The sequence below is a fragment of the Levilactobacillus wangkuiensis genome (assembly GCF_016861605.1).
Classification (GTDB): domain Bacteria; phylum Bacillota; class Bacilli; order Lactobacillales; family Lactobacillaceae; genus Levilactobacillus; species Levilactobacillus wangkuiensis.
The window spans coordinates 1-115343 of the sequence record NZ_BOLM01000006.1; the positions used below are offsets into that span (position 1 = coordinate 1).

A 115343-nucleotide genomic window follows, 5' to 3' on the forward strand; every position below is an offset into this window, starting at 1 on the left:
GCGGGCTTTTTGCATACTATTTGATTTGATTCAAGATTCTATCCAGCAAATATTACACGACTAGCACTACGCGTTATCTAGTCTGTTCACCTCTCTAAACAATCCAGTTGGTGATTCGTGGATAACTTCTGCATCCAAAGTTAATTGGATACCTTTCCCACTTTGTAAAAATCCAAAGGGGGTATTTATTTGAATGGGCTTTAAATCACTACGACTTGCATTTGCATGTAGCCCCACCATGATTCGTTGCAAGATAACCTTTTGACCAACCTGAACAATTTTCCCTTTCTCATCCACTTGATTCTCTCTTGGCAAGCCAACAAAGTTGTCACGATGATCCACTAGTGATTGACGGAATTTATTACGGTCATAAAGAGAAAAGTATCCCATAGCCTGAGTACAAATCTCATCATAGACTTTCACCAATTCATCACTCGAAGATCTCGGGCTAAGGAGAACTTGTTGACTACCCAACGGCAAAACTAGTTGCTGTAAGTTTCGGTAATATGTGTTCGTTCCCAAAGCAAATTCATGCTTTTTTCCATAAACAACATCACGAATTCTCTGATGCAAGTATATGTGGGAGTCCAACATCTCAAAATCCGTAGTTTTACCTGATTTCTTAGTAAACTCAGGCAAGAATATCTTTTTCAGCAAATCCTTCTCTGCTTGTTTTCCTTGCTGCCGGGCAGCTTTTAAATCCGTTAAGCAGCGAATTGGGACACCCATGACTTTCAAGTAATCTGTCTTTTCATGGACTTTAACAATAGCCAGGTAAGCAATATTTTGACCTGAATACCCACCATAAATCTCAGTTGGTCGATTCTGCTTGGCCGGTAACAACTTTCGTTTGCCACCTACATTACTGTTGTCTTCCTTAGCCTTATAGATTGTCTGGTTAAACAAAGCCCCACGATTCTCAAGCACTTCATGTGTAACCAAGAGATGCTTCAGACTAAGAAAGTGCTTCATGTAATTGATATCCTTAGACCGGTCCCATAAAATTTCACCAGTTTCTTGGTTCACAATTCTATCCTGCTTACCGGCAACTAAATCATGAATAAAGTTAAACTGTCGCAAATTTAATTGCGGGGCAACCTTGTACTGACCAAAGACAAAGAATCGTTCCAACTTTGGATAACGCTTTAACAAATAAGTTCCAATTCGAGCTGCTAAGAAAGCATCAAACGCATGATGATAATCATTAAGATTTCGCAGTTTAGGTAATTTCAGCTCTTGCCGCAACTGGTGAGACAGCCCCGCTTTAACCGAAATAAGTTTCGTTTTCTGTGGGTCGTATTCCGTGCTCAAAATATCCGTCACTAACTTAATCACTTGCCGTGTCTCAACTAATTGGCGATTAACAAACCCGGTAGCATACTTATCAATCTCATCAGGCCGCATTAGTAAATGCTTAAGCTTACGGGCGCTGATCATCCCTGCAGAACGCCAAACATTCCAGGTTCCACGCATACTGTTCGCATATAACTCAGAGGCGAAGACATCATTTTTTTCACGATTGATTCTTTGATTAACCAATACTCGGTTATCCAGAGAATCATCTTTAATCAACGATTGTGGCAAGATATGGTCAATATCGTACATTGATAATCGATCAATATCTATCCGGTCGCCTGTATACATATCTCGACCATTCTGTAAGAAATACAGCATCAACCGATCCGTAAACGCTGCCTTATCATCAATCTTACTTTTCAGCTCGTCGACAACCGTGTCATCAACGATTGCCTTGGCACGGTCAGCAAATAAGTCTGATAATTGTTTCTGCCGTTGACGAGAACGTTGTGGATTTTGGTCTGCACCCCTGGCCGCTTCAATGAATATGCGACTCGGCGCCTGTCCATGATGAGCCTTCTGAATATCCCGTACAACTAACAAAATCTGCCGTAAGGCCTTTTTATTTTGTGGTGACGTATACATCTCGTTGATAGTGTCGAAGACGTCTTGCTTAGCCATCCCCGCAGCATTAACCTTCTCGACGGCTTTAGCATAGTCTGGTTCATGAACAATTTGCATGAAGTTATGTTGTGTTCGCCACAGCTGGTCCATGATTGACAAACCTTGTTCATCTTTAATTTCCGTCAACAGACGCTGTGACAACCGTCCCCAGCCACGATAACGCTTGTTACTAATCCGTTGTCGTTGATTATCGGTTAGCCACGAAATTTCTTGTAGCTTTGCTTTAAAGATTTCAGCGTCTTCAAAAATCGTCGACCAGTTGATAATCTTTTCAATGTCTGCGCGACGGTCTTCTCGGTCAATATCTTTCGGTAAAAACTTCCGAAAGTCACGATACGTGGTCAATGCACTATTGAAATGCTTCGGGTCTGCAAGGCCTTCAATCTTTGGGGTCGTTGCAACGTCGCTATTGTCTATCAAGTTGTCCTGTAAGGCCTTCACACTAACTGTGCCATGTCCTTTAAATACTTGATTATAGATTCGTTGTTTTTGGTCACGACTAAGTAATGCCTCATTGACTCGAACATTATTCAACTCATTTAGGACCATAAACCGTTGGTACGTTAGGCTCTGCAAGGGTAAAACGTCTTCCCCAATTAAATACGTATCTGTTGTCTTCATACGTTGGATAAAGTTGGTAGCTGAAGCCGTTCGGTCAACCTTATCATCGAAATTCCAAGGCGTAATCTCACCGGTATCTTCGGTATCTTTTCTGACCATCCAGGAGAACTTGCCTTCTGTTGTTTGGTCACTAGCCGTCACCATTGGCCCCACGTAATAGGGAACACGGAAACTCACCAATTCATCTAACTGATACCGTTGCGTTTTCAGATGAGCTGTTACCGGATTTTTTGTTCCTAAAAACGAGTAGTATTCTTTTTGATTATTAATAATTAAATCCAGTTCCTGTTGATGTACCTGGTACGGAATGACACCATTTCCCTTAGTCCGTTGTTTGGGCATGAAATGTTCCAAGTCAATCTCACGACTAATCTTAGTCGCTAATTCCGATGAATCTCCTTTTAAGACTTTATTCAAATCTTTATAGAAATCAGCTGCAGTCTCAGCTTTGCCCTTCTCATTAACTGTAACGTAATGATCATAAGCCAGCCGAATCGCCTGTTTTTTCTTGTCATCGGTCTGTTGCTTAGCGTAGTCCTTCAACCATTGCAAGTGCTTGGCATGGGTCTCATAACTTTGAACCATACTCTGTGAGAAATACTGACCACTGGGCATAATTTCAGTCAGCTGAACGGCGGCCTGTAGATCAACCAGTTTCTCAATCAGTACTAGACTAGTATCATCGAACGCCGCTTCTAAATCCGCGCGATGATCTTCGATATCATTTAAGCTAAAGGTCCAAGTCTTCTCGTCTGCCTTAGCGACTTCATTACCCGTCAGTAAGAACAACTTAGTCTTTAAACCAAGAATAGCTTTAGCAACTTCTGTCAGATATGGCTTCCAAGCTTGATGTTCATCTGTTGCGGCCATCAACAATTTCACCAATTTCCGTTGACGGTCCAAGCGACTACGTGAAGTATCTAGCACTAGGGTTTCAATTTCGTTCAAATTATCCTTAGGTAGCTGTGGCGCAAGCTCGTGAAAAATAGCCCGCCAGCTCTCGTTAATTGCCGCAAACTGCTTGCCAAAATTCAAGTCACTTGGTTTGAACTTCTCTGGATTTCCTTTGCGTAAGAAATTCCCACGATATTTTACGATGTGGTGAACAGCCAAGTAAATTTCTCGCAAATCAAATTTTCTGTGCTCAGTCATCAATGCCCAACGTAAATGATAAATAGTCGGATATTTTGTATAAAACTCTTGGTCACTCAAATCGCTAAAGAGTTGGTAAGTGGCTCTAAATCGCTGATCCTTTGGTGAGAGGTTTGAGGCCTTTTGCCGCGCAAAGAAGTTGGGGTCAAGACTTGAAATTGGTTCATCGAAAATTTCTCGCAATAACCGTAACCGCCAACGACGGCGACTCAAGCGACGACGAGTGGTTCGGAACCCCCGACGTTCTTCTGCGGCTTGACCTTCTTCAAATAGACGGACACCCAATCCCGTCTGTCCTTTCACACGAGAAATATACCCGTCCATGTCGGTATTGGCCCACCCTAAGGAACTGGTCCCGATATCTAACCCAATGGCATATGGTTCATTTTTCACGGCGATAACGCCTCCTTGTGTAGTCACTGATGGCTTCTATTCCTAGACTCAAACTGAGCTAGCTTTCCCATCAGTTGTCCTCATTCTATGCTGACTTATGCACAATGTCCATGGCTTTTCTGCCAGTTAATTATTTATAAAAAGTACCAAAATAACTCTATTCAAGTACCACGTTTTACCTCGCATAAATACCCAAAACTCAAAATGTGAAATCCATGATAAAAATAATTATATTTACCAACCACTCAACTCCATTTCTTCTATATACCTCCACAATCCCCGTCACCACGCCTTTAAATTAATTGAATTTCCCCTGTTGACAAACCATCCCCAGCTCGTTATTATTAGAGCCATATTAGAAATACACGAACGCATCACCAGGAAGAGTAGCCGTTCCCGCTAAGTTCAGAGACCACCGGTAGCTGAAAAGGTGGCTTACAACGGAGCAGCGAAGATGAGCCTGGTAGCTGATAATTAGTGAAAGCTGATTGTCCGAGTTGAAGCCCGTTACCGCTTCCGACTTTTGGCAACAGAAGTTACGGAGATGGTGGATGTGAGTCCCCCATAAAACAAGGTGGTACCGCGAGTGAAATCGTCCTTATGTAGCAATTACATAAGGACGATTTTTATTTTGAGGAGATGTTTGGAATGAAGAAAAAGGGAACGATCTTAACGGTGGCGGCTTTGAGCCTCTTAACATTAGCAGGGTGTGGCAGTCAGTCCAGCTCCAGCAGCAGTAACGGCAGCAATAAGTACGCGGACAAGCAGGAACTGAACTGGACGGAATCCTCCGAACTGGCGACCAACGATTTAGCCAAGGCCACGGATACCCTGAGTTTCACAGTCCTGCAGAACACGCAGGAAGGTCTGTACCGTCTGAACAGCAAGGGCACGCCAGCCAACGCGCTGACCACCAAGACCGAGCTGACCAACGGCGGCAAGACCTACACGTTTAACCTCCGTAAGGGGGCCAAGTGGTCCAACGGCGACGAGGTCACGGCCAAGGACTTCGTTTATTCCTGGCAACGGACGCTCGATCCCAAGACCGCTTCGCAAGACGCCTTTTACTTCTTCCAAGTGAAGAACGCCGAGGCCGTCAACAGTGGCAAGAAGCCGCTCAGCTCTCTGGGAATCAAGGCCGATGGCAAATACAAGCTGACGGTGCACCTCACCAAGCCCGTTTCCTACTTTAAGAAACTCCTCGCTTGGCCCCTCTTCTACCCGGTTAACCAAAAGGCCGTCCAAAAATACGGCAAGAAATACGGCACCACGTCCGCCACGACCGTTTACAACGGGCCATTCCGTCTGACCAAGTGGAACGGGACCAGCACCACCTGGACGTTGGCCAAGAACAAGACGTACTGGGACAAGCAAGCCGTGCATCTCGACAAGATCAACGAAGTCGTGACCAAGAGCACCACGACCAGCTACAATTTATTTAATGCCAAAAAGACCGACGAGACCTTACTCGACGGCCAACAAGTGAAGAACAACAAGAACAATGAAAACTTTGTTAAACGCCTCCCAACCGGGACGCAACGTCTGAGCTTGAACCAAAAGACCGTTCCCGCCTTTAAGAACGTGAACGTCCGCAAGGCCTTCTCCCTGGCCATCGACCGGAAACAACTGGTCAACGACGTGCTCCAAGATGGCTCAACGGTTTCCAAAGGCTTCGTACCAGCCGGCATGGGCAACAATCCTAAGACTGGCGAAGGTTTCGACAAAGAAGCTGAAGTAAAATCCGCCGTTTCCTACAACTTGAAGGAAGCCAAGGCGCTGCTGGCCAAGGGCTTCAAACAGACCGGTAAGAAGTCGCTCGACGTTTCCCTGTTAGTTTCCGACACCGACGCCAGCAAGCAAACGGCCGAATTCCTCCAGAGTTCGCTGCAGAAGCTGCCAAACGTGAAGGTCTCCATCAACACGATTCCTTACGTTCAACTGATTACGCGTCAACACAACAAGAACTACGACCTGACCTTGAGCGGCTGGCAATCCGTCTTCGCCGACCCCATCAACTTCCTCGACGTTTACGAATCCAACTCCAGCTACAACACGTCCAGCTGGTCCAACAAGCAATACGACCAACTGCTCGACGAATCCGAAAACAAGGATGGGAACCAAGCATCCAAGCGTTGGAGCAAGCTGGTCGAAGCCGAAAAGGTCTTGATGAACGATCAAGGGACGATTCCCCTGTACCAAGCTGCGAAGTCCCAACTGTTGCGCAAGAACGTGAAGAACATCAACTACAACCCAGCTGGTGTGCCTTACGACTTCAAGACGACCTACATTGCTAAATAACGATTGCTTAATTCCTAGTCCAACCAAGCCACGACCCCCCTCGTAGCTTGGTTGGCAGGCCTCATCAGCCAGCACCACCTGTCAGACTTATCTATGTCTCCTTTATATAGTAGAAACAGGTTCCAACCGGCGTTTGAAGTGCGCCCCGGTTGGAACCTGTTTTTGCGTTTATTGTAATCTGTAAAAATCTGTTGGATGGCTGGCAACCGTGTGACGAAAGGGGGTCATCCCCGTGATCATTTTTTCATCACGCTTCGACTCCTGTTTAATCAAGGACCTTATTCCAATTACTAATAACGCTCTAGTATCACTCTTTAGAAATCAAAATATCCGGTTGAAAACCGTGCTCTTGGTTTACGAAAACCAATGGCATGAACGTAATCAAACTTTTCATCATAAGAGTAGTTACCAGGCATCAATTTCATCTTCAAAGCGACAACACGACGACCATTAATCTTAACTGTTGTCCGTTTCAACGTCCCTAAATTGCTTTTATCCCAAAACATCTTGTAACCACCCGTTGATAATTTCTTGTAAGCAACCGGTGAGCCTTCAGCAAACCATCTTTTCAGTGATTTCAACGATTTGTTCTTCGCTTTAAAATCCATCGTATGGGTTTGATCTTGTTGAAAGTCAAAACGTTTAACGCTGTAGAAATGCTTACTATATCGTTTGATGTACCCATTATAAACGTACCAATAACCAGCATATGTATCTGGTAATGTGACTGACTTATTAGCTGCCTGCGCCGTAGCCACATTACTAAAAAATACTAACCCTAAACTAGCTAAAAATAACGCTAAACCTGTAAATAATTTATGCATCATTACCTCATCCTTTCTACTAATCATCAATTGACCTCAATAGTTCCTAAAGGTAACCACCTTAAAGATATACCAGATACACTAAGGTAGCAAGGTCCTTTAATTAATAAAAAATTCAAGAATAACTAATGAATGCCCAATTATAAGTAACTCAAAATTGGCCAAGCCGGAACAGCTAGATAGTAAGTATCTACATTAACATTAGCTCACTTGAACTCTCAATATATGTTCCCCAGGCTTCAGCTCGCTTCGGCGTTTTAAATGCATAAACTTCATCTGAATGATCCCATGAAATAACGGGTGTCTCAATGCCTTTAAGCTTAATCGTCGTTAACTTAAATTCACCAGTATCATATCCATCAGGAATTGACCGCGATTTATAGTAAACCCGCTGCTTCTTAGAAACTTTTTTCTGATAGGTCACAAAAGCCTTTTTGGTTGCCACTGAGGTTACGTGCGTTAAATCCGCATGCGTCGTGATACCAAGATTAAGTTCAAACCTATCCTTAAACAACGTTAACTTACACGTGTAGTAATAGCGAACATGATGCCGACGTGCACTACCCAGATAACCATACCATGCCCGCTGATAGCTGGCTGGTAGGTCATCAATAGTCGTATCGGCCTTTGCTGTTTGTACTGTCGTCACCATACCCAGCCCTAATACCGTCAATGCCAATACCAGTCTACGAATAATTATTTTCATTACATCACCTCGTTCTCAAACACACCAATAGTAAATTTCCCAGGGAGCACGACGGACTGGCGTTCTAAAGGCATATACTGGATCATCGCCAGCATCTGGGCCCCAAGACAGCGCAGTCTTTGGGACACCCTTTACCTTAACCGTTGCTAGCCTCAAAACACCCATCAATAAGTTATCCTTTTTACGTATCACATTGTAACTTACCCGACCACGCTTATTAACCCGTCGCTGGTAGGTCACTTGCTCTTGCATTTCCGATTGTGGCGTAATATCCGTTAATTTCGAACTGGTCGTAATCCCCAAAACCGTTGATACTTTTTTGGCCGAATAGGCTACCTGACACGTATAGTAGTAGTTAACATGGTGATGCGGTGTAGTTCCTAAGTAACCATACCAGGTTCCGCGATAGGCTGACGGTAGCGCTGTCCTACTAGCAGCTTGCGCACTAACAGGTGTACCCATTCCCACGAATCCAAGACTAACTAAGAATAAGGCCAACGTCAGCCAAAATTTCATTTTCATATCTAAATCCCTCTCTGACCAGTCTACTCCAACAAGTCACCAACGGAATGACTAGGTAGTGGTTGGCGGAAGGCGTAAAATTTTGTTCCAGATATTTTAACCTGCAAAGCCTGCACCTTTTTGCCCAAAATTTTGACCTTAACCTTGGTCTTGCTTAACGTGATTGCCGGCGTGCCGGACGTCATGCGCAGAACCATCCGATAACTAACCTTGTGGGTCTTCTTGGCAACCTTTTTCGTGTAGATCAGGGGTGCCACAAAACTCACTTGCCAGGTTGGTTTCTTCAGAGTCGGTGCAGTCGAGGTGCAGATGCTATACGTCACTTTCTTAGGCGCCAATTTCACGCGCGCGTAGGAAAAGACGGGAGCTTTCTTTTTGCTGACGGCTTCTGCGCCACCATAGAGGTACCAGCTACCGCGGTAGCTCTTTGGTAAGGCAACCGCCTTGCTGGCAGCGTGTACGGGCACGGTGCTGGCCACGCCAAAGAAGCTGACGCTGGCTAAACTGACAATTAACCCTTTAACCCATTTGTTCATCAGAAAACATCCTCTCCGCTAGTCCATCATATCCCAGGACCGTGCCTTCGTAGCCTTACTAAAGGCATAGTTCGTGTCGCCATCCTGGTCCCAAGCCAATGCTGGGGTCTTCACACCCTTGACCTTGACCGATGTCAGCCGAAATTTCCCTAAATTACTCTGGTCGCCTAAAGCTCGGGCCTGATAGAAGGTTTGGTTGTGCTTCGTTTTGACACTGAATGTCACCTTGGCCTCGGAGGTTATAAATGACGTCAAATCTGACAGATCAGCGTTCTTAGTCGAACTGATGTCACTATCGATGCCAGAATCCGTTAACGCAATCTGCTCCACGTAGTAGTACTTCGTGTGATGATGACGCGCATTGCCCAGGTACCCATACCAATTTCCCTGCAGGTTATCTGGCAACGTCGCAGCGTGTGCCGTGGTACTCTGACTAGCCACTGCCCCAAACGCCACAACGGCCAACCCAGCGATGATTTCTTGAATAAGTTTTCGACTCATCTGAATCCCCTACTTTCTCCTCAAAATAGTTATTCCAACTAACTATCCTAAAGATAGTCCAACCGGGTTAATAATACAAGACGTTTTTGTTCTGTCATAAATATTAATGATGCATACTGCTGTTGAGCCAATTTATCAGGACTCACGATTTTTAACTCTTGTAACAAATTTTGCTAAAATGGATGTAAAAAAGACGCCGGAATTTTACTTTTCCGGCGCCACAATTCAACTTATTTATTCTGGACTCAGCATCCGCACACTCTGACGGTTGACTAACTTGATTGGCGTAATTTTCTGCGGCAACGTCTCGGTTGACCGCAATTGTTGAACGCCCGCAATCCCCATTTCATAGAAGTTTTGCGACACGCTGGTTAGTTGCGGTTGGACTAGGCTACACAGTTCCGTGCCGTCAATCGCCACGATGGAGAGGTCCACGGGCACCAACAGACCCAGGTCCCGTGCCTGATTCATCACGCCAATGGCCGCCATGTCACTAGCGCCCACAATGGCGGTCAGTTCGGTCTGCGCGCCGTACGCCTGCATCGCTGTCTGCCCGGCATCATAGCTGTAATTTCCCAGCTGAACCCACTCGTCCTCAGGTGTGATGCCAGCATCCTTCAAGGCTTGCGTATACCCGAGCACCCGTTGGCGGCCAGTATGAAAGTCACTATCGACGCCAGCCAAGCCAATTCGCCGATGCCCTTGTTTGATCAATGCTTGCGTCGCTTGGTAGCCGACCTGCCAGTCATCCGAGGTGATGTATGGCAAACGTTCCCCGTCAAACGAGATGGATAGGAAACAATACGGTACCTGTGAGCTTTGGAGTAGCGTCAAATTTTCCGGTGCCAAGTCGACAGATAGTAGTAGAATGCCCATCACCGGTCGCTCAATCACCGTCATCAATGCCCGCCGCTGCTGGACGGGATCAGCATCCCCCGCGTATAAAATAATCACGTTCAAATCATGTTGGTGGGCTTCTGCTTGAATGCCTTCAATGATTTGACTGGCAAAGTTGGTCTTGGTCGAATTGACCACGGCCGCAATCACATTGCTGTGGCGTGTCACCAACTCGGCCGCCGCCGTATTCTTCTGGTAGCCCAGCTCAGTCGCCGCCGCATGCACCTTGGTGGCCGTCGCTTCACTAAAAAACGCCGACTTGTTGGCCAAAACGCGCGACACGGTGGCCGTGGAGACCCCCGCTAATTTCGCAATATCCTTAATCGTTGCGGCCATCACGACCACCCACTTTCCTCTAATTTTCTACTACCAGCTCCGCCCGGTCGTTGCTCTATACCTGGCCTTTGCGTTTTCATATCTACGTCCTATTCTACCGTTAATAGCGTGAAATAACAAAGTCATTTGCCATGAATTCGGTAATTTTACACAAACGTTTGCTTTTCTTATTTAAAGCCATTGTAAACGTTTGTGTAAAGTGATAGAATTCATCTTGTAAGCGGTTACTTAATTAATTCAACCGATGATAGCAATTATTCAACTTTCATTTTTTAAGGAGGAATCACTATGGCTCAAAATACAGCCTTAGAAAGTGAGCAAGCCCCGACGACCGCAACCACGACCGCCAGTGAAAACTCACTACCGAAACTACCCTTGAAGACCATCTTCGCGATGACGTTTGGTTTCTTCGGGGTCAACATGGCCTTTTCCTTACAGTCCTCACAAATGGGCCGGATTTTCCAAACGATTGGGGCCGACCCAACCAAGCTGGGCTTCTTCTTCCTGTTGCCCCCACTGGCCGGCATGGTCGTCCAACCCTTGATTGGGAAGTATTCCGATATCACTTGGAACCGGTTCGGCCGGCGGATGCCCTACCTCATGATTGGGGCGCCCATCGCCGCATTGGTCATGATTCTATTGCCTAATGCCGGGTCGTTTGGCTTCGGTTACGCCTCACTTGCCGCCTTATTATTCGGCGCCATCGCCATTCTTTTCATGGACCTATCCTCTAACGTCTGCATGCAACCGTTCAAGATGATCATTGGGGACATGGTCAACGAAGACCAAAAGGATTTGGCCTGGTCTTGGCAACAATCCTACTCCAACTTGGGTGGGGTGCTGGCAACGATTTTCCCATTCGTGTTAACTTGGTTTGGGGTGTCCAACGTGGCTTCTAAAGGCACCGTGCCCCTGTCCGTACGGATGGCCTTCTACATTGGCGCCGCGATCCTTTTGTTAACCTCAATCTACACGATCGTTTCCGTTAAAGAATACGACCCCGAAACCTATAACCGGTTCCACCACGTCAAGGCTGAGACCAAGCAAAAGACGGCCAGCCTGTGGCACTTAGTGAAGACCGCACCACGGGCCTTCTGGGAAATTTCCTTCGTGCAGCTGTTTGACTGGTTTGCCATTCAATACTTATGGACTTATGGGACTGGTGCCATCGCCGACAACGTTTGGCACACGGCCAACGCCGCTTCCGCCGGTTACCAAGCTGCTGGGAACTGGTTCGGGATTCTTTCCTGCATCCAGTCACTAGCCGCCGTTGTTTGGGGCTTTGCCGTTCTGTCTCACACCAAGCCGAACCAACGGAAATTCTGGTTCCGGGTTAGCCTGATCATGGGTGGTCTTGGGATGATCTGGATCTACTTTATCCACTCTCAATGGCTGTTAATCTTGCCATTCTGCCTGATTGGGATCTGCTACCTGACCATGCAAACGCAAGCCATGTCCCTCTTCACCGAATCACTCAACGGGAAAAATGAAGGGGCCTACCTGGGACTCTTCAACTGCGGCATCTGCTTGCCACAAATCACCGCTTCCCTGGCCAGCTTCGCCATTTTCCCAGCCATCGGCCAATCCATGCCCGGCATGTTAGTCATCGCCGGCATCGCCTTTCTCTTAGGGGCCGTCGCTGTGAGTGTTATTCACCCTAAATTATCTGAAAATTCTGTAAACTAGAGTTAGCAATTTCTATAGGAGGTTTTATCTATGTCTAAGCAATGGTGGAAAAACGCCGTCGTCTATCAAGTTTACCCACGCAGTTACCAAGACAGTAACAACGATGGGATTGGGGATCTCCCCGGTCTGACCCAGCGCCTACCTTACATTAAAAAATTAGGCGCCGACGTCATTTGGCTGAACCCCATTTACAAGTCCCCCGACAAGGATAACGGTTACGACATCAGTGATTACCGCAATATCCAGGATGCTTATGGTACCATGGCCGACTTCGACAAATTATTAGCCAGTGCCCACCACCAAGACCTGAAGATTTTAATGGACTTAGTGGTCAACCACACGTCTGATCAACATGAGTGGTTCCAACAAAGTCGGCAGTCAAAGGACAATCCTTATTCTGACTACTACATTTGGCGTGACCCGGTTGATGGCCACGAGCCGAACAACTGGGGGTCCTACTTCAGTGGGTCCGCTTGGACGTTTGAACCCAAGCGTGGTCAGTACTACCTGCACCTCTTCGCACCTGGTCAACCCGATTTGAATTGGGAAAATCCAAAGGTTCGCCAAGAAATCTGGAGTCTCATGAAGTTCTGGCTGGACAAGGGGATCGATGGCTTCCGGATGGACGTTATCAACTTAATTTCCAAGCCAGCCGGCTTGCCGGATGCACCCCAAGCACCGGGTGCCCCTTACGGTAACGTGGAACCACTGGTCTCCGATGGCCCTAAGCTCAACGACTACCTGCGGGAAATGAACGACGAGGTCTTATCCCACTACGACGTCATGACGGTGGGCGAAATGCCCGGTTCCACGCCAGAAGACGCCATCACCTACACCGGGCTTGAAGCTAACGAATTGAACATGGTCTTCCAGTTCCAGCACGTCAGTCTATCCCCCAACACTGATCCTCGTCTGGGCAAGTGGAACGACGCCCCGGTCAAATTGACCGAATTAAAGGGCGCCCTCTCCCGTTGGCAAAAGGCCTTGGATGGCAAGGGTTGGAACAGCCTTTACTGGAACAACCACGACCAACCCCGTGCCGTTTCTCGTTTTGGTAATGATACGCCAGCCTACCGGGAACTCTCCGCGAAGATGCTGGGCACCACGCTCCACATGCTTCAAGGCACCCCTTACGTTTACGAGGGCGAAGAGCTAGGTGAAACCAACGTGCACTACACCTCACTCGACCAGTATGAAGACCTGGAAAGCCTGAACGCCTACCGGCAAAACGTCGAGGAAGAAAAGATCATCGACCAACCAACGATGTTGAAATACCTGTCCCACATGTCCCGGGATAATGCCCGGACACCCATGCAGTGGGATGATTCCAAGAACGCCGGTTTCTCCAAGGGTCAACCATGGTTCGCTTTAAACCCGAACTACACCAAGATCAACGCGGCAGCCGAAGTCGACGATGACCAATCCGTCTTCAACTACTACCGGCAGTTGATTGCCTTGCGCCACAGCAGTGACCTGATTGTTCACGGTACCTTTGAAGAATTAGACGCCGACGACGAGCAAGTCTTCGCCTACAAGCGTCACTATCAAGGGCAAACCCTGTTGGTCATCAGCAACTTCACCGACCAGACCGTCACCCGTGACTACGACCAGGCCAACGCCAGTGAAAAGCTCATCGGCAACTACGCCGACGACCAAGGCACCACGCTCCGGCCTTACGAATCCAAAGTTTACTTGTTCAAATAAAACCTCTGACTGACATCAAGGTAAATTAAAAACCACCTAGGTCCAATGACGACTGCGAGCGTTGTTGAACCTAGGTGGTTTTGTGTGTAATGAGGTTTTGTGTGTAATGAGATTTAATGTTAATTAAGTTTATTCCCAGATAGCTTGGACGACAACTGATAAATGGGTTAAACCCATATCAGCCGCAGGGAAGGTGAAAATGAGCCCAGCCGTGGGAATTGCCTTAGTGGCGTGAGCCGCTTAGGCAATTGATACCTTTGAGACTCGCTTTTCAGAGGCTCAAAGTAAGTCCGGAGACCGCTCTTTGGCTCCAGGCGTTCGCCCACAGCGGACCGGTCTCATTTTCACCTTCCCGGAGGCGCTGGCAAAAACAGTTTAACCCGTTTAATCGATGGGAAACAAGGGGAGCTTGGCCAAGTACTGAATGTCCGGCCGGTCCGCCGCAGCGCCCTCAGCCAAGATGGCCATCTGGCCCACAATGGTGGCGCCCGCCCGCTTCAATAGCTCCTGGGCGGCATTCAATGAACCCCCGCTGCTAATGACATCATCGACAATGACGACCTTCTTCGCCACCAGCCGGTCGGCATCGGTGCCATCCAGCACCAATTCCTGCGGTGCACTGGTCGTGATGGCCGTCACGGGGACCTTGAGGGGCGCACGCATGTAATCCTTGGTGGCCTTTCGCAGAACCACGAATTGCGGGTGATCGGTCAGCCGGCTAAGCTCCTGGGCCAACGGAATGCCCTTACTCTCTAACGTGACAAAATAATCGAACTTCTTAGGCACTAACTGAGCCAATTGTTCCGCAGCATAATCGGTTAACTCGGCATCCCCTAATAGCACAAATGAGGCAATCGCTAAATCTTGACTGATGGGCACCACGGGCAACTGCCGCGTGATGGGTCCCACTTTTAATTCATATGTTTTCAACATCGTTTAGACCCCCAGTCCAACTAGTAACAACCCTTTCAACAGGCCCCCGGTTAAGAGACCAGCAAACGGATCGGCCACGGCCGTCACCACCAAGGTAATCGCCGCCACGGTCGCGTCCTTCCCCTGCAAGGCCGTCGCCGCATCCGCCGGAAAGATCACGACGGCCCCCAAAATAAACAGGAAACCAGCAATCGAGGCGCTCGGCACGTATTTTCCCAGTCGGGGTAACCAACCCACCGCTAGAATCGCCGCCATGATCAGCATCATCAGAATCCCGGCAATGACCGGTTCAGGCGCACTGGCCGTCGCGGAAATAATCGTTTCAACCGGCGCGCCACCAAGCAGGCTGGTTCCCATATCGGCCAACGACTGCGTAATCGTCAGCAGGTTCAGGTTGACCGGATTGGGCTTAAGCCCCGTCATCTCCCCCGTAATCAGTCCATAGGAAATGTTGGCCCCAATGTTCAGACAGGCCAGGCTCAACGCCCCACGGACCACGCGGGGATTAATCGTCGGTTTCGTAAAGACAAATCGGCGAGCCGTCACGTGTTCCGGGAGTTCGGCACGGTAATGGGTCACAAAGACGGCGGCCAAACTCGACCCGACCACGGACAACACAATCGTCCAAACTAAGTCTTTGGTCACTAAATAGGTCACGGCGGCCAGCCCGACCGAGGTCCATCCCGTCAAGCGTTCCTGCTTAGCCATACTCAACGCAATCTTTGCCAGCATGACCCCCACACCGGCCATCATCCCCGCCATGATGCCGTTGCCTAGCAGTGCGACAATCTTGGTGAGGGTCCCGGTCACCCCAATCAGGAGCATGACCAGGGAACCCCCTAAGATAATCGACGTTCGCTCGCGTAAGTCCCTACCAAGCTTTCCCGTCAGCGCTAAGGATTCGGCCTGAAAGGATAAGGGGGCCACGGCGCCAAACGCCCCGTTGACCGCCGAAGCAAATAGAAACGAAAACATCGTCGGAAATATCGCGAAGCCTAGTGACATCGCCATGATTCCCTGAGGAATCCCATTTAACACGACTCCGATTGCCGCCAACAGATCCGCTACCCAATGCATCAGATGTCCACCCTCCACGGTTTCCTTGTTTGCTCTTCATTCTTCGTTTTCTTTCTACAGAATACGTTAATCAAACGAAATTGTCCACCTATTTTTCTGATTTTACGAACATTTGATATAAATACCGTTGTTATTTTCGTGTATATTTCAGGGAATAAAAAAGTGCGACCCACCATTCGTTGAGTCGCACAACCATTATTGCGTTAAGAATTTTTCAACTGCCGTTCCTCCACCGCAACTCGCAACAACCGCCACGAATCCGGTAACTGCAACGTCTCCAGCTGGCCATGCGCCAACGCCACCGCCTCCTGCACAAGTTGGCCCGCATGCGTGTCACAACCTGCTGGGGCGTAGGCATCGTACTGGCGATTCTGCGTGAGCAGTTGGGTCAGGAGTTTTCGCAAAATCGTGACCCCCGCCGGTAGGAGCAGTTGATGCGCCGTCACGCCGATCTCTTGTAACCAGCACTGCGCCTGACTGGCGATTCCCGCCAACCTGGCTGGCGTTGCTGGACCACCCGACTGTTGGACCACGACCAGCCCGACCAACGCGCCCATTGTCGCCAACACCGTGGCATGACTCACCTGAGTCAGGTCCAGCAATAGGTAATTGGCGACGGTCGGTTGCCACGCTGGCGGCGAAACTGGTAGTGCCGCTAACAGCTGATTGCCGAGACGGCCGTAGACGGAGCGCCCCAATTTTTCAATCAATTCTTCCAACGACACCTGGGGGACGATGGTGAGCTCGTCGGTTGCTGTATCCTGCAGTAACAGGTCGCGCGGCTCCGGTCCCAATAGCGCAGCCAGGCTGGCACTAGGGTCAATCGACCATGGTAACCGCGGCACAAAGTCCGCCCCCGCAGACTGAACATTAAATTGTCTCACACCATCACCCCTCCTCACCTACCAGCAGTGTACCCCCTTCGACCTACTTGAAGGCAACCCCTTTGTGCCTAAATTTTAAATCGAGGCAAACGCTTGCGCAAACGTCAGCAAACGTGTATGATTGAAAACATTGCTTAGAGTTAGTCGAACGCGAACCTTTTGAGGAGGGACCCAGATGTCTTATACCATCCACGAAGTTGCTCAGAAACTGGGCATTTCAACCTATAGTATTCGCTATTACCACGATCACGGCATGTTGCCCAACGTCAAACGGGACGCCAACAACAACCGCGTGTTTAACGACGTCGACTTGGAAGGGTTACATATCATCCTGTGCTTACGCGGGACGGGGATGCCCGTCGAACGAATTCAGCACTACCTCGATCTCGTCCAACAAGGGGAATGCACCGTGCCTGAACGCTACGAAATGATGCAAGCGCAACAGGAACGGACGCTCCGCGAAATCGCTGACCTTAAGAACCATCTGTCGACCATCAACTTCAAGGTTGATCACTACGCAGAAATTATGAAGACTCACCAGCCCGATAGTTTTGTGCCCGCAAGTATGCGCGACACGGCCACCAACCAAACGGCTTAAACTTGACCGGCTCCCACTAGCATTAACCACAGTTTCATCAACCAAATCAGCCATCTCTCACCGTTGTGTGCGAGGTGGTTTTTTGTTGAGTCAACTTTCTTGCACCCCCTTAACCAATATGCTACGCTTAACCACCTGTGAGCCATTTATTAAATATTTTATGAGGGGGGTCCGCTCCTTGGAAACCACACACTTGCCGCACTGGCGGCGCAACATCTATCTCTTCTTAACCAGTCAGTTCCTGTCGGGAATCACCAGCATGGTGGTCCAGTACGCCATCATCTGGTACTTGACCAAGCAAACGGGCTCGGCAACGGTCCTCAGCCTGGCGACGCTGCTGGGGATGCTCCCGATGGTGCTCCTCAGTCCTTTCGTGGGGCCATTCGTTGACCGTCTCAACAAGAAGGCCCTGCTGATTGTCCCAGACATCGTGGCCGCCATCTTCGCCATTATTTTATCGATTGCCGGTACGCTCCAGTCGACCTTTCCCCTGTGGCTGATTTTCATTTCGCTACTGGTCCGGTCGATTGCGCAGACCTTTCAGATGCCAACGATTCAGTCGATTCTGCCGACCATGGTGCCGACCGATGAGCTCACGCGCATCAACGGGCAGCTGGGGATGGTCCAGTCGGCCAACATGATTATTTCACCGGCGCTGGGCGCATTTCTCTTTGCCATCGTCCCCATGAATTTCTTAATTTTAATCGATGTGCTGGGCGCCATCATTGGGATTAGCCTGTTGACGTTCGTGCGGATTCCCGAGCATCCCGTGATTGACGAAAAGGTTCACGTTCTGGCCGATGCCAAATTTGGGCTGATGAAGCTCCGCAACACGCGGGGTCTCTGGGCTATCACCATGATTGGTGCGGCCTTCACGCTGATGTTCATGCCCGCCGCCAGCCTGTACCCGCTGATGACCATGGGCTACTTCCACGGCACGGTCGGCCAGGCTGGCCTGATCGAAGTCATTTACTCTGTCGGCATGCTCGCCGGGGGCGCCATCATTGGCCTCTTTGGTAATTGGCGCGACCGGATGAAACCCATCTTCTGGGCGACCGTCGCCATGGGCGTGACCTTCGGCGGTAGCGGCTTTCTGCCGGGCAACCAAACCGGCTTCGTCTGGTTCGTGGTCTTAAACGCCTTAGCCGGTGCCATGACGCCGTTCTATAGCACCCTGTTGATGGCGATGATCCAACAGAGTTTCCCCGCCGACCAACTCGGCCGCGTGCTGGGCGTGCTCAACTCCTTGACCAGTGTTGCTGGCCCAGTCGGCCTGATATTTGCGGGTCCCCTGGCCGACAGCCTTGGCGTCGAAAAACTGTTTATCATCGGCGGCCTCGGCTCCCTAATCTGTGGTCTCGCCATGTGGCTGTTGCCGAGCGCTCGCGCTTACGACCAACAGTTACAGGCGCGCCTAGCAACTGAGGCGTTAGCTCAACCCGATTTAGACGATTAATCCTAAGGACCTGTTTCCGGACAGGTCCTTTTTTACTTGACTTACTGAATGAATTAAATTAATATTCATTCAGTAAGTCAAGGAGGTCGCTTAATCTATGGATGACAAACAGCAACGCCTATTCACTGCCGCTCGGGACTTGTTCCTAGCACAGGGCTTCAAGGCCACTAGTATCGCGGATATCGCGGCCAAAGCGGATGTCGCGGTCGGGACCTTTTACAATTTCTATCAATCTAAAACAGCCATCTTTATCACCGTCTATAACCAAGAAAATGAGTGGATCAAGCAGGCTATCATTAGCCAAATTGACCTGACGGCGGACCCCGCAACGGTCGTCCAAGCTGTTCTCCAACAAATCTTCACCCAATCCACTAACAATCGCATTCTCCAGGAATGGTTTAGCAACCCCAAGCTCAACGCGATTATCGCTAAGACCAACCAGGACATTGCCGCCGATAGCGTGGTCTACGCGACCCTCATGGTGCTGATCACCGACTGGCAACAGCGCGGCTTACTCGCGCCCGGCATGACCCAGGACCGAATTCTCAGCCTGTTCAACGCCCTCACCGTGGTTGATTTTCACCAGAGTGAAGTCCAAACGGCCGACTATTTCCAACTGGTCAGCGACCTGATCACCGGTATTCTTCATGTCATTCTAAAATAGCCACAACGGTTATTTTTTTCAATCAAAATGAATGAATTAAAAATATATTCATTCAAAAAAGGAGCCCATTATGAAAAAAATTCTACTTACTTTGTTAGTTCTCATCATTGTCCTTGTCTTAATCCTAGGCGGCTTAGTTCTCTGGACCACCAGTACCAACCGGCGTTTCACCGTCAATTCATTGACCACCACGCCACTCACGACTAAATCCGTTGACCTAGACACGGTCCCCAAGAACCTGACGCTCACCCTCCGGACCGCCAAATTGATTATTAAACCCGGACAACAGAATCGTCTGACTCTTAGTAATGTCGCCACCAACCAGTACGTCATCTCGACGACCAACAATCAGCTAGACGTTAAAGAGTCTAACTTGTCCAGCCATCCCTTTGAAATTGGTCACTCGCCCGTCTTAATACTCAACCTAACCGACGCCCACGTGTTGCGGAATTTAACCATCGACCAATTCAACGGCACGCTCAAGTTGAACGACCTTACCACCCAGCACCTCAAAATCCATCACCACAATGGCACAACCATCGCGCACCACCTAACCGTCACGGCCGGTGGCACGCTGGTCAAGGATAATGGCAGTACCACCCTCAACCAGCTGTCCAGTGACGGTCTCCAGGTCGCCTTTAAGACCGGTCAAGTCCACGTGAACGGCAAAAAAGCCGCCCACAACAGCCACCACTACACCCAAGCGGGCCAGCATCCCCTGACCATCACCAGCGGGTCGGGCCAGGTCCGCATCACAAACTAAAAAGACACGGCCAAGGGGCAAACCTCCTGGCCGTGTCTTTACTTGCTAAAACAAGTATTTTCTATTCGCGAAATTAATAATTGGTGGGGCTACATCTTCTTTTCGAAACCTTCCATTGGGGCCGCTTCGTTTTGGTAATCGGCCGCAACAGCGGGGTCCGTGGTGAAGTGCATCACGGAGTAGAAGGCGCCCTTCAGGTAGTACTGCATAGCCACCGGAATCTTCAGTTCGGTCATTTCAGATGGTGAAAGTTGGTAACGGATGCTGGCTTCATCCCCGTCCAGCACCTTTTCCATCCATTGGGGTTCGCGAATCATTTCGCGGCCCATGGCCACCAAATCAGCCCCCATGGCGAGAACAGCATCGGCGTCAGCTGGCGTTTCCACGGAACCGACACCAATCAGTGGCTTGCGGCCAGCTAACTGGGCAACAAACTTCTTGATCAACGGTTCGTGGTCGCTCTTGTCGTTCAAAGACGTCCGTTGCGCAGAACCCATGGACATGTGCACGTAATCCACGTCGGAATCGCCTAACATATCCAGGAAGGCTAAGCTATCAGCTAAACGAATCCCTGGTGTTTCGATTTCCTCGGGTGAGATCCGGTAGCCCAACAGGAATGGGCGGTCGGCGTACTGGGTAATCGCCTCATGGGCGCTGGTGATCACGGCCTTGGCAAAGGCCATCCGGTCATCACGATTGCCACCCCACTTGTCCGTCCGACGATTTGAGTTAGGAGAGAAGAACTGCTGCAACAGGTAGGTGTTGGCCCCATGCAGTTCGACCCCGTCAAAACCAGCGGCAATGGCCCGCCGCGTGGCTTCGCCAAAGGCAACGATCAACTCATCAATTTCCGCCGCCGTCATTTCTCGAGGCGTCTGCGAATCGGCTGGAAAGGCGGCCTTGACGGCACTAGCACTGACTGGTTGGGTGCCACGGAGAATGCTGTCGTTAGACTTCCGGCCAGCGTGGAAAATCTGCAGGACGGCCTTGGTACCATTGCGCTTCATGGCGTTGGCCAAGCGACTCAATCCCTCGATGTCGGTATCATCGGCAATTGACAGTTCGCCTTCGAAGCCCTTGCCGCCAGCAATCACGTTGGCCACTTCACCAATGATCATGCCAACGCCACCGGCCCGAGCGCCGTAGAAGTCGATTTCATCGTTGGTCACGTGGCCGTCGTAGAAACTCGACATGGTCGTGGTTGGGGACATGATTACCCGGTTCTTTAACGTAATCCCGTTCTTAAAGCTAAAGTCCTGTTGAAAATTATAAGTCATCTGATTTTCCACCTTTCTGAATTGCGGTACATTTTTGAATTGCCGTTAAAATCGGTCGGAGGGTCTCGCCGGCTGGCGTCAGCGCCCAGCGCCGTTGTTTCACGTGAAACATCACGAGTTGGCAGCGCTGCAATCGCCACAAACCACACCAACAGCCCCACCGTTGCTTGCCATTTAGCCGCTGCCAGATCATCCCCATGGATTGGGAACCCTCTGCCAGCAACAGGAGTAGTTGCCACTGCACGGGTTGCGTGACCACCGTTTGGGTCGTCTGTAACCCGCGAATCGAATGCGCCATCGCGCCACCTCCTCAACGAAACCTAGCATAACCGCTTGCTGGGCAGAAAAAAAGAAGGCACTTAAAAGTACCTCCTGATTAATTTTCTAAAATATGGCTGAAGCCCCCGTGGTCGTTGGCAATTTCCATGTCGGGCACTTCACTGGCCCGACGTTCACCCCACACGGACATCTGTACCAAAATCTGGCCCAGAGAACGGCCCAGGTCGGTCAACGCGTAGGTGACTTTAAACGGTGCCCGCTCGCCAGAAATGTGGCGGACGATGATGCCGTCTTGTTCCAGCTCCCGCAGTTGTTGCGTCAGTACCTTTTGCGAGATGGCCGGCAACTCGCGGCGGAGGTCACACGTTCTTTGGGGCCGATTGCCCAAATGGCACAGCAGTTGTGGCTTCCATTTCCCACTAATAATGCCCAGCGTTGCCTCGACCCCATTGTTATACGACTTTTTCACGTGATGACCTCCTCAATAGTTTTACTCATTATAGCGCCTAAGTGACCTTTGGGGGAGTAGGCACCTTTTAGTAACCATGGAATTAATCTCCTTTTCCATCCTTAGAAGTGTAAAATGAGATTAATTTTAAATAGAGAGGTAAGTGTTTGTAATTGTATGATCTTAAATTTCGAATTCTAGCTAGTTGTATGGCGGTCGTGCCTACAGCAATCATCGGTGCAGAATGGTATATTAACTTATCAATGAATGAAACACCCTTAGAGTTTGCAGTTGCAATCCTATTGCTGGCTTGGGTTTGGCTAGCATCATTGGTTAGTAGCATAGTTCTTTTAAGACTGATTTCGATCTTCTTATATCAAAAATCAGTTCAACAGCTTTTAAAAACGCCTAATCTTAATTACATGCTAGAATCCAGAGATTTGCAGGATCTGTATAAAATTTTTCAAGCACTCGATTTCAGCTACTCTAGAAAACTCAGAAAGGTTGCGAAAAAAGAGAGTATGGATCAAAAACGTAAACGCTTAATCGAAGCCATTATCCATCGTAAAAGTTTACTGGAAATGGACGAGAATAAGTTGTAATTGCTAGAATTGATTCTATCGCGAACGTAATAGCACTGCAGAGAGACCAAGCAACCGTTTTTCGACGGGGCTTGGCCTCTTTGATTTGTCATGTATATTGTGCCATGGAGCCCACGGAACGTCGTGCAGATTCGGCCCGGCCATAACGTCAAACGGGATGGAAACTTACGGCAAAGAACCATCAAATTATTAATTAATAATCAAAAATAGTAATTATTAATAATTAAAGGAGCCGCCATATTAGCGACCCCTTTTTGTTCAAACAACTTGTTTTTTAGTTTTAAAAACTCATATCGCCTGAAAGGCCTAAGAAACACCGTGCTGGCTTCCAACGGGGTTAAACCCATGTCAGCCGCAGGGCTGGGAAAAATGAGCCAGTCGTGGAAGTGACCAGAGGCGAGCCAAGATGCCCGGCTGTGTCGATGGCCTTGGCTGGGGTACTTTCTCAGCCTAGCCCATGGGGCAACCTTTGAGACCGCCCTTTGGCTCAAAGTTGAGGTGGAAGCCCGCTTCTCAGGCTGGAACCGACCCCACAGCAGGGTATCTTGAGCGCGCCGCCGAGAACGAACGCGACCAGGCTCAGTTTTCACCGAAGTCAACATCAGTCTAACCCGCTGGGACAGCCATCACGTTGGTGTCGACGACGCCGAACTCGTGGCGCATCGCCGCCTCAATCTCCTCGCCCAACCGGTAACTATCCTGCACTTCCATGTGGGCGTCGACCGCAATCACCAGATCAACCGTGACCACGTTACCGTTGTAGTGGGCCTTGAGGTCTTCCACCCGTTTGACCCCGGCAAAGCCCGCGGCCATTTGCCGAAATTGTTCTTCAACTTCCGGGTCAAAGTAGTCGGCCAGGTTCAAGCTACTCTCACGGAAAATCTTGATGCCCGCCGTCAGAATATAGATACCGACCAACATACTGGCCACGCCATCAAGCCAGGTCAGTTTGAACGCCAGCGCACCACCAATCGCAATCATGGTCGCGATACTGGTCATGGCGTCGCTCAAACTATCCAGCGCGGCGGCCGTCAATGCAGCGTTCTTTAATTTTCGACCGGCCCGCCGGTTCAGCCACCACACCCCTAGCATGACGACCGTGGCGATGCCGGCCCCCAGAATCGTAATCGGTTGGGGCACCTCCTGGTCGGCGGGATTCATGAGACTCTTGATGCCGCTGTAGATGACGCTGGCGGCGATGGCAATCATCACGATCCCGGTCAGCATGGTGAAGACCGTTTCGTAGTGAAACCGCGTCAATTGAAGGCGTTGGCCGCTGTGGCTGTAGTCCTCCGGTAGCGGCTGACCCATCAAATCATCGTCGTGAATATCACGGGCGATGTAGATGCCAATTAATAACAAAATGGTGGAAATAATTCCGGATAAATTGTTAAACGCATCGGCCCGCAACGTTTGGGAGTGCCCGACAATGGCTAAGTAGAACTCGATCACGGAGATACTCAAGTAGGCCCCCACGTTTAAGTATAGGTGCCGCTGAGCGCCGCGTAACTTGGCCAACTCGGCCTGTTGCCGCGCCTGCCATTCGGCCTGTTCCTGTTGCCGATGCTTGTCTAATTCTTTCATACACAACCCCTCTTATCCGCTTAGATAGCTCCATTATAAGTCGTTTAACCGCTGCGTGATCAGTGAATTTCAGCGTTAACTAAGTAACGATTCCTAACCAAACACGACGGCATCAATCTGCTTCCCCAGTTGATTCATCGCCGGAACCTGCTGGGAGAGCTCGCCATTTTGCGATAGCGCCACGACCACCACGGCCTGCTTGCCCCGAGCAAAAATGGCCGCGTCATTTTCCACGCCGTAGGTATCGAACTCACCGGTCTTGTTATAAATTTGACGACTGGCTGGCACCAATTTGGGTAGCTTGGTGTGATTGGTATTAGCCGCCATCAACTTTAAAATCGCCGTATCGGCGGCGCGTGAAATCAGCTGGTGCCGCCAGATCTTCATTAACAGGTTTCCTAAATCGCGAGCAGAGGTTTCGTTGTCCCGTCCCGCTGCAAGCGCCTTTTGATCCATCATCTTTCGCCGAAGAACCGTTTGGGTGGCACCCAAGCGTTTAATCTCCTGATTGACGGCCGCCAAGCCCCCGACCTCGCGGATGATGATGTTGGTGGCGGTGTTATCGCTCACGGTCATCATGTCCTTTAGCAAGTCGCGATTGGTGACCCGCGTTCCGGCGGCTTGCGCCTGTAGATTCCCGGTACCACCTACCTTATCCGCCTCACGGAGCGTATAGGTCGCGGCCAAATCAAACTTGCCAGCCGCAACCTGACGATAGACTGTCGCCAAAATAAATAGTTTAATATCACTCGCAGCCTTCTGTGAGCGGTTGTGCCAACTCAGTGTCTGCCCCGCCGTCGTTTGAATATACACGGCATTTTGTCCCTTCAAGTGGCCCATCGTGCTCTGCGCAATTTGTTTGAATGGCGCGGTTTGAACCGGCTTGGTCGTTTGGGACTTAGCCGGTTTTGCTTTAGGTGTTTTTGGCTTGGTTACGCTAGAACTGGCCGATGCCGAGCGGCTAGATGTCATCTTTTTCGCCGCCTGATGGGCTTGGCCACGCGACTGACAGCCGACCAATCCCAAACTCGCGACACCGACCAGTAACCACAATCCCCATTTTTTCATCAAAATTCCTCCTGACCTAAAAATACACGGCGGCCGTCAGATGCGGGTTGCCGTGTATTGAAGATTCTGATTTACTGCATCCAGACTTCGTTCACTAAATCACCATCGTACGAGTTACCGTCCGTCAACACGATATCATCGTCGTAGGACGTGTAGCCGTAGTACGTTTCGTGCTCGCCGTTGCTCCAAACCACGTCGATTTCCACGTTAGCATCGATGGTCTTGGTATCGTTGGTGCCGGTCGTCACGTCATAGGACAAGACGCCGTGCGCGCCGGAATCCTTGATGGTCGCGGTCCCGTGGAAGGCAGAACCATCGTTGTTGTTCTGCACGACCGAGCCGTTATCGTGAATCGTCAACGTCTCCTGTTGCCGGTCGCCATCGTCGTCATTATAGAAATAATAGTCGCCAACGTACTTGCTGTACCCGTCAAAACTGTTGTTGGTAGTGGTCGTCGTGGTCGTGTTGCCCCCACTGGCCTGAGTCGTGGTCGCGCTATTGCCCTTGGACTGGGTCTTCTTCAACAGAAATTTGTCGTTGCTCTTTTGCAGACTGAAAAATTCCGTCTTCAGGGCGCCAAACCCCTTCTTGTTCAAGTCCGTCAGATTAATGCTGCTCAGCTTTTTGTTCGACTGCTTGTATTTGCCATCGGCATTCAGGGATTGCGCTGCCGCGATAATTGACTCATCTTTGGCCGTTTTCCCCGATCCCTGTTTACTGCTAGATTGGCTTTGCTTAAACGCATTCTTGGCCTGCCGACTACTCATATTAGACGTACATCCCGCCAAGCTCCCCGCTGCCAACAACGCAACAGCGACCGTTAGCCAGTGCTTTTTATGTGCCATTTTTCTGCCTCCGCAATTGATTTATGTACTTCTTATTGTCAATTTTAGGCCAACCCATCAACAACTACAATGGCTAACACTAAATAGTGATTTGTCGATTAATAATCAAGATAAACGACAATTGTTGTCGCAAATTATCGGCTTAAATACGCTGCTGATTCCCTATGTCTGTGGTAAATACCAGCCACAGTCAGGCCACGCTAACGGCAAGCCCCGTAACTATGGGCTAAACCAGTGTCCGCCGCCGTAGGGATGGCGGAAATTGTGCCATTCACATGCCAAGTTGAGTGACCAGAGGCGGATCAAAATGACCAGCTGTGTCGGTGGTCTTAGCTGAGTGCCTTATTCTCAGCTTAGAGCACGGGGCGACCTTTGAGACCGCATCTCAGGCTCAAAGTCGAGGTGGAAGACTGCTCTTTAGTCTGGAACCGACCCCACAGCAGGGCGTTTTGAATCCGCCGTCGGGAACGGGAACGCTCAGCCGCGGTTCAATTTCCGCCACCCGGAGTCCATGACAACGACCAGTTTAACCCGCCCCAGGGAAATGCGTCAGGGGGTTCACGACCCAGTGAAACCTGACGCAAGCAGTTGTCTCCCCCGAAATTCACAGCAAAATGAGAACAATTTGTTTATCTTTTCATTAACCCGTTTCCGTTATTGTAAGCGCTAAATAAATTTTCTTTGGGCATGATGAACACCGTCAAATCGGTGATACACCCTGGTTTTCTCGGACAACTAACAAACTTTTACCCGAAAGCAGTTGCAAACTGTAATTTTTTTAGTTATAATTGCTTTGTGAAATTGGTACCAATGATTTTCAAAACTTCCGAAAGAAGGCATTTGTATAATGGCTGAACGTAGTTATGACTTTCTTATGCCCAGTGTCAATTTCTTTGGCCCTGGCGTAATTAGCAAGATTGGTGACCGTGCAAAGATGTTAGGGATGAAGAAGCCCGTCATCGTAACGGATAAGTTCCTTGAAGGAATGGAAAACGGTGCGGTTGAACAGACCTTGAACTCCTTAAAGGCTGCTGGTGTTGACTACGTTGTTTACAACAACGTTGAACCGAACCCTAAGATTCGCAACATCAAAGAAGTTAAGAAACTTTACTTGGATTCAGGCGCTGACTCCATCATCACTGTTGGTGGGGGTTCTGCTCATGATACTGGTAAAGGTGCCGGCATTATCTTGACTAACGGTGATGACATCACCAAGTTAGCTGGGATCGAAACGCTCGACAAGGCTTTGCCACCACTGATTGCCGTTAACACGACTGCTGGGACGGGTTCAGAATTGACTCGTCACGCCGTTATCACGAACGAAGAAACCCACTTGAAGTTCGTTGTTGTTTCATGGCGGAACATTCCGTTGGTTTCCTACAACGACCCTACTTTGATGTTGGACGTTCCTAAGGGCTTAACCGCCGCTACTGGGATGGACGCTTTCGTTCAATCCATCGAACCATACGTTTCCGTTGACCACAACCCAATCACCGACTCACAATGTATCGAAGCCATCAAGTTGATTGAAACTTCCTTACGTGAAGCCGTTGCTAACGGCCACAACCTTGAAGCTCGGACCAAGATGGTCGAAGCTGAAATGTTAGCCGGGATGGCCTTCAACAACGCTAACTTAGGTTACGTTCACGCCATGGCTCACCAATTGGGTGGTCAATACGACGCTCCTCATGGTGTTTGCTGTGCTTTGCTCTTGCCTTACGTTGAAGAATACAACATCATTGCTTGCCCAGAACGTTTCGCTGAATTAGCTGAAATCATGGGTGAAAACACTGAAGGCTTATCAACGCGTGACGCTGCTGAATTGTCCATCAAGGCCATGAAGCAAATGTCACAAGACGTTGGTATTCCTAAGTCCATCAAGGAAATCGGTGCAAAGCCAGAAGACTTTGAACTGATGGCTGAAAACGCCTTGAAGGATGGGAACGCCTTCTCTAACCCTCGTGTAGGGACTAAAGAAGATATCATCAAGATTTTCCAAGCAGCTTACGACGCAAAATAGAGTGCGGAGAGAGCCGGTTAGACTCTGAGCATTAACGTAGCTAAGGGAATACCCCTGGTTTTGGGGTGTTTTCTTAGCTGGGTTAAGCGCAGGAGTCTGGCTCTCGGAGCACGTTTCAGAGGCCGCACGTCTCCGGAATCTAAAATGCGTAGTGTCAGTCCCACCGGTTCCAGGGTCCAACAAAGAGGCCAGTCCCTCTGCGACACACCACCCCAGTAACCGCCAACAACGTTCACAACCAGACAGCCCCCCGCTATCCAGCTTGTGAACCACGTTACGGACTGACAACTGTGATTGGTTAGGATTAACCGCCTAACCAATCAGAAAATTTCAGTGGCCACCTGGTTACCCCCTCTTGGTCACCACTAAAAATAGATTGATTGTGTATTACAGCTACGAAAAGCCACCTTTGCGGGTGGCTTTTTAGTTTGACTAAGGAAGTTCTTTTGATGGAAAAATTTCTAACCTTTGACTGTTATGGCACCCTGCTACGGGAGGAAGGCACCTACGCTGAAATCGTCCGGGCCGCGCTTCAGCTGGGCGTTGATGCCAAATTAGCCCGGCAACGGTTCATCACCTATCAGGGCGACCGCAACAACATGCATCCCTACCTGGACTATGATTTGCTGACCCGCAACAATTTACTCCACCTAGACGAACAATTTGGCCTCAAACATGGTTTCGAGCGCTACTATCCCGAGGTCTTAATGGCGCACCGTGCCCTGACACCGTTTCCCGAAGTCATTGCCACGCTCAAAACGCTACGTGAGCGCGGCTACCACCTGATTATGATGTCCAACTCCAGCTGGGACATCATCCCCGCCAATGCCGACAGCCTCCAGGTGCCCTTCGACATTTGGACTGCCGAGGACGTGCACGCCTACAAGCCGGATCACACCTTCTTCGATGCCGTGGGCAAGCATTACGGCTTCACCCCCGAGAATCACTGGCACATCGCGCAAGGCTATGCCAGTGACATCATCCCCGCTGATCAGCTTGGCTGGCGGTCGATTTGGGTCAACCGGGAAAACGTAAAACCCACAGCCACCGCTCGACCAACCCACACGGTGACCACCCTGGACAGCGTCCTACAGTGGCTCCCGTAATCTAATCGCATCAAAAAAGTCGTCCGACAAGTTGCCAGGCGACTTTTTGATTTACTTCGGTTGAACCCGGTAACGTAGCAGGGTTTTCGCCCTTTCCGGCGCGGTCCGACGGGCATCCGTCAGGTAAATTTCGCGGTGCCAGTAGTCACCCATGGTGGGGATGACCTGCAAGTTCTGCTCGGTCACGACCGTCTGGAGCTGGGCAAATGTGGCCGGCTCATCGTCAAACGGCCCCTGATGGATGGTCTGGAGCACCTGTCCCTCCGCGTAGGTTTCCCAGGTTAATTGGTCGAAGTAGGGATTGGTCTTCTTCGCTTGAACGGTAGCCAAGGCCTGGTCAAAATCCGTGGCCGTCAACCGGTCTGGCTGACGCAACATGATTTTATATTTCAAAGCCGCCTTGTTCAGGTCGGCCCCGCGTGAGCCATCAGTCGTCGTCCAGACGCCCTCCAGCGGGTAAACCGTATACTCGTAGGGTTCGCCCAGTTCACCGCGTTTCAGCGCCATTCGTAGCTGATAGGCCACCGGATACAGGGCGGCAACGTGCTCTCCGAAGTCCGGCTGATTGGGATCACCCTGCCCCTCAATCGTGATGAAATTCAATGCCGGCAACGTTAACAGCGTCGGTTGCTTGGATAAGTACCAGTCCTTCTCTGCCTTGCGCCATTCGTGTTTCATGGAAACCCCTCCTCGTTATTATCTCCATTATACAAAAAATCGTCAGCCACCTACACTGACGATTCACGAACCTATTTTTCGACTAAAGGAACCAGCATTTCGCCGTGAACACCGGCGTCATCGCTCCCGGTCACGTAAGACGTGTTGGGACCACCCACGTAGGCGTAGTCGGTCAATTGGGGTAAGATTTCGCCGAATGCGGAACCTTCGAGTGCGTTGTACAGCCCCATTTGATCCGCAGCCGTGCCGGTAATGACCAGGTATTTGCCAGCGGGAAATTCAATCAGCCGTTGGCCCGCTGCGGGCGTCGCAGCCGTCGTCACTTGTCGGCCGGCGTAGTAGTGAAATTCACCGTTGATGGCTTCGTTAACGGCGAAGGGATAATCGTTGATGCCGTCCAGCTTGGCCAGCGCTTGGTCCGCGTTGATTTTTTGCCAGAAGTTCGCCTTCTGCTGACCCATTTCGGGGAAGTTGCCGGTCAGCACCGTGTCGATGCCTAAAACAGTGAATGCGGGTTTCGTTTCAATCGTGTAATTTGCCATATTGTGATGGCCTCCTTTAGATGATAGACTCAGTATAGTCACTAATGGTTTCAAAAACTGACACTGTTGGGAGAAAATCATGACAAAAACGGAACGGGTCAATACCATGATGCGGTACATCAATAATCGCCAATTTTTTACGATTCGCGAATTGATGGCCCACTTTCGGGTATCGCGAAGCACGGTCATTCGTGATCTTGAAAATATTCAGGAGCTGGGGATGCCCCTGACGTCGAGCGTGGGTCGCGATGGCGGTTATGCCGTTCTCCAGAATACCCTGTTGCCCGCCGTCCAGTTCAACAACGACGAACTGAAGGCCCTATTTGTCAGTTTCCTGGCCACGCTAAATACCCAGCTTCCCTACCTGCAGAACCGCAATACCTTAACGGAGAAGCTCGTGGCCATCGCCTCGCAGACCCAGCAGGATGACCTTCTGACGCTACAGGAGCTGCTAGTTTTCAGTCACACCAATCCAGCTAACACCAAACTGACCGAGCTGACCGACTTTGCCCCACCCATGCTGCGTACACTACTAAATGACTGTCTGACCAGTCGCCAGCTCTATCTCAAACTGACGACGACCACCCGTACCGTTTGGGTTCGCCACGTCTACAATCGTCAGGCTATCTGGTACGTCGACGCCTGGGACCTGAATGCCAGTCGCTTCTACGAACTAAAAATCACGGACATCGTGGGAATCACCCCGGTCGCTCAGGAACAGACACTGGACCCGGACACCATCACCGCGGCTATCAAGGCAGCCCGGCCGCAGCCCAACGTTTGCTTGAAATTGACGACCGACGCCATTCAACAATTTAAACAGCATCCCCATCCCACGGCGCCGCTTCAGTACCGTGCCCAGTTCCATCAGAAGGCCATATTGGAATGCTACCTGGACCCAACCTCGCCAGAACAGCTCCAGGACTTTGCCCGCTGGTTTCTTTACCTGGGTCACGCAGCCACGCTTCAGACGGCACCAACCGAATTGATTGCTGCCATCCGCACTGAATGTCAGGAGCAGTTGGACCAACTACCTACAGAATAATTGTCGTCATCCACCGAATTTTGGTGGATTTTTTTGCTTTTCAGGGCATATGTAAAAAATTTTATCTTTTTTTAAATTGAGGTTAGCTTCTCCCAAAAATGACATTGATCAAAATTAAGCACCTATTGCCTTGGATTAAATTGCACTTGGATGCCTTCAAAACGCCGGTATAACGGCATTTACAAGCTTGCAAGTCTCTGTCTTCCGTGATAACCTTAATTCTGTTAACAAGTTACCACTTCAACGGCGCTGTTGAAAAATTATAAAAAATAAAATACGAAGAGGTTACAATGATGAACAATTTAAATGAAATCATTTTAGACATGTTAGCAAAATTTCAAGCCAAGCACCCCAACAGTACCGTTTCCCCTATTCGATTAATCAAACGGGCCATCTACAATTATGAAAACCGGCGTTGGTCCTACGACCACGAGTTTTTAGCCGCAGCCCTCGTCATGGTCGGGCCCCAAGCGTTTAACTTTGACGACCTGAAGCGGGTAGCCACGGACCTCTCCGGCGTGCAATATGAAGCCATTAATATCACGGCGGACCTCGATGCCTTCATTCGGGTCTGTGCGGATGTGTGTGGCGTCACGCCCACTGCCTTTGCGGCTCGGATGAGCAACTGTGATTTTGCCTTCGCTGACTTAGACCAAACCACCACCATTCCTATGCGTGACCGCGGTTACGATCACTACGCCAAGCAAACTGAAATCGTCTGTGGCCTGCTCAAGGGCAAGTCCCTGGCCGAGGTGCAAGCACTGATTGCCACCATTCTTAGCAAATAAGGCGGTGCCCAATGACCTTACACCTCCTGACCCCAGAAACCCTAACCGTTCTCACGCACCACAATGCCGATCCACAAACGACCTACATTGACGGACGAGCCGCCGCTAACTACGGCGTACGCCACCGGGTTTACCGACCGTGGACGTTTGATACCGACTTCCTCGTCGCAAGCCTGCTCTACTACGGCACACCGATTCTGCCGCCAGCGCTACTCAACCAGCGCGTTCGCCAGTTTACTAGCCAGCAACACGGTCGCTACTTTTTCACCAATCAAACCGACAACATCACGCAAGGGTGCGCCCAAATTGCCGGGGTCTCAAACGACGACTTTCACCTGCGACTGGCACAGGCCCGCCTCGCCTTCAAGGACCTAGAGTTGACTCCCAAATTTCCGCTGGACCCCGTCGCGGATGTGCGTTATCCCCAACAACTCTGGCTGCTCTGCCAGCTCGTTGCCGATGCCGACCGCGCTACTATTCAACAATTTATGACACTTCTCCTGGGTGGCCCCGACGCCGCCTAGGAGAACGAAAAGCCGTCTAACTCAGGCGGCTTTTTGACTGCTATTTTTTCAGCATATGATAACCAACATTTTCTATCTCTCATCCCAAACGAAAAAGGCTTGGACCAACGCCCAAACCTTCCTTAATTAACACGCTATTTATCTGACATTTCAGCTTTCTTATCATGATGCCGCAATTCCATTTCGATTTCTTCCAGTGACTTGCCCCGCGTTTCGGGAACTAAGTAGTGGACGAAGAACATGGATAAGACAGCGAACACGGCAAAGACGGCGAATGGGCCACCGACGTTGTTGTGGAAGTAGGCCAGCATGACCAGGAAGAACTGGGAAACCAAGAAGTTCCCAATCCAGTTGGCCGCGGACCCGATGGAAGAGCCGATTCCCCGGACACTCAATGGGAAGATTTCCCCAATCGTGACCCAGGCAATGGGCCCCCAAGAAATGGCGAACCCGAAGATGTAAATGGCAATCAGAATCATGGTTGGCACGGCCGTCGTGTGGATGTCCATGGTGAAGTTCATTACGGCCAAAATCCCTAAGGAAACGGCCATCACGATTGACCCAAACATCAGGAAGGTCTTCCGGTTGAACTTGTCCATAATAAACGTGGCCAGCACCGTGACCACAAAGTTCACGATCCCAATCCCCACGGAAATCCAGATGGCACTGCCTTCCGCGAAGCCAAATCCTTTAATGAAGACTTGGGGCAGGAAGTAAATCACGGAGTTGATCCCAACTAATTGTTGTAGCAACATGATACCGACCGCCACGACCACGGCTGGCCGGGCAATTGTGAACAGTTCCTTGACGCCACCCTTAGGTTGATGGGCAACGGTTTCAATTTCGGCCAATTCCTTTTCAGGATCATCGGTCGTATTCTTCCGTAACATTTTCAACACGCTTAAGGCTTGTTCGCTGTCACCCTTTTCGGCCAAGAACCGTGGGGATTCGGGTAACAACAGGCCACCGATCAACAGTAAGGCCGCTGGAATCAGAGCTGACCCCAACATCCACCGCCAGTCACGGATGCCCAACAGGTTGTGGTTCAAGAATCCCAGGTTAGACACGTAGGCCAACAGAATCCCTAAGGTGATCATCAATTGGAACAAGGTCCCCAGAGACCCCCGACGTTCAGCGGGAGCCAATTCGGCCAGGTAAGCTGGCGTCAAAGCGGACGCGGAACCCACGGCAAAACCCAAGATGATCCGGGCGATAACCATGGACCAGAAGCCCACGGCCACCATGGACAGCGATGACCCTAACAGAAACAGGATGGCGGCCAAAATCAGCAGCCGCTTCCGCCCGTATTTATCGGCCAACGGACCCACGCCCAGTGCCCCGACGGAAGACCCAATCAGCACGGACGACGTGATGAACCCCGTCTGCCCAATCCCTAAATTAAAGTTATTTTCGATCAGTGGTGAGGCCCCAGAAATAATACCTGTATCAAACCCGAATAAGAGGCCACCTAATGCACCGAATGTGAAAATAAAAAACGTACTCAAATGTCGATTCATATTAACTTTCCTCACCCTTCATAAATAATCAGCAAATACATGATACTGCTGGTTGGTTGTGTTGTAAACGCTTACTCCGGCGCTAAATCACTCTTTTGATGTTCACAAAGTCTGAAACTGCTCTAGACCAAATCCGCATCTAACCCAATAGAAAAAGGGCCGCCAGTCAGGCAGTCCTTCTCGATGGTGTAGACCAATTTTGCTTATCTTCGCACAAAATCCGTCTACCCTTTTATAAAAATATTTTTAAGCAAGAGTCATCCGCCCATCCATAATCGCGTAAGTCTTATCCGCAAACTCCTGGAGCCGCAAATCATGGGTCACGACCACGATGGCCTTGTTGTGCTGCTTGGCCAGGTCGTGGAGCAGTTGCCCAACCACCTTGACCCGGTCACTGTCGAGCGCCGCCGTGGGTTCGTCCGCTAAAATGATGTCGGGGTTCTGGTACAGTGCCCGCGCAATGGCGACCCGTTGCGTTTGACCACCGGACAGTTCACCCGGATACTGCTTCATCAGATTGGCAATGCCCAACTGATCCAACAGATTAGCGAGTTGTTCCGCCGTCAGGTTGCCGTGGGGCTTGACCCGGTCGACCAGGGTAAATTGGTCCTGAACCGACAGATACGGAATCAGGTTGTAGGCCTGTAAGATGAAGCCAATCTTGTTTAACCGCAGGGCATCCCGCGCCTTCCCGGCCAACTGCTGGAGTGACTGGTCCTGCACGTGAACCTCACCGGCCGTGGGCGTTTGAATGCCGCCCGCAATCGTCAAAAACGTGCTCTTCCCGGAACCCGAAGGCCCAATCACCAGACTGACCTGGCCGGCCTCCGCCTCGAAGTTCACGTCCTTTAAGACCGTGACCTGGTTGGTGTCGTGCCCAAATTGCTTACTTACGTGTGCTAACGTCAATGCTGGCATGGTTTAACCTCCAATCACGCTGACGGGGTCAACGTGTAAAATAATCCGAACGGGAATCAAGGCGCCTAGCACACCGGTCAGGAGAATTCCCCCGGTCACGCCGGCAAGCAGCGGCACGTTAAAGCTCATCGGCAACCCGGCTGGCAGGACCAGCACCGTCGCCACGGTCAAGGCGGCCCCGATAACCAGGCCGCCAACCACCAGGATCAGCGCCTGACTGATGGTCGTCGTGACCAACACCTTTGCCGGAATCCCCTGCGCCCGCAAAACCGCATAGTTGGGTAACTTTTGCATGGTTAAAATATAGAGGAACACGGCAATGACGACCATCGCAATCACCATCAAGAAGGCAATCATAAAGGTAAAGGTCGTGTTCTGGGCCGAATAACCCGGTAACTTATTAATGAACTGGCTCATAGTGAGGGTCTTCAGGTCGCTGGTCTTAGGCTTAAAATTAGACCGGTTCGACACAATCCCGCCAGCCTTAAAATCACTGGTGACGTGGCTCAACGTCCGCCAGGTCCTCAGCGTCCCGTAAATGACCGGGGCCACGCTCAGCTTGGCGTTGTGGGTGAACCCGACAATTTTAAATTTGCCGCCGGTGGCCCCTAAGCTCACCTGGTCGCCCAGGTGGTAGCCGTTGGTCTTGAAGCTATCGTCGACCAAGATTTGACGGGCCGTCGTCGGCTTGTGCCCGCTCGTTACGGCCAGTTTACGGTAAATAAACTGGTCGCGGTTGATTCCTAGGAATTGGGCGGACAGCTTCGGTTGGCCCTTGGCCTTGGCGACGACGCCCGCCTGGCCGATGTAGGCTTCATGGCTAGTCAGGGTCACCTTATTAGCCGTTTGCTTGGTCATCAGTGACTGGGCCAGGCTATCGTTGGCATCACTGGTCACCGCAATTTTCTGGGCGTCCCAGGTCGCAATCGCCTGCGTGTTTTGTTGGGCCAGGCCATACGCCAGGCCGCTCAACACGAAGACCAGGTAGCTGACCAGGACGACCATCCCGACGATTAGCCCGTAACGCAGCTTCTCGTGGCGAATCTCCTTGAGTGCTAAAAACATGGTGGTGCCTCCTATTCTGCCAGTAACTGTAGGGCTTGCTGGAAGCGCGTCAACGCCGCATCCTGGTTAGCTGGTCGTAACATAATTTCTTTGATTGTCGCGTGGCTCAGCACCATCGCCGCCCAATCCGCCGCCGGCAAACTCACGGGCACGGGATGGTCGGGCAACAGACTTTCATTTTCACTGTAGTGCCGTCGAATCAACTCATCATATTGACTATTATTGAACTGATCCACGAAGGCCACCACGGCATCATAATAGGTCGCCGGCGTAAACACCCCACTCGGCGTCGTCTCAACGTCCCGGTGAACGGCGGCCAAGGCCTCGTGATACACGGTTTGGTAGGCATCCGTCAGGTCATCAAAGTATTTATAAAAGGCTCCCCGGGCAATCCCAGCAGCCGTCACGATCCGTGCAACCTGCGCATCGGCCAAGCTATGATTAGAAAATTCCGTCAGTAAGGCCGCCATCACGCGCGCCTTTTTTTCAGGATTCAAATTTTTAAAAGTCGTGGAAGGCATGTAAAAGACTCCTTTCAAGTTAAAAGTGACACCGTGTCACCTTATTACGCGTATCAGCATACCATGCGGGTGACACGGTGTCAACTTTGTTGTAAAAAAAGAACTCGGCTAGGTTTCGCCGAGTTCTAACGCTTCTATATCTATAGCTAAGTTAACGGTTGCTAGAAAATAATTTCAGAAGACTACCCCTCGAATAAGTGAGTGGCGCTCGCCTAAATTAGCCAGACCAACTTGATGGCGGGCTAAACCCGTGTCAGCCGCAGGGATGGTGAAAATGGACCAAGCCGTGGGAGTTGCCTTAGCGGGTTCCCCGCTTAGGCAACTGCTATCTTTGAGACGCGTTTCTCAGCGGCTCAAAGTAAGTCTGGAGACCGCCCTTTGGCTCCAGACGCGCGCCCACAGCGTCACGGCCCATTTTCACCATCCCGGAGGCGATGTCAAAAACAAGTTTCCCCCGCCAATTCAAGCTAGTCGGTGGCTAATTTTTGCGGCTCGCCAATCACGAAGTGGCCCGCCACCGCAATAACCAGGAACACCAAAGCCACCAAGCAAACGCCCAGCCAGCCGGCGTGACTCCACGCCCAGGTGGCGGACAAGGTCCCAATCGACCCGCCCAAGAAATAGCTAAACATGAAGACGGAATTGTTCCGACTACTCTGTTGGCGATTCAACGACTGCACGATGGCCTGGCAGGACACCTGACTGAACTGGGTTCCCAAGTCGAGGAGAACGATGCCCACGATGAGCCCCAGTAGCCAGTGGCCAGCCAGCCAAAAGATCAGGAAGGCGACGCCGGAGAAGACCATCCCTAGGCCCACCGTCAACCGGGGTGACCGCTGATCGACCAGCGTGCCAATCATGGGCGCGGCCAACACCCCCGCGATTCCTAGCAGGCCAAGCAATCCGGCCACGCTACTGCCCAGGTGATACTGCGCAGCGAGGTAAAAGGCTAGCGTGGACCACAGGACGTTGGACATGCCAAACAGGCAAAAACCATTAATGGCCGCACCGCGTAACGGCTTTTGACTCACAAATAACTTGGGTAGCGTGCGAATGACCGGCCAGTATTTCAAATCCTGATGACCCCGTTCGTCGTGGGGCAACTGAAAATGCACGATGACCAGGAAAACCAGATCAATGGCCGCCGCTACCAGGTAGATGTCCTGCCAGGGCATGATGCTCCCTAGCAATCCGCTAAAGGACCGCGACAGGAGAATCCCCGTCAACAGGCCACTCAAGACGATGCCTAAAACTTTCCCCCGTTGAAGTCCCGGCGCCAAGTACCCGGCATACGGGATGATGATCTGGGGCGCCACTGAGGTGATGCCGACCAGCCCCGTGGCAATCGCAAAAACGCCGGCATTTGGCGCCCAATGCGCTAATAATAAGGAAAGAATGGATAACACCATCATGAATTGAATCAACCGATACCGGTCGAAAATGTCACCCAGTGGCACAATCAGTAATAGGCCAAAGGCATACCCCAGCTGCGTGACCATCGCCAGCATGCCGACGACTGCCTTGGACAGGTTGAAGTCCGCCGCAATTAGATTTTCAATCGGTTGAATGAAGTTCAGGTTGGCCACAATGACCCCCGTCACGACTGCCATCAACAAGATGGTCTTTTTTGACAACTTTGCTTGCTCTTTCACTCCGCAAAACCTCCTACGTAAAAGTTTAAAACTTTTGCGCGGAAAAGACCACCATCCCTCATATTCCCGGTTAATCAGCCATTCTGGTATAATAGGCGGTATCGGAGGGGATTATTTATGAACAAATTTATAACAGGAGCCATCGTTGTCTTGGGGCTAGCGCTCGGTTGCGGGGAAGCCACCATGGCGCAAGCTCAGGCCAAAGCCAAATGGACGCCCGGCACACCGAAACAACTGCGCGGTGTCTGGTACGCCAAGCCACGCGTGCAACACATGGGGCACGATACCACGGAGATCACAAACAACGCGATGATTTTGATTCCCAAGTGGTTGTATGTGATGTACGACTACGGCACCCACGATTATGGCGGCAATCGCCTGGCCTACAAGAAAGTCGGTCAGGCCTACCGCTTGCGGTCCTACGACAGCGTTGAGAAAACGTGGGCCTACACCAAACTCCAGCGTCAGGGGAAGACGTTGAAGCTACAAAAGTACGGGACGCGTAAGGCCGGGAAAGCCTTTAAGTCTCGCGCCGGCCACACCTATCAACTGCAATACAAACCAAAATTAAGTGTCAGCGTCTTAACCCGCAAGTAAGCGAAGGGGGCTGGGACAAAACTCCTAACTCATGTATTGAAAAGGACTGTTCCGAGAAATCAATGATTTCTCGGAACAGTCCTTTTTTGAATCTTATGTATACACAGAGAAGATAATCCCTGGTATTCTTTAGGTGCTGAACCCAAAACGAAAAGAGATTATTAACTCTATGTAAGTCAATTGCCCCTGAATGAATTCAGAGGCTTGTCGCTCACGTGTCTGGCGACACAGTAGTCCAACATGCCCTGTTAAGACACTCCTACTTGTAGTGGCAACATCATCGGGTAATTGACGGCTACCCGTTTAACTATCAGGATCTACCCAATAGCTGTTAGCTTCTTAATTTTTGGGTGCTTGACGCCACTCAACCACTCTTGACCCAACATCTCGATGTTCATTGCTCCTAATCGGTCATCGTTACAACGATACTGGCATTGTTGACACCAATACTCATGTGCATCGTGATGCCGGTTGGTTTTCTCAACCATCCCACACTTGGGACAACGTTGTGAGGTGAATGCTGGACTCACTTTTACAACTTTGTACCCATTTACTTGCCCTGAAGCTTATCCAATCGTGGCGCAATCACGGTCGACCACATGCTCTTCAGGAGCGCGTAGGCCAAGATAACCCCGACCAAGGCACTCATAAAGAAACTCGGTAGAAACAGCCAGACGGCCCCGGTCGTGCCCATCAACCAGGCGGCCACGGGATAGGCCACAAAGGCGCCAATCACGCCCGACCCCAGCAGTTCGCCGCAGACGCCGGCCAGGAGCTTTCCGGTTTTCTGGAAGAGCCAGCCGCTTAGAAACGCGCCAATCATACTGCCGGGAAAGGCCAGCACCGTGCCCGTCCCCATGATATTGCGAATCACCGAGGTCAAAAAGGCTTGGGCCAAGGCCCACCACGGCCCCAATAAGACGCCGGAGACCACGTCAATCAAATGCTGAACCGGGGCAACCTTGGCGACTCCAATCGTAAAGGAAAACACACTCCCGCCGATCACGGCCAACGCCACCAACATGGCGGTCAGCGTCATTGGATACACTTTCTTGGACATTCTCGTCACACTCCTACTGCAAATTCACCAAAAAAGCCCCGTTCCCCACGACGACAGCTCCCCTGGCATTTCCAGCAGACCGACCACTTTCCTACGCGAGTCTTAGCTCAACAGGTTCAAAGGGATTGGCACGTGTCCATCTCAGCCGACTGGCACCCCTAGTGTCTTTTTCAGTTAATCCCGACTATACCGGGTGTGAAATTTAAAAGCAACTCATAATATGCTGGACTGATTGAACGTTAATTGAATTATCTCTCACATCAAACGACAGACTGGTATACTAGGCAGTGGAGGGGATTATATGTTCAAAAAGATCGTTATCTTAACCGTTTTAACACTGTCTGCTATCCTACTATTGCCAACCGCGGCGCACGCGAGCCAGTACGTGACGACCGACAGCTACAGCCTGTCGCGGCCATCCTACTACCATAACCGGGATACCCAGACGCATTATTTGTGGAATCAACAGCACACGGCCAAACTACATAATACGAAATACTTTCCGCACACGACCTGGGTCGCCCAAAAGACGGCGCTACTCCAGCATGGCACCCACGTGGCCCGTTACTACTACGTGGTCAGTAAGAACAAACGGACCGCGGGCTGGATTTGGCACGGCTTTCTAAAGTCCGGAACTTACCGCAAGCAGGTGCTCACCACCGATGGACTCAGCCTCTCAACGGCCCTGAACGCCACCGACCAGAATCAGCTCGAGGTTTTTGCCATTAAGCAGTTGCAAAAGGATGGTTATGAAAACAATAACCACCTCGCAATGATGTACGATTACTACATGTCCAATCACCTGACGCCCGACCAGATGTCCATGGCTGCCGTCATCCAGCTTGTGCGGATCAAGAACTTAGACGCCGATAAAATTACGACGGTCAATCTCCCAGCTATCACAAATCTAGCAGCGGCGATTGACCCGCAGCACCACAACGCCAAATTGGAAACGATGGGCCAGGGCCAACTGGGCCTCAAAATTGTCGCCAACGTTGAGAAGGCGCTAGTTGCCAACCACGATACAACCTACGTTTTATACCCAACGGCTAGCGGTAACCTGACAAATGGCCAGATTTCCTTCACGCTATACCTTTACGAATAACGACTAACTAAACACACACAAGGCCTCGAGAAAATTCTCGGGGCCTTTACGTTTGTAAAAGATTCTAACCTTATTGACGTAACCTTCAGCAAATCAGCGACTGTCACCACTAGTCTAGGACTATACTCTTCGTAACCTAGATAACTGCAGCGGGGGATCTTTACATGAAACCAGTTAACATTTTTGACACCTACTCTAAATGGTTTAAGCTGCTAAACGCACTCTTTATCCCTTTTGCCATATTAGAGCTGGTAGCAATCAAGCTGAACATCTTAAGCCTAATCGCCTCAATACTCAGCGGCATTTACTTTAGTCTCTGGTTTGTGTCCCTTATTGGCGAGAGCATTTACAGAATCATTAAATATTTGATTCGGAATCGTCCTAAAAATTAAAGCGCACTCAGGCTCAAACCTGAACGCACTTTTTACATAGGTAGTTATTTTAAAATATTATTCTGTCTAATCCTACCAAACCAAAACCGACACCCTTAACCAGAACCACAAGTTTCAGTTCCAAACCCGTGTCAGCCGCAGGGCTGGGAAAACTGGACCGGTCGTGGGAGTGACCAGAGGCGTGCCAAGGTGCCCGGCTGTGGCGATGGTCTTGGCTGGAGTCTTTTCCCAGCCTAGCCCATGGGACAACCTTTGAGACCGCTCCTCAGGCTCAAAGTTGAGGTGGAAGCCCGCTCCTCGGCTGGAACCGACCCCACAGCAGGGCATCTTGAATCCGTGCTCAGTCTAACCTACACCATTAAAAAATCCCCAACCAGAGTAACCACCCTGATTGAGGATTTTGATAGACACATTTAATTGAAGCTACCAACACAAACGACAATCGTCAGTTTGTTCTAAAGCAGTGTCAGCCGCAGGACTGGTGAAAATGGACCAAGCGTGGTCAGTCTCAGTGACCAGAGGCGGATCAAGGTGACCAGCTGTGTCGATGGACTTGGCTGGGGTTCTTTCCCAGCCTAGTTCCATGGGACAACCTTTGAGACCGCCCTCAGGCTCAAAGTTGAGGTGGAAGCCCGCTTCTCAGGCTGGAACCGGCCCCACAGCAGGGCACCTTGAATCCGCCGCCGGGAACGACAACTGCCCACAGCGACCAGGCCCAGTTTTCACCAGCCCGGAGGCGCCAGAAACGCCTGTTTAGAACTCGATTAACTTGTGGTGGATGGCGTAGCGGACTAGCTCGACGTGCGACGTCAAATCTAATTTCCGCATAATACTAGCCTTATGTGCCTCCACCGTCTTGGTCGTGATATTCAGCTTAGCCGCCACTTCCTTGTTGGAGTAACCCAACGCCACCAGCGGCATGACTTCCCGCTCCCGTTTGGACAGCGGACTGTGGCCCCACAGATTGGTCTTATCCACGTCCGTGAGAATATTTTTGATGTCGGACTTTAGCAGAATCACGTTCTCATCCACGTAATGCCGGCCGTTCACGATGGTCGTGATGGCATTGATGATCTCGCTATCCGGCGAACTCTTCAGGACGTAGCCGGACGCGCCGTTCTTAATGGCCTGGTCCACGTAATCCTCTTCGCCGTGCATCGATAAAATTAAAATCCAAATTTTCGGGTACTGGCTGTGAATCCGTTTGGTCGTCACCAGGCCACTTTCACCCGGCGGCATGCTCAAATCCATGATAATCATATCAATATCGCCCTGACCGGCGCGCACAAAAGTATCATTACCATTGGCCGCCTCCGCGACGACTTGGTAATCCGGCTGATCATCCACGATAGCTTTCAGGCCCGACCGCACGATTGCGTGGTCGTCCGCTACTAAGACTTTATACATGTTGAAGGCTCCCCTTACTCGTGCAGACTGGAAACTTAACCGACACCGTGGTCCCCACGCCCGGCGTAGATTCCAACTGGAAAATCCCACTCAATGACTTGATGCGTTCGTGCATATCACTCAAGCCTAGGGAGTGACCGTTAAATTGCGAATGTTTAGCCACGTCAAATCCGTCCCCGTCATCAATAATTTGGAGGGTAATGAAGTGGTTATGCTCAACTAATAGGAGCATAATCTCCTGCGGGTTGGCATGCTTCACGGCATTGTTGATGGCCTCCTGGGCGACCCGGTACATGGCACTTTGAATCGCCGACGATAGCTGTTCCGGCTTAGCGTTGCCGCCAACCGAAATCGCAATGCCGGTCGTGCTCTGCAGGCGGGTAGCCAGCGACCGCAACGCGGCGAACAAGCCAAAGTCGTCCATGACTGACGGCCGCACCGCCAGCGCCATGTTCTTGACCTCGGCCAAGGTGGCCTGGAGTTGTTTAGTAATCGCTTCGGCCTGTTGTTGCCGTTCGGCCGGACTGAGGTCACAGTTGGCCAACCGTTTGACCCCGGTCGTCGCAAAGTACAAGCCTTGGGCCACGTTGTCGTGGAGGTCTGCCGAAATCTGATGACGGTCTTCCTCGTTGGCCTTGACCACGTAGCGACTGATTTCTTCATTTTGGGCCAGTCGGAGTCCCCGATTGACTGAACTACAGCTCTTTAACGTTAAGGAGGAGATATGTTGTCGCAGGTCCAAGGCCTTGTAAAACATCAAGTATCCCGCGTCCGCCGAGTCATCCTCAGCGGCCAGGACCGGCACCACGACTTCTCGTGCCTGTTTGGCGATTTCACAGGTTGGGCAATCCGTTACGGGTCGTCCCTGTTGATTGACCGCCGCGTGGCCAATTTCATATAAGTAATGTGGATCAAAATTCAATTTTTCTTTCAAACACCGCGCTGCCTGATTACACGCTAGCATCTCATCTTCTTGGAATAAAATAATGGCAACGGGGGCGTTTTCAAAGTAACGATCAATCCACTTTTCGTTCTCATTCAAAGCCCATCCTCCTTGTCCTATTTTGGTTCAATCTTTAAATTATGTTCACTGCTGTTAATTGGTCATGGTCACAATCATTTAGCAGGATACCTACTACAGTTGTAGTATAACATACTGTCAGTAAAGCGTTTTCAGTTTCCGGACAAACTTAATCTTCAGACACCAAAAAGGCCGACTTTTCGCAAAAAGTCGACCTTCCTTCGTTGGTTCTGACACCTAACCAACCCTATTTATTCTCCGCCAACTGCCGGTTGAATTGACACTTCAACGCCGCCAGCTTAACTTCGATGACTTCATTTTGATTGATGCGGGTGAAGGCCAGCGTCTCATCCATGAGGCGTTGAATCGTCGCCGGTTGCTTGCCTTGGTTGACCGCGTTTTGCGTGGCCAAGAACTTCAGGCGGGGCAGGTAATACGTGACCCGCTCGTCGGAACACAGCTGCACGCCGGTGTCGATCAGCTGATTGCTCAGCCGATACTTTTCCTGGCCCGCATAGAAGTCCGCCGTGAAGAAGATCAGCGTCAACATCCGCAGGTAATACCGGTTGGGTTCATCCAGATGGTCGTCCGGGTGGTACGCCTTGATGTGCTGATAGACCTTGTCAAAGTAGAAGTCCGCCTGCTGGGTCTCCTGGTGCCGCGCGTACATAATGCCCGATCCCAGAAAGGCTAGCTGGGTAAAAATCGTTTGGTGACGTTCGTCCAGGTCGTTTAAAATCTGCGCGAAGTCGAAGAGAATCTTGTCCGGTTGTTGATTGACCAGCGCATTCACACACCCACGCAGGTAACAGAACTGCATCTTTACGTTGATCTCATCAATTTGGTTGGGCTTGAATTTCGCCAACCGTTTCAAAACGCACTGATAATTCTCCATCATCAGTTCCTTTTCAATATTGTCCAGGTCGTGCCGCAACTGCACCGCAGTCTCCGCACTTTCCTGGTAGAGGTCATCCACCGTGAGCCCCAAGCGCACGCACAGCTTGCTGAGAATCGACAGCGACGGAACGCGGTTATTATTTTCAAATTTACTGAGCGTCGCCTGCGTGCAAATTCCCGTACACAGCTTGACCTGCGAAATCTTGAGGGCCTTGCGGCGAGCCACAAAGATGCCAATATTCATATCAACTCACCCTATTCATGAATGCCTAAAGCTACCTTGGCGTAGCGGGTCATCATGCCCATGTTCCACGCCGGTTCCCAAATCAACTTAATGTCACAGTGTTCGATACCTTCAACGGCCGTGACCACCTGAATAATCGCTGCATCCAGCGCGTTACTCAGCGGACAGCCCATCGTGGTCAACGTCATGTCGACCTCACAAGAATCGCCATCGACGTGCACGCCGTAGATCAAGCCTAGGTTGACCAAATCAATGCCCAGTTCTGGGTCGATCACCATTTCCAAGGCCTGCATGACGCTGACCTCAGCCGGTGACAGTTGTTTTGCTTCATCCATCTGTGGTGAACCTCCTTTGTTTGAGCTCCGGCCTAGCCGATAGCCCCTTCCATTTCAAAACTGATCAGGCGGTTCAATTCGACCGCGTATTCCATTGGTAATTGCTTGGTGAAGGGTTCCACGAAGCCCATGACGATCATTTCCGTCGCCTTGGCTTCCGAAATGCCCCGACTCATCAGGTAGTACAGCTGTTCCTCAGAAATCTTCGACACCTTGGCTTCGTGTTCCATGGAAACGTTGGCATTAGAAATTTCATTGTACGGAATCGTATCGGACGAGGACTGGTCATCCATGATGATCGTGTCACATTCCACGTGAGCCTTGGACCCATCGGAGTGGCGGCCAAAGCGCACCGTTCCGCGGTAATCGGTCGAGCCCCCGGTCTTGGAAATGGACTTGGAGACAATGGTACTAGACGTGTTCTTGGCGTTGTGAATCATCCGCGCCCCGGAGTCCTGGTGAATGTTGTTGCTGGCAACGGCGATGGATAACATCGTCCCGCGAGCACCCTCACCGTTCAGGTAAACGGAGGGGTATTTCATGGTGACCTTGGAGCCTAAGTTACCGTCGACCCATTCCATCGTGGCGTTCTCGGCAGCGGCGGCCCGCTTGGTTTCCAGGCTGTAGACGTTGTTTGACCAGTTCTGAATGGTGGTGTAGCGGCAGTAAGCATCCTTTTCCACGTTCACTTCAACGACCGCGGCGTGCAGGCTATCCGACGAGTAGTTCGGAGCGGTACAGCCTTCCACGTAGTCCACGCGAGCGCCGGGTTCAACGATGATCAAGGTCCGTTCAAATTGCCCGGAGTTTTCGGAGTTTAACCGGAAGTAGGACTGGATCGGCGTCTTCGTTTGCACACCCTTCGGCACGTAAATGAAGGAGCCACCGGACCAAACGGCGGCGTTCAAAGCGGCAAACTTGTTGTCGGTCGGCTTGACCAATTTGCCAAACCACTTCTTGAACAGTTCGGGGTATTCGCGCAAGGCCGTGTCGGTATCGGTGAAGATGATGCCGAGCTTGGCGAAGTCGTCGCGCATGTTGTGGTAGACCACTTCTGATTCGTACTGGGCAGAGGAGCCGGCCAGGTATTGGCGTTCGGCCTCGGGAACCCCTAACCGATCGAAGGTCTTTTTCAGGTCAGCGGGCACATCGTCCCAGTCCCGGTACTTCTTGTCGGTCATCTTTTGGTAGTACAGCATATCTTTCAAATCCAAGCCGGACAGGTCTGGCCCGTACTTGGGCATCGGCAGCTTCTTGTAGATCTCGTAAGCCTTCAGCCGGTAATCCAGCATCCACTTAGGTTCCTTTTTGGCAGCGGAAATGTCCCGCACGGTCTGTTCCGTCAGGCCCCGGCCCGTAGAATAGGCGGGCTTGATATCATCGTGGAATCCGAATTCATAGTCCTTATCATCGACCACTTCTTCTGGCATGTCTGACATTATGCTTCCTCCTCATCTGTGGGCGCGTCTTCTTCAAGTAATGCCCGTTGTAAGGCCCACCAAGCTAGCGTTGCGCACTTGATACGAGCCGGAAAACTCATGATACTGGATAAAATGGCGGCATCCCCTAGTTCATCGAGGTCTGCTTGCGGGTGCTTCGTGCCCATGACCATGTCGGAAAAGGTCTTGGCCATGCGCAGCGCGGTTTCTTTGTCCTTACCCATGACGGCGTCGGTCATCATGCTGGCGGACGATTGGCTAATGGTACAGCCGTCGCCGCTGAAACCGATGTCCGCGATTTGATCTTGGTCATCCAATTTGATGGAAAGATTGATCACGTCCCCACAAGTGGGATTTTTTAAGGTAATCGTATTCGTACTCGTCTGTAAATCGTGTTTGTGACGCGGATGATCCGCGTGATCCAGGATAACTTCCCGGTATAAACTGTTAAGCTTTGACAGCCCCATGGTTGAAGAACTCCTTTGTTTCGGCCAGGGCGACTAACAACCGGTCAGCGTCCTGCTGGGTATTGTAGAGATAGAAGCTAGCCCGGGCGGTCGCAACCAACCCGAGGTACGTCATCAACGGCTGTGCACAGTGGTGTCCGGCCCGAACGGCCACACCCTCCATGTCCAGCGCCGTAGCGATGTCGTGGGGATGAATGCCCTTCACGTTAAAGGCAATCACACCGGTATGTTTAGCGGGATCGTGGGGACCGTAAACCTCGAGGTCGGGGTCCGCCACTAATTTCGGTAATAAGTAATCGACAATGGCTTGTTCGTGGGCTTCGACGTTGGTCATGCCCACGCTCGTCAGGTAATCTACCGCGGTGCCTAGGCCCACGGCGCCGGCGATATTTTGCGTGCCGGCTTCAAATTTGTAGGGTAACTGCGCCCAGGTACTATCCTGTTGGTGCACGAAGTCAATCATTTCCCCACCGTATTGATAAGGTGGCATGGCTTCGAGCAGCGCCCGTTTGCCATACAAGGCCCCAATCCCGGTTGGGCCCATCATCTTGTGGCCGGAGAACGCGTAGAAATCCACGTCCAGGGCTTGAACATCGACGGGCACATGTGGGGCGGCTTGGGCCCCGTCACCCACTATAATGGCGCCGTGTTGGTGGGCCAATTTTGCCAGCTCGGCCAACGGATTGATCACGCCCATCACGTTGCTAGCGTGGGCGATGGCCACAATCTTGGTCTTGTCGGTAATCTGAGCGGCGGCATCGGCCATGTCGAGTTCGCCATCGGCCGTCAAGCCAATGTACTTCAGCGTGGCGTGTTTCTTGATGGCCAGCTGTTGCCACGGAATCAGGTTGCTATGATGCTCCATGATGGAAATCACGATTTCATCGCCTGCCTGAATGTTGGCCTCGCCATAGGTGCTGGCGACCAGGTTCAGGCCATCGGTCGTCCCCTTGGTGAAAATCACTTCTTCGGGTTCGGCGGCGTTGATAAATTTTTGCACCTTCCGCCGGGCATTTTCGTAGTCTTCCGTGGCCCGTTCGGCTAACGTGTGAACGCCACGGTGAACGTTGGCGTTGTCCGTTTGGTAGAAGTGCACCAGGCTATCGGTGACCGCCGTGGGGCGTTGGGCCGTCGCGGCATTGTCCAAATAAACCAGTTGTTCATCATTTACTTTTTGATCCAAGATGGGAAAATCTTGGCGTACATCTAAATTTTTAGCGGCCATTTTCAAGTTTCCTTTCAATGATATCAACTAACTGGCTCCGAACGGCCTTGGCCGGAATTGCGCTCAAGACGGCCCCCAGAAAGCCCCGGATAACCAAGCGTTCCGCGGTCTCCCGCCGAATGCCCCGACTCATCAAGTAGTAGAGTTGTTGTTCGTCGACCTGACCCACACTAGCGGCGTGGCCGGCCATGACGTCATTTTCATCGATCAAGAGAATCGGGTTGGCGTTCCCGTGGGCGTTGCTGGACATCATCAGTAAGCGATTTTCCTGTTCGGCTTCGGAGCCGGCAGCGCCGTGAATGATGTCGCCGATCCCGTTGTAAACCAATTCGGAATCTTCCAGGATGACCCCGCGTTGCAGGATATTCCCGTTGGTGTGCTTCCCGCGGTTGGTGATTTTGGTGTTCACACCCATCCGTTGGTCGTGGTCGGTGATGGCTATTACCTTGGCATCCGCGCGGGAACCGACACCGTTCAATTCGGTATCAAAGTTCCCAATCGTGTTGCCTTCGTTCATGAAGCCGACCGCCCAGTTAACGGACGCGTTGTCGGCGGCGTAGGCCCGACGTTCCACGTAGGCCATCGTCTTGCGTCCCAGTTCATCCAACGTGGCGACCGTGACGTGACTGTTCTCGTCGGCAATGACCTCCATCAGACAGTTGGCCAAGTTGGCGTTCTCACCAACTGTGGTCAGGTGTTGGCTGACGGAGACTTCCGTATTGCGGCCGGCAACGACCAGCACGTGCGAGTTCAACGGTTGGTCCAACGTGTTGTCTTGAATCAATTGGATGTCAATCGGTTCACTGATCACAACATTGTTGGGTACGTAGAGGAAGACCCCGGCGTTCAAGTAGGCCGTGTGGTAGCTGGCCAAGCGGTTTTCGTTAGCCTTCATGGCCTTGGTCATAAAGGCTTCCTGAACCAAGTCCGGGTAGTCCTTGACCGCCGTGAAGAAGTCGGTCAGCACCACGCCTTGTTCCTGGAGCTTCTCTGGTAAATTGACCCGCACCGTGGTCTGGCCCACCTGCACGATTTGAACGGGTCCGTCTGCGACTTGCGCGAGGTCCCGTTTGGAATCGGCCCACTGCAGGTTACCGGGCATCAATTCCCAGTCGCGGTAGTTGAACCGTTGGACCAATGGCATGGGTAAGTCGGCCATTTGGTCTAGTGCCGCCAACCGCTTGTTGATCAGCCAGCTGGGTTCATTGTGTTGCTGGGCAGCAGTTTGAACAGCCGTTGCCGCTTGCGTTTGCGTTTGCATGGTATCCAATCTTGCCACCCCCTAGTTTTCATCCACGAGTGCCACGTCAATGTCCAAGTCGTCCCGCAAACCGGCGTAGCCTTCCTTTTCCAACCGCTTAGCCAATGAGGCATCCCCGGTCTTAACGATGCGGCCACCCATCATGATGTGGACCACGTCAGGCACAATGTAGTTCAACAGGCGTTGGTAGTGGGTGATGATCATGGAACCGAAGTTGTCGCCGCGCATGGCGTTGACCCCTTTGGAAACGACCTTCAGGGCATCGATGTCCAGTCCGGAATCAATTTCATCCAGCAGGGCAAAGGATGGTTGAATCATCAAGAGTTGGAGAATTTCGTTCCGTTTCTTTTCCCCACCGGAGAAGCCTTCGTTCAAGTAACGTTCTGTCATGGCTTCACTCATGTCCAAAATCGCTAAGTTCTTATCTAACATCTTTAAGAAATCCATGACGGAAATCTGGTCGTCCTTGGCCCGCCGAGCGTTAACGGCGGCGCGCAGGAATTCAGCGTTCGTGACCCCTTGGATTTCAGCGGGGTATTGCATGCCTAAGAACAGGCCTTTACGTGCCCGCTCATCAACTGGCATGTCCACGATGCTCTCGCCGTTCAAGAGAATATCACCTTGGGTAACGTGGTAAGATGGCTGGCCCATGATTGTCTGAGACAACGTTGATTTCCCGGTACCGTTAGGCCCCATGATGGCGTGGATTTCACCAGTCTTCATGGTTAAGTTAACCCCTTTTAAGATTTCCTTAGCCGTTTGATTTTCTTCATCGGTCACTTCAACGTGTAAGTCTTTAATTTCTAGTGTTGCCATTATCCATCAACCTCCGTTAGTTATGAAATTCACTGTTGTGGCGTTTTTCATTGCGGTCTTGTGCGGTTTTCACAAATTATGCCCGCATATTCCGGAAAGTGTGCAATTTTATGCCTGGGGCTATTCCGCTTTAGACCGCCCTTTGTAAGCGCTTGACATTATTATAGGCAGAATATTCCTGGAATAATATTAGGAATTTCCCTAATATATGTGAAAGTGCTTACATGGTAAGCTAGACCCATCAAATGCATTAACCTGCTCTTGGTGTCTGGGTCAAAGTCTTTTAGCAGCGCCTCCGGGCTGGTGAAAATGGGCCGTGACGCTGTGGGCGCCCGTCCGGAGCCAAGAGGCGGTCTCCGAACTTACTTTGAGCCGCTGAGAACCGCGTCTCAAAGATAGCAATTGCCTAAGCGGCTAACGCCACTAAGGCAATTCCCACGGCTGAGCCCATTTTCACCAGCCCTGCGGCTAAGACTAGTTTGGCCCGTCACCAAGGCGGTTTCTGCAGTTGATGGGTAGCTGACCATTCCATTGGTTGGCCGTGTTCCTTCCTCTATCACTTAACTATTATTCCGGCTGTGCGCTTCTATCACATAATTTGATGGCAGCTTAACCATCGCGCAGCTGGTTACTTAAATGATGAAAAACATAAGCTTGCTGATTAAACCTGTCTCACCTATATGATTGCGGCAGAACCGGAAAAACAGTGGCAAACAAATGACACGCAACCCGGTGCTGGTTAAACCAGTGTTAGCCGCAGGCAGGGTGAAAATGGCTTCAGCCGTGGGAATGTTCTTAGCCGCGCTCTTTGCGGGTTAGAACATTGGTGTCTTTGAAACTCGCCCCTCAGAGGTTCAAAGCATCCCAGAGACCGCTCTTCGGCTCTGGGTGTCCGCCCACAGCGTTCCGAGCCAGCTTCAGCTTGTTGAAGGCGAAATCACTGGCACACCAGTATCAACCCGGTGCTGGTTAAACCAGTGTCAGCCGCAGGCAGGGTGAAAATGAGCTCAGCCGTGGGAGTTGCCTTAGCGGTTTACCGCTTAGGCAACTGATATCTTTGAGACTCGTACCTTGAGGCTCAAAGTAAGCCTGGATACCGCTCCCCAGGCTTCACGCGCTCGCCCACAGCGTCACGGCTCAGTTTTCACCCTGCCGGAGGCGAAACCAACGACAATATTTAACCAGCAAAACCCGTTTAAAGACTTAATTTGAAAGGCCTGATGATAATGCAACTCCGTTATTCAGAATCAGCCTATCCAATCGTAACTGTCGAACAGATGGCGACCCTTGATGGCCAGACCGCTCACCGACTACATAACCTCGGCATTCACCCTGGCAGCCAGCTGACCGTGCTCCGGCAATATCCGTTTCACGGCCCCGTCATCGTTGAATTCGATCAGCAGAAAGTTGGGATTCGCTACGTTGTTTTCGAAGCACTCTTAGGGGGGCACTAGCATGACAACCGTTGCCCTCTTAGGAAATCCAAATACTGGCAAGACCACGCTATTTAACGAACTGACCGATAAATATGCCTACGTTGGTAATTGGGAAGGGGTCACCGTTGATAAGAAGATGGGAAAGATTCGCCACTCTGAAATGGTGGTGGTCGACCTCCCCGGCATCTATTCCCTCACGCCAATCACCAAGGACGAGGCCGTCGCCTGCAACTATTTGCTAAACGACTCGCCCGACATGATTTTAAACGTCACCAACGCCAGTCAGCTGAAACGCAACCTGCTGCTCTCCATTGAGCTGTTGGAGTTCGGCCGCCCGGTGGTGCTCGCCTTAAACATGATTGATGATTTGAAAGCAAACGGGGTCACCTACGACTTCGACGAGCTGGCGAAACGCTTGGGCTGTCAGGTCCGCGCTACCAACGCTCGGAAGAAATCGGGGCTGGACCAACTCCGCCAAGAACTGTTGGCCACGCCGCCGGAAACGACCGCGCCGCTACACTTGGCCTATCCCGCCGCGGTTCAGGACGCCATCGCCACGGCCACCCAACAGCTGGTCGCCGACTATCAACTGACGCCGACCTTTGCCAACTGGCTGGCCATTCAGTTCATGAACCGTAACCAAATCGTCCGCCGCTACGCCAGCAAGCACCAACTCAAGCCACTCCTGACGCAACAGGACGCCTATGATAAACAGGACTTTGAGGAACAAATATTTCAAACGCGACTGGCCTTCATTGATGAAACGCTGACGGCCACGACCAAGTATCTACACGAGGTCTCCAACGCCAATTTGACGGCGAAGATTGACCGCATCGTTACCCATCCCCTGTTGGGGCTCCCCATTTTCGTGGGTATATTCCTGTTAATGTTCAAGCTGTCCTTCGACTGGATTGGAACGCCACTGTCGGACGTGATGGACGCCTTTATCTCCGGGCCACTGTCCGCGACCGCCAGTCACTTTCTGACCAGCGTTGGGGCGATGCCCTTTCTGAAATCCCTAATCGTTGACGGCATCATCGCCGGCGTTGGGGGCGTGCTCAGCTTCATTCCCCAAATTTTCGTGTTGTTCGCGTGCATTTCCATTCTGGAAGATTCTGGGTACATGGCCCGCGCCGCGCTGGTGACCGACCGGCTGATGCAACTGATTGGGCTCAACGGTAAGGCCTTCATTCCGCTGATTATCGGCTTCGGCTGTAATGTCACGGGCATCATGGCCGCGCGCACGATTGAGCAACCCAAGGAACGGCTGGTCACCACGCTGATTTCGCCGTTTATGAGTTGCTCGGCCCGGCTCCCCATCTATGGGCTGTTCGTCGCCGCCTTCTTCGACCGGAACCAGGCGCTAATCGTGCTCTCCCTCTATTTCCTGGGGATTGCGCTGGCGCTGTTCATGGCCAAGATTTATCAGTGGGTGTTCAAAGTTAAAGAAAATTCCGTCTTCATTATTGAATTGCCCAAGTACCACATGCCCCGGCCGGACATCATCGCCATGGGCACCTGGGAAAAGGGCAAGGGCTTCATCCGCAAGGCCGGCACCGTCATCTTTGGCGGGACCGTGCTCATCTGGCTGCTGTCCAACCTGGGACCGGCCGGCGTGGTGACCAACATCGACCAGAGTTTCTCCGCCATGATTGGCCGCTTCGTCCTGCCCGTCTTTGCCCCAATCGGCATCACCTCGTGGCAAACAATCAGCGCGCTCATGACTGGAATCCTGGCCAAGGAAGTCATCAGTTCCAGCATGATTGTGCTCTTTCATTTGAGTGGTCAAACCGGTTTGATCGCCACCTTCAGTTCCCTGTTCACCCCGTTGTCTGCCTACGCCGTCCTGGTCTTCATTCTGATTTACGCGCCCTGTTTCGCCACCTTGGCAACAATCAAGGCCGAAACCAATTCGACCAAGTGGGCCGTTTATTCCGTGGTCTCCAACACGGTGATTGCCTACCTGGTTGCGATGATCATCTTCCAGGTCGGGTCGCTATTCATTTAAAAAGGAGCGCTTGTCCATGTCAATCCTGATTAATAGCGTTATCGTCATTGCCATCATTGGTGGCGCCGGGTTCGTGTTGTACCGGCATTTGAAAAAGTCCAGCCAGGGCAGCTGCCCCGCGTGCGAGTACGATTGCCCCGCCAAACAACAACTGAAAAAGCACCAAGCCGAAAAACACATGTCGTAATACGCTCCGCCGGCGGACGACCGGTGCTCCCAGCCTATGGGGACCGCCCGAAGCCAGAGAAACGGTCTTCGCGCTCGCGCTAGAGCCTCAAAGTACGGAGTCTCCAGCACGTCCAGTGGCGTAAGCCGACCCAAAACGTCGACAAACGCCACGAACACAGGCTTCCGCACCGGTCGCCCGCCAGCTACGCTAACCCTAGTTTTTCGGTTGTGCCTTTTCATCGTTGGTGGTCAGTGCATTTGTGTTACTGTTATCATCACTTAATTTGTCTTCCTCCAAATAGTTATAGGTCGTGATTCCTAATCAAATGGAATTACGACCTATTTTTTTAATTATCTCCTGTGTGTAAGCGTTTCAAATCAAAAAATCGGCAATTTTTCAATAAACAGCTATGGTTTGACCCATATAAATCAAAAAATCCGCCTTTTTTCAATAAACAGCTACGGCTAGACCAATATAAATCAAAAAATCCGTCCTTTTTCAATAAACAGCTACAGTTAGACCCGCGTAAACCAAAATCAACCGTTTTTCCATTAATGCTACGATTAACCTGATACCCTATTTGACGACATTCTCCCAGACAGCAAAAGGTCGTGACCCCTAATTTTAGGGAATCACGACCTTTTCTGTTAGTAATCAACATTCACGTAAAGTTTCTGTTCACACAATCAGCCTAGAAAACTGCCGAACTAGCAAACACTTTGCGACCGGGCTAAATCCACGTCAGCCGCAGAGATGGTGAAAATGAGTTCAGCCGTGGGAGTGGTCTTAGCGGTTTCACCGCTTAGACCACTGATATCTTTGAGACGTGACCTTCGGCTCAAAGTAAGCCTGGAGACCGCTCCTTGGCTCCAGGCGTGCGCCCACAGCGTCACGACTCATTTTCACCATCTCGGAGGCGACTATTTAGCCTCGACCATTTAGCCGTTGGAGCTGCTGCTGGTAATTCAGGAATAAGCCGGTAAACTTACCGTCGCTGGCCGGGTCCCACGGCTTGGGCGTCCCGCAGTAATGCAGAATCACCGTATTGGCCATGACCCAGTGAATCTCGTGCTGATTCAGGCTGCGCGTCTGGTACATCAGGTATTTACGCGTGTCGTAGTTCCAGATTTCTTCGGAAATTTCCAAAATGTCTGGCCCATACAGGAAGTTCAAAATATCCTGATCCGGTAAAATTAGCTCGCTTTCATATTTTTCAATTGTTTGCGTGATGTCGCTCAGCTTAATTTTGGCCCGCGCTTGGTCCAAATCAATGACCAGCACACCCGAGTTGAAATAACTGGTCGTCGTGCCCAGCCGCAACTGATTGACGCTGTCCATGAGATTGGTCACGCCGCGGTGAACGGCCGCCGCTAACATGTGACCCGCTAAATCTAGCGTCCATAATGGCCGTAAATTGTTAATCACCAACAGGTCCGGGTCCAAATAGATGACCCGCTTCACTGATTTCGGCAAAATCTGACCGCTCAAAAGGCGGAAATACATTTCCCGCGGATAACGTTTGATCAAGGGCACCCCGGCCGTAAAGTCCGCCGTCACCCGTTCGGCGCTCAGCTCCCAGCCAAACGCCGTGGTCAGCTGCCGCACAGACGCCACCTCGTCAGGCGTCAGACTGGCATGCACCAACCACAAATGCATGCGCTCCCCAGGATTATTGGCGTGCGCCGAAAACAACATGACCTTTAAAGGCTCCAAGTATCCTGAATTGAGTGTGACCAGCAAATTAATTTCATCAGACAAAGCTTCCACCGACTTCCGTTTGATTTGGTTGATTCTATCTCCATTAAATCACGTTTACTGTCTATTTTTGATTCCGACGACTTACAAGTTACACGACAATCTGTGGTCGTAACTTATGACGCATAATTTTGCTCGGAACCCACCCACCACACCCGTGGCATAACTTGGGTTACGCGCCCTAACACAACCAAGCCGAGAGGGCGGTGAAAATGGGTTCAGCCATGGGAATTCTCTTAGTGGCGCTCTTTGCCGCTTAGAGAATTGGTGTCTTTGAAACTCGCTTCTCAGAGGTTCAAAGCATCCCGGAGACCGCCCTTCGGCTCCGGGTGTCCGCCCATAGCGTTCCGACCCATTTTCACCGCCCAGCAGACCCCCAACCATCAATACCCATGGCAAAATTGTGTTTGGGACTCGATCCATCCCAGCCGTGAGGGCGACAAAAAATGGGTTCAGCCGTGGGATTTACTGAGCGGTCAGCTCAGTAAATGGCGACTTTGAAACTCGGGCTGTGAGGTTCAAAGCGAGGTCGAAGACCGCTCCTCTCCTGCTACCCAATTTTACAAAACCAACACCCACCACACCCGTGGCATGACTTGGGTTACGCGACCTAACACAACCAAGCCGAGAGGGCGGTGAAAATGGGTTCAGCCATGGGAATTCCCTTAGTGGCGCTCTTTGCCGCTTAGAGAATTGGTGTCTTTGAAACTCGCTTCCAAGAGGTTCAAAGCATCCCGGAGACCGCCTTTTGGCTCCGGGTGTCCGCCCATAGCGTTCCGACCCATTTTCACCGCCCGGCAGGCACTGGCTTCCACTATCCTAGAGGAGCTAACCCAATTATGCCATCTGAGGGATTGGGGCGCATATTGGCGGGAATAATTTGCCGCCAGTATTTTATGCCAAAATAACATGGAAAAGTTTCGCCCCAGCACCATTAATTACCGCAATCGCTGGTAATTCACGTTTTCTCACCGTTTTCGCCACCCCAACTATTAGGCAAAACCCTCAATTATGCCAAATGGTGGGTGTTTTTCCTATATACAAATGTATATAGAAACCGCTCTCAAACACGAATATCGGCCAGAATTCCCGGGAATTTTTTACCGTCATCCCTGGACATGGTATTCTCTAGTTGTTCAAGACACGTGAAAGAAATAACAAGGTACATAACCAGACTTATACCGACCATCACGCGTCTCATCATTATAGCAATCAACCAAATCAAAAAAAGATAGTGAGGGTATCAGCATGACTAAAAAATACGAAACAGAAGCCCCAGGATACACTATGACTACGGTAATGGAAGAAGCAGCTCGTTGCTTGCTCTGCCACGACGCACCATGTTCCAAGGCCTGCCCCGCTGACACTGATCCAGCACGTTTCATCCGCAGCGTGCGCTTCAACAACGTTAAGGGTGCTGCCGAAACCATTCGGGAAAACAACGCCTTGGGTGCCATTTGTGCCCGGGTTTGCCCAACTGAAAAGTACTGTGAACTGGCTTGCTCACGGACTGGCATTGACTGCCCGATCGATATCGGTGGGATTCAACGTTACGTCACCGACTTCGAACAAGCTGCCAAGATGGACATCCTGAAGCAAGGCAAGTCCAACGGCAAGCACATTGCCATCGTTGGTAGCGGCCCTGCTGGCTTGCAAGTTGCCACGACCATGTTGACCAAGGGTTACGCCGTTGACATTTACGAAAAGAATGAAAAGGCCGGCGGTTACTTAACCTACGGCATCCCAGAATACCGTTTACCAAACGATATCGTGGAATACGAAATCAAGCGGATCATCAACTTGGGTGCTAACATTCACTACAACACCACGGTTGGCGATGACATCATGATGGACGACTTAAAGGCCAACAATGACGCCGTTGTCGTAGCCGTTGGTGCTAGCGAAAGTAAAGTTCTTCCTATGTTTGCTAACAACGAAAACGTTGAAACGGCCGTTGGTTTCCTGGCTCGCGTTAAAGAAGCCAAGGGGAACATCACCGACTTACCTGAAAACGCCGTTGTTATCGGTGGTGGGGACGTTGCGATGGATGTTGCTACGACGTTACGCCGCTTAGACGTGAAGAACGTGACCGACATGGCTTACGAAGAATTTGACGAATTCAAAGCTTCCAAGAAGGAACTCAAAGGCACTCGTGAAGCTGGCGTTACGATCGTTGATGGCTACGTGCCAACCGCTGTTAACGGCAATGAAGTCACTTTCAAGCACCGTCACATCGACAGCGAAATGACCATTAAGTCCAACAAGATCATCCTCGCCGTTGGGCAACGCGTTAACGCTGCTAACCTGAACATCACCATCGACAAGCACGAAGAAGTTCCTTACGCTGGTTACGGCACTGCCGATCCAAAGGTCTTCGTTACCGGTGATATCGCACAAGGCGACAAGACCGTTGTCTGGGCCGTTCGTAAAGGTAAAGAAGTCGCAGAACAAATCGACAAAATGATTATGGACAAAGACAAAGAAGCAGACTTGGTAGGAGGTAACGAATAATGATTAAAAAAGACTTATCCGTAGATTTCTTAGGCGTGCATTTTGAGAATCCTTTCCTCCTATCCTCTTCTCCCGTAGGCAACTGTTACGAAATGTGTGCCAAAGCCTTTGACGAAGGCTGGGCCGGCGTTGCCTTCAAGACGATTGGACCAAAGCACTTTAAAGTTGACGAAGTTTCGCCACGGTTTGATGAATTAACCAAGGAAGGCACCCCATTCGTTGGGTTCAAGAACATGGAACAAATTGCCGAACATCCCTTGGAACAAAACCTGCATGACTTAAAGAAGTTAAAGGAAAACTACCCAACCAAGATCATCATCGCCTCCATCATGGGGACCAACGAACAAGACTGGGAAGAATTAGCCCAATTAGTCACCGAAGCCAAAGCCGACATGATTGAAATGAACCTCTCTTGCCCACAGATGACCTCTCACGACATGGGTTCTGACGTTGGGACCAACCCTGAACTAGTTAAGAAGTACTGTGCCGCCGTTCGTCGCGGATCTGATTTACCAATCTTAGCGAAGATGACGCCAAACATCACCGACATGGTTCCTGCTGCTAAAGCCAGCATGGACGGTGGCGCTGACGGGATCGCCACGATCAACACGGTCAAGTCCATCGCCAACTTGGACATCGACCGCAAGACGGCCTTACCAACGGTTGACGGCAAGGGTTCCGTCTCCGGGTTCTCCGGGAAAGCCGTTAAGCCAATCGCCTTACGCTTCATTCAACAATTGCGTGAAGCCGCTGGCATGGAACAATTACCAATCTCTGGGATTGGTGGGATCGAAACTTGGCAAGACGCTGCCGAATTTCTCCTGTTAGGGGCAACCACCCTTCAAGTTACCACGTCCGTTATGCAATATGGTTACCGGATCGTTGAAGACATGAAGAACGGGTTAATGCACTACATGGAAGAACAAGGAATCGACCACCTGTCAGAAATCATCGGCGCTGCCAACAAGAGCATCGTACCCGTTGACTCTCTGAACCGGGACTACAAAGTTTACCCTAAGATTGACTGGGACAAGTGTATCGGTTGTGGCCGTTGCTACATTTCCTGCTTCGATGGTGCGCACCAAGCTATCCAATGGAATGAAGAAGCTCGCCGCCCAACAGTTGATATCGACAAGTGTGTCGGCTGCCACCTGTGCAACCTGGTCTGCCCGGTTGGCGCTATCTCGACTGGTGAAGTTGTGATGAAGCCTGGTCGGGAAGGTAATCCAGAAGACATTAAGATCGAGTCACCACGCTTGACTCATTTCTAAAAAATTAAGCGCGTCACGCCTGCTTGCCGGGGGATTTAAGAAAATGATTGAACGCGGGGCGTGACGAACCCCGAATGAGGCTGGGCCAAAACGTTATGTTTGGGTTCGGCCCCATTTTGGGTTTAAACGTTTTACCTAAAGTCCTTGCGCGGTTCTGCGTAATTCTGTACACTAGAGCAATACGTAGAATGGAAGCGCTAACTAGCAAAGGGGATTACACTCATGAAAATTAGTAAAAAAGTTTGGTTCGACTCCATTGGGGTCGGTGGCTTTACCATCGTTTACAGTCTAATCATGACGGGCTTTTCACTGTGGATGGGTGCGGCAGCCTTCATTGCCGTTTCCTATTTCTTCGGTGCCGGCTTCCCTAAGGATAAAATTTGGAATATTATGTTGAGCTTCTGCCTGGGTCTCATTTGGGGCCTGCTGGCGTTCTCACTGCTGCACGTGTCCTGGATTTCCGGCTTGGTCGCCTCCTCGGTAATGTTTGGGATTCTGACCTTCCTGGCACTCTTCCTGCAGGGAACCATCCTGCCATTCACGGAAGTCCCCGCTTGGCTGATTACTTGGGGAACGACCATGCTGATCATCTCCAACATCACCATCAAGAGCTGGCCAATGTTCTGCTTTGAACTGTTGGCATCCATGTTCATGGGAATCTTCGTGATTGGGTACGCGTCAGACTACTTTAACAAGATTATGTTCAAGTTCTTCCCGGAAAAGGAAGAGGACAAGAACGGTAAGCACCACGATGATACCGCGGATAAGAGTGAACCTGAAGACCAGATGGGTTAAGCTTAGATGCTCAGTTTCTGCAACGTAAGTGAATTAGCTTAGACAAAGAAGGCCTGAGAACGTGTGTCACGTTCCCGGACCTTCTTTTGTTTGTTCTCAACACTCTAGGAGACGTCCAGTCGATGGACAACCCGGCTAAATACGTGTCTCTGGGCGTCCATTTCGTTAGGTGATTCGTTAGATGGTTGCCACGCTGAACGCCTGAGGATGGCTCTCAATGGTTAGCATAACTGTCATCTTCAGACAACTCACTCCCCACTGCATGACCCGCAAACGCCTCTTTTTGTGAAAAATCGTGTGTTGCCACAAACTTAGAATCTAAAAATGGATTAGTTCCTTTGGGCGTATAAATAATCTGACCCTCTTGTCCTTCATAGACATCGTATTCAGATACCGTTTCAATATTACTGGGTACCGTCAAAATGGTGGTACCTTTTAACTTTCGCGTCTTAATGATCATGGTGACCACTCCTTCCGGCTTATATTTATCAATATAGCTATCAGCTGCTACTTTGCAAGCACTACGCTTCAGCTATCCATATTAACGACAAATTATTTAGACTATCTCTCTTGCTGTACGAAAAAAGCCGCCACCAACTGGCGACGACTTTCCTTAAATCTCATTCAATTTAACCCACCAACCGGCGAACACTGCCGTTGAACCGGCTCTTCCAGTGGCTATCGTTTAAGCTAGAAATTCCGACACCACCAGTATCTGAGCTTGGTGAGTCGTGCAGGAAGACCTTGTTGCCCAAGTAAATGGCAACGTGACAGTTAGGCCCTTCCTCCTTGTCGTTGAAGAAGAAGATGTCCCCACGCTTCATATCCTTTGGCTTAATCTTCCGGCCCATGTGGATCAGCGTGTAGGTCGTGCAGCTGGACGTTGGTCCTAAGCGCACGCCAGACTTAGCGTAGATCCAGTGAATAAAGGATGAGCAGTCAAAGCGACGAGCTGCGATGCTGGAGCTCGTCCGGCCGCCGCCCCACAAGTACTTGGACTGACCAACCAATGCGGAACCCGTCTTGATGGCCTTTTCAACCTTCTTGATGTTCCCCTTGAGGGCCTTTTGGTCCATGGTCATGTACTTGGCACGAATCCAGTAATTCTTGTCGCCAACGTTGATCCGGTAGTACCCGGACTTGGATGGCGTGGTGTTTAATTCGACCCGCTTATCCACGTGGTACCAGTGGCCGACGAGGTTCTTAGTGCTGGTACTCCCAGTCACTTTAGCACCCTTCAGTCCCTTAGGCTTATTGTAGAGCAAAATGTGTTTCTTGTTGACCTTCATGGTGTAATCCATTTTGTTGGAATAACGAACCCACTTGTAAAAGGCATCTTGGCGAATCCACCCCCGGTTAGTCTTGTAGAAGACCCCGTGACCGTTCTTAGCAATCCGGCTAACCTTGAAATGGTGCTTGTACTCGTATTTAGCCGAAGCGGATTTCTTCATCCCCGTCTTGTACATCTTCTTGTAGAAGCCGTACTTGGTGTGATACAACGTCTTGGTCTTGTTATAAACCTTGTTGTAAACGACTTTGTCCGCCGTATTGCTGGCTTGGGCTGTAACTGGTTGGGCCGCAAATCCCGTGACCATCAAGCCGAGCGCGAAGAAGCCGCTCAATATGTACTTCACTTTATGCACTGTGAATCCCTCCTGAATGGTTAACTATTTAGTTATGAAACGATGAATACAGGGTAATCCTACTAAATATTCGGGTTTCGGGGTAATGCGGTTTACCTTGCAGAAATCAGGTGGGAATGCACGGGCAGACTGATTGGTAACGTCCATTTAGTTCCGGTAAACTCAAGTTAGCTCAGGTTGTATCGCCTCCAAGGTGATGAACGATTATGGGCGACCAACTTACTTAGCGTTTTATATAAATTTAAAAAGCCGCCGACGAGTTCGCCAGCGACTCTAGGAGGATGATTTTATGCGGAAAATTACGAAACTAATGGCAGCAGGTTTAATCATTGCGACTGTTGGGGCAGGCATGCCTGGTATTTCAGCTCAGGCGGCTTATAAACCGATACCTAAGTCACTTCGTGGAACCTGGAAGACTAAGGGCACTGCCACGTATCGCCGGCAATTACATGTTAAAAGCCATTTTATTTACGAAACGTTTTCCTATAAAATTAGTAACCAATGGCAAGGTCTTGACTTGGGAATCGCTAAAGCGCATCTGATTAAATCTAGTAAAAATACTTATTTAATCAAGGGCATCTCTACGAATTCTGGCAAAAACGGTGGTAATTTCAGTACTACCATTCACGTAAAAAAGAACGGAAAACACGTTTCGGTTAAGGGTATCGACGAAATAGGTACGGTTCATAAATATGTCTCATTCCATAAATAATCCTTACACGAACCAAAAATATGTGGTACGCTAGCATCTCGTGGGAAATTTAAACGAGGAGCAACACAATGCCTAAAAATTTCAAAGAAGAATTACTTTTCACAGCCGTTATGGCGGGACTCATGGTCTTGGTCATGGCTGGCTACAACATCGCCCTAGCCGACGGATTTTCACACCACTTCATCCGTGAAGTCCTGACCGGCTACCCACTGGCCCTTATCGTCGCCGCCATTTGCGACCTGGGGATCATCGGCCCCGGCGTCAAATACATCTTTTTCCACTTTATCATTAACGATTACATGAAAAAGAAGCAGATTCGTATCGCCCTCACCATCTCAGTGATGATGGTTGCCGGCATGGTCACCCTGATGTCTCTGTTCGGGATGGTCGTTACCCAAAACTTCGGGAGCAACTTCTTCCTCACTTACCTGCACACTTGGATTTTCAACCTGTTCATGGCCCTGCCATTACAGCTGCTGATTGTTGGGCCAATCGCCCGCGCTATCCTGGGTGCCGTGCAGAAGCGGACTGCCCCAGCCGAAGTCTTAGAAACCAAATCAGTCGAAGATTAACTAACTAAACGTCGCCGCTACCAACAAGTAGTGGGGACGTTTTTCTTTTTCGCGGTCCCACGCCAACGAAAAATAAGCAGTGCCAACCGGAATTTTTGCGGTTGGCACTGCTTTTAGTTTTTATATTAATGATTGTGAACTCAGTGCTCCGCCCGCCGAACATCCCCGACGATATCGTCACCACTGAAGTCGTGTTGGCGGTAAGCGGCGTCCGCAATCGGCAAGTGCTGAGCCAACGTGCTAAAAGGCTGAACACTGACCTCACCATCAACGCTTTCAAAGTCTAGCAAATGACCGCCAAAGCTGTGATCAGCCGCCAGGAAGTGGTCGTGGAACCCAGCAACCGCAATGCCATCGTAGAGTTGGGGCGCGTAGTAGCCAATCAACGTGCCCTCGACCTCACCGCGCGAGAAAATCTGTTGTTGCTGCGCGGCTTGGGCCAACGTTTGATACAGCGGCTCGGATTTAGCCACGGCCCGCGTGCGGATGGCGGTGAACAGTCCCGTAATTTTAACGGAGAAGAAGGCATTGTCCAGCTGCGCCAGTGCGCGAATCTGCTGGTTGAGGTCGGCCTGACTGGCGCCCAGTACCGTCATCAACGGCTGGTAGTCGGCGTAGTGAACATTGGCAAAGGGCAGCGTGAAGTCACCCGCCACCTCATGGACTTCGCCTTGCGCGTTGACCTGGTACGGGTGGCCATCCAGAATAATCAGCTCGCCATCGAGACCTTCCCCAGTCCCAATGCCCGTGTCGCCATGCCGCAAGAGCTCAGCCATGGTCAGGGTGCCGGCTAACAATCCGGGCACCAGCAAGGCCAACGTGCCGTGTTGGTAAAGTGTCGTTGTATCTTTCATTAGTGTGCTTCCTTTCGCAGTGCTTTGCCTCTACAATACCGCGCGTAGTGGGGATTGCAAGGGGCATGCCTAGCAAAAAAGCCCATTCGCGGTTAAACGAATGGACTTAAAATCAGGCCATATCAGATTTGTTCTGGAGATGTTGCTAGCGTTCCGCAACCCGCAGCCGCGGCCAGGTCCGTTGCCACTGTTTGGCCGCCATTCGCTGCTGATAAATCGCGAGGTGCTCAGCATCCTGCTGGTAAAAGGAGATCGGTCGACACCGCAGATTGACCAGGTCAGCCACGCCATGGGGTGCAATCAATTTGACCGCATCCCCATTCAGGTAGGCGCCGACGCAGGTGGGCACCTCAACGAAATGACCAATGGCATCGGCCACGGACGTGAACTCGGGCGCATCATTGAAATCATAATGCGCCATGTAGACCTCATTTTTCACCTGCCACTGGTACTGTGGTGCCAGCTGTGTCAGGTGTTCGTAAATTTTCAAGTCATCGCTGACCGGCCGCTCAGGATCAAAGAAAACCACATCAATGTCGCTAAGCAGCTGAAGCGGTTGCCCGCTCAACGATTGCCAGACCGTGTTGCGAATACTCCCCGCTGCCAACGCCCCTTGCTTGAGGTGGCAGTCGCGGATAAACCGTAGAATCTGCATGAGTTCTAGGTTAGCGGTAATGATGGCTTGGACTTGGGATTCGGGTGTCATTGGTGGGACCTCCTGTGGGTGTTGTTTAATCTAGTATAACGCCAAAAAAGACGCTTGGGCTCAAGTCCAAACGTCTTTTCTTATTTCTCCTCGCCATGTTCTTCGCGATGTTTCTGAATGATCTGGCGAATCCAGCGCTGCGAGTATTCATATTTTTTGGTTAACTCAGCCAGGTTGTGACCGTCGTATTCCTCAACGATTTGTTCGGCGACCTTGTCACGGTTGTAAAGGCGCATCGGAAATGAAATTTGCCGGCCCCGGTACATCTCATAAATCTTCTCGGTTAACTCTTCGCCCACTAACTCATAGAGTTGGGCGTATGATTCCTGTAATAAATCAACCCGCATTCCCATTGAGCATTCTCCTCATCATAATGTTTTTTGCCTTTATAGCGTACCAAAGGTGTACGGCCGATAAAACTGTGTTCGACCTTACACCCATAAGGTATTATTCCAATTTAGCATCTAACTCGATGTGAATTCTCTCTTGTATAATTCCTTTTCTTTTAAATGAACCCTACAATTCTTGTGCCATTTGGCGTATCATTAATTCAGTTAATCAGCTGAACTGATAACGATTCACATCACAACATGAGGAGTTCTACATATGAGAACCTGGAAATTGGGTTTAGCAGCAGCCCTACTCTTACTGCCATTGACCTTTGGGACCACGTCCGCTGCGGCCAAAACGACCACGGCAACTGCCAAAGCAACCACCACGAAGACCACTAAAACGGCGAAGCGCACGACCCCGAAGAAAAATTATCTAATCGTCATGGGCCACGGTGCCGGTGACCCTGGTGCCCGCGGCAATGGGACGACCGAAGCTCATTTTTTGCGGCAACACATGCTGCCTCAGCTGCGGAAGTACGCCAAGGAAGTTAAGCACAGCACCATCACCTTCTATAATCCCAAGCACAACCTGGTCAGCGACACGCTCTACCACCACAAGGGTAGCTACAAGCTGAACAAGCACACGACCGTCATCATGTTCCATCTGGACGCCCCTGCCGGTCACGGTGGCCACGTCATCATTCACAAGAAGCACCCCACGGCCCGTGACAAACGCTTGGCCAAGGTCATCAAGAAATACGTTGGCTTGAACCGGGCATACAACGGCTACAGTTTCCGGACCAACCTGCGGAACTGCAACGTGTTGCGACGTCGAGGCATCGACTACAGTCTGGTCGAATCCGGCTTTATCACGAACAAGACTGACGTTAAACATCTGAAGAAGCACATGGCTAAGATTGCCAAGGGTGATATTGAAGCTATCACTAATGAGAAGATCAAGTAGGCGGGTTGTAGTCCTCAACGGTTTACATGACGTTAAACCACCACTCACCATTAATTTTCGTTAGCCATGTACACCTATCAACTCGTCAAAAATAGACAGCTCCACACTGGATTTTCCAATGTGAGGCTGTCTTCTTTAATTCTCATTTGATCTCTATTTCCGCCGCCGAACCATGCTAACCGTTCCAGTCACAATCAAGACCACGACACCCAGTCCCGTCAACCACTGGCCCACGCGTAAGCCCGGTGTACGATACGTCAGGCGGATCCGGTGGGTACCTGCTGGCAACCTTGCGCCAACAAAACCGACGTTGACCTTAGTCGTGGGGGTCACTTTCCCATCTACCATTAGGTGCCAGCCCGTAGAATACGGAATCGATGTCGTCAGAACACTGGCCTGTTGGGCCTGAGACGTTCCTGTCACGGTATTCTCATGAACCCGCAACTGATGTAGTCCCTGATGCTTCAGAGTTTGCATCCGCTGATCATAGGTCTTGCCAAATGGGACCGCAATTAGCTTGGCCGACTTGAACGTAAGTTGCTTCACGCCTTGGAAGGTCACGCGAATCGTTTGCCGCGGCTGCTTGGTGTACCCCAGATTCAGGAGCACGCGCCGTTGCGGCTGGTAATCCGACAGGTTACTTTGCCCCAATTGACGATAGCTGGTGACATTTTGCTTACTGCCGACCGTAAGTGTGTAGGCCCCATCGTTTAGGTTCCAGAGGGCATTCCGTAACCGATTCAGACGGGCGATTCCCGTGAAGGCACTGTTACGAAAGGCCTGCGTCTTCTGGGTGCCACGATACTTATCAATGACCCCGAATCCCTGTGCCTGGATGCCCCGTAATTCCAAATAAACCTCGGTACCGCGCGTGGTCTTCGACCGCTTCACAGTCAAATTGACCGCAATCGGCTGATTCTGGTTATCACTGGTCAGTTGCCGCAAACCGTGCGCATTTTTCTTTTGATTGGCCCGCAGAATTTGCCGATTCTCTCGTGTCAATCGCCGCAACCGGGGCCGGTCCGTTTCAATGCTTACGGAACGATCGAGGTTATGCTTACGCAACGATGGCTTTTGAATTTGGTCCGGCGCCGGATCTAACTGATTATTTTGCTGACGATACGTGACCACCTTGGCTAAACTCGTCAGCGCAAGCTGGGAATCGCTGTCCGCTGCGTACTTTACTTCACGCTGCCAACTGTGGTAGGTCGTGGTGGGGACGCCCTTAGCGCCACCCGCCACTAATGCGCCGGCAGTTAGCGCCTGCTCGCGGTCACTCCCATTAAGCCGGTTGAACTGACCGTTTCGCAGTTGCTTTAGCTGAACGTATGCCAACGGTAAGGCGTTCTTGGACTGGAGCACGGCCGTATCATAGGCGTTACCGAGTCCGTGGACGGGTTGATCACGATACGTGACGCGTTGTCCGTGCTGCGTCGCTGGCTGATAGCCGTACGGAAGTGCCTGCATCCCCAGTTGATTGCCGCGGGCAAAGATTGTTCGCACGCCCAACAAATTATTCAACGTCGTACGGCTATCCGCTTGGTTAATCGGCTTGTTCATCTGAAATTGCGCATTGCCCAGCGCCTGACTGAAATCGCCAACCGCCCCATTTTGCACGGAGAAGTAGCTCATGATGTCATGGCTCCCCAGGTTCATCCCCAAGTTGGTCTTCGCGTCATCACTATAGTAATAGTATTTACTGGTGGCGCTACGGCTGAACCCGGATTGCCGGTTGGTAAACTGTTGTGCCCCGTCGTAGAAGTTCTTTTGAAATTTCGTTGCCACTCCGCGGGTCAACAACTGTTGGCTGGCACCGCCCGAGTTGGGACTGTAATAGCCGTACCCATTGGTCACGATATTCAAGCTCAACAATGCCAACAAGCTCCCCAGCAACTGACGCGATGACCAGTGGAACACGACCCCACAAATCAGCGCCCCCAGCGTGACCAGTAGTAGCCCGTACATGGTGAAATCATGAACATGATTGTTGAAAATGAACCCGTTGGCTGCCCATACAACTACCAGTAGGCTCAGCACACTAGCAATCATGACCTGTAAGTCCCCACGGGTCAGTGTCGTCACATGGTCCAACAGGTGCATGGTCGCCAGGCCAAACGCCAGATTGCCTAGCAATAACCAGCGTTGCGAGGGCGTCGTGCCGCCGTTCATGAGTGCTGGGACTGCCGGGATGAGGAGTCCCGCCGCCAGGAGCAGTAAGCCCACATTTAACCACAGGTACTGCTGGAAATGTCGGAGCACGTAGACGATACCCAGAAAAACCAGGCCGCTCACACCCAGATTGACCCAAAAGCGCATCGGGTTCCCGGTCGTCACCAGCGCATTGGGAAGGCGAAGGTAATAATCAAACGGAAATAGCTTGTACCCATTGGCGAATTGGCCCCCGGCCCGCGTGGATCCTAGCGCACCTAGCACGGATGGGATAAACAGGCTCCCCGCCAGCAGAAAGCCCGTCACACCGGCACCCACCAAACGCCGCACCGTTTGCCACAGGGGCAACGGTCGGAGACTCAGATAGCGTAAGACGGCGTAGATCAGGCTGCCGATAGCTAGGATGTAAGCAAAGTAGAAGTTACTGACCAACGCCAGGCCCGTGAATACCGCTAATGGCACCCAGGACCGCCCCCGTAAGACGTGGTCGATACCATACGCCAGCAACGGAAACAGAATCATGGGCAAGAGAAAGAACGGATGCCGAATGCTGACGTACAAGCTATAACCAGTGAAGGTGTAGGCCAAGGTCCCCAGTAACGCGCTAGTCGGCCGGAAATCTCGTTGCCGCGCGAAGAATAGAAAGGCCAAGCCACTCGCGTAGAGCCGCAGTAAAATCAGACAATTATACCCGAACTCCAACATATGCCGTGGAAACAGCGCAATCAGGTAGCTGAATGGATCTCCGAGCACGTAATAGGAAAAGGTCGTCACCTTGTCGGCCCCCAGACCCAGGTCCCAGGACCAGCCAGTGAGGCTTCCCTGATGCAGCCAGGTGTAGAACTTTTCCAATACGGGATAGTGTTGCGCCAGGCCGTCCCCTTCCCAAATAAACGATTTTCCAGTCAAAATAAAAATGCCGTACAACAGGCCGGCTAATACGATAAACATCCCCGTATAGTACAGATAATTCTCCCTTGAACGTTTCATTAATCTCTCCCCTTATATGTAAAACCAACCGCAGAGTTCTCCACACTCTGTAAGTTGTGCCTTTCTTCACTATAGGGGTTACTTTCATGGTGGACAAGAAGATAGCGCTATTTTTAACAAAACATTATCCCGTGTAATCTTATTGCAATGGTTTATTAACACTTGTAATCTATGTATATCCGAAATTATTATCGGCAACTATTAGGGCCCAGGTTCTGCCTCCGCCAACATCAACTTGACCAATTGCTTAATTCTTGATCCTATGCCTGCTAACTACGGTGGTTACGGATTTTATGTTTTATAACTACAAGAAAGGTACTAAGCTAAACAACAGTGGTTTCTATATTCGTAACAATCAGATCTTCAATATGAACCCACAAATGTTGCATGTTGCTGAACCCGACATTCTCAATAACACGGACAACGCAAATGCTGAGAAGGCTCTGAAGTACGCCCCCTCTTATGCATTGTTCACTGTCGGTACCACAAATCACACCATGGATGACATTCACGTCGATGGTAACCAGATTTACACCTTGGAAAATGATAAAACTCCAGCCAATCAAGATGGCAAGACCATCACAGAAAAAGCTGCGGACATCCATTCCAGCTCCAACATGCGTGTCAAGGGTGTCGGTGCAAAAGATTGGACTAATGCCAATCCAGCTCGAACTGTAATTGCTAAGGGTACCTCAGGTAACGAAGCTGCCCACGGATCATACACACAATCCATTTATGGTGTACAACCAGATGGCCAGCAATTCTTAATTGCTAATGTAACTTCTTCAAAGAACCTTCCCTACAGCTACCCATTGAGTAGTAAAAACGGATACAGCCCCGCTGTTCCTGATGTCACTGTTGGTTATGAATCAGCCAATGGCAACATTTACGTACCTTATATTTAATCGGACTTAATTCGTTTCAAATATTAGGCTAATAAGCGTTAGCACAACAAAAAGGAGTTTCTAATCTTGACGATTAGAAACTCCTTTTTTGTGCATTTTGCTGTTCTCATAACTATCTTACAAAATTAATCACGAACCACTAGTTTTGCATACTTATCTGGGAAGCGTGCAATCGCAAACGTTGCCATTCGACCATCACTTGTGCGAGTTATAGCGGCACCAATTTTTGCTTCGACAAAGTAATTTTTCTTCGTTACTCCTTGCTGCCCCCATATATCAGAGTGAGGGGTAAAGATAGAGGATAAATCTTCTGCCATATCAACTTTATTACCAATGTGAAGATACGTTCTTGCCTTATTTGTTCCATACCCCATATTCTCAATACCATTTTGCTTCAATAAATTAAATAAGAACTGCGCCCCTGGCGATGTAATATTATTAAAACCTTGATTATCTGTTAAATCACCAAGATACACATTCTGGTTATTCTTTTCAGTATTGGGGAATAATTCTGATTCCGAGGAAAAGTGAACATTACTTTCAAGCACATCATTCAAAATCGTCTTTGCTAACTGCATTGTCTTCGCGTCTGGTTTCGCACCCATACCCATACTAAGAATAGCTTTTTTAGCCATTGCCTCATAGGTACTAGGCGTCTGAGTAGTCGTTGGAGTTGGAGTCGTAGCAGCATTTGTACTTACAGCCTTAGTCAAGTATCCGCGCCAAATCCATCCCTGAAGGGTTCCATCGGCACTCTTCACATGATAATAAATTGCCGAGTTCCCTTTGTTCTTGCGATACAGCTTTTCATGTGCATCCGTATACCAGGTCACGGTCGGCGTTACATCGTTATTACTGTACCGGATTCCCAAATGTTTTGAGTACCGTGCACCCTTGGTAGCCGTGTACGTATGCTGCTTCATACTCTTACGCCAAACCAGTTTTACTGAATGAGATCTAGCAGCTGAATACTGACTGTTAGCTGATGCCGATACGCTAGTAGCGCCCCAAGCCCCGGCTACAACCCCCACCGTCATAATTGCTTGCATAACTCTTTTCATGATTGTTTCCCTCCCATATTAATGTTAGTCTATCACTAAATGCTTCAACTTAGAATGTGTTTAACCCTTAAACTATCCTCAAAATTCATTCATGTCTGATTCATGCTGACTTCAACAATCGTTTTTAACATCTCTTTTCTGCGACGAATCCTATTAAAATCGTCGATAATCAAAAATTCCTACCTAGCTGATTTTAATCTCTAGGTAGGAACATTTTTATTTGAAGCAACTCCATTGAAACTCTTCATAACGATACCGAAGACATTGCCTTTCTAGCCGATATTCTACGTCTCCGCTACATTAATGCGTACACGGTCCCCAAGACATGTTCCAAGCTCCTAATCTCCGAAAGGACCTTTGATCGATACCAAAATGACGCCTTATTCGCTTTCGCCCTGGCTTGCCCTTTCAATTTAATTGTTTATATCAACCATAAAATGTAGTATCCTTATACCCTATGTTAATATATTCGATTAATCTAATCTTCTCCTCTTGAACAGCCAGGAAGGCGTTATTTAGGGTCGGGGTAACAACTAATCAATAACGATTGGTCTCACCTGAAACCCCAAATTATTATATTTGTCACTTCAAAAAAATGGCCGATTATTGGCGTTTTCTCCCCTGAGTTCAGGATTACTATTTAAGTAAGATTTCTTCAGGTCACAGCAGCCTTTCTAACCAGCTGCGGCCTCTTCTGAAACCTTATATCTTATTTTAAAGGGAAGTCTCACGTCATGCATATCCTCATTAACATTACACCTGAAACCCAATTAAGCTGGCCTCATCTAACAACGCTGATTGAAGAAATTAGATCACAACATTTCAAAAAACTATCATTAAATCTGCAACTACCTCTAACACAGCATTTATCGATTGAGCAACGCGTAACGGCTTCAAACTGGTCATTGTCTGTAAACCAGCCACCCTTAATTTCCACTTACTACCGGGTGCTCTCCAACAGTGGCACAGCTTAGCAACCCTTCATCCCCAAGCTATTATCAGCCTTGCCAGCTTTGACAATAGCCGTTCACCGTACGATCAAATCCATGATTATGTTAATCATCATCAAGCGAACAGCCTACAAACGACTTTTTCAGCCTTAGCAGGCCCAGTAACCTCATCAACTGTTTTGTGGAGTTTACAAAAGTACACAATTTTACCTGATCTCCCCAGTTCCCACCAATTAGCCCAACAGCTCCAACCCACTGGTGTTCTCCTACCTGTCAGTTTACTCCAATCTAAGTATCCTTTAGTCTCACTGAACCAGACGCTGTCTGCGTTTCAGTCCGCCGCTGAAGTTGTCCGGCTATGTGTTCCAACGTTTATAACGCAAGCTTGGGCTGCCACAACGCCGCTGGCCTGGCTAGACCAACTGCAAACTGTTGATGTCACGGGATTAGATACCGCTTGGCAACCACTTTTTACTCACTACCTGCAGCAGCAATTAACCTCAATCCTGGCAACTACCACCCCCCACCGGCTGACATCTGCAGAGCATATTCGTCTCCTACAGCAAGTTCAACAATTAACAAACAAACCAGTCCATCCCTGGACGCGGCTGGCTCTACTCCAACACATCTCGCCACAACTGGCCCATCTATTGTTCCACTAAGGAGATCACCTATGAAATTCAGTTTAATTACGCCAGTAAAGGCCGAAGAACTCCCCCAGCTTCTAGCACTCAAACAAAATCTATCCCAGCAAACCATGCAGGATTTCGAATGGCTAATTGCGACCGACTTAACTTTGGATCTGCAAAGTCCTACCTGGCAGACGCCGTTTCCGATTCGTTTAACCCAACCAACCGTTCCAACCATCGGTGCGGCACGTAATGCTGCACTGGCGAGTGCCAAGGGTGACTGGCTTGTGTTCATGGACAGTGATGACTACTTATTACCGGAGGCATTAGCCCACTTGGATGGTACCACCGCCTTAACGCCCACTGTCATGGCTGACCTGCATCAATACCCGACCTATGAACCACACACTGCCTTTATCAACACCCTTTCCCAAACAATCGCGCGGGATAACTTACCCAAAGGCACAGGTTCTAAAGGCAAGAAGATCACCTATCGCCCACTCGATTTACCCGCAGACCTAACTACCGAAACGCCAAGTGATTTACCAATTAAGGCACAGAACTGGTTGAATTATAAATATCGGCTCTATCAAGACACCACTCGCTGGGATAATTTCAAACGTCAACTGTCAATTGCTGGTAAGGTCATCAATCGCGAACTCGTGCAGCAAGCCAAGATTCAATTTGATGCGACGAACCCTTTGTACCCGGATAGTCTTTTCCTCACACAAGTCATGGCCCACACATCAGCTTATCTTCAACTGGCTAATCCGACCTATATTCGTGTCAGACACAACGATCCAATCAATGCACCTTCTGTACACCAATTACCCACACCTAACCGTTGGCATGATCGACTAGCTGCCTGGCAACTTAGTCTAGACCAACTTTCCGCTGGTGATTTGCGCGATGCCTTTGCCACTTACACACTAAACCGGCTGCATCGCTACTTGTATAAGTCCCTGTCCACCAACACCGACGATACCATCGCTGACCCCCAGGATTTAGCCGTACAGCTTCAGCGATACCTTCAATCAATTGATACGCCGAGCAGCTTTCAGGCTATGCCGCTATTAAGCCGACAAATTTTGCATCACTTTCAACAGCATGGTACCATCCCCCAGGGACAAATTAATACGATTGTGCGGCTTCGTCAGTTGCGCCGAGTCATCAAGCATCACGGACGCGGCGTGACGCGCTTGGCCTACGACTGGTGGTTCACGAAACTACCCGTTAGGCCAAAAACGATTCTTTACGAGTCCTTTTTAGGTCGCAACTTTTCTGACAGTCCCAAGGCTATTTATCAGCATCTGCAAGCAAACTATCCCGGTAAATTCAAACACATCTGGGTTATGGCCGACCACACAGATACTGGCCCCGGTAATCAGCCTGATACCAAGGTGGTTAAGCGCTTTGGCTGGCGCTACATGTACTACTTGGCCACCGCCAGGTATCAAGTTATCAATATGCGACAACCAAAGTGGTTTATCAAACGCCCCGGAACAAAATTTCTCGCCACCTGGCACGGCACACCTTTAAAGCACTTGGTTTTTGATATGGATAACGTTGCTAGTGCTAATCCACACTACAAGGAAATCTTCTATCAGCAATCTCGCCAATGGGACTACCTGATCACCGCCAATCAATTTTCTGTTGATGTCTTCGAACACGCCTTTATGTATCCGACGCAAAAAATGTTATCAACCGGCTACCCACGCAATGATATTCTCAGCGCCCCAGACAAGACCAGCCAAGCGAATAACATCAAGCAAAAGCTGGGGATTCCTCTAGACAAAAAGGTTATCCTGTACGCACCGACCTGGCGCGATGATGATTATTATAGTGTTGGTAATTACAAATTCACTTTGAAGCTCGACATTCCTCGATTAAAAAGAGAATTAGGTCAAGACTATGTCCTTGTACTCAGAACCCACTACTTTATTACTGATCACCTTGATACAACCGGCTTTGGCGACTTTGTTTACAACGAGTCCAGCTACGATGACATTAGCGAGTTATATCTGATTTCCGATGTCCTCATTACTGACTACTCCAGCGTTTTCTTTGATTACGCTATTCTAAAACGACCAATTCTCTATTTTGTTTACGACTACGAAAAGTACCGCAGTGTTTTACGTGGCTTCTACCTCAACATGGAGACAGATCTGCCAGGCCCCCTGCTAAAAACCAATGACGAGGTACTCAGTGCCCTACACAATCTACCTGCTGTTGAAAGACAATACCGTGACGCCTATCAGCAGTTCAGCAAGCGGTTCAATGCTTGGGAAGACGGTCATGCCACCCAGCGTGTCGTCAACACCTTCTTTGATTTAAAGTAACGGCGACACCTTCCCAAATACTGCTAAAACAGGCTGGAAGACTTCCGTTCAGGCCTGTTTTGCTACTCAAATTACGAACAACAAACTTTCTCCGCCCATCGCCCACCGAACCTGCTAAGCTAATGGCCAAGAAGTCATTGAACATATGGGGGTGAGCGGATGTCATATGTTTACCTAGGCACCGCAATTATCGGGGAACTCATTGGCACTAATTTACTCAAAGCAGCGGCCGGCTTCACCCGTTTTTGGCCGTCGGTGGGCGCCCTGATGGCGTATGGCATCTGCTTTTTCTTCCTATCGTTAGCCATGAAAAATATCGATCTAAACGTCGCCTATGCCATCTGGGCCGGCATCGGGATCGTCATCACCACCGTGCTCGCCGTCATCCTCTGGCACGAGCCCATCAACTTCGCCAGCGTCCTCGGAATTATCCTGGTGGTAGTTGGCGTCATCGTGCTCAACCTTTACGGCCCCAACCACTGAGCTTGGCTAGGCGGTAACGCACGCAAACTGCTCGACTATGGGCGGCAACCACCTGCACAAAATTGGTTTTGTCATAAGTATATTTATAAGGTGAATTAATGGCTATTCCGCTGTGGTCAAGCGTATACTGATTCTACGTTGTGTTTCCGACAACGTCTCATGTCACGGGCACTGTTCCGTGGCCATCTATGGAATTGGAGGCTTCACTATGACAAAAACGGTCGTCATCTTAGGTGCAGGTTCAGGGTTCGGTTTCGCTATCGCGCAGGCGTTTGGGCAACAGGGTAATCACGTGGTCTTGGCCGCGCGCCACGAGGATGCCCTCCAGCACATGACCGCTCAGCTGCGCGCCGCCGACATCAGTGCCGACTGGCTGGTAGCCGACGCCACCAATTCACAATCGACCGCCGACCTCTTTCGGCAGGTCGTCCAACACTTTGGCGTCCCCGAAACCTTCGTCTACAACGTGGCTAACACCCAGCTGGACCGGCCACGGGACACACCCGTAACCCATATCGCCCAGGCCTTTGACGTCAACGTGCTTGGCGCGATTCGTACGACACGGCAGTTCTTGGATTTAGCCGATACTGACATCCCCCGCAACATTTTGATCACCGGGGGTGGCGCGGCCCTGAACCCAGTCAAGGCGACCACCACGCTGTCCCTGACCAAGGCCGCCCTGCGTAGCTACGTCTATTCCTTGGCCGACGAACTGGCTGACACGGCCGTTTACGTGGGCCTCATCACGATTCAAGGCATCTCCGGGACCAGTGACGCCATGCAACCGGCCAACGTGGCCACGGCCTACCTGCAGGCCGTGGCCGACCGGAACCAGACCGAACTGCGCTATCCCGCGGGAGAACAAACCGAGTCCGAGTTTTCCGCACTTAAAGCGGTCATGAACGATTCCAACCGCCTCCAAACCTTTCTCCAGGAACACCCCGGCGTTAACGCCTTTCTTCAGCAGCATCCGGAATTTCTGGCAGACTAACTCACGTCAACATTCGAGCAACTGTGGCTACCCTGCCGCGGTTGCTCGTTTTTCTTATCAAGTCCCGAATGTTCTGTGACTTGATAAGGTCACCTACCGAACCGCCCGCTCCTACGCGCCGACTGGGTTGCCAGCATCGCCACTACTGCCCAAACAACTTATTTGTGAAAATAATCACATTAACAACCAAAACGCGGTATAACAGAGTTGAGGGATAACCTCTACACCACAGAAAATTACCTAGCCAGTTAATTGCCTACTGGGTCAGGTGCGAGTCATCACCTCGGCATCAATTTGGGGTCAAGTCAGTTTATCTTGACGATGTTGAAGGGAGTCTTATTGTTATGTCCAAGAGTTCAGTTGCTTTGAAACACTATCAAATGTATATCAACGGTGAGTTTAAGGATTCGTCATCCGGTAATCTGATCACCGTGTTAAACCCAGCCACTGGGGAACCCATTTCCACGGTTCCAAGTGCCACTTTAGACGAATGCCGAGAAGCTATCGACGCCGCCTATGAAGCGCAAAAGTCCTGGAAGAAAGTGCCTGCCGCAACCCGGGGCCAGTACCTGCACGACGTTGCGACCGAGGTTCGCAAGGATGCCGACCACTTGATTGCCATGCTCCAAGAGGAACAAGGCAAGGTCAAGGCGTTAGCTACCACGGAAATTATGTTCTCCGCCGACTACTTCGACTACATGGCCAGCGCATCACGGACCTACGAAGGCGAGATTCTGCAGTCCGACAACGCCAACGAAAATATCATGATTGCCAAGCAACCTATCGGGGTCGCGGCCGGCATCTTGCCTTGGAACTTCCCATTCTTCCTGATTGCGCGGAAGATGGGGCCAGCCTTGGTTACCGGGAACACCATCGTCATGAAACCAAGTACCGATACGCCTAATTTAGGCTTGGAATTTGCCAAGATCGTCGAAAAGGTTGGGATTCCTAAGGGTGTTGTCAACATCATCACCGGGCCCGGTTCGGTCATTGGTGACGAAATGTCTCGGAACAAGAAGGTTGGGATCATCAGTTTGACCGGATCCGTGAACTCCGGGAAGCGCGTCATGGAGGCCGCCGCCACCCACATGGCCAAGGTTTCCTTGGAATTAGGTGGCAAGGCGCCCGCTATCGTCTGCAAGGACGCCGACATCGACCTCGCCGTACAATCCATCATCGACTCTCGGGTCGACAACAATGGTCAGCTCTGCAACAACTGTGAACGGGTCTACGTGCAAGAGGACGTTGCCGCTGAATTTACCAAGAAATTGGCCGATAAGATGGCCGCCGTTACCGTGGGCGATCCCATGAAGAACGAAGACATCGGCATGGGTCCCCTGATCAACCAAGGTGCCCTCGACAAGGTTGCCGGCATGGTCGACCGGGCCGTTGAAGCCGGTGGCAAGCTGGAAACTGGTGGGCACAAGGTTAAAATTGCCAACGGCTTCTACTACGAACCAACCGTCATTACCAACGTCAAGCAGGACTCTGAAATCGTGCAAGACGAAATCTTCGGTCCCGTTCTGCCAGTCTTGACCTTTAAGACCTTGGACGACGCCATCGACATGGCTAACGACAGTGACTTTGGCCTGACCTCTTCCATCTTCACCGAAAACATTGAGAACGCCATGCGGGCAGCTAACGAGCTCGAAGACGGCGAAACCTATATCAACCGCTTCAACTTCGAAGCCATGAACGGCTCCCACTCCGGCTGGAAGGAATCTGGTATCGGCGGCGACGACGGGAAGCACGGGATCGAAGAATTCCTGAACACCCACGTCATCTACCTGCAGGGTCACCCAGAAAAGACGCAAGCTTAGGGTAACCATGAAAGAAGATAATTCCCTTTCGAATTATCTTTTTTCTGTGATTGTGAATAAAGCGTTACCATTTTCTAAATCTGGGGTCAGTCCCGTTTCAGGACCGTGACCGCAGTCCTAGCAAGCAGTTGTTAGGCTTAACCTAAAAGTGGCGTTTTCATGAAAGCGCTTGCTTTTCGGACTCATTGTGACATAATTATCAAGTGTAAATAACTTTTAAAAACGAGGTGCCAATTATGAAGATTCAAGCTGCAGTTGTTGATAAGCAAAATGCTGATTTTGAAATTCGTGATGACGTTGAACTGGCTGACATGGGTGCGGACGATATCCAAGTCCACATGGTTGCCAGTGGGATCTGCCACTCCGACGAAGCTTTACGTACCGGGGTCGCCACCATTGACTACCCCATCGTCTTGGGCCACGAAGGTTCCGGGATCGTTGAAAAGGTTGGGCCAGAAGTTACCCAATTCAAGCCCGGCGACCACGTTGTCTTAAGTTTCTACGGTTGTGGGAACTGCAAGAGCTGTCTGGCCGGGATGCCAACGCAGTGTGAAAACTACGCTGCAAATAACCTGTCCGGGGTTCGTCCTGACGGGACCGCACACTTCACTGAAAATGGCCACGATGTCGCTGACATGTTCGACCAAAGTTCCTTCACCTCGACCACGGTCGTTCGGGAACGGAACGCTGTTAAGGTCGACAAGGACCTTGACTTACGGAAACTCGGACCGCTGGGCTGTGGCTACGTCACTGGTTCCGGGACTGTCCTCAACACCTTGAAGCCAAAGCCTGGCGACACCATCGCCGTCTTTGGGACTGGGGCCGTTGGGTTGGCTGCCATGATGGCCGGCCGCATCTCTGGTTGCACCAAAGTTATTGCCATTGACATCGTCGACTCTCGTTTGGACTTAGCCAAGGAACTCGGCGCCACCGACGTCATCAACAGTAAGAAGGTTGACGACGTGGTCAAGGCTGTTCAAGACTTGACTGGCGGCTTCGGTGTCAACTACGCGGTCGACACGACCGGTGTTTCCAGCGTCATCTCCAACTCCATCCAAGCTTTAGCACAAGGTGGGGTCTCCGCTGCCATCGCCGTGACCGACCAACACATCGACCTCGACACTTGGAACGACCTGTGTGTCAACGACAAGAGCGTCATCGGTGTTAACATGGGCGACTCCGTTCCACAAATCGACATCCCTCGTTTGATTGAGTTCTACAAGCTGGGCATGTTCGACTTCGACAAGACTGAAAAGTTCTACAAGTTCAGTCAAATCAACGAAGCCAACGCTGATTCCGTTTCCGGGAAGACCATCAAGCCAGTTCTGGTCATTGATGACAGCTACGTTCCTGGTAAATAATCAGACTTAATTCTCGTTAATAAAACCGGGCTATCCTGTGAGGTAGTCCGGTTTTTTATGCTCTCAAGGTCAAATCCCCGGTCTGCCCTAAAGCGTTGTTTGAAAGCGTTGTTTGAAATCCTTATCCGTTTCCGATTCTACAATTTTACACGGGATTGTAACATGTTTTTCCGGATTGTAACACCAACATGTTACAATCCTCTTTACAGCTGTTACAATCGTCTATAATTACTATTATATCAGCATTTAGACAACCTTTCCCGATGCCTAGTTGTCAAAACAGTGGCAACTATTTTAGCCACGATATGTCTGCTGAATTATTTACTCACATTTAAATGTTTGTCCCCTTAATTAGTGGTAAGCTTAGCTTAAAGTTGATCCACGGGGAGCGCACATGATGTTAAAAAAATGGTTGAGTCTATTGGGACTTTTTATCGTGATTGGGATTGTTGGCGGTGGTGCATTTAGTCAGTCGCAAACGGCCACCGAAAACGACCAAGAAAAACTACCCAAGAATTACGGAAAAGTGGTCGTGCACTATGTCTACGGGAAAAAGGGCCATCCCGCCAATGACCTGTGGAGCAGTCAGACGTTGACGGGGCGGATTGGCACGCACTACCAGACCAAGGCCGAGGATCTCTTGAATCACGAAGGCTACATGGTTCTCGCCGGCCACTCGAAGAACACCGCCGGAACATTCAAGCACCACGTGACCCACGTCACCTACACCTATTGGGACTATTCTGAAATCCAACACGAATTCAAACACGGCGCCGACCTCATGCTGGACGTCACGGCTGACCACCGCATCGGGTTATTTGACCGGAACCTGCAGGATTGCGTGGAGGTCGTGATGGAACGGCCTAACTTTGCCAAACCATACTACGATGTCACCTTTTCCACGCGTAACGATACGAATCACGGCTCTGGTCTGAAGTCCTACCGCTACCGTTTCGGGACCACCACCCGCTTCAAGGATCCGCGAAATGGCAACATCTACACCACCACCCTGACCCCCAAGGGTGGCATCACCTTCAAGGCTGTGGCGACCAAGCACTCTACCATGAATGAATTGGTGATTGTCAACGACCGGGGGAAATTGGTGACGGCTAAGATTAAGTAGCCGATTATAATTGGCCGTGCTAAATAAATTCGGACATCAAAGGCGCCTGAGATTTTGTCTCGAGCGCCTTTCGTATCTGTAATAATTATTGATCCTCTGTCCCCGCAATTTCCTGTAAAAGTCGTTGGCACTGCTCCGCCACCGTACTGATCTCATCAAAACAAACGGCTTCACTCCCCAGTAAATCCCGACCCAGCCACCACTGCGTTAGCTGTGCACGACTAAACGGTCGAGCCTTAGTCTGGTTGCGTTTCACCGTTGTCGCAAAGGTCACGTCAAAATAACCGATTACCATGGCAGACCCCCACGCCTGCTTGAGATCCCGCAGAAATTCACCATACACCGAACGTTTCAGGATGCCTTCCAAAATAATCACGGCGAATCCCTGTGCCCGGCCCCAGGCAACCAACTCGGCCATGACCGCGATAGCTGGCGTCCCTGCCGTATCCGGGGCGTGCAAAATTTTGCGTCGAACCACATCCTGACTGATCAACAGAGCTGTCGACCCCAGAATGTGCTGTAACTGCCGCGCCGTCGTCGTTTTACCGGACCCGGAATTGCCGCGTAACACTATCAATTTGGTCACACGTCCCACCCCTTTCAGCTTAGTTTTAGTCATTATACCACCCGCAAACTTAACGATTTAATTTGAACATTCACCACTTTAACCGTTCAGGGGACTGGTAAAAATGATATCATCGTGATATCATTAAGCTATCATCAGGAGGGCGTTATCATGGCAAAAGAAGCTCAGAAGCGTTTTCTATTACGGCTAGATGAAAGCCTATTCAAACGGGTGGCGGACGCGGCGGACGCTGATGGTCGGAGCATCAACGCCTACATCGCGCAGGTCCTGGCGCGCGCGGCACCAGCGGGGAACTGGGAACAGCGGCAGTTGATTGGCCGCGCCATTGCCGGGAAAGAGCTGGACGTCAAATCCGGACTTGTTCTGGTCGCCGGTATTTACTATCGGTATCTGCTGGAGGCCCCGGAGAAGCCGGACAAGGACGCCAACTACACGGTCATCGAGAGTCACGGGAATATTTTAACGTTGAAAAAAATCTAGGGGGAATTGGACATGTTTGGGATTAGAATTGTTCGTCAAAATAATGAAGGATTAGTCGAGACGCTGGGAAAATACAAGCACACCGTCTTGCCCGGGATTCATTTTTACCTGCCCGGTATCCAAAAGATTCGTACCGTCAGTCTGGCGATGTCACCACTGGCTTTGCCTAACTACTCGGTCATCACCAAGGATAACGCCGACGTCTCGGCCAGCCTGACGCTGAACTATCACGTCACCAACGCCGTGAAATACCAGTACGAAAACACGGACTCCGTGGAATCCATGGCGCAACTGGTACGGGGCCACTTACGGGACATCATTGGGCGGATGGACCTGAACCAAGCGCTAGGTTCCACGGCCAAGATCAACCAGGAACTGGCTACGGCCATCGGGGATTTGACCGACACCTATGGCATCAACGTTGACCGGACCAACATTGACGAACTAACGCCATCCAAGGCGATTCAATCCGCCATGGATAAGCAATTGACGGCCGACCGGGAACGGATTGCCGCCATCGCTAAGGCTGAGGGGGAAGCCAAGTCCATCGAATTGACCACCAAGGCCAAGAACGATGCCTTAATGGCCACCGCGACGGCCCAAGCCACCGCCACCCGGACCCGTGCCGACGCCGAAAAATATCGGATTGACACGGTGAACTCCAGTCTGGAATCAGCGACGAAGGAATTCTTCGAAAACCAATCGATTTCGGCTTTCAGTGACCTGGCTAACTCGCCGGCTAACGTGGTCGTCGTTCCAAGTGATCACGTTGCCGACCTGGGTCAGATTCCCGCCATTGGCGCGGCTTTGAAGACTGGATTGGCAACACCACCAGCTGCACCGGTTAAGAAATAGAACCTAAAAATCAGCTTTTCACGAAACGCAAATACTGCGTTGGTGAGAAGCTGATTTTTACGATTCTAGCATCCAAAGCAATCCGCAAACAATCTTTCAGATTACGCGTAGAATAAAGACAGAACTTCTACATAGAAAGGTTATGTAATCATGGTCACCCGCAAAGACATTTTCACCTATACGGAAGATAATTACGGCGTCACGCCTGAATACACCTTCAGCTCCTACCCGAAATATGCCGTCCTCAAGAATCGTCAGGGTAAATGGTTTGGCCTAGTCATGAATGTGCCCAAGGAGAAACTCGGTCTAACGGGCAAGGAAGAGGTCGATGTGTTAGACGTCAAGATTGACCCCGAGCTTGGCAGTATTCTCCGCAGCAAGCCGGGCTACCTCCCCGCCTACCACATGAACAAGGAACACTGGTTATCCATCGTACTGAATCAGGAAACGGATGCGGCTAATCTATTTCAGTTGTTGGACGGTAGTTATCAAACTGTTATTAAGTGCTAATTATTAATAACAAATGTCTACATCAATGATTATTATCTATCAAAAATCAGCTACCCACACAGAATGTCACCAGAAATAAGTGGTGACAACCGGGACCCAAACTAGTATGAGCCGTGAGGGCGAGAAAAACGGACTCAGCCGTGGGATTTATTAGTGCTTTCGGAAACGAATGCACTAATAAATGGCGATTTTGAGACGTGATTTTCGGCTCAAAACGAGGTCCAAGACCGCTCCTCAGGCTTGGGCCGCCCTCCCCTCGCGTTCCAGTCCGTTTTTTTCGCCCGGTAAGGCGCTGCAGCTCGCCAATTTAAAATTTCCGGTTGACACCACTTTTTTCCAGGGGTACACTAGCCTCAATTCAATAAATCGTCCGAAACAAACCATTGAGGTGGAGATCAAGATTATCGTGCACGTAAAGAGAGCCGTCGTTGCTGAGAGTACGGCCGAACGCAGGTAGTTAAATGGACCACCGAGGGCTTCCCCGAACCATTTTGCAGTACGGGAAGACGTGCGACATACGTCAGTTGTCAGGGAAATGTTAGTTTCCTGTGAAGAGGGGCGCGGTCTCTTTTTCGGGACCCGTCTAATTAAGGTGGCACCGCGGTTAAAACCGTCCTTAACACATTGGCTGTTGAGGACGGTTTTTTGTCTACACTTTTTCCGAGGGGGATTCACCTATGTTCAAACGATGGCAACGCTCATTATTCTTTCTAACCGACAAATTCAATCATTCTGGAGGAAAAAATTATGAGTTTAGCACAACACAAGAAAGCACTCGCCCTTTGCGGCGGCATTATTCTAATCGGCGCCGGCGTCTTCGCCGTGACCGGTCACTCGCAATCCACTAAGAAGGTCGCGCAACACCTGAACCTATACGAAACGGCCACGATTTCCAGTCTCGACGTAGCCAAGATCACCGACAGCGTCTCCAGCAATACGCTCAGCCAAGTTGGCGAAGGCCTGTACCGCCTGAACGCCGACAGCGAGGCGCAAAATGCCCTGGCAACCAAGACGACCGTCAGTGACAGCGGCCACCACTACACCATTAACTTGCGGCATAACGCCAAGTGGAGCAACGGCGACCCCGTCACGGCCCAGGACTTCGTTTACTCCTGGAAGCGGACGCTAGACCCCAAGTCTAAGTCAGAGTTCACTTATCAATTTGCGAATATCAAAAATGCCAGTGCCATCGCGGCCGGGAAGAAATCCCCCGCAACGTTGGGCGTTAAGGCCGTGGGTCGGTACCAACTGAAGATCACCCTCAGCCGACCGGCATCCTACTTCAAGCAGATGCTAGCTAGCACCACCTACTATCCCCTGAACCAAAAGGCCGTCCAAAAGTACGGGAAGACATACGGATCATCCGCGGCCACGACCGTTTACAACGGGCCCTTCGTTCTGAAAAACTGGAACGGAACCAGTGACAGCTGGAACTTAAAGAAGAATCCAACCTACGTCGCTGCAAAAACCGTCAAGCTCAGCAGTATTAAATACCAGGTCATCAAGACCAGCTCGACGGCCTACAACCTGTACCAGTCCAAGCGACTGGATGCGGTCACCCTCGACGGTGAACAGACCACGCAAAACAAACACAATCCGGACCTGAAGTCGTTGGCCGCTGGCCGTATCGGCTTCATCCAATACAACGAACAGAACAAGATTGCCGCTAACCAGAACCTGCGGCGCGCCATCTCCCTGGCCATCAACCGCCAACAACTCGCGGACAAGGTCTTGAAGAACGGTTCACGACCAGCCAAAACGTTTGCCATTCACCACATGATGACCAACGCCAAGACGGGGAAGGACTTTACCACCGACGCCTACGTAAAGAATACCGCCGACCACAACCCAACCCTGGCCAAGCAGCTTTACCAAAAGGCGCTGAAACAGTTGGGTAAGCAACAGTTGACCGTCACGATTACTTGCGGCGATGACGACACCACCAAGAACATCGCCGAATTTATCCAGAGCACCGTCAGCAGCACGCTGGGCCTCAAGGTCAACGTGTCCGCGATGCCATTTCCATCCATGCTGAGCAACGTTTCCAAGGGGAACTTCGAGCTCAACCTGACCGGCTGGAGCATGGACAACGCCGACCCGATTCAATCCCTGCAGATTCTATCCTCGACCAACAACTCCAACATGGGCCACTACGACAACAAGACCTATGATCAGGCGCTGACCAAGTCCGAAGGTGTCGACGCGCTGAAGCCGACTGCCCGGTACCAAGACCTGTTAACGGCCGCCCGGACCGCCCTGCGTGACCAAGCCGTGACGCCACTTTACGAAGCGCGGACCAACACGCTGGTCAACCCCAAAATCAAGGGGGTCGTTTATAACAAATTCAACGGGAGCCCCGATTACCAACACGCCTATGTCACTGATTAACCATTTGAAATTGCTAGGGTATTACCATTGCAGTGCCGGCCAAATACGGTATAATTGAGCTAGTAACTACAATTACACGTTTTCATAACTCAGGTGGGGCCCGGGGATTTTCACGACGGTTTCACCCAGCTAAGTGAAACGTCACAGAAAGGTTCCGGAATCTATGGAAAGTCAACCCTTACGTCACGATCACTACCCGGCCTCGCAAGAAGAGTACGAAGCTGAGTTAACCGAAACGGAAAACGAATACGCTGCGCAACTCAAACAAGTCGAGGACAAGGTCCAAGGCCAAGCCGCTCGTTACCTGTTATTTGGGGCTATCTCTGTTGTCATCAACATCACGTTATTTTACCTGTTCTACCACACGATGGGCATTGGCTATCAATTAGCCAACTTCATCGACTGGCTGATCAGTGTCCAATGCTCCTTCTGGCTAGACCGGACATTTGTCTTCAAGCACAAGTCCGACAAGCCAATGCGGGAAATGGGTACGTTCTACATGACCCGAATCGCCACGTTCCTGTTGGAAACCGTCATCCTGTTCATGGGGATCTCTTGGTTGAACGCCAACGGGACTATGACCAAGGTCATCGGCCACGCGATTGCTTTGGTTTTGAACTTCTTCCTATCTAAGAAGCTTGTGTTCAAGAACCAACCCGCTCCGGCTGATTAAATTTATGCTTATACACAAAGGTGATTCACTCCAGTTTATCTGGAATGAACCACCTTTTTTCGTGGCCAATCTACTTTGAATTAACTATGTTTACATATTATCCTGTTAAAGAACCCATTCACACCAGACTAAGCGTACAATGGACTTAATTCTACAACACTGAGGAGCCCACCATCATGCTAGTCTTCACCTTAACCGCCATTGGTATCTTCTTGGTTACTGACACCGACGACCTGGTCGTCCTGCTCCTACTGTGGCTGTCAGCCGAGACGCCGCGGGAACGACACCACATTATTCTCGGCCAATACCTGGGAATTCTCACCCTGATTCTGGTCGCCTGGTTAGCTAGTCGGGGCGTCTTGCACTACAACCTAGCCGAATGGACGCGCTGGTTGGGGGTGGTTCCCCTGACCCTGGGAATCACCGGTCTGTGGCGGTGGTGGCACGCGCGCCACACAACCGGCTTGCCACCTGCCTTAACGCGCGTGGTCAGCCTACCATTGGTCTGGTCGCTGACGATTGGTAACGGTGGCGATAACCTCAGCATCTACATCCCCTATTTTACCCGGCTCAACCATCCCGAGTTTGGTGGTGTCCTGGTCATTTTTCTGACCCTGATTGGCCTCTGGCTGATTGTTAGTCACCGCGTTGCCCAATCGCCCGCCGCCAGTCACTTTTTCGCGCGGTTTGGCGCCTGGTTGTCGCCACTTCTGTTCATTTGCGTGGGCCTCGCCATTTTGCTCTAAGTGTTTCACATGGAACATTTTTTCGGTTACGGCCCACCGCCTCGGCGAATTACGTTATAATTGAGGGACTAAATGCGTTTTTATGGGAGGAAAACATGGACGACGAAGGTGCACCACTCTTCACATTAGGCATCGGTCCGGACGGCGAGCCCTGGGTCAAGGCCGCTGCGGCGACGCAAACTATCAAGGATTCGGCTGCCTACAGCACCGCGCTCGGACTCTTGATCAACGAGATGCGCGACAAGCTCAACCTGACCGATGACAAGGCCTTCCATGCATTCATGGCATTGGCCCTCAAGCAGACACCGGAGAGCCCAGCCCCCCGGCAAAAACCAGCGACCACCCACGTGACCCTCTCCGGTAAAAATCTGCGGACGGGCCAGCGGGAAACGCATGATATTGTGTTCGCTGATCTAGTCGACGTGGCCGGCAACGAGGACGTTGTTTACCTGACGCTCAAAAACACCATGATGGGCATCATCATGAACGACGCCTATCAGGCCACCAAGCTGGCTATGGGCAAGCGCGACTTCAAGTATTTTCTCGACGAGGCCAACCTGACCTTTGCCCTCTACGCCTATCCCGCCGACATCAAGGCGCTGCACAATATCTTTGCCTACGCTCGGCAGCATCAGTTATTCACCAAGCTCGCGACCGATGAGTACGCGGCAGAAGACGTGCCGGATACGCCCGCTGAGTTCGACAACTTCATGCAGTCGGTCTTCGATGACATGTCAGCTGACGACCCGGACGATGGCGGTGCGGGTGATAACGTGGTACCCTTTCGACCGAAAGATTAAGTTGAAAATAACCAAAAGAATCCCTACCTAACGGCAATTGTTCGTCATTAGGTGGGGATTTTAATTTGCCCACTAATCGCCAAATCTAGCCGCAAAGGGCACCATCAGTTTGTCCAACAGCTCATGATTCAACGTAACTTGCCACCAGTCCGCTGGTACCGGTTGGTCTGGGTGCGCGACGGACATGAGCGAGCCCGCCACCGTCGCAATGGTATCCACGTCCCCACCCAGATTGACCGCGGCCAACAGCCCGGTCCGCAAATCCTGGTAATTTAAGGCCACCCAGACGGCTGCCTCTAGGGTATCCACCACGTAACCCGATGTTTTAATTGCGGAAACCGGTAGCTGACCAAAACCGCTCGTAAACAATCGCTGGTAGGCCGACAGCTCCTGTGCCATTACCGGTTCGGCAGCAAACACCGCCAGCACTCGCGCCTGCACCGTCTTTAGTGCGGTTACTAACGTGTGTCCTTGCAATAGTTCATGGAGGATTTCCAAATAAATGACACTGCCAACGACCGCTCGCGGATGGCCGTGCGTGACGGTGGTCATGGCAATTGACTGGCGCATGCGCTCATCGATTGGCTGTCGCGCAAGCGTAAATGCCAACGGGGCAATTCGCATCAACGCCCCATTGCCATTGGCGTTTTCTGATGCATCCCCACACTGGACCGCGGGCACGTGGTTAATGGCATGTTGGCGAACGGCATGGGCACAGGTGCGGCCCACATCAAAGGTCACCCCCCGCGGCGTCCATTCACCAAACATCATATAGCGTTCAAACTTGTTTAGCAGGTCATCAGCACTCCCCCGTTCCAAAATATTTTGAATTAGGCACAGGGTCATCGACGTATCGTCTGACCAACTCCCCATCGGTTGCGACCAGGTTCCTTCACCGGTCATCCCCAGCAACTGATACTGACCCCGCTGTTTCATTTCCGCCGGGACGCCTAAAGCATCGGCAACGGCCGCCACCCGAAGACTATTTAGAATTTCTGCTTTTTTCATGGGCTCCTCCTTTGAATCCGAACTATTCTCCCTCTAATTTACACCTAAAATGGGTAAACAAAAACGGTCCCTAGTCTCAGGACCGTTCACTAATTTCTAAATCACCATTAATACCACTTGATACAGCAAGTAGGCCCCGTAAAGCATCACGACAACCCCAGAAATAATGTTGACCCACATCAGGAAACGTTGTGGTAGGCGTTCCTTTAGGAGTCCCAGAATCAGCGTGATGCCGAAGAACCAGATGGCCGTGGCTGAAACCACGCCCGAAATAAATGGTGTGACTTGCGTATTGCTCAACGACCCCCGCATCGCTCCGAACATCAGACTGGTATCGATAATGGCTTGCGGATTGGCCCAGGTCACGACCCACGCGTTGATCAAGGACTTTTTCATCGGCAACGCCGTGTTGGCGCTCTCTAACTTAAAGCTCGCCGCCGACCGCAAGATGCCAAACCCAATCCAGATGACCAATAATCCACCCAGAAACATGATGATTAGTTTAAACATTTCGTGGGCACTGATGATCGCCCCCATGCCGAAGAAACCGGCCAGAGTCAGTGCCGTATCGGCAAACCAGACCATTAACGTGACGGGCCAGGCCCGCTTTAGTGGCTGGTTGATGGCATTGTTAAAGACGAATAAATTTTGCATCCCGATGGAGGATACCAAGGCCAGACTCAACAGGAGGCCGCGTAAATAAATCGCTGACATATGAACCCACTTTCCCTCTAGGCCCTTATGCCGCTAGTTGCCCCGAGATTTTTTCAGTATCTGACAAGCATAACAAACCTTCTGTGAAAATTAAAGAAAAACTAGAACTGTCTGAGGGCTGAATCGTTATTGGCCATACCTTTGGGCCCAAACCAGCGACTATCGCTTTTCTTCTGAATCCCTTCCCAATGACTTGGGGTTTCCTAGTAGCGTCAGCCAACATCAGCTAGCTTAAATGTTTTCACTTGATTTTAATTGTTTTCTAATCTAAAATTCATTTAAGAGTTCCGTTAATCGTTTCCTTCTAGCCACCAGCGGAACCATCTAAAACGAGAAAGAATGCGATTAATGTGAAGAACGCAGCATCTAACACCCCATTACTGAAGACCCTTAGTCAACCTAGATGGGAAGTCCCGTTATATGCCAAAAATTACCTTACACCACCTGACCTTCGGCTTTGATACGAATGCCAGCTTACTCTTTGATCATGTTGAATTATCGTTAGAATCCCAGTGGAAACTGGGCTTAGTCGGCCGCAACGGCCGGGGAAAGACCACGCTGTTTAATCTGTTGCGGGGGCGCTTACCCTACCAGGGTACCATCACTGGCAACCAGAACTATGTGTATTTTCCCGCCACCGTCGCTGATCCTAGCCAGTCGGCCACTGCCGTCCTGCAGGCCATTTCACCGGTCGCCGATTGGCAGCTCGAACGTGAGCTTCGCCAACTCGACCTGGACCCTGCACGGCTCACACAACCCTTTGCCTCGCTCTCCGGTGGGGAACAAACCAAGGCGCTCCTCGCCATTTTATTTGCTGACGACCAGGCCTATCCGCTGATCGATGAACCCACCAATCACCTCGACCTCCCCAGTCGCCAACGGGTCGCCGCCTACCTGCGGAGCAAGCGCCAGGGCTTCATCGTCGTCAGCCATGACCGCCACTTTCTCAATCAGGTGACCGACCACACGCTCGCCATCGAACGCCAGCAGGTCATCCTCTACCACGGCAACTTCGCCGTTTACGAGGAGCAGAAACAGCGCCGCGACGCTTTCGAAGAGGAACGCGATGCACGCTTGAAAAAGGAAGCCGACCGCTTACAACACGTCGCGATTGACCGCACCAACTGGGCCAAAATCACCGAAAGCCGCGCCCATGGCAATCCTCACGAGAAAAATAGCGGCTGGGGCGCCGTCGGCAGTAGTACCCTCCCCGCCAAAATGATGAAACGGGCCCGCAACCTGGAACGCCGCCGTGACCGGGAACTGAAGGCCACCGAGGGGCTCCGCCAAAATATTGAGCATGTGGCCCCCCTCACCCTGACGCCCGTCCCGACCCATTACCAGCCACTCCTCCATGTCGCCGACTTCTCGCTGTGGTACGGCGACCGGCAGCTATTTCAACCCATCTCGTTTGACCTCGAACAGGGTGACCGGCTGGCCATCATTGGCCCCAACGGTAGCGGCAAATCTTCCTTCCTGCACTATCTGCGGGGGACCTTTGCCGGGACCGCTACCGGCGTTGCCGAGTTGAAACCGCAGCTGTCCTTGAGCCTGACCCGACAACTTTCAGCGGACAATCAGGGATCACTGACGGCATTTGCCACGGCCCACCACCTGGACCGCAATGCCTTGTTGAACGCCCTCAAGAAGCTGGGCTTGCCACGCGACGTTTTCCACACCCCCATCGAGCAAATGAGCATGGGGCAACAGAAAAAGGTCGAGCTCGCCCAATCGCTGATCACGCCGGCCAACCTGTTCATTTGGGATGAGCCGCTCAACTACCTTGACGTCTTCAATCAGGAGCAGCTGACCACTCTGGTGACCACGGCCGCCCCCACGCTATTATTCGTGGAGCACGACCAACAGTTTGTGACGGACGTGGCAACGCAGGTGATTGAATTAGACCCTAAATAATCGTAAAAAGGCTGTGCTTCTGCACAGTCTTTTTGACTCTAAACTTGTTTTGATGTCCCTTGCTGTAGTATTGACCGCTGACTTCACCTCAATGTGCCAGCCATCGCCCATTTTCCTTCAAGTATACTTAAAGAAATTAGTCATTTACCATAGTTCTTCAAGTATACTTGATAAAAATCGAATTCTCACCATTTCTTCAAGTATACTTGAAGAAATTTCAGCCCCCTATTCTCCCAACGTCGTTCGCAATACCGCCAACACTTGTTGCTGGGTTGGTGTCAACACGTGGGAGTCGCGGTAAACGATGCTGGCAATAAACTCTGGCTGGGCATCATCCAACAATTCCAGCTGAACCACGTCGTCACGGTGCTGAGCGCCAATCGCTGTCAGGAAGGTCACGCCAACATTTTGGGCGACTAAGTTCATGATGACGTGGGTGTCGTTGGCCCGGAAGACCACCTCAGGCCGAAAATGATTGCGTCGCGTAAACTGGTTAAAGGCCGTGTTGTGGACAAAGCTACTATTAAATAGAACAAACTTTTCGTGTCTTAATTCACTAAAGTAAATGCGCTGCCGTTTGGCTAGGGGGTGATCCGCTGCCACAAAAATCCGAAACGGTTGCCGGTCAAACGCCTCGGCCACCAACGACTTATAGCTCAACGGCGCCGTGGATCCCAACAATGCTAGGTCTGCCTGACCGTCCCGCAACGCCTGCCGTAACCACACCGACCCGCCCTCCAGCGTCTGTAGATTGGCCAGCATCCCCTGCGCCTGCAAATGGGCCGCCACCCGCGGAAAGTAATGATTTTCAATGATTGGGGGTAGTCCTAATACGGTCTGATCCTGCGTCAGATGCGTGATTTCTTGGTGCGTCAGGTCGAGCTCGGCCAGGATTGCCCGCGCATGGACCGCCAGCTGCTCACCGCTAGCCGTCACGCCCAAATCGTTATGCGTCCGGTCGCGTAGCACCAATTTGGTCTGAAATTCCGCCTCCAACCGTTTGATGGCCATGGTAATGGTCGGCTGGGTCACCCCAAAATCTTGCGCGACTTTGGAAAAGTTTTTGGTTTGGGTTAAGTCAGAAAAATAAGCTAGGTCCTTCGTGTTCATTTTCAATCCCCCTAATGTCGGTGTTTATAGATTCATTATAAATTATTTTTATATCAACCGCTATGTTTGACTATAACTAGCTTGGCCAACTATAGTAAGACTTGTAAAGTTGAAACGGTGATTGACGTTTAGAATCACTAACAGCTAAATTAACATTCACGAATGAATCATTACTAAATAAACAGCACACACCACTTTATGGGTTAAACCTATTTCAGCCGCAGGACCGGTGAAAATGAGCTTAGCCGTGGGAGTGGCCTTAGCGGTTTACCGCTTAGACCACTGCTATCTTTGAGACGTGACTTTCGGCTCAAAGTAAGTCTGGAGACCGCCCTTTGGCTCCAGGCGGCGCCCACAACGTTTAACCCATTAAATTGAAATTTGGAGGAAAAATAATTTATGAATTCAGCAGCTAGCATTTTAAATAACCCCTTCTTAAACAAGGGTACCGCCTTTACCACAGCCGAACGCCAAGCCCTCGGCCTCGTCGGCACCCTGCCGAGCCATGTCCAAACGCTGGACGAACAGGCGACTCAGGCCTATGCCCAGTATCAAAGTAAGGCCAACAATCTTGAAAAGCGGCTCTTTTTAATGACCATCTTCAATGAAAACCGGACGCTGTTCTTCAAGCTGATGGCCGACCACGTGGTGGAATTCATGCCCATCGTGTACGACCCCACGGTAGCCGACGCCATCGAAGAATACAGCCACCTGTTCACAGACCCGCAAAATGCGGCCTTCATTTCCGTGGACGACCCCGACAACATCGAAGCAACGCTGAAGAACGCCGCTGACGGCCGAGACATTCGCTTGGTCGTGGTCACCGATGCCGAAGGAATTCTGGGCATGGGCGACTGGGGCGTCAACGGGGTCGACATCGCCGTGGGCAAGCTGATGGTGTACACCGCTGCGGCTGGTATCGACCCGGCCCAGGTTCTGCCCGTCAGCATTGATGCCGGAACCAACAATCAAAAATTGCTGGACGACCCGCTGTACCTGGGGAACCATCATCGTCGCATGGCCGGTGACGACTACCTCGCTATTATTGATAAATTTGTGACCGCCGAACGCAAGCTGTTCCCTGAATCCCTGCTGCACTGGGAAGACTTCGGTCGTGGCAACGCGCAGGTCATTCTCGACAAATACCAAGACCAATTTCTCACCTTCAACGACGATATCCAGGGGACTGGAATGGTCGTGCTCGCCGGCATTCTGGGCGCCCTCAACATTTCTCACGAGTCTATCACCGAGCAAAAATTCGTGACGTTCGGTGCCGGAACCGCCGGCATGGGGATTGCCAACCAGATTCTCGACGAACTCATGCGGGCCGGCCTGTCCGAGACCGAAGCCCGTAGCCATTTCTACGCCGTCGACCGGCAGGGCCTGTTGTTCACCGACACCCCTGACCTGACCGCCGCCCAACGGCCGTTCACGCGTGACCGGTCCGAATTTGCTAACGCCGATGAGCTCACGAGCTTAGCCGCCGTAGTCCACACGATTCATCCGACCGTTCTGATTGGCACGTCGACGCAGCCGGGCACGTTTACCGAGGCCATCGTCAAGGACATGGCTGCCCACACGCCGCGGCCAATTATTTTCCCACTGTCTAACCCCACGAAACTCGCCGAAGCAACCGCAGCTGACCTGATCAAATGGACGGACGGCCAGGCACTGATTGCGACCGGGATTCCTGCCGGCGACGTGGACTACCAGGGCACGACCTACCACATTGGTCAGGGCAATAACGCGCTGATGTACCCTGGCCTGGGCTTCGGCCTGATTGCCGCCACAGCCAAGGTTTTGAACGGCGAAACGCTCTCCGCCGCCTGCCATGCCCTGGGTGGCCTGGTCGACGCCAGCCAACCCGGTGCCGCGGTCTTACCCCCCGTTGACCAACTGACGACCTTCTCCCAGACGCTGGCCGAAATCGTGGCCCAAAGTGTTCTGGACCAGGGCCTGAACAAGGAACCCATTAGTGACGCCAAGCAGGCCGTGGCTGAAATGAAGTGGACCCCCGGTTACCCTGAAAATAACTAGTCTTAGAAATCCACATGCCTTCCTTGTATCCTCGCGTCAAAGTCCTATGATTGACACCAAGGGAAGGCGTTCACATGACTCAAGAAGCAGCACTAAAGCTACTAGCAGAAAACGGCTTGGCCCATACACGCGCATCGCTGGCCCGTCTATTGGCGGACGGCCGGGTCCATGGTAGTGGCGATGCGATTGACGGGGATTCGCTAAGGACCTACATCACTACCTACCGAGGCTTTCAATACAACCGTAACTCGGCACTGTTCAGAGGGCCACTGTTGTAAAAAAAGATTGATCTCAGCGAACTGAGGTCAATCTTTTTTTGGTGCATACTACGTTGTTTGGCGAGAAACAAATAACGTTATATCGAACCATTTAAATACTGATATGGAGGGCTTTCAGGCGGTTATTCGCCCCAACTCTGGTACACTGAATTTCGTAGAGAAGTTAATGACGACCGGCAAATCTAATTGTAAGGGACTGGGGCTTATGACGTGAGTTGTAAGAGCGTTTCACCATACCATGCGAAAGGAGGTTGCCTTGTCTTGGATAGCTGTCACGTTACTTGACCTAGTTGCTTTTGGCGTTGTTCTGATATCGCTCTGTACTTTATTGGTACATCGATTGACGAGCCTCGTTAAGGCTATCGTTAAGTTACAAAAGACGTGGCATGAGTTTAAACATCCGGACAAATAAAAATCGTCCTCTAAACTTTCAACGGGTTTAGGACGATTTTTGTTTGCTATAAAACTGTTGGTCGTGAATAACGACTCTGCCATTGGCGGGGGTGCTCGAACACCTTCGCCTTTGTTGCGTTCAGTATACCATGAGAAGCAGCTGATTCCCAATATTTAAAACCACTCTTACTCATCTCGATAACAAATCACCACAAATTTTCCCTTCACTAAGCCTTCACATTTTCAACAACTTCCGGTATACTAAGTCTCAACAAAACTTCCGAAAGCGGGTTGCGACCCGTCATGTTACTAGTAGCACGCCTACTAGGCTGGAATAGCCTAAGGAGTGCTTTTTTGATGCTTAAAAATCCAAAAGTTTTACTGATTCTGGCCACGGCTATGAACCTGCGTCTCGCCATCACCGCCGTGACGCCCCTCTTCACCGCTATCCAGCGGTCGCTGCACGTGACAAGTTCACTGACCGCGTTACTGATTACCTTGCCCCTACTGTGTTTTTCACTAGGCGCTATCGCAACACCTCATCTGATTCAGCGCTTTGGCCCAACTACCCTACTCTGGACCACCAATGCGCTCCTCTTACTCGCCAGTTTGTTGCGTCCCGTGACGACTGACCTGCTTTTAACAACCACCATTGTCATCGGCCTAGCCGTCGCAATCTTAAACGTCCTGGTTCCAACTTTGATCGCGCAAACGACCGTTACCGGCGCTACTCGCCTGACCAGTGCCTACGCCGTTACCATGAACGTCGTCGCGGCACTGGGCACCGCCATCGCCATCCCCCTAGCAACGCAATTTAGCTGGCAACTCGTGCTCCAAGGATTCGGCTTACCCGCCCTGGTCACGCTTGCCCTGTTGTGGTGGGCACCCCACCATCTTTTTGCCCAACCAACTACTGATTCTGCCCCGTCCGTTAGTTTGCGAGCCACCCTACAACACGACAAGCAGGCACGTTGGCTCACGGTGTTCATGGGCCTGCAGTCGTTGATTTTCTACAGTCTAACAACCTGGTTACCGACGATTTTTCACGCTCTGGACGCCACAACTGCCACGTCTGGCAACCTATTGGCCGTCTTCCAACTGGTCGGCATCCCCGCCGCACTGGTGTTGACCCGGGTAACCAACTTACGATACCTTCTGTGGAGCCTGCTAGTCGGTTACGCAGTTGGGGGGCTCACGCTCCTGTGGCCCGGCCTCGGTTGGTGGCTAGCTGCCGGGCTATTGGGGTTCACCAGCTCACTGATTTTCACGCTGGCACTGACCCTCATCGCTACCAGTAGTTCTCACGTAAACGCCATCGCCAACCGTTCTGCCGTTGCCCAGTCGCTGGGCTATTTACTGGCGGCGGTTGGTCCGGTATTGCTAGGTCAAATTCACGATTTCACCGGCAGCTGGGGACCCGTCCTCGGTGTTCTTGGTGGCCTAGTGCTCCTAACGATTGGCGTCGGCTTACGGCTGACTCGCACATCGCATTAATTCACCGCTAACCCAAACAACGCCAGCCCTAGTCACTAGTGACCGAGCTGGCGTTGTTTCATGTGAAACATTCTATTCTATTGGCTAAAATTCTAATACGTGGTCACGACAGCTGACATGATCTGCCAGTTGCCGGCAATCTGTTGAATCACCATCTCCGTATTCAACGGCCACGCATGTTTACCACTGCCATGGATGCTGGCAGTGACGCGGTTCTGCCCAACTAATTGCCAGCCCGTAGCGGTCGGTTGCATCGTCACGTGTTCTTCCACGGAAGAAAAGTAACGCATCGTGCCCTGGTCCAGTTCCCGTAGCCATTCCGCCCGGGGCTGAACGTAGCCAGTCATGTGGGTCAGCGTAAAGTCCGGGCCCAGCAAACGGTCCAACGCCATTGTGTCATCGGCGGCCATGGCGGTATTGTACGCGCGGTACAGGTTTAAAATTTCTTCGTTCATCTAAATAGCCCTCTTCTGATTAATTGCATTCAGGCCAGGATTCCTCATCATTCAAACTCCACTGGCCGGCCTCACGCCCCTATTTCCGGTTAATGCCTAAGCTGTCACGGGAACCCAACGTTTCGTCATGAGCCAACCGCATCACCAGGTCGGCAATGCTCTTACGCGACACGTCTTGGCCCCCAAATGGTTCACCCTTCTTAGTGACCTCATAGTCGGTATCATTGCCGCCATCAAACCAACCCGGACGAATGACCGTATAGTTCAGGTCGGAGGCTTCAATCACATCCGCCGCAGCCCGGTAACCGCGTAGCATGGGGTTGCTTTGCAGGTTACCACTGGCACCCAGGCTAGCAGGAATTTCGTTATAAATGCCCATGGAGGCAATGAATAACAGCCGTTTGACGCCAACCGCATCCATCGCGCTCACCAAGCTTTGGGCCATGCCCGCCAGGTTGCCACTCAACGCCGCGAACACCACGTCTTGACCCTGCAAGGCCGTCTTCAACGTTACCGCATCGGTCACACTGCCAGCTAGAGTCCGCTCACGGTCGGTATTCAAGCTGCCCAACCGGTTCGTGCTCCGTGCCATCAGAGTCAGTTGATCGTCCGTATTGTCTAAAAAGTATTGCCGGGTGACACTGCCCACAGAACCCGTTGCGCCAATGATTAAGATGTTTGTCATACTGATTTCCTCCAACTCGTTTTTGAATAACCTTAGTGTAGCGCCTTGCAGTTACTTCAAGGCAAGCCCTATTTTGAAATTAATTTTTTTGCCGTTCTCCCGGAACAATCAAGAAGATAGCTGCTAACATCGCCAGCCCCAGCAGGACGGCACCCATGAGGATGGCGTGCTGGAACCCAACGACTTGCCCGCTAAACAAACTCTGCGTCGTTACCAGAACCGACAGCCCAACTGAGCCCCCAATCTGATGCATCACGTTGACGACCCCCGAAGCGGCCCCAGCGTCAGTCCCCCGCGTATGGGCAACCCCAGCTGCCGTAAAGGGACTCAGCGAAAGCCCTTGGCCTACACCGATAACCACCATGGGCGCAGCAATCCCCCACCAGTAGCCCGTTTCGGATGCGAAGAAGCTCAACCAGAGCATCCCCGTTGCCGTCAACGCAATCCCGGTGACCAGAAGACCCCCATTGCCCCATTTAGTCGTCAACCGGGCGACCTGTAGGGCAATGATAAAGTTAACGATGGTCAGTGGGAAGAAGGCCACGCCAGCCATCAACGCGCTGAAGCCCAATTGATTTTGCATCAGCTGTGGCGTGATGAACCAGAAGCCCATCATCGCGCCCAAGTAGAGAAACCGGCCCACGTAGACGCCAATCCGCTCACGGTCGGTAAACAATCGCAGCGGCATAATGGGTTGACCCGTCCGGTACTCCTGGTAAATGAAAAGGACTAAGAAGAGCACGGCTAACAGAAAGGCCGGCAGTTTGGCCCAGTCACCAATGATGCTGTAGACCAAGGCACTCATCCCAATTAAGGAACTAAAGGTCCCCAGCCAATCTAATTTTCCAGACTGACCATTGTCCTTATTTAAATGCTTAACGGCCAAATAGAACATCCAGATACTAATTGGGACATTCATAAAGAAGCCCACCCGCCAGGTCAACAGACTAGCGAAGATTCCGCCAATGACCAGGCTGACGCTGGCACCGATACCGGCCATGGCCCCGTAGTACGCAATCGCCTTGGTCCGTTCGGCACCCTCGTAGGTGTCCATCAGAATCGCCAGCGTGGTTGGTGCCAAAATGGCCGAACCCACGCCTTGAAACGCCCGTGAGGCAATGATCATCGGCGCATTAACAGCTAACCCGACTAGCAGTGACCCGAGGCCAAACAGAATCAGCCCCAGCTCGAAGACCCGCCGCCGGCCAAATAAATCTCCGGCCCGACCACCCAGCAACAGGAAGCCACCGAATGTCAGCGAATAGGCGCTGCTGACCCAGGACAGGGTTGCCTGATTTAAGTGTAAGTCTTGGACAATCTTGACCGTCCCCGTGCAGATGATCGAGTTGTCCAAGAGAATCATGAAGTAACTCATTAAGATGACCAATAAAATCCAGTCGAATCGTTTTTGCTTTGCCATAATTTTGCTCCTCGTCTTTAAGTTGATGATTAGGAGTTTAGACCTTCACCTGAACTTTAAGGCAAGGGTGAATTTAAAAAAATATCGATTTCAATAAGCCATTTTAGTTGCAAACAGCCAGCTATTCCTGTACAGTTTATTGTACAAGGAGGGATAGTATGCAAGCTGTAAATTACTCGAATTTTCGTCAAAATTTAAAATCATATCTGCAAACCATCAACGAAGATTCTGAACCCTTTATCGTTACAACTAAAGACTCCAAAGATGATGTGGTCGTTCTTTCCGTCGAAGAGTATGACTCATTAGTTGAAACTGCCAAAATCACTTCAAATGCTTATTTAATGGACAAAATCAGACGTAGTGATAAACAATTTTCTCAAGGTCAGTTTAAGGAACACGAGTTGATTGATGAGGATGCCGATGAATAAAAGTTGGTCTGACGATGCCTGGGCTGACTATATGTATTGGCACGACTCAGGTAATAAACAAATGATCAAACGTATTAATCGGATTCTCAACGACATTGATCGCCACCCATTCACTGGCATCGGCAAACCAGAACCACTTAAATTTGAACTGACCGGGAAATGGTCACGCCGAATTAATAGTGAACATCGAATTATTTACCGGGTTGAAGAAGATGTTATTTACATTTACGCAGCCAGATCTCATTATTAAACACATAAATATGCCAATGAAATTGTTTTGATTCAAGACAATTTCATTGGCACATTTTTAAACTTCATTTTTTACTTAATGCTTGGGACACGATGACTTTCCCCCACCATCAGTATCCGTCAGCCGTCCGACTTTTCCACAATCTAAATAGTTCATCATTTCCTGAACATCGGTAAATACTGGTGAGTCATCCGGAATTTTTCCTAGTTCCTTGGCCTTGACCAGAGCCATCGCTCGTCTAGTTGTTTCATTTGGCTCTACTTTCTCTGGTGTCATCGGATCACATCCTCTGATAGCATTATGACACAGAAATAGCACTTGATAGATATAGACAACTCACAAAGCATATCTGGGACCCTGAGTCTACTTTGATTTTTTCAATCGCGTCCGAATCCGACTCAACGACACCGGGGTCATCCCCAAATAAGACGCCACCAGATGCAGCGGCACCCGGTCCAAGATTTCCGGGGCATCGACTGCCAACTTCTGGTAACGCTCAACCGGCGAATACTGAAGCTGGTCGAAGAAAATGTTGCGGTAGGCGATGAACCGTTCGCAAACGAACCGCGTAACGGCGGGTTCAATCGCCGGATACTTTTGTTGAATACGGTCGGCATCTGCCCGACTGAGCATCAGGACCTCAGTGTCCTCGAAACTCTCAATGGAAAAGCCACTGGGCTGGCCCAGGTAGAAGCTTTCAAAGGAAGAAACCAGCTGATTCTCGAAGAAAAATTGGAGAGTTACATCCTTGCCCGCACTATTGTGCCAGAGCCGCAGCGCCCCTTGCGTGATGATAAAAATTTCGGTGGCCACGTCCCCCTCCGCGAGTAGCGTCGTGCCCGCAGGAACCTTTTTAGTGACAAACAAATTCTGTAGCTCTGCCCAGTGCGCGCCAATTTCCGGAAATTTTTGAACTAAGTAGGCTGGTGCGACCATGTTGCCGTCCCCTTTCACTGACCCCGTTAACATATGTTAATGCCGATGACGGGCACCCCGTCTATACTCACTGTATTAACTAAAAACGAGGTCTTACTTATGAAAACTGTTATCGTCTTTGATCATCCCTACACCGCAACTGCTGGCAACAACGTGCCCCACCACCGCTCATTCTTGGCGGCATTACTGAAACGCGTCATGACCCAGCTGCGTCAGGAAAATAATGAAATTGATTTAATAGATCTGCATGCGGATGGCTTCAATCCGGTCATGTCCGCCGCCGACCTCAGCAATTGGCGCCGTGGACAGGCCATCGACCCGCAAGTCGCCGACTACCAGCAACGCCTGCTCGCGGCCGACCGGATCATCTTCATGTTCCCAGTTTGGTGGGAAGTCATGCCGGCCATGACCAAGGGTTTTCTCGACAAGGTTTACGCCAAGGGACAACTGTATCAGGCCGACACCATGAAGACCAAGCTGACCAAGCAGCCGCAGATTGACATCATCACGACCATGAGCACGCCCAACCTACTTTATCGCCTGGTGTTTGGCGCGCCGCTAGCCAAGCTCCTCTTCCGGGGCACCTTCCTGAAGACGCGCCTCTGGCATTTCAAATGGCACAACTTCGCCCAAGTCGAGAAGAAAACGTTGGCGCAGCGGCAACAGATTCTACAGAAATTCACCATTTAATTCTTAAAAACACGTTCTAACTAATTGAAGTTACAACGTGTTTTTGTTATTAATCATTAATTTTTACGGCTAACGGTTGGGCCCACAGCTCGGGCACCCGTCCCTTTCCCCATATCTATTATACCATGGCCGTCCGGCGAAAAACAGACTGGTCATTGCCGCCAAAGCGCGTAAACTAGAGGCCTCGGAGGTGATTGGATGGCACAATCAGAGGCTCACCATCTACAGGAGATTTATCAACGGCTAATGACCGACAGTCAGCGACTCACCCAACAATTGGCCGAACTGACCGTCACGGCCCGCGCCATGAAGCAACAGCTCAATGGTGAGGGCCACCTCGACCTGGGGACCTTCAGTGATCAACTAGAGACCTTTGCCAGTATCGAGGCCGGCAACCGGCAAATTGATGCCCTGAACGCCCGCCACGATACGGCCGTCACCCGTTTGGCCCACGCGCAATTACTCTTGCCCCAAGCCTACTTTGCCAAACTGCAACTCGACTTTGGCGACGGCGATGCGGAGGCCCTCTATCTCGGCAAGGTCGGCTACACCGATGAAAATACCAACGACCTGATTTACGATTGGCGTGCTCCCGTGGCCGACGCGTACTACGCCAACCGGACCGGAGCGACCAGCTATCAGGCTAATGGGCGCACTATCCCCGTGACGGTGACCCAGCGGCAACAATTTATCATCGACCACGACCAGCTCCAACAGGTCATCGACACCAACGCGGCCATCGGCGACCCGCTGTTACTAGACGTGCTCGCCAGTAATCGCAGCGGTGGCTTGCAGGAAATCACGGCCACCATCCAACAGGAACAAAACGCCATCATCCGTGAAAGTAGCCAGTCCACCGTCCTGGTCGACGGCGTGGCCGGTAGTGGCAAGACGTCCGTGCTCCTACAGCGCGTAGCCTACCAACTGTATCGCCATCGCGATAGCTGGACACCCGAAGACATCCTGATTCTGACCCCCAACGTCGCCTTCAGCCGCTACATTCGCGGTGTATTACCGGCGTTAGGTGAGGCCGAACCGCTGAGCACGACCTACCTACATTTGGTCCAATCCTGGGGCCGGCGGTTTGGGGTGACCATCCCAACCACGGCTGGCAACCACCTCGCCGAACTGGCGCAAATTATTCAAGAACCCTTGGTCCAAACGCCAGCCGGTCTCGCCCCAGCGGCGTACGCACAATCCAATGACCGCACGGCGCTCCTGTCCCGTATGCAACGGGCCTGGCGCTGGCTACAGGCCGTCGACCGCGTGCCGGAAGACATCAACGAGTGGCTCGACTGGCCGGCATTTGCGCAGGAACTGGGATTGGCTGAACTGACCCCCTATGACCAACTCTACCTTCTGCTTCGCTTCACGAACTTCCAGCAAACCACCACCGCGGCGCTCTTTGTGGACGAGGCCCAGGACTACGCCGCTGACACCTGGCTATTCCTGACGGCCCTCTACCACAACGCCGACCTCACCATCGTGGGCGACCACCGCCAACGGCTTACGGGCCAGGCCGTCACGATTGCCGACTACTTTGACCCGGCCCAAACGGCGGTGCGCCATCTCACCACCAGCTACCGCGCAACCGGTGAGATCACACGCTTCTTCGCCCAGTTTGCGGGGGATTGGCGAACCACGATTCAGGCGGTCCAGACCGCCGGCACGGCACCGCAAGTCTTGGAAAACGCCGATTTGACAAACGTGCTTGCGGACCTACCAGCGACCACTGGCCAAAGCATTGGTATCCTGACACCCTCGCCGCAACGGGCAACTGAGCTCGCCGCGCAATTGCCCGCCGCCCAACTGCTTACGGGTGAAGGCACCCGAACCGTTCGCCCAGGCACCAATGTCATACCGCTGACCGTGGCCAAGGGCTTGGAGTTTGACTTCGCCGTGGTCATCGACTGGACGGCCCCCTTCTATACGGACGACCCCCTCGGCGACAATCGCCGGTATGTGGCGGCTTCTCGGGGAACTAAGGGTTTGATTCTAATTAAATAATGAGCTTGCAAAAGGCGCACATCTAATTGATGTGCGTCTTTTTAATAATTGTATTATTAATAATTAGATCGATTAGAATTATTCACTAATCACTAACAACGACTTAATGGCTTCCCGCTTATCCATAGCGGCGTAGGCGTCGGCCACGTGATCAAGGTCAAACCGCTTCGTGAAGACCTTCCCTGGGTGGATCTCACCCTTCAAAACGGCATCCAGCAAGACGGCACGGTCGTAAGTGGTGACGGAAGCAATCCCGCCGCGCAGGCCGATGTTCTTCCAGAACAAGTTGTTGGTGTTCATTTCGGCTTTCTGAGGAACCCCGACACGGCCCACCACGGCCCCGGACCGGGCAACTTTCACCGCTGTCTCAACGGATTGTTCTGTCCCGACACATTCGAGCACGGCGTCAGCCCCGGCGCCATCGGTCAGGTCCATCACGCGTTTAACCGCGTCATCGCCCCGTTCGGCAACGATATCGGTCGCACCAAATTCCGTGGCTAAGGCTTGGCGGTCGGCGTGCCGACTCATGGCGATGATGCGCTTGGCACCCCGCAATTTAGCCGCAATCACCCCACACAAGCCCACGGCACCGTCGCCCATCACAACAACCGTGTCACCGTCTTTGACTTCGGCGGTCGCAGCGGCATGGTAACCGGTCGCCATAACATCAGCCAACGTTAACAGGTCGTTCAGTTGGGCGTCGGAGTAGTCGCTGGGCTGACCCGGAACCTTGACCAAGGCCCAGTCAGCGTTCTTAAACCGTAAGTATTCACCCTGGTAGCCCACGATTTCATCGTCGGTTCGAGCATTTTCACAGTCGCCATCGAAGCCGGCTAAACAAGCCGCACAATGGCCACAGCCGTGGGTGAACGGTGCAATGACAAAGTCACCAGGCTGGACGTTGGTGACGGCGCTCCCAACCGTTTCCACGATGCCAATGGCTTCATGGCCGACTGGCGTATTCTTTTGGCGGTCGTTAATGCCGCGGTACCACCAGAGGTCGGAACCACAGACACAGGCGCGCACAATTTTTAAAACGGCGTCAGTTGGGTTCTTGACGGTTGGCTTGGGTAATTCTTGGGCTTCCACTTTGCCCGGTTCAACGAAGACTGCTGTTTTCATAGGTTATCCTCCAATATTTTTCTAACTGTCATTGATCTATCAGACAAGGGGTTACTTAAAGCTTTCCCACCACGTCGTCAGCGGCTGGTTCGCCGTGGCCAAATCACCCGCGGTCAGGCCAAGGCCTGGGACCACGTTTGCTTGTGGAGCTAGATTGGCGAAGTCGGCTTCATAATCGCCCGGTGTCCCGGCGTCCGTGTAAAATGGCGCCAGCGTGCCGGTATAGGTGGCGAGTCGCCCTAACAGGCTGCGGACCGGCGTGGCCACCTTACCCGACCAAACGGGACCACCAACCAGAATCGTGTCAAACTGCGTGAGGTCAGGCAGTTTGCTAGTTAATTCCGGCAAGTCACCGCTGGCTAATTGTTGGTTTGCCACGTCCGAAGTCGCGTACATATCCTGGGGAAAGGTTCCCGCTGGGACGGTCAGCTCGACCTGGGTCGCGCCCGTCACTCGTTGCAGCGCTGTTGCTAGTTTAGCGGTGTTTCCGGACCATGAATAATCAACGATCAACACTTTTGTTGGCATGATAAAATCCCCTTTTTCTAATCTGTTACCTCTAGCATACGACCTTACAGTTACTTGAAGGCAAGGGAAAGTTAGAAGTTATGGTCACTTTCATCCTCCGGTGTATCATCTTGCTTGGCAACCTTATCGGCGTGCTCACGCTCCAGTGCCCGCAATTCCTCCTCGGTAGATTCCATGTGATCATAGAAGTGATTGAGCTTGTAATTCAGGTGGTCAATGGCCGCTTGGAGGTCGTCGCGCTTTTCTTCCATGACCCCCAGCTGTTCCTGTAAGAGGGCCTTTTGTTCCTTGGTATTATCTTCTTGCGCATCAAATAATTGAATGTAACGACGGAGATTTTCAATGCTCATCCCCGCGGCCCGCATCTGCGTCACGAAGCGAATCCGCCGAATGATTCGGTCGTCAATATCCCGGTTGCCCACCGGCGTCCGGTCAATGGCGGGAATCAGGGATTCCTTTTCGTAGTAACGAATGGCTGCGGAAGAGACCCCCGTTTTTTCACTGGCTTCTTTAATATTCATGTCAATTCAGCTCCTTCAGCTTAGTAGACGGGCCGGTCTTGCCCCTCAGTTGCGGGGTCCGCCATCCCAATACTATCACGACTGTAGCGGGTCGGGTCCGCAATCATCTTCAACACGATGTCGGCCACGCTGGCCCGTGAACCAGAGACGCCTTCGTATGGCTGGTCCTTGGTCGTCACGGTGTAACTAATGCCACGGTCATTCAACCAGGGCAACCGCAGCGTCGTGTAGTCCAACCCGGAATCGGCTAGCAGCGTATCGGACCGCCGTGCGGGTGCCATCCCGGCCCCAATCATGTCCAAATTCCAACGGCCAAACGCCCCACCGACTTCGTTGTAAATCCCTAGAACGTTGGTAAACAGCACCCGTTCAACGTGGGTCGCCTGCATGGCACTGATAACGTTCTTCGTCAGGCGATTTTGACCATCGTGATCGACGACCGCCACGAAAACCAGGTCTTGCCCGGCCATGGCGGATTGCACAGCAGCTTCATCGGTGATGTCGCCGTCAATCAGGGTCACGCGGGGATTGTCCCGTAACTGACTGAGGCGGCTGGCATCGCGTAGGAACAGGGTCAGGTCAACATCTTTAAAGGTCGGTTCAGTTAAAATTCGGTTTTCAACTAACCGAGCGATCTGCCCGTTAGCGGCTAAAATCAAAATGTTTTTAAGCATTATTTTAAGACTCCTTTGTCTGGGCCAATCAGTGTTCAATCCGCTTGGCAGCTTGGTGACGCACAACTGAATGACCCTAGGTTACCCCTTGATGTGCACTTTAAGGCAAGGGAAACGGTGAACATTTTTTAAAATAAATGACATTTTCCTAATTATTAGGCACAACGATTGCCGGCATTGGCCAAGTTTTAAAGTGTTAAGGACATACTTTGTCGTTGAAGCAAAAAGCACCACAACCCCTAACAATCCAGAGTCTGTGGTGCTTTAGCGTGTTTTTTAAGTAACAAATAGAAGGTAGCCAACTTATTGCGTAGCGGTAAAAAACCAGTGTCAGCCGCAGGGTTGGTGAAAATAAGGTCAGCCGTGGGAGTTATCTTAGCGGTTTACCGCTTAGATAACTGATATCTTTGAGACGCGCTCCTCAGCGGCTCAAAGTAAGCCCGGAGACCGCTTTTTGGCTCGGGGCGTTCGCCCACAGCGTCCCGCCTTATTTTCACCAACCCGGAGGCGTAGTCACCCCGCCATTTAGCCGTTACACAATCAAAGCGTAGGTCTCGCGGAACTCGCGTAGCACCGTCGCCTCGAACCCTGCAACCTGCTTCACATCCAGTTGCGCCTGACTACTAGGAGCCAATAAGCCGGCCAGTTGGAAATGCAGCGTAGACTCCAGGTACTCACCGGCCTGGTCCAGCGACAACTGCCGGTTGCGGACCTGATCCAGTACCCCGTGAATCAGCGTTTCCGCCTGAAAAATCACATAGTCTGGCGTGTACAAGTCATAGATAAACTGACTGGCTTGCGCTTGCCCCACGTAAATGCGCAACTGTTCAAAGTAGTCGTGATAGGCTGCCGTGAACGTGGCAGACAATTCCGGGTAGCCCTTGCGCAGGTCGGTCGTAAACGTGGTGGTCGTTGAACCCATCAGTAACAACGAATCGAGCCAGATCGGCAGAAAGGTCGCCGGGGAAAATTGCTTGGGCACGGGATGTTCCGCGATAAATTTCAGATGACGGTCCACCACCGCCTGGACGATGTCGTCCTTGTTCTTAAAGTATAGGTAGAGACTGGCCCGGCTGATGCCAACTGCTGTGGCCAGTTTGTTCATGGATAGTTTTTGAAACCCTTGGATCAAAATGACGTGACTCAGTTTACTGGTCAGGTCTCTTTGGTTAATCATCGCGTTCAACTCCTCTACCTCTAGAATACCATTTACCAACTAGTTAGACTACTGGCTATGCTATTTGTCTAAATTTCTTAAGCAGACGATGACGCAATTAGTGAACTAACGCAAAAAATGCGAGCCCCAACTATCTGGGAACTCGCATTTTGTCATTTCAGATTCAAATTACAAGTTGTCGCCCTGGGCTCGCAGTAATTCGCCTAAAGCGGGCTGTGCTTTCAAGTCGATGTGCGTCTCCTTGGCGTAGGCATCCACGGCGTCTTGCCCGTAGAGCTTGGCGTCCAGTGGCATGAAGGCCGTGCCGATCGGGTCGTCGTCCTTGATGACGGCGTTGACCACGATTGGCTTACGGTTACCCTTGGCCTGCAGATCCTTGATTTGGTCAAAGACCGTTTCGACCTCTTGGTTGTTGGTGACCGTGAAGCCAATGGCACCCAGGCCTTCGCCCACCTTAGCCCAGTCGGCATCGGTCAAATCGACCCCGTACAGGTGTTGCTTCGTGTCGACCTGTTCCCGGTAGATGAAACCGAAGCGCCGGTTGCTGAAGACCACGTTGATGACGGGCAATTGATAACGCGCTTCGGTAATGATATCGGGCGCGACCATCGCAAAGCCGCCATCCCCGGACAGTGACCAGGATTGGGCGTCGGGCACGCTTAACGCCCCGGCTAACCCAGCTGGCAGGCCGTAGCCCATCGTGGCAAATAAACCAGATAAGGCGAAACGTTGGTCTTGATCCATCGGCAAGCCACGAACGGCCCATTCAGACACGTTCCCGGTATCGACCCCGTAAGTATCCTTAGGACCGACCATGGACGCAATCTTCTTGGTCACGGCTTCTGGCGCCAGACCGTGACTGTCATCGGCAGCCAGTTGATCGAGCCATTGGTTCCAGTTAGCCTTGTTTTGCCGGTTGGCCGTCAGCCAAGTCGTTTCTGGTAATGTTTCACCCGTAGCAATCATGGCCTGCAGGTAACTCTTGGCGTCACTGATCACGGCGTAATCGACCGGCACCATTTTACCAATATCGAAGGAATTATCATTAACTTGAATGATCTTAATATTCTTTGGCCAGAACTGAGCGAATGGGAATTCGGAACCCAGGAAGAGAATCAAGTCCGTGTGTTGTAAGGCTTCAAAGCCGGACTTGGACCCCAAACGACCAAACGTCCCGATAGCATTCGGATGATTCGTGGGGATCACCCCGGTAGCGGGCACCGTGTTGATAACGGGGATATTAAATTGCTCACTGAACTTGACCAGTTCGTCCCGCGCACCGAGTAAGCCCCGGCCCGCGTAGATCAACGGGTGCTTAGCGGCCTTGAGTAATTTCATGGTCGCAGTCACTGCGGCTGGATCGATGGTTTCGCTAAACGTGTTGGAAACGACGTTTGGCGTCTTGACGGGTTCGTAGTCAATTTCGGTGGCAGCCAGGTCTTCGGGAATGATGACCACGGCTGGGCCCTTTTGGCGGTAAGCTTCACGAATGGCTTGGTTGACCACGTAAGGCAGTTGTTCCGCCGTGGTGGCCGTGCGGTTGTACACGGCCACGTCGCTAAACATTGGCGTCTCGTCCATTTCTTGGAAGTAGTTCGTGTTCATCGTAGCCTGAGGAACTTGGCCGACCAGGGCCAAAACGGGGACGTGGTCCATTTTGGCATCGTACAAGCCATTGAAGAGGTGCGTGGCACCAGGGCCCGCGGACCCAAAGGCCACACCGATCTTACCGGTGAACTTGGCGTCAGCCGCGGCGGCTAAGGCCCCGACTTCTTCGTGACGGACCTGAATATAATCGATGTGATCCTTTTCTAAATACAGACCTTCTACGGTATGGTTAATTGACCCACCGGGAATGCCGTAAATGTGGTTCACATCCCATGCTTCTAAAACCTTAACTAGCGCTTGTCCTGCAATCATTTTTGCCATAATCACTCGCACTCCTTAATGGTCATCGCGGCTAACAAATCCTGGTCGAAATGCCTCAAACTTACTTAACAGTGACATCATAGTCCACTGTTTGGGGAAAAGCCAGTAATTCCACTTACTTTTTGTTAGTGATTAATTTCACAGCAACCGCTTACAGTGAAAACCGGACAAACACGGGTTAGCTACCCCGTTTAGTCTTTAATTGAGGTCGTATCAAATTTTACGTTGGCGTTGGGCCCCGCAACCTTGGTCAGGACATACCCCGACTCATTGCCCACCGCGTAATGGTAGTAGCCAAAGTAGTCATTTCTAATTTTGACAGCCTTGGGCGACACCTGCGTATACGGCCTAGGGAAGATTTTGCGGCTGGTTTTTTGGTAGTTAAGCGACTGATTGTTGGGGTTATCGACTGCGCCTGTAAAAGCATAACTCTCAACCTTAATCATTTCCTGTTTGACTCGGGCATTCTTTTTCACGATCTCTACGGCAAACGGTAGTGGTCGGGGCTTTTTAAATTCGGTCTGCGCCGTACGCGCCAACAGCCGTTGATAATTGGCGATGATTCGTCTATCCGTCTTCACCGCTGCATAACTAACAACGGTGGCGTTTTGGTCAGTCTTCAAAATCTTTTTCTCCGCAGCCAAAGCCCCCTTAATTGACGTGAGCAGTGCTCGGCGCTTTTGGGTAAACGCTCGCTTCGCCATTGCCGTGCCCTTTTGCTTCAACTGTTTAACAGATAGCTTAGCGGCGTCCGCTAATGTGAACGACGCGGGGACCTGAAGCGCTGTGGCCTTGCCATTTTGGGTGATCGTTATCGAGGTCAACGTCGACCTTGAACTCGGTTGCGCGGTTCCCTTAATGCCGTACCAAACTTGGCTCTTCGCCGTTTGCCCAGTTTTACCAAATGCTATTTCATCCCCACTGGTACGCTGATTCTGCCGATTACTCGCCTGATGCCCACAAGCCGCTAGCGTCAAAGATAGCAAGGCAATCAGCCCTAACATGATGTTTCTTTTCATCATTACACACTCGTTTCCAGAGACCGGTTACCGTCCCACCTATTTTTCAAATTAAGTTTAATCATAAGCCCCTAAGATTGAAATTACCATTCAACCTTAGGGGCTCACTTGATTATGCTGAATTTATAGAAAAAACCGGCCATCCACCCGTGACTTGCGCGTGATTGCCGGTTCAAAACTATTTGAAAATTTCATATTTATTTTTCAAATTGCTGGTCCAGTAGCTTAGCTAATTGTGTCTCTGTCAAATCTGGCCGCGACGCTGCAGAAACCAGTCTCTTCTTAAGCATCGTTACAAACGCCGGATCCAATTCTGATTCGGAATAGACTCTGGGTTTGACTGGCTGTCTGCCACCAGTTTTATCTTTTGACCGTTTCACACTGCTCACTCCTAACCTAGTCACTACCTGAATCATACTAGCCGGCTGGACAAACACAACCAAAAAGAACCGGCCCCAAGCATCTCGGTCGGTTCTCTCATATTTGTCTAGTTATTCAACGCCAGCAATGGCGAAGCTGAAGTCGTGGTCGATGTCCCCCGCAACGTGATATTGCAGCTCAACGTCGGCACCCCAGCTATCGATGCCCCCAACGCCACGGGTGGCCCCGTAAACAGTCAGGACCGTCCGCCGTGCTAACGGCAATTCTTCGATGTGGGTCGCATTTTCCAGTTCCTCTGGCGTGTATGGCAGGCAGCTAAAGGCAAACGGATGCCCATTTTGCTGGAACGTCAGACTGAACGGTTGGTGATCCGGGTCGGCGTTGTTGTGCGTCGTGGCCCGCGTCACTTTGACCCAGTCATTGCCCATGTGCATGCCACACTCCTGCGGCACCATATATGGCGTCACGGGTAGGCCGTCTACGTGATAGGTCCCCGGCTTACCACCAGCCAGTCGGTCGGGATAGGTTTCGCCCGAGAGGCCCTGGTAGTCAAAGCCAGTTGCCGTCGTTGGCATCACGAACCGTAAGCCGAAGACGGGCAGTTCGGGTAAGCCGACAGCCCCGTTGTAGTGGGTGTTGACGGTCATTTCCCCGGTTGCGTCGACCACGTATTCAACGGTCACCGTGGTTGCGGGAACGGTCGGCGTGGTGTAGGTAAAGGTGATGGCGACGGTCTCGGCCGTCTCGTGATCAGAATATTTATTATTTTCCGGCGCGATTGGCAGTGGAATGGCTTGACCATCCACAGCCACGTCGATTTGGGTGCAGGTGCTAAACATGTCGGCCCCTAACCATGTCGCCGAGGTTGTGGAAAAGCCGTTCCCACGGTCATTATCGGTCGTCGCGCGCCAGAAGGCTGGCTTCGGCGTCCGGTACAACCATTCCTTGCCATAGCGCACCAGCGACTCGAGGCCGCCACGGTCATAGGCAAAGATGTAGTGGAATCCTGGACCGCTGAGCCCCAGCGTCACGTCGCCGTAAATCACGTTTAATTTAGTCGTGTTGGCCATAGTAGTAGTCCACCTCCTGTAGTGCTGGCTTCGGTGTCCGGTCGGCAAAGAGCAGGCCGTCGCCGGAGAATTCGTAGTCGGAATGACGGTCATCAAAGTCCCCACCGTAGCGGAGAACGGGTTGGCCGGTCACTTCGTCTTGCGTCCAAAGCGCCTGGTCGATGTAATCCCAAATGGAACCACCCTGATACATAGGGTACTTATCGATCAAGTCAATGTAACTGTTCATCCCACCAATGGAATTCCCCATGTCATGCATGTATTCACAGTTCACGAATGGCTTGTCGGGATCATTTTGCAGGTATTCTTCAATCGCCCGTGGCGGATCGTACATCATGCTTTCCATGTCGGAAATGCGGTCCGCATAGACCCGGTTGCGGCAAACGCCTTCGTAGTGGGTCAACCGCGTTGGGTCAGCGTCATGATAGAACTTGTCCATGGCGGCAATGTCATCGCCGGCGTAGGATTCGTTCCCCAGTGACCAGAATAAAACGGCGGGATGATTCTTGAACATTTCGTAGTTGCTCTTGGCGCGGTCAAGGACGGCCAATTGCCATTGTGGCAGGCTGCCTGGCACGTTGTAGGAAGGCTCAACGGCCCCCATTTTTTGCCAAGTTCCGTGGGTTTCCAAGTTGTTTTCGGCCATCATGTAGATCCCGTTGCGGTCACAGAGGTGGTACCAAGCATCCTGGTCCGGGTAGTGGCAGGTCCGCACGGCGTTGATGTGATTGTCGTGGAAGACCTGCATGTCATGCGCCATGTCGGCAGCGGTGACGGCCCGGCCGCGGTGGGCATCCCACTCGTGCCGGTTGACCCCGTTGATGACCAGGCGTTGCCCGTTTAATTGCATAATCTTATCTTTTAATTCAATCCGGCGGAAACCGACCTGATAAGGCACGACTTCGACCAGCTTACCGGTGGCATCGCGCAATTCAATTTGCAATTGATACAGGTATGGGTCGTGGTGGTTCCACAGGTGAACATGGTTGACCGTCGTGGCTAAGTCAAGCTCGGCGGATGCGGCGGCCTCGGCCGTCCAGAGTGGTTGTCCAGTGTCGTCCGCTAAGCTGACGTGAACGGACCCCGTCAGTTGATCAGCGGCGGAAAGTTTCAGGTTTAATTTAAAATTACCAGTCGTGAAGGCATCGTCGACCCCGGATTGGATCGTCATGTCCTCCACGTGAAGGGCCGGCTTGGCAACCAGGCGAACGCTGCGGAAAATCCCGGAGAAGCGGAACATATCCTGGTCCTCAAGGAAGGCGGCCGTGCTGTGCTTGAAGACTTCGACGGCTAACACGTTGTCGCCGTCTTGCAGATATGGTGTCAGGTCGAATTCGGCCCGGCTAAAACTGTCTTCCGCGTACCCCACGAAGTGCCCGTTCAGCCACAGGTACATGGCTTGTTCGACACCGTCAAATTCAATGCTGACCCGTTGGTCTTCCAGTTCGGAGTTCAGGGTAAAGTGCTTCACGTAAGCCCCCACCGTGTTTTCTGGGTCGGTACTGAACATCCCTTTTTCGGGGCGGTCGGCACCCATGCTGTAGGCGGGCCGGCGATAATGCTTGCCCTCCCAAGGATAGGCCGTGTTGATGTATTGAATCTGGCCGTAACCAGCAAGTTCGATGTGACCCGGAACGGCTAATCGGTCGAAATCAGAGCGGTCGTAATCGGGTTCATAGAAGCCCACGGGACGGTGCTGGGGGTCCTTCGCAAAGGCAAATTCCCAGGTGCCGTCGAGGCTTTGAACCAGACTACTCTGCTGAGCAGCGGCTTCGGCGACCGTGGCGTAACCGCGGTGATCGCTGTGAGCGGGTAACTGATTGATCCGAAAAGTTTGGGGATCATCCAGCCATGAAATTTCTGCTTTCAAAAGTCTTCCTCCTTTTTTAAAACGCTTACATTGGTTATTATACAACAGATATCCTCAGATGCCAGTGAAGAAAGATTTAATTGTAATTAAGGAAGTGACTGAATTGATTTTGGCTAAATTGGTTCGCGATGATGCGAAAAAAGCCGACCGACCACTCGGGTCAACCGACTTGCGTTTAATTATTTATGACTGAGTGGCCCTAGCCTACCGCCGCAGAATTTCATGGATGGCATCGGGGAAGGTCGTCAACGGCCGGCCTAAGACGTCGGGCAGATCACTGGATTCGACATCCAGCTCACCATCGCGCATCATGGCTTGCATCGACGACAACACCTCAACCATCTCTGGGGCCATGCCCGCTGCGGACAGG

General features: G+C 51.1%; 108 protein-coding genes and 1 riboswitch (1 of these 109 running past the window's edge). Of the genes, 46 read left to right on the top strand and 62 right to left on the bottom strand.

Features of this window, described 5'->3' with window-relative positions; genetic code table 11:
- Positions 1–66: 66 nt before the first annotated feature.
- Entirely contained in the window at positions 67–4146 is a 4080-nt protein-coding gene (gene cas9, locus JUF13_RS05675) for a type II CRISPR RNA-guided endonuclease Cas9 (protein WP_236002677.1), read from the bottom strand.
- 648 nt (positions 4147–4794) lie between these two features.
- On the opposite strand from cas9, the gene JUF13_RS05680 reads away from it, so the two are divergent.
- Positions 4795–6444, top strand: coding sequence for a peptide ABC transporter substrate-binding protein (locus JUF13_RS05680; RefSeq protein WP_203638345.1), 1650 nt, complete (start codon positions 4795–4797; stop codon positions 6442–6444).
- A gap of 314 nt (positions 6445–6758) precedes the next feature.
- Here the strand turns inward: JUF13_RS05680 and JUF13_RS05685 are convergent, their stop codons facing one another.
- The 6 genes from JUF13_RS05685 to JUF13_RS05710 all read right to left on the bottom strand — a co-directional run bounded on the left by JUF13_RS05685 (position 6759) and on the right by JUF13_RS05710 (position 10766).
- Positions 6759–7268 (bottom strand): hypothetical protein, encoded by a 510-nt coding sequence (locus JUF13_RS05685; protein WP_203638347.1) that lies wholly within the window; start codon positions 7266–7268, stop codon positions 6759–6761.
- A gap of 190 nt (positions 7269–7458) precedes the next feature.
- A complete protein-coding gene (locus JUF13_RS05690) occupies positions 7459–7974 on the bottom strand; it encodes a hypothetical protein (protein ID WP_203638349.1) in 516 nt (171 codons plus the stop codon).
- A gap of 15 nt (positions 7975–7989) precedes the next feature.
- Positions 7990–8496, bottom strand: a complete 507-nt coding sequence (locus JUF13_RS05695) for a hypothetical protein (RefSeq protein WP_203638351.1) — start codon at positions 8494–8496, stop codon at positions 7990–7992.
- Positions 8497–8519: 23 nt separating this feature from the next.
- Positions 8520–9032 (bottom strand): hypothetical protein, encoded by a 513-nt coding sequence (locus JUF13_RS05700; RefSeq protein WP_203638353.1) that lies wholly within the window; start codon positions 9030–9032, stop codon positions 8520–8522.
- 18 nt (positions 9033–9050) lie between these two features.
- Entirely contained in the window at positions 9051–9533 is a 483-nt protein-coding gene (locus JUF13_RS05705) for a hypothetical protein (RefSeq protein ID WP_203638354.1), read from the bottom strand.
- A gap of 234 nt (positions 9534–9767) precedes the next feature.
- Positions 9768–10766, bottom strand: a complete 999-nt coding sequence (locus JUF13_RS05710) for a LacI family DNA-binding transcriptional regulator (protein WP_203638356.1) — start codon at positions 10764–10766, stop codon at positions 9768–9770.
- Positions 10767–11054: 288 nt separating this feature from the next.
- Here JUF13_RS05710 and JUF13_RS05715 point away from each other — a divergent pair, with 288 nt between their 5' ends.
- Both JUF13_RS05715 and JUF13_RS05720 read left to right on the top strand, forming a co-directional pair.
- Positions 11055–12452, top strand: a complete 1398-nt coding sequence (locus JUF13_RS05715; RefSeq protein ID WP_203638358.1) for an SLC45 family MFS transporter — start codon at positions 11055–11057, stop codon at positions 12450–12452.
- A 30-nt stretch (positions 12453–12482) separates the two neighbouring features.
- The gene (locus JUF13_RS05720; RefSeq protein WP_203638360.1) at positions 12483–14156 is read left to right on the top strand and encodes a glycoside hydrolase family 13 protein; all 1674 of its coding nucleotides are present in this window, start codon (positions 12483–12485) and stop codon (positions 14154–14156) included.
- 384 nt (positions 14157–14540) lie between these two features.
- Here JUF13_RS05720 and JUF13_RS05725 read toward each other — a convergent pair whose 3' ends face one another.
- The 3 genes from JUF13_RS05725 to JUF13_RS05735 all read right to left on the bottom strand — a co-directional run bounded on the left by JUF13_RS05725 (position 14541) and on the right by JUF13_RS05735 (position 17050).
- Positions 14541–15089 carry a phosphoribosyltransferase family protein gene (locus JUF13_RS05725; protein ID WP_125764133.1) on the bottom strand — a complete coding sequence of 183 codons (549 nt, stop codon included), beginning with the start codon at positions 15087–15089 and terminating at the stop codon, positions 14541–14543.
- Between the two features lie 3 nt (positions 15090–15092).
- Positions 15093–16166: an NCS2 family permease gene (locus JUF13_RS05730; protein WP_203638362.1), complete on the bottom strand. Its 1074-nt coding sequence runs from the start codon at positions 16164–16166 to the stop codon at positions 15093–15095.
- 203 nt (positions 16167–16369) lie between these two features.
- Positions 16370–17050: a hypothetical protein gene (locus JUF13_RS05735; protein ID WP_203638363.1), complete on the bottom strand. Its 681-nt coding sequence runs from the start codon at positions 17048–17050 to the stop codon at positions 16370–16372.
- 175 nt (positions 17051–17225) lie between these two features.
- Here JUF13_RS05735 and JUF13_RS05740 point away from each other — a divergent pair, with 175 nt between their 5' ends.
- From JUF13_RS05740 to JUF13_RS05755, 4 genes are all read left to right on the top strand, one after another.
- Complete coding sequence (locus JUF13_RS05740; RefSeq protein WP_203638365.1) at positions 17226–17648, top strand: MerR family transcriptional regulator; 423 nt, start codon at positions 17226–17228, stop codon at positions 17646–17648.
- A gap of 178 nt (positions 17649–17826) precedes the next feature.
- Positions 17827–19104, top strand: coding sequence for an MFS transporter (locus JUF13_RS05745; protein ID WP_308439866.1), 1278 nt, complete (start codon positions 17827–17829; stop codon positions 19102–19104).
- Between the two features lie 97 nt (positions 19105–19201).
- Complete coding sequence (locus JUF13_RS05750; RefSeq protein WP_203638367.1) at positions 19202–19768, top strand: TetR/AcrR family transcriptional regulator; 567 nt, start codon at positions 19202–19204, stop codon at positions 19766–19768.
- Between the two features lie 70 nt (positions 19769–19838).
- Positions 19839–20531 (top strand): DUF4097 family beta strand repeat-containing protein, encoded by a 693-nt coding sequence (locus JUF13_RS05755; RefSeq protein WP_203638369.1) that lies wholly within the window; start codon positions 19839–19841, stop codon positions 20529–20531.
- An 89-nt stretch (positions 20532–20620) separates the two neighbouring features.
- Here JUF13_RS05755 and JUF13_RS05760 read toward each other — a convergent pair whose 3' ends face one another.
- The 3 genes from JUF13_RS05760 to JUF13_RS05770 all read right to left on the bottom strand — a co-directional run bounded on the left by JUF13_RS05760 (position 20621) and on the right by JUF13_RS05770 (position 22556).
- Positions 20621–21808, bottom strand: a complete 1188-nt coding sequence (locus JUF13_RS05760; protein ID WP_203638371.1) for an NADH-dependent flavin oxidoreductase — start codon at positions 21806–21808, stop codon at positions 20621–20623.
- Positions 21798–22106 (bottom strand): hypothetical protein, encoded by a 309-nt coding sequence (locus JUF13_RS05765; RefSeq protein ID WP_203638373.1) that lies wholly within the window; start codon positions 22104–22106, stop codon positions 21798–21800. The genes JUF13_RS05760 and JUF13_RS05765 overlap by 11 nt, the downstream gene beginning before the upstream one ends.
- Positions 22107–22184: 78 nt before the next feature.
- The gene (locus JUF13_RS05770; protein ID WP_125764117.1) at positions 22185–22556 is read right to left on the bottom strand and encodes a winged helix-turn-helix transcriptional regulator; all 372 of its coding nucleotides are present in this window, start codon (positions 22554–22556) and stop codon (positions 22185–22187) included.
- A 197-nt stretch (positions 22557–22753) separates the two neighbouring features.
- Between JUF13_RS05770 and JUF13_RS05775 the strand changes: the two genes are divergently transcribed.
- Complete coding sequence (locus JUF13_RS05775) at positions 22754–23137, top strand: hypothetical protein (protein WP_203638375.1); 384 nt, start codon at positions 22754–22756, stop codon at positions 23135–23137.
- Between the two features lie 606 nt (positions 23138–23743).
- On the opposite strand, the gene JUF13_RS05780 is transcribed toward JUF13_RS05775, so the two are convergent.
- The 3 genes from JUF13_RS05780 to JUF13_RS05790 form a co-directional block, all read right to left on the bottom strand.
- Positions 23744–24721 carry a cation diffusion facilitator family transporter gene (locus tag JUF13_RS05780; RefSeq protein ID WP_203638376.1) on the bottom strand — a complete coding sequence of 326 codons (978 nt, stop codon included), beginning with the start codon at positions 24719–24721 and terminating at the stop codon, positions 23744–23746.
- Positions 24722–24814: 93 nt separating this feature from the next.
- Complete coding sequence (locus tag JUF13_RS05785) at positions 24815–25789, bottom strand: serine hydrolase (RefSeq protein WP_203638378.1); 975 nt, start codon at positions 25787–25789, stop codon at positions 24815–24817.
- Between the two features lie 71 nt (positions 25790–25860).
- Complete coding sequence (locus JUF13_RS05790; protein ID WP_203638380.1) at positions 25861–26634, bottom strand: hypothetical protein; 774 nt, start codon at positions 26632–26634, stop codon at positions 25861–25863.
- Positions 26635–27481: 847 nt separating this feature from the next.
- Here JUF13_RS05790 and JUF13_RS05795 point away from each other — a divergent pair.
- Both JUF13_RS05795 and JUF13_RS05800 read left to right on the top strand, forming a co-directional pair.
- Positions 27482–28654 carry an iron-containing alcohol dehydrogenase gene (locus JUF13_RS05795; protein ID WP_203638382.1) on the top strand — a complete coding sequence of 391 codons (1173 nt, stop codon included), beginning with the start codon at positions 27482–27484 and terminating at the stop codon, positions 28652–28654.
- A gap of 449 nt (positions 28655–29103) precedes the next feature.
- On the top strand, positions 29104–29760 hold the full coding sequence (locus JUF13_RS05800; protein WP_203638384.1) for an HAD family hydrolase: 657 nt from the start codon (positions 29104–29106) through the stop codon (positions 29758–29760).
- A gap of 51 nt (positions 29761–29811) precedes the next feature.
- Here the strand turns inward: JUF13_RS05800 and JUF13_RS05805 are convergent, their stop codons facing one another.
- On the bottom strand, positions 29812–30438 hold the full coding sequence (locus JUF13_RS05805; RefSeq protein ID WP_203638387.1) for a GyrI-like domain-containing protein: 627 nt from the start codon (positions 30436–30438) through the stop codon (positions 29812–29814).
- Positions 30439–30509: 71 nt separating this feature from the next.
- A complete protein-coding gene (locus JUF13_RS05810) occupies positions 30510–30980 on the bottom strand; it encodes a GyrI-like domain-containing protein (protein WP_203638389.1) in 471 nt (156 codons plus the stop codon).
- A 79-nt stretch (positions 30981–31059) separates the two neighbouring features.
- Here JUF13_RS05810 and JUF13_RS05815 point away from each other — a divergent pair, with 79 nt between their 5' ends.
- The 3 genes from JUF13_RS05815 to JUF13_RS05825 all read left to right on the top strand — a co-directional run bounded on the left by JUF13_RS05815 (position 31060) and on the right by JUF13_RS05825 (position 33337).
- Positions 31060–32025 (top strand): helix-turn-helix transcriptional regulator, encoded by a 966-nt coding sequence (locus JUF13_RS05815; protein WP_203638391.1) that lies wholly within the window; start codon positions 31060–31062, stop codon positions 32023–32025.
- Between the two features lie 293 nt (positions 32026–32318).
- Entirely contained in the window at positions 32319–32813 is a 495-nt protein-coding gene (locus JUF13_RS05820; RefSeq protein ID WP_203638393.1) for a hypothetical protein, read from the top strand.
- A gap of 11 nt (positions 32814–32824) precedes the next feature.
- Positions 32825–33337, top strand: a complete 513-nt coding sequence (locus tag JUF13_RS05825) for a hypothetical protein (RefSeq protein WP_203638395.1) — start codon at positions 32825–32827, stop codon at positions 33335–33337.
- Between the two features lie 134 nt (positions 33338–33471).
- Here the strand turns inward: JUF13_RS05825 and JUF13_RS05830 are convergent, their stop codons facing one another.
- The 5 genes from JUF13_RS05830 to JUF13_RS05850 form a co-directional block, all read right to left on the bottom strand.
- Positions 33472–34854: a sugar porter family MFS transporter gene (locus JUF13_RS05830; protein ID WP_125764089.1), complete on the bottom strand. Its 1383-nt coding sequence runs from the start codon at positions 34852–34854 to the stop codon at positions 33472–33474.
- A gap of 246 nt (positions 34855–35100) precedes the next feature.
- On the bottom strand, positions 35101–35772 hold the full coding sequence (locus JUF13_RS05835; protein WP_203638397.1) for an ABC transporter ATP-binding protein: 672 nt from the start codon (positions 35770–35772) through the stop codon (positions 35101–35103).
- Between the two features lie 3 nt (positions 35773–35775).
- On the bottom strand, positions 35776–36837 hold the full coding sequence (locus JUF13_RS05840) for an ABC transporter permease (protein WP_203638399.1): 1062 nt from the start codon (positions 36835–36837) through the stop codon (positions 35776–35778).
- An 11-nt stretch (positions 36838–36848) separates the two neighbouring features.
- Positions 36849–37358, bottom strand: coding sequence for a TetR/AcrR family transcriptional regulator (locus JUF13_RS05845; RefSeq protein WP_203638401.1), 510 nt, complete (start codon positions 37356–37358; stop codon positions 36849–36851).
- 467 nt (positions 37359–37825) lie between these two features.
- Positions 37826–38968, bottom strand: coding sequence for an MFS transporter (locus JUF13_RS05850; protein ID WP_203638661.1), 1143 nt, complete (start codon positions 38966–38968; stop codon positions 37826–37828).
- Positions 38969–39127: 159 nt separating this feature from the next.
- Between JUF13_RS05850 and JUF13_RS05855 the strand changes: the two genes are divergently transcribed.
- Positions 39128–39607, top strand: coding sequence for a hypothetical protein (locus JUF13_RS05855; RefSeq protein WP_203638403.1), 480 nt, complete (start codon positions 39128–39130; stop codon positions 39605–39607).
- A gap of 317 nt (positions 39608–39924) precedes the next feature.
- Here JUF13_RS05855 and JUF13_RS05860 read toward each other — a convergent pair whose 3' ends face one another.
- Entirely contained in the window at positions 39925–40137 is a 213-nt protein-coding gene (locus JUF13_RS05860; RefSeq protein WP_225893617.1) for a zinc ribbon domain-containing protein, read from the bottom strand.
- A gap of 20 nt (positions 40138–40157) precedes the next feature.
- The gene (thiW, locus tag JUF13_RS05865; RefSeq protein ID WP_203638405.1) at positions 40158–40667 is read right to left on the bottom strand and encodes an energy coupling factor transporter S component ThiW; all 510 of its coding nucleotides are present in this window, start codon (positions 40665–40667) and stop codon (positions 40158–40160) included.
- A 71-nt stretch (positions 40668–40738) separates the two neighbouring features.
- Positions 40739–40837, bottom strand: a riboswitch (TPP riboswitch).
- A 131-nt stretch (positions 40838–40968) separates the two neighbouring features.
- On the opposite strand from thiW, the gene JUF13_RS05870 reads away from it, so the two are divergent.
- Positions 40969–41772, top strand: a complete 804-nt coding sequence (locus JUF13_RS05870) for a hypothetical protein (protein ID WP_203638406.1) — start codon at positions 40969–40971, stop codon at positions 41770–41772.
- A 1145-nt stretch (positions 41773–42917) separates the two neighbouring features.
- On the opposite strand, the gene JUF13_RS05875 is transcribed toward JUF13_RS05870, so the two are convergent.
- The 9 genes from JUF13_RS05875 to sufC all read right to left on the bottom strand — a co-directional run bounded on the left by JUF13_RS05875 (position 42918) and on the right by sufC (position 51276).
- A complete protein-coding gene (locus JUF13_RS05875; protein WP_125764071.1) occupies positions 42918–43571 on the bottom strand; it encodes a response regulator in 654 nt (217 codons plus the stop codon).
- A complete protein-coding gene (locus tag JUF13_RS05880) occupies positions 43564–44613 on the bottom strand; it encodes a sensor histidine kinase (protein WP_203638407.1) in 1050 nt (349 codons plus the stop codon). The genes JUF13_RS05875 and JUF13_RS05880 overlap by 8 nt, the downstream gene beginning before the upstream one ends.
- 226 nt (positions 44614–44839) lie before the next feature.
- Complete coding sequence (locus JUF13_RS05885; RefSeq protein ID WP_203638408.1) at positions 44840–45733, bottom strand: helix-turn-helix domain-containing protein; 894 nt, start codon at positions 45731–45733, stop codon at positions 44840–44842.
- Between the two features lie 11 nt (positions 45734–45744).
- Positions 45745–46068, bottom strand: coding sequence for a metal-sulfur cluster assembly factor (locus tag JUF13_RS05890; RefSeq protein ID WP_125764065.1), 324 nt, complete (start codon positions 46066–46068; stop codon positions 45745–45747).
- A gap of 32 nt (positions 46069–46100) precedes the next feature.
- On the bottom strand, positions 46101–47507 hold the full coding sequence (gene sufB, locus JUF13_RS05895) for a Fe-S cluster assembly protein SufB (protein WP_203638409.1): 1407 nt from the start codon (positions 47505–47507) through the stop codon (positions 46101–46103).
- Positions 47507–47974, bottom strand: coding sequence for a Fe-S cluster assembly sulfur transfer protein SufU (gene sufU / locus JUF13_RS05900; RefSeq protein ID WP_125764061.1), 468 nt, complete (start codon positions 47972–47974; stop codon positions 47507–47509). Before sufU ends, sufB begins: the two co-directional genes overlap by 1 nt.
- Positions 47955–49199 (bottom strand): cysteine desulfurase, encoded by a 1245-nt coding sequence (locus JUF13_RS05905; RefSeq protein WP_203638410.1) that lies wholly within the window; start codon positions 49197–49199, stop codon positions 47955–47957. Before JUF13_RS05905 ends, sufU begins: the two co-directional genes overlap by 20 nt.
- Positions 49189–50460, bottom strand: coding sequence for a Fe-S cluster assembly protein SufD (gene sufD, locus JUF13_RS05910; RefSeq protein WP_203638663.1), 1272 nt, complete (start codon positions 50458–50460; stop codon positions 49189–49191). The genes JUF13_RS05905 and sufD overlap by 11 nt, the downstream gene beginning before the upstream one ends.
- A 21-nt stretch (positions 50461–50481) precedes the next feature.
- Complete coding sequence (gene sufC, locus JUF13_RS05915) at positions 50482–51276, bottom strand: Fe-S cluster assembly ATPase SufC (RefSeq protein ID WP_125764057.1); 795 nt, start codon at positions 51274–51276, stop codon at positions 50482–50484.
- Between the two features lie 1226 nt (positions 51277–52502).
- On the opposite strand from sufC, the gene JUF13_RS05920 reads away from it, so the two are divergent.
- From JUF13_RS05920 to JUF13_RS05930, 3 genes are read left to right on the top strand one after another with little or no spacing between them, the layout of a single operon-like run.
- Positions 52503–52730 carry a FeoA family protein gene (locus JUF13_RS05920; protein ID WP_203638411.1) on the top strand — a complete coding sequence of 76 codons (228 nt, stop codon included), beginning with the start codon at positions 52503–52505 and terminating at the stop codon, positions 52728–52730.
- Position 52731: 1 nt separating this feature from the next.
- Positions 52732–54720 (top strand): ferrous iron transport protein B, encoded by a 1989-nt coding sequence (gene feoB, locus JUF13_RS05925; RefSeq protein WP_203638413.1) that lies wholly within the window; start codon positions 52732–52734, stop codon positions 54718–54720.
- Between the two features lie 16 nt (positions 54721–54736).
- A complete protein-coding gene (locus tag JUF13_RS05930) occupies positions 54737–54907 on the top strand; it encodes a FeoB-associated Cys-rich membrane protein (RefSeq protein WP_203638415.1) in 171 nt (56 codons plus the stop codon).
- A 906-nt stretch (positions 54908–55813) separates the two neighbouring features.
- On the opposite strand, the gene JUF13_RS05935 is transcribed toward JUF13_RS05930, so the two are convergent.
- Positions 55814–56656 (bottom strand): glycosyltransferase family 8 protein, encoded by an 843-nt coding sequence (locus tag JUF13_RS05935; protein WP_225893618.1) that lies wholly within the window; start codon positions 56654–56656, stop codon positions 55814–55816.
- Positions 56657–57892: 1236 nt separating this feature from the next.
- On the opposite strand from JUF13_RS05935, the gene JUF13_RS05940 reads away from it, so the two are divergent.
- The 3 genes from JUF13_RS05940 to JUF13_RS05950 all read left to right on the top strand — a co-directional run bounded on the left by JUF13_RS05940 (position 57893) and on the right by JUF13_RS05950 (position 61221).
- Entirely contained in the window at positions 57893–59155 is a 1263-nt protein-coding gene (locus JUF13_RS05940; RefSeq protein ID WP_203638419.1) for an FAD-dependent oxidoreductase, read from the top strand.
- Positions 59155–60426: an NAD-dependent dihydropyrimidine dehydrogenase subunit PreA gene (gene preA, locus JUF13_RS05945; protein ID WP_125764043.1), complete on the top strand. Its 1272-nt coding sequence runs from the start codon at positions 59155–59157 to the stop codon at positions 60424–60426. Before JUF13_RS05940 ends, preA begins: the two co-directional genes overlap by 1 nt.
- 222 nt (positions 60427–60648) lie before the next feature.
- Complete coding sequence (locus JUF13_RS05950) at positions 60649–61221, top strand: DUF1097 domain-containing protein (protein ID WP_203638421.1); 573 nt, start codon at positions 60649–60651, stop codon at positions 61219–61221.
- 214 nt (positions 61222–61435) lie between these two features.
- Here the strand turns inward: JUF13_RS05950 and JUF13_RS05955 are convergent, their stop codons facing one another.
- Both JUF13_RS05955 and JUF13_RS05960 read right to left on the bottom strand, forming a co-directional pair.
- Positions 61436–61681: an antitoxin of toxin-antitoxin stability system gene (locus JUF13_RS05955; protein ID WP_203638423.1), complete on the bottom strand. Its 246-nt coding sequence runs from the start codon at positions 61679–61681 to the stop codon at positions 61436–61438.
- Between the two features lie 169 nt (positions 61682–61850).
- Positions 61851–62864 (bottom strand): C40 family peptidase, encoded by a 1014-nt coding sequence (locus tag JUF13_RS05960; protein WP_203638425.1) that lies wholly within the window; start codon positions 62862–62864, stop codon positions 61851–61853.
- A 289-nt stretch (positions 62865–63153) separates the two neighbouring features.
- On the opposite strand from JUF13_RS05960, the gene JUF13_RS05965 reads away from it, so the two are divergent.
- Both JUF13_RS05965 and JUF13_RS05970 read left to right on the top strand, forming a co-directional pair.
- Positions 63154–63576 carry a hypothetical protein gene (locus tag JUF13_RS05965; RefSeq protein ID WP_203638427.1) on the top strand — a complete coding sequence of 141 codons (423 nt, stop codon included), beginning with the start codon at positions 63154–63156 and terminating at the stop codon, positions 63574–63576.
- A gap of 68 nt (positions 63577–63644) precedes the next feature.
- Complete coding sequence (locus JUF13_RS05970; RefSeq protein WP_125764029.1) at positions 63645–64148, top strand: DUF2798 domain-containing protein; 504 nt, start codon at positions 63645–63647, stop codon at positions 64146–64148.
- A 140-nt stretch (positions 64149–64288) separates the two neighbouring features.
- On the opposite strand, the gene budA is transcribed toward JUF13_RS05970, so the two are convergent.
- The 3 genes from budA to JUF13_RS05985 all read right to left on the bottom strand — a co-directional run bounded on the left by budA (position 64289) and on the right by JUF13_RS05985 (position 66061).
- Positions 64289–65002 carry an acetolactate decarboxylase gene (gene budA, locus JUF13_RS05975; RefSeq protein WP_203638429.1) on the bottom strand — a complete coding sequence of 238 codons (714 nt, stop codon included), beginning with the start codon at positions 65000–65002 and terminating at the stop codon, positions 64289–64291.
- Positions 65003–65147: 145 nt separating this feature from the next.
- Entirely contained in the window at positions 65148–65708 is a 561-nt protein-coding gene (locus JUF13_RS05980) for a nucleotidyltransferase family protein (protein WP_203638430.1), read from the bottom strand.
- A gap of 80 nt (positions 65709–65788) precedes the next feature.
- Positions 65789–66061 carry a Mor transcription activator family protein gene (locus JUF13_RS05985; RefSeq protein WP_203638431.1) on the bottom strand — a complete coding sequence of 91 codons (273 nt, stop codon included), beginning with the start codon at positions 66059–66061 and terminating at the stop codon, positions 65789–65791.
- Between the two features lie 253 nt (positions 66062–66314).
- Between JUF13_RS05985 and JUF13_RS05990 the strand changes: the two genes are divergently transcribed.
- Positions 66315–67004 (top strand): N-acetylmuramoyl-L-alanine amidase, encoded by a 690-nt coding sequence (locus JUF13_RS05990; protein ID WP_203638432.1) that lies wholly within the window; start codon positions 66315–66317, stop codon positions 67002–67004.
- 153 nt (positions 67005–67157) lie between these two features.
- Here the strand turns inward: JUF13_RS05990 and JUF13_RS05995 are convergent, their stop codons facing one another.
- Positions 67158–70163 carry a YfhO family protein gene (locus JUF13_RS05995; RefSeq protein ID WP_203638433.1) on the bottom strand — a complete coding sequence of 1002 codons (3006 nt, stop codon included), beginning with the start codon at positions 70161–70163 and terminating at the stop codon, positions 67158–67160.
- Positions 70164–70456: 293 nt separating this feature from the next.
- On the opposite strand from JUF13_RS05995, the gene JUF13_RS06000 reads away from it, so the two are divergent.
- On the top strand, positions 70457–71068 hold the full coding sequence (locus JUF13_RS06000; RefSeq protein ID WP_203638434.1) for a hypothetical protein: 612 nt from the start codon (positions 70457–70459) through the stop codon (positions 71066–71068).
- A gap of 125 nt (positions 71069–71193) precedes the next feature.
- Here the strand turns inward: JUF13_RS06000 and JUF13_RS14415 are convergent, their stop codons facing one another.
- On the bottom strand, positions 71194–72129 hold the full coding sequence (locus JUF13_RS14415; protein ID WP_225893619.1) for a hypothetical protein: 936 nt from the start codon (positions 72127–72129) through the stop codon (positions 71194–71196).
- Between the two features lie 1623 nt (positions 72130–73752).
- Here JUF13_RS14415 and JUF13_RS06010 point away from each other — a divergent pair.
- The 6 genes from JUF13_RS06010 (at position 73753) to JUF13_RS06035 (ending at position 81825) form a co-directional block, all read left to right on the top strand.
- Positions 73753–76047 (top strand): bifunctional glycosyltransferase family 2 protein/CDP-glycerol:glycerophosphate glycerophosphotransferase, encoded by a 2295-nt coding sequence (locus JUF13_RS06010; RefSeq protein WP_203638435.1) that lies wholly within the window; start codon positions 73753–73755, stop codon positions 76045–76047.
- A 159-nt stretch (positions 76048–76206) separates the two neighbouring features.
- Positions 76207–76530: a DMT family transporter gene (locus JUF13_RS06015; protein ID WP_203638437.1), complete on the top strand. Its 324-nt coding sequence runs from the start codon at positions 76207–76209 to the stop codon at positions 76528–76530.
- Positions 76531–76738: 208 nt separating this feature from the next.
- Positions 76739–77521, top strand: a complete 783-nt coding sequence (locus JUF13_RS06020) for an SDR family NAD(P)-dependent oxidoreductase (RefSeq protein WP_203638439.1) — start codon at positions 76739–76741, stop codon at positions 77519–77521.
- A 344-nt stretch (positions 77522–77865) separates the two neighbouring features.
- Positions 77866–79341: an aldehyde dehydrogenase gene (aldA, locus tag JUF13_RS06025; protein WP_203638441.1), complete on the top strand. Its 1476-nt coding sequence runs from the start codon at positions 77866–77868 to the stop codon at positions 79339–79341.
- A 236-nt stretch (positions 79342–79577) separates the two neighbouring features.
- Positions 79578–80702, top strand: coding sequence for an NAD(P)-dependent alcohol dehydrogenase (locus JUF13_RS06030; protein WP_203638443.1), 1125 nt, complete (start codon positions 79578–79580; stop codon positions 80700–80702).
- Between the two features lie 394 nt (positions 80703–81096).
- Positions 81097–81825 carry a MucBP domain-containing protein gene (locus JUF13_RS06035; protein WP_225893620.1) on the top strand — a complete coding sequence of 243 codons (729 nt, stop codon included), beginning with the start codon at positions 81097–81099 and terminating at the stop codon, positions 81823–81825.
- Between the two features lie 85 nt (positions 81826–81910).
- On the opposite strand, the gene JUF13_RS06040 is transcribed toward JUF13_RS06035, so the two are convergent.
- Positions 81911–82411 (bottom strand): AAA family ATPase, encoded by a 501-nt coding sequence (locus JUF13_RS06040; protein WP_203638445.1) that lies wholly within the window; start codon positions 82409–82411, stop codon positions 81911–81913.
- Between the two features lie 150 nt (positions 82412–82561).
- Here JUF13_RS06040 and JUF13_RS06045 point away from each other — a divergent pair, with 150 nt between their 5' ends.
- The 7 genes from JUF13_RS06045 (at position 82562) to JUF13_RS06075 (ending at position 88863) form a co-directional block, all read left to right on the top strand.
- Entirely contained in the window at positions 82562–82891 is a 330-nt protein-coding gene (locus JUF13_RS06045; protein ID WP_203638447.1) for a toxin-antitoxin system HicB family antitoxin, read from the top strand.
- Between the two features lie 12 nt (positions 82892–82903).
- Positions 82904–83746: an SPFH domain-containing protein gene (locus tag JUF13_RS06050; protein ID WP_125763975.1), complete on the top strand. Its 843-nt coding sequence runs from the start codon at positions 82904–82906 to the stop codon at positions 83744–83746.
- 150 nt (positions 83747–83896) lie between these two features.
- Complete coding sequence (locus JUF13_RS06055) at positions 83897–84256, top strand: MmcQ/YjbR family DNA-binding protein (protein WP_203638449.1); 360 nt, start codon at positions 83897–83899, stop codon at positions 84254–84256.
- A gap of 747 nt (positions 84257–85003) precedes the next feature.
- Positions 85004–86644, top strand: coding sequence for a peptide ABC transporter substrate-binding protein (locus tag JUF13_RS06060; RefSeq protein WP_203638451.1), 1641 nt, complete (start codon positions 85004–85006; stop codon positions 86642–86644).
- Positions 86645–86807: 163 nt separating this feature from the next.
- A complete protein-coding gene (locus tag JUF13_RS06065) occupies positions 86808–87317 on the top strand; it encodes a GtrA family protein (protein ID WP_203638453.1) in 510 nt (169 codons plus the stop codon).
- A 176-nt stretch (positions 87318–87493) separates the two neighbouring features.
- The gene (locus JUF13_RS06070) at positions 87494–88063 is read left to right on the top strand and encodes a cadmium resistance transporter (protein ID WP_203638455.1); all 570 of its coding nucleotides are present in this window, start codon (positions 87494–87496) and stop codon (positions 88061–88063) included.
- A 95-nt stretch (positions 88064–88158) separates the two neighbouring features.
- The gene (locus JUF13_RS06075) at positions 88159–88863 is read left to right on the top strand and encodes a hypothetical protein (protein WP_203638457.1); all 705 of its coding nucleotides are present in this window, start codon (positions 88159–88161) and stop codon (positions 88861–88863) included.
- Positions 88864–88935: 72 nt separating this feature from the next.
- Here JUF13_RS06075 and JUF13_RS06080 read toward each other — a convergent pair whose 3' ends face one another.
- Together JUF13_RS06080 and JUF13_RS06085 are read right to left on the bottom strand one after the other, a co-directional pair.
- The gene (locus tag JUF13_RS06080) at positions 88936–89871 is read right to left on the bottom strand and encodes an ADP-ribosylglycohydrolase family protein (protein WP_203638458.1); all 936 of its coding nucleotides are present in this window, start codon (positions 89869–89871) and stop codon (positions 88936–88938) included.
- A gap of 96 nt (positions 89872–89967) precedes the next feature.
- Positions 89968–90585, bottom strand: a complete 618-nt coding sequence (locus JUF13_RS06085) for a LysE/ArgO family amino acid transporter (protein ID WP_203638459.1) — start codon at positions 90583–90585, stop codon at positions 89968–89970.
- A 420-nt stretch (positions 90586–91005) separates the two neighbouring features.
- Here JUF13_RS06085 and abc-f point away from each other — a divergent pair, with 420 nt between their 5' ends.
- Positions 91006–92499 carry a ribosomal protection-like ABC-F family protein gene (gene abc-f, locus JUF13_RS06090; protein WP_203638460.1) on the top strand — a complete coding sequence of 498 codons (1494 nt, stop codon included), beginning with the start codon at positions 91006–91008 and terminating at the stop codon, positions 92497–92499.
- A gap of 225 nt (positions 92500–92724) precedes the next feature.
- On the opposite strand, the gene JUF13_RS06095 is transcribed toward abc-f, so the two are convergent.
- Entirely contained in the window at positions 92725–93609 is an 885-nt protein-coding gene (locus tag JUF13_RS06095) for a LysR family transcriptional regulator (protein ID WP_203638461.1), read from the bottom strand.
- 399 nt (positions 93610–94008) lie between these two features.
- Here JUF13_RS06095 and JUF13_RS06100 point away from each other — a divergent pair, with 399 nt between their 5' ends.
- The 3 genes from JUF13_RS06100 to JUF13_RS06110 all read left to right on the top strand — a co-directional run bounded on the left by JUF13_RS06100 (position 94009) and on the right by JUF13_RS06110 (position 97811).
- Positions 94009–95646, top strand: coding sequence for a malolactic enzyme (locus JUF13_RS06100; protein ID WP_203638462.1), 1638 nt, complete (start codon positions 94009–94011; stop codon positions 95644–95646).
- Between the two features lie 74 nt (positions 95647–95720).
- Entirely contained in the window at positions 95721–95924 is a 204-nt protein-coding gene (locus JUF13_RS06105) for a hypothetical protein (protein WP_203638463.1), read from the top strand.
- A 750-nt stretch (positions 95925–96674) separates the two neighbouring features.
- Positions 96675–97811, top strand: coding sequence for an MFS transporter (locus JUF13_RS06110; RefSeq protein ID WP_203638465.1), 1137 nt, complete (start codon positions 96675–96677; stop codon positions 97809–97811).
- A gap of 92 nt (positions 97812–97903) precedes the next feature.
- Here the strand turns inward: JUF13_RS06110 and JUF13_RS06115 are convergent, their stop codons facing one another.
- The 3 genes from JUF13_RS06115 to JUF13_RS06125 form a co-directional block, all read right to left on the bottom strand.
- Positions 97904–98266 carry a nuclear transport factor 2 family protein gene (locus JUF13_RS06115; RefSeq protein WP_203638467.1) on the bottom strand — a complete coding sequence of 121 codons (363 nt, stop codon included), beginning with the start codon at positions 98264–98266 and terminating at the stop codon, positions 97904–97906.
- A 79-nt stretch (positions 98267–98345) separates the two neighbouring features.
- The gene (locus JUF13_RS06120; RefSeq protein WP_203638469.1) at positions 98346–98951 is read right to left on the bottom strand and encodes an NAD(P)H-binding protein; all 606 of its coding nucleotides are present in this window, start codon (positions 98949–98951) and stop codon (positions 98346–98348) included.
- 79 nt (positions 98952–99030) lie between these two features.
- A complete protein-coding gene (locus JUF13_RS06125) occupies positions 99031–100371 on the bottom strand; it encodes an MFS transporter (protein WP_203638471.1) in 1341 nt (446 codons plus the stop codon).
- 158 nt (positions 100372–100529) lie between these two features.
- On the opposite strand from JUF13_RS06125, the gene JUF13_RS06130 reads away from it, so the two are divergent.
- Positions 100530–100799 (top strand): type II toxin-antitoxin system Phd/YefM family antitoxin, encoded by a 270-nt coding sequence (locus JUF13_RS06130; RefSeq protein ID WP_203638473.1) that lies wholly within the window; start codon positions 100530–100532, stop codon positions 100797–100799.
- Positions 100792–101049, top strand: a complete 258-nt coding sequence (locus tag JUF13_RS06135; RefSeq protein WP_203638475.1) for a Txe/YoeB family addiction module toxin — start codon at positions 100792–100794, stop codon at positions 101047–101049. Before JUF13_RS06130 ends, JUF13_RS06135 begins: the two co-directional genes overlap by 8 nt.
- Positions 101050–101124: 75 nt before the next feature.
- Here JUF13_RS06135 and JUF13_RS06140 read toward each other — a convergent pair whose 3' ends face one another.
- Together JUF13_RS06140 and JUF13_RS06145 are read right to left on the bottom strand one after the other, a co-directional pair.
- A complete protein-coding gene (locus JUF13_RS06140) occupies positions 101125–101325 on the bottom strand; it encodes a hypothetical protein (RefSeq protein ID WP_203638477.1) in 201 nt (66 codons plus the stop codon).
- A gap of 87 nt (positions 101326–101412) precedes the next feature.
- Positions 101413–101985 (bottom strand): Crp/Fnr family transcriptional regulator, encoded by a 573-nt coding sequence (locus JUF13_RS06145; protein WP_203638479.1) that lies wholly within the window; start codon positions 101983–101985, stop codon positions 101413–101415.
- Between the two features lie 99 nt (positions 101986–102084).
- Here JUF13_RS06145 and JUF13_RS06150 point away from each other — a divergent pair, with 99 nt between their 5' ends.
- Both JUF13_RS06150 and JUF13_RS06155 read left to right on the top strand, forming a co-directional pair.
- On the top strand, positions 102085–102675 hold the full coding sequence (locus JUF13_RS06150) for an NAD(P)H-dependent oxidoreductase (RefSeq protein ID WP_203638481.1): 591 nt from the start codon (positions 102085–102087) through the stop codon (positions 102673–102675).
- Between the two features lie 198 nt (positions 102676–102873).
- On the top strand, positions 102874–104682 hold the full coding sequence (locus JUF13_RS06155; protein WP_203638483.1) for a UvrD-helicase domain-containing protein: 1809 nt from the start codon (positions 102874–102876) through the stop codon (positions 104680–104682).
- A gap of 78 nt (positions 104683–104760) precedes the next feature.
- On the opposite strand, the gene JUF13_RS06160 is transcribed toward JUF13_RS06155, so the two are convergent.
- From JUF13_RS06160 to JUF13_RS06210, 11 genes are all read right to left on the bottom strand, one after another.
- Entirely contained in the window at positions 104761–105804 is a 1044-nt protein-coding gene (locus JUF13_RS06160; RefSeq protein ID WP_203638485.1) for a zinc-dependent alcohol dehydrogenase family protein, read from the bottom strand.
- 51 nt (positions 105805–105855) lie between these two features.
- Positions 105856–106332, bottom strand: a complete 477-nt coding sequence (locus JUF13_RS06165) for a flavodoxin family protein (RefSeq protein WP_203638487.1) — start codon at positions 106330–106332, stop codon at positions 105856–105858.
- 71 nt (positions 106333–106403) lie between these two features.
- Positions 106404–106853, bottom strand: coding sequence for a MerR family transcriptional regulator (locus tag JUF13_RS06170; protein WP_203638489.1), 450 nt, complete (start codon positions 106851–106853; stop codon positions 106404–106406).
- Between the two features lie 20 nt (positions 106854–106873).
- Complete coding sequence (locus JUF13_RS06175; protein WP_203638491.1) at positions 106874–107527, bottom strand: NAD(P)H-binding protein; 654 nt, start codon at positions 107525–107527, stop codon at positions 106874–106876.
- Positions 107528–108059: 532 nt separating this feature from the next.
- Positions 108060–108704, bottom strand: a complete 645-nt coding sequence (locus JUF13_RS06180; RefSeq protein WP_203638493.1) for a TetR/AcrR family transcriptional regulator — start codon at positions 108702–108704, stop codon at positions 108060–108062.
- Positions 108705–108872: 168 nt separating this feature from the next.
- Positions 108873–110633: a pyruvate oxidase gene (gene spxB / locus JUF13_RS06185; protein WP_203638495.1), complete on the bottom strand. Its 1761-nt coding sequence runs from the start codon at positions 110631–110633 to the stop codon at positions 108873–108875.
- A gap of 191 nt (positions 110634–110824) precedes the next feature.
- Positions 110825–111652 carry a hypothetical protein gene (locus tag JUF13_RS06190; protein ID WP_203638497.1) on the bottom strand — a complete coding sequence of 276 codons (828 nt, stop codon included), beginning with the start codon at positions 111650–111652 and terminating at the stop codon, positions 110825–110827.
- 197 nt (positions 111653–111849) lie between these two features.
- A complete protein-coding gene (locus JUF13_RS06195; protein ID WP_203638498.1) occupies positions 111850–112032 on the bottom strand; it encodes a hypothetical protein in 183 nt (60 codons plus the stop codon).
- 111 nt (positions 112033–112143) lie between these two features.
- Entirely contained in the window at positions 112144–113103 is a 960-nt protein-coding gene (locus tag JUF13_RS06200; RefSeq protein ID WP_203638500.1) for a beta-galactosidase small subunit, read from the bottom strand.
- The gene (locus JUF13_RS06205) at positions 113087–114973 is read right to left on the bottom strand and encodes a glycoside hydrolase family 2 TIM barrel-domain containing protein (RefSeq protein ID WP_203638502.1); all 1887 of its coding nucleotides are present in this window, start codon (positions 114971–114973) and stop codon (positions 113087–113089) included. The genes JUF13_RS06200 and JUF13_RS06205 overlap by 17 nt, the downstream gene beginning before the upstream one ends.
- A 204-nt stretch (positions 114974–115177) precedes the next feature.
- A protein-coding gene (locus tag JUF13_RS06210; protein WP_203638504.1) for an SDR family oxidoreductase crosses the window boundary here: on the bottom strand, positions 115178–115343 show its 3' portion. 692 nt of this gene lie beyond the right edge of the window; only the last 166 of its 858 coding nucleotides appear in the window; the start codon falls outside the window, past its right edge; its stop codon occupies positions 115178–115180.

Coding starts and splice junctions, on each gene's coding strand:
- JUF13_RS05870 (WP_203638406.1), top strand. CDS start 40,969: ATGTTCAAAAAGATCGTTATCTTAACCGTTTTAACACTGTCTGCTATC.
- feoB (WP_203638413.1), top strand. CDS start 52,732: ATGACAACCGTTGCCCTCTTAGGAAATCCAAATACTGGCAAGACCACG.
- JUF13_RS06190 (WP_203638497.1), bottom strand. CDS start 111,652: ATGAAAAGAAACATCATGTTAGGGCTGATTGCCTTGCTATCTTTGACG.
- JUF13_RS05780 (WP_203638376.1), bottom strand. CDS start 24,721: ATGAAAGAATTAGACAAGCATCGGCAACAGGAACAGGCCGAATGGCAG.
- JUF13_RS05790 (WP_203638380.1), bottom strand. CDS start 26,634: ATGGCACATAAAAAGCACTGGCTAACGGTCGCTGTTGCGTTGTTGGCA.
- JUF13_RS05835 (WP_203638397.1), bottom strand. CDS start 35,772: ATGCCAGCATTGACGTTAGCACACGTAAGTAAGCAATTTGGGCACGAC.
- JUF13_RS05980 (WP_203638430.1), bottom strand. CDS start 65,708: ATGACACCCGAATCCCAAGTCCAAGCCATCATTACCGCTAACCTAGAA.
- JUF13_RS06055 (WP_203638449.1), top strand. CDS start 83,897: ATGGTCACCCGCAAAGACATTTTCACCTATACGGAAGATAATTACGGC.
- JUF13_RS06135 (WP_203638475.1), top strand. CDS start 100,792: ATGAATAAAAGTTGGTCTGACGATGCCTGGGCTGACTATATGTATTGG.
- JUF13_RS06105 (WP_203638463.1), top strand. CDS start 95,721: ATGACTCAAGAAGCAGCACTAAAGCTACTAGCAGAAAACGGCTTGGCC.
- JUF13_RS06120 (WP_203638469.1), bottom strand. CDS start 98,951: ATGACAAACATCTTAATCATTGGCGCAACGGGTTCTGTGGGCAGTGTC.
- JUF13_RS06125 (WP_203638471.1), bottom strand. CDS start 100,371: ATGGCAAAGCAAAAACGATTCGACTGGATTTTATTGGTCATCTTAATG.
- JUF13_RS05930 (WP_203638415.1), top strand. CDS start 54,737: ATGTCAATCCTGATTAATAGCGTTATCGTCATTGCCATCATTGGTGGC.
- JUF13_RS06070 (WP_203638455.1), top strand. CDS start 87,494: ATGCTAGTCTTCACCTTAACCGCCATTGGTATCTTCTTGGTTACTGAC.
- JUF13_RS05875 (WP_125764071.1), bottom strand. CDS start 43,571: ATGTATAAAGTCTTAGTAGCGGACGACCACGCAATCGTGCGGTCGGGC.
- JUF13_RS14415 (WP_225893619.1), bottom strand. CDS start 72,129: ATGAAAAGAGTTATGCAAGCAATTATGACGGTGGGGGTTGTAGCCGGG.
- JUF13_RS05940 (WP_203638419.1), top strand. CDS start 57,893: ATGACTAAAAAATACGAAACAGAAGCCCCAGGATACACTATGACTACG.
- JUF13_RS06150 (WP_203638481.1), top strand. CDS start 102,085: ATGAAAACTGTTATCGTCTTTGATCATCCCTACACCGCAACTGCTGGC.
- JUF13_RS06155 (WP_203638483.1), top strand. CDS start 102,874: ATGGCACAATCAGAGGCTCACCATCTACAGGAGATTTATCAACGGCTA.
- JUF13_RS05845 (WP_203638401.1), bottom strand. CDS start 37,358: ATGCCTTCCACGACTTTTAAAAATTTGAATCCTGAAAAAAAGGCGCGC.
- preA (WP_125764043.1), top strand. CDS start 59,155: ATGATTAAAAAAGACTTATCCGTAGATTTCTTAGGCGTGCATTTTGAG.
- JUF13_RS05730 (WP_203638362.1), bottom strand. CDS start 16,166: ATGCATTGGGTAGCGGATCTGTTGGCGGCAATCGGAGTCGTGTTAAAT.
- JUF13_RS06140 (WP_203638477.1), bottom strand. CDS start 101,325: ATGACACCAGAGAAAGTAGAGCCAAATGAAACAACTAGACGAGCGATG.
- JUF13_RS06080 (WP_203638458.1), bottom strand. CDS start 89,871: ATGAAAAAAGCAGAAATTCTAAATAGTCTTCGGGTGGCGGCCGTTGCC.
- JUF13_RS06180 (WP_203638493.1), bottom strand. CDS start 108,704: ATGATTAACCAAAGAGACCTGACCAGTAAACTGAGTCACGTCATTTTG.
- JUF13_RS05685 (WP_203638347.1), bottom strand. CDS start 7,268: ATGCATAAATTATTTACAGGTTTAGCGTTATTTTTAGCTAGTTTAGGG.
- JUF13_RS05850 (WP_203638661.1), bottom strand. CDS start 38,968: ATGGCAGTCGTGACGGGGGTCATTGTGGCCAACCTGAACTTCATTCAA.
- JUF13_RS05955 (WP_203638423.1), bottom strand. CDS start 61,681: ATGATCATTAAGACGCGAAAGTTAAAAGGTACCACCATTTTGACGGTA.
- JUF13_RS06095 (WP_203638461.1), bottom strand. CDS start 93,609: ATGAACACGAAGGACCTAGCTTATTTTTCTGACTTAACCCAAACCAAA.
- budA (WP_203638429.1), bottom strand. CDS start 65,002: ATGAAAGATACAACGACACTTTACCAACACGGCACGTTGGCCTTGCTG.
- JUF13_RS06000 (WP_203638434.1), top strand. CDS start 70,457: ATGTTTTATAACTACAAGAAAGGTACTAAGCTAAACAACAGTGGTTTC.
- JUF13_RS06165 (WP_203638487.1), bottom strand. CDS start 106,332: ATGCCAACAAAAGTGTTGATCGTTGATTATTCATGGTCCGGAAACACC.
- JUF13_RS05805 (WP_203638387.1), bottom strand. CDS start 30,438: ATGAAACACGAATGGCGCAAGGCAGAGAAGGACTGGTACTTATCCAAG.
- JUF13_RS05720 (WP_203638360.1), top strand. CDS start 12,483: ATGTCTAAGCAATGGTGGAAAAACGCCGTCGTCTATCAAGTTTACCCA.
- JUF13_RS06200 (WP_203638500.1), bottom strand. CDS start 113,103: ATGGCCAACACGACTAAATTAAACGTGATTTACGGCGACGTGACGCTG.
- JUF13_RS06010 (WP_203638435.1), top strand. CDS start 73,753: ATGAAATTCAGTTTAATTACGCCAGTAAAGGCCGAAGAACTCCCCCAG.
- JUF13_RS06020 (WP_203638439.1), top strand. CDS start 76,739: ATGACAAAAACGGTCGTCATCTTAGGTGCAGGTTCAGGGTTCGGTTTC.
- JUF13_RS06160 (WP_203638485.1), bottom strand. CDS start 105,804: ATGAAAACAGCAGTCTTCGTTGAACCGGGCAAAGTGGAAGCCCAAGAA.
- JUF13_RS06170 (WP_203638489.1), bottom strand. CDS start 106,853: ATGAATATTAAAGAAGCCAGTGAAAAAACGGGGGTCTCTTCCGCAGCC.
- JUF13_RS05990 (WP_203638432.1), top strand. CDS start 66,315: ATGAGAACCTGGAAATTGGGTTTAGCAGCAGCCCTACTCTTACTGCCA.
- JUF13_RS05840 (WP_203638399.1), bottom strand. CDS start 36,837: ATGTTTTTAGCACTCAAGGAGATTCGCCACGAGAAGCTGCGTTACGGG.
- JUF13_RS06035 (WP_225893620.1), top strand. CDS start 81,097: ATGATGTTAAAAAAATGGTTGAGTCTATTGGGACTTTTTATCGTGATT.
- JUF13_RS06045 (WP_203638447.1), top strand. CDS start 82,562: ATGGCAAAAGAAGCTCAGAAGCGTTTTCTATTACGGCTAGATGAAAGC.
- abc-f (WP_203638460.1), top strand. CDS start 91,006: ATGCCAAAAATTACCTTACACCACCTGACCTTCGGCTTTGATACGAAT.
- JUF13_RS05815 (WP_203638391.1), top strand. CDS start 31,060: ATGACAAAAACGGAACGGGTCAATACCATGATGCGGTACATCAATAAT.
- JUF13_RS05695 (WP_203638351.1), bottom strand. CDS start 8,496: ATGAAAATGAAATTTTGGCTGACGTTGGCCTTATTCTTAGTTAGTCTT.
- JUF13_RS06115 (WP_203638467.1), bottom strand. CDS start 98,266: ATGAACGAAGAAATTTTAAACCTGTACCGCGCGTACAATACCGCCATG.
- sufD (WP_203638663.1), bottom strand. CDS start 50,460: ATGCAAACGCAAACGCAAGCGGCAACGGCTGTTCAAACTGCTGCCCAG.
- JUF13_RS05905 (WP_203638410.1), bottom strand. CDS start 49,199: ATGGCCGCTAAAAATTTAGATGTACGCCAAGATTTTCCCATCTTGGAT.
- thiW (WP_203638405.1), bottom strand. CDS start 40,667: ATGTCCAAGAAAGTGTATCCAATGACGCTGACCGCCATGTTGGTGGCG.
- JUF13_RS05795 (WP_203638382.1), top strand. CDS start 27,482: ATGGCTGAACGTAGTTATGACTTTCTTATGCCCAGTGTCAATTTCTTT.
- JUF13_RS05765 (WP_203638373.1), bottom strand. CDS start 22,106: ATGGCGCATTCGATTCGCGGGTTACAGACGACCCAAACGGTGGTCACG.
- JUF13_RS05985 (WP_203638431.1), bottom strand. CDS start 66,061: ATGGGAATGCGGGTTGATTTATTACAGGAATCATACGCCCAACTCTAT.
- JUF13_RS06030 (WP_203638443.1), top strand. CDS start 79,578: ATGAAGATTCAAGCTGCAGTTGTTGATAAGCAAAATGCTGATTTTGAA.
- aldA (WP_203638441.1), top strand. CDS start 77,866: ATGTCCAAGAGTTCAGTTGCTTTGAAACACTATCAAATGTATATCAAC.
- JUF13_RS05855 (WP_203638403.1), top strand. CDS start 39,128: ATGAACAAATTTATAACAGGAGCCATCGTTGTCTTGGGGCTAGCGCTC.
- JUF13_RS06100 (WP_203638462.1), top strand. CDS start 94,009: ATGAATTCAGCAGCTAGCATTTTAAATAACCCCTTCTTAAACAAGGGT.
- JUF13_RS05710 (WP_203638356.1), bottom strand. CDS start 10,766: ATGGCCGCAACGATTAAGGATATTGCGAAATTAGCGGGGGTCTCCACG.
- JUF13_RS05890 (WP_125764065.1), bottom strand. CDS start 46,068: ATGGATGAAGCAAAACAACTGTCACCGGCTGAGGTCAGCGTCATGCAG.
- JUF13_RS05950 (WP_203638421.1), top strand. CDS start 60,649: ATGAAAATTAGTAAAAAAGTTTGGTTCGACTCCATTGGGGTCGGTGGC.
- JUF13_RS05740 (WP_203638365.1), top strand. CDS start 17,226: ATGTCTTATACCATCCACGAAGTTGCTCAGAAACTGGGCATTTCAACC.
- sufB (WP_203638409.1), bottom strand. CDS start 47,507: ATGTCAGACATGCCAGAAGAAGTGGTCGATGATAAGGACTATGAATTC.
- JUF13_RS05785 (WP_203638378.1), bottom strand. CDS start 25,789: ATGAAAAAATGGGGATTGTGGTTACTGGTCGGTGTCGCGAGTTTGGGA.
- JUF13_RS05970 (WP_125764029.1), top strand. CDS start 63,645: ATGCCTAAAAATTTCAAAGAAGAATTACTTTTCACAGCCGTTATGGCG.
- JUF13_RS05750 (WP_203638367.1), top strand. CDS start 19,202: ATGGATGACAAACAGCAACGCCTATTCACTGCCGCTCGGGACTTGTTC.
- JUF13_RS05705 (WP_203638354.1), bottom strand. CDS start 9,533: ATGAGTCGAAAACTTATTCAAGAAATCATCGCTGGGTTGGCCGTTGTG.
- JUF13_RS05760 (WP_203638371.1), bottom strand. CDS start 21,808: ATGACTTATAATTTTCAACAGGACTTTAGCTTTAAGAACGGGATTACG.
- JUF13_RS05885 (WP_203638408.1), bottom strand. CDS start 45,733: ATGAATATTGGCATCTTTGTGGCTCGCCGCAAGGCCCTCAAGATTTCG.
- JUF13_RS05965 (WP_203638427.1), top strand. CDS start 63,154: ATGCGGAAAATTACGAAACTAATGGCAGCAGGTTTAATCATTGCGACT.
- sufU (WP_125764061.1), bottom strand. CDS start 47,974: ATGGGGCTGTCAAAGCTTAACAGTTTATACCGGGAAGTTATCCTGGAT.
- spxB (WP_203638495.1), bottom strand. CDS start 110,633: ATGGCAAAAATGATTGCAGGACAAGCGCTAGTTAAGGTTTTAGAAGCA.
- JUF13_RS05700 (WP_203638353.1), bottom strand. CDS start 9,032: ATGAACAAATGGGTTAAAGGGTTAATTGTCAGTTTAGCCAGCGTCAGC.
- JUF13_RS05820 (WP_203638393.1), top strand. CDS start 32,319: ATGAACAATTTAAATGAAATCATTTTAGACATGTTAGCAAAATTTCAA.
- JUF13_RS05715 (WP_203638358.1), top strand. CDS start 11,055: ATGGCTCAAAATACAGCCTTAGAAAGTGAGCAAGCCCCGACGACCGCA.
- JUF13_RS06145 (WP_203638479.1), bottom strand. CDS start 101,985: ATGGTCGCACCAGCCTACTTAGTTCAAAAATTTCCGGAAATTGGCGCG.
- JUF13_RS05680 (WP_203638345.1), top strand. CDS start 4,795: ATGAAGAAAAAGGGAACGATCTTAACGGTGGCGGCTTTGAGCCTCTTA.
- JUF13_RS05725 (WP_125764133.1), bottom strand. CDS start 15,089: ATGTTGAAAACATATGAATTAAAAGTGGGACCCATCACGCGGCAGTTG.
- JUF13_RS06110 (WP_203638465.1), top strand. CDS start 96,675: ATGCTTAAAAATCCAAAAGTTTTACTGATTCTGGCCACGGCTATGAAC.
- JUF13_RS05825 (WP_203638395.1), top strand. CDS start 32,825: ATGACCTTACACCTCCTGACCCCAGAAACCCTAACCGTTCTCACGCAC.
- JUF13_RS06085 (WP_203638459.1), bottom strand. CDS start 90,585: ATGTCAGCGATTTATTTACGCGGCCTCCTGTTGAGTCTGGCCTTGGTA.
- JUF13_RS05920 (WP_203638411.1), top strand. CDS start 52,503: ATGCAACTCCGTTATTCAGAATCAGCCTATCCAATCGTAACTGTCGAA.
- JUF13_RS06060 (WP_203638451.1), top strand. CDS start 85,004: ATGAGTTTAGCACAACACAAGAAAGCACTCGCCCTTTGCGGCGGCATT.
- JUF13_RS06130 (WP_203638473.1), top strand. CDS start 100,530: ATGCAAGCTGTAAATTACTCGAATTTTCGTCAAAATTTAAAATCATAT.
- JUF13_RS06050 (WP_125763975.1), top strand. CDS start 82,904: ATGTTTGGGATTAGAATTGTTCGTCAAAATAATGAAGGATTAGTCGAG.
- JUF13_RS05810 (WP_203638389.1), bottom strand. CDS start 30,980: ATGGCAAATTACACGATTGAAACGAAACCCGCATTCACTGTTTTAGGC.
- JUF13_RS06075 (WP_203638457.1), top strand. CDS start 88,159: ATGGACGACGAAGGTGCACCACTCTTCACATTAGGCATCGGTCCGGAC.
- JUF13_RS05690 (WP_203638349.1), bottom strand. CDS start 7,974: ATGAAAATAATTATTCGTAGACTGGTATTGGCATTGACGGTATTAGGG.
- JUF13_RS05800 (WP_203638384.1), top strand. CDS start 29,104: ATGGAAAAATTTCTAACCTTTGACTGTTATGGCACCCTGCTACGGGAG.
- JUF13_RS06015 (WP_203638437.1), top strand. CDS start 76,207: ATGTCATATGTTTACCTAGGCACCGCAATTATCGGGGAACTCATTGGC.
- JUF13_RS05755 (WP_203638369.1), top strand. CDS start 19,839: ATGAAAAAAATTCTACTTACTTTGTTAGTTCTCATCATTGTCCTTGTC.
- JUF13_RS05830 (WP_125764089.1), bottom strand. CDS start 34,854: ATGAATCGACATTTGAGTACGTTTTTTATTTTCACATTCGGTGCATTA.
- sufC (WP_125764057.1), bottom strand. CDS start 51,276: ATGGCAACACTAGAAATTAAAGACTTACACGTTGAAGTGACCGATGAA.
- JUF13_RS06175 (WP_203638491.1), bottom strand. CDS start 107,527: ATGCTTAAAAACATTTTGATTTTAGCCGCTAACGGGCAGATCGCTCGG.
- JUF13_RS06065 (WP_203638453.1), top strand. CDS start 86,808: ATGGAAAGTCAACCCTTACGTCACGATCACTACCCGGCCTCGCAAGAA.
- JUF13_RS05995 (WP_203638433.1), bottom strand. CDS start 70,163: ATGAAACGTTCAAGGGAGAATTATCTGTACTATACGGGGATGTTTATC.